The sequence below is a fragment of the Natronomonas aquatica genome, assembly GCF_024449025.1.
Taxonomy (GTDB): domain Archaea; phylum Halobacteriota; class Halobacteria; order Halobacteriales; family Haloarculaceae; genus Natronomonas; species Natronomonas aquatica.
In genome coordinates this window covers 167,164-274,945 of the sequence record NZ_JAHLKM010000002.1, presented here as the reverse complement: position 1 = coordinate 274,945, position 107,782 = coordinate 167,164, and the positions used below count along the sequence as shown (strand labels likewise).

120 protein-coding genes, 3 tRNA genes and 2 pseudogenes (2 of these 125 running past the window's edge) are annotated in these 107,782 nt (G+C 66.0%); 77 read left to right on the top strand and 48 right to left on the bottom strand.

Features of this window, described 5'->3' with window-relative positions; all coding sequences use genetic code 11:
- Positions 1–312 carry the 5' portion of a nuclear transport factor 2 family protein gene (locus KM295_RS03390; RefSeq protein WP_256028459.1) on the bottom strand. 252 nt of this gene lie to the left of the window's left edge, so the window shows 312 of its 564 coding nt (coding positions 1–312); it begins with the start codon at positions 310–312; its stop codon lies off the left edge, out of view.
- A 294-nt stretch (positions 313–606) separates the two neighbouring features.
- Here KM295_RS03390 and KM295_RS03385 point away from each other — a divergent pair, with 294 nt between their 5' ends.
- Entirely contained in the window at positions 607–1,350 is a 744-nt protein-coding gene (locus tag KM295_RS03385) for a haloacid dehalogenase type II (protein ID WP_256028458.1), read from the top strand.
- Between the two features lie 129 nt (positions 1,351–1,479).
- On the opposite strand, the gene KM295_RS03380 is transcribed toward KM295_RS03385, so the two are convergent.
- A complete protein-coding gene (locus tag KM295_RS03380; protein ID WP_256028457.1) occupies positions 1,480–2,436 on the bottom strand; it encodes a TMEM198/TM7SF3 family protein in 957 nt (318 codons plus the stop codon).
- Positions 2,437–2,646: 210 nt separating this feature from the next.
- Positions 2,647–3,864, bottom strand: a complete 1,218-nt coding sequence (locus KM295_RS03375; RefSeq protein WP_256028456.1) for an FtsZ/tubulin family protein — start codon at positions 3,862–3,864, stop codon at positions 2,647–2,649.
- Between the two features lie 177 nt (positions 3,865–4,041).
- Here KM295_RS03375 and gatD point away from each other — a divergent pair, with 177 nt between their 5' ends.
- The gene (gene gatD / locus KM295_RS03370; protein WP_256028455.1) at positions 4,042–5,286 is read left to right on the top strand and encodes a Glu-tRNA(Gln) amidotransferase subunit GatD; all 1,245 of its coding nucleotides are present in this window, start codon (positions 4,042–4,044) and stop codon (positions 5,284–5,286) included.
- 116 nt (positions 5,287–5,402) lie between these two features.
- Positions 5,403–6,608, top strand: a complete 1,206-nt coding sequence (locus KM295_RS03365) for an enolase C-terminal domain-like protein (protein ID WP_256028454.1) — start codon at positions 5,403–5,405, stop codon at positions 6,606–6,608.
- Between the two features lie 41 nt (positions 6,609–6,649).
- Here KM295_RS03365 and KM295_RS03360 read toward each other — a convergent pair whose 3' ends face one another.
- The 7 genes from KM295_RS03360 to tgtA form a co-directional block, all read right to left on the bottom strand.
- Positions 6,650–7,015, bottom strand: a complete 366-nt coding sequence (locus KM295_RS03360) for a DUF8048 family protein (RefSeq protein ID WP_256028453.1) — start codon at positions 7,013–7,015, stop codon at positions 6,650–6,652.
- A complete protein-coding gene (locus KM295_RS03355; RefSeq protein ID WP_256028452.1) occupies positions 7,008–7,274 on the bottom strand; it encodes a MoaD-like domain-containing protein in 267 nt (88 codons plus the stop codon). Before KM295_RS03355 ends, KM295_RS03360 begins: the two co-directional genes overlap by 8 nt.
- Positions 7,275–7,577 carry a ubiquitin-like small modifier protein 1 gene (locus KM295_RS03350; protein WP_256028451.1) on the bottom strand — a complete coding sequence of 101 codons (303 nt, stop codon included), beginning with the start codon at positions 7,575–7,577 and terminating at the stop codon, positions 7,275–7,277.
- Positions 7,574–7,960 carry a DUF7971 family protein gene (locus KM295_RS03345; protein WP_256028450.1) on the bottom strand — a complete coding sequence of 129 codons (387 nt, stop codon included), beginning with the start codon at positions 7,958–7,960 and terminating at the stop codon, positions 7,574–7,576. The genes KM295_RS03350 and KM295_RS03345 overlap by 4 nt, the downstream gene beginning before the upstream one ends.
- A 63-nt stretch (positions 7,961–8,023) precedes the next feature.
- Positions 8,024–9,775 carry an archaeosine synthase subunit alpha gene (arcS, locus tag KM295_RS03340; protein WP_256028449.1) on the bottom strand — a complete coding sequence of 584 codons (1,752 nt, stop codon included), beginning with the start codon at positions 9,773–9,775 and terminating at the stop codon, positions 8,024–8,026.
- Between the two features lie 80 nt (positions 9,776–9,855).
- Positions 9,856–10,875 (bottom strand): DHH family phosphoesterase, encoded by a 1,020-nt coding sequence (locus KM295_RS03335; protein WP_256028448.1) that lies wholly within the window; start codon positions 10,873–10,875, stop codon positions 9,856–9,858.
- 57 nt (positions 10,876–10,932) lie between these two features.
- Complete coding sequence (tgtA, locus tag KM295_RS03330) at positions 10,933–12,408, bottom strand: tRNA guanosine(15) transglycosylase TgtA (protein WP_256028447.1); 1,476 nt, start codon at positions 12,406–12,408, stop codon at positions 10,933–10,935.
- Positions 12,409–12,514: 106 nt separating this feature from the next.
- On the opposite strand from tgtA, the gene KM295_RS03325 reads away from it, so the two are divergent.
- From KM295_RS03325 to KM295_RS03315, 3 genes are all read left to right on the top strand, one after another.
- Positions 12,515–12,826: a hypothetical protein gene (locus KM295_RS03325; protein ID WP_256028446.1), complete on the top strand. Its 312-nt coding sequence runs from the start codon at positions 12,515–12,517 to the stop codon at positions 12,824–12,826.
- Positions 12,827–12,895: 69 nt separating this feature from the next.
- Positions 12,896–13,174 carry a ubiquitin-like small modifier protein 1 gene (locus KM295_RS03320; protein ID WP_256028445.1) on the top strand — a complete coding sequence of 93 codons (279 nt, stop codon included), beginning with the start codon at positions 12,896–12,898 and terminating at the stop codon, positions 13,172–13,174.
- A gap of 76 nt (positions 13,175–13,250) precedes the next feature.
- Complete coding sequence (locus tag KM295_RS03315) at positions 13,251–14,366, top strand: hypothetical protein (protein WP_256028444.1); 1,116 nt, start codon at positions 13,251–13,253, stop codon at positions 14,364–14,366.
- A gap of 20 nt (positions 14,367–14,386) precedes the next feature.
- Here KM295_RS03315 and KM295_RS03310 read toward each other — a convergent pair whose 3' ends face one another.
- Complete coding sequence (locus KM295_RS03310) at positions 14,387–16,327, bottom strand: aldehyde ferredoxin oxidoreductase family protein (protein WP_256028443.1); 1,941 nt, start codon at positions 16,325–16,327, stop codon at positions 14,387–14,389.
- 144 nt (positions 16,328–16,471) lie between these two features.
- On the opposite strand from KM295_RS03310, the gene KM295_RS03305 reads away from it, so the two are divergent.
- The 3 genes from KM295_RS03305 to KM295_RS03295 all read left to right on the top strand — a co-directional run bounded on the left by KM295_RS03305 (position 16,472) and on the right by KM295_RS03295 (position 19,703).
- The gene (locus KM295_RS03305) at positions 16,472–16,867 is read left to right on the top strand and encodes a VanZ family protein (protein ID WP_256028442.1); all 396 of its coding nucleotides are present in this window, start codon (positions 16,472–16,474) and stop codon (positions 16,865–16,867) included.
- Between the two features lie 122 nt (positions 16,868–16,989).
- Positions 16,990–18,096, top strand: coding sequence for an archaeosine biosynthesis radical SAM protein RaSEA (locus tag KM295_RS03300; RefSeq protein WP_256028441.1), 1,107 nt, complete (start codon positions 16,990–16,992; stop codon positions 18,094–18,096).
- A 137-nt stretch (positions 18,097–18,233) separates the two neighbouring features.
- Positions 18,234–19,703 carry an MATE family efflux transporter gene (locus tag KM295_RS03295; RefSeq protein WP_256028440.1) on the top strand — a complete coding sequence of 490 codons (1,470 nt, stop codon included), beginning with the start codon at positions 18,234–18,236 and terminating at the stop codon, positions 19,701–19,703.
- A 20-nt stretch (positions 19,704–19,723) separates the two neighbouring features.
- Here KM295_RS03295 and purQ read toward each other — a convergent pair whose 3' ends face one another.
- Both purQ and purS read right to left on the bottom strand, forming a co-directional pair.
- Complete coding sequence (purQ, locus tag KM295_RS03290; protein ID WP_256028439.1) at positions 19,724–20,398, bottom strand: phosphoribosylformylglycinamidine synthase I; 675 nt, start codon at positions 20,396–20,398, stop codon at positions 19,724–19,726.
- Between the two features lie 115 nt (positions 20,399–20,513).
- Entirely contained in the window at positions 20,514–20,765 is a 252-nt protein-coding gene (gene purS / locus KM295_RS03285) for a phosphoribosylformylglycinamidine synthase subunit PurS (RefSeq protein ID WP_256028438.1), read from the bottom strand.
- Between the two features lie 138 nt (positions 20,766–20,903).
- On the opposite strand from purS, the gene KM295_RS03280 reads away from it, so the two are divergent.
- Entirely contained in the window at positions 20,904–22,199 is a 1,296-nt protein-coding gene (locus tag KM295_RS03280) for an outer membrane protein assembly factor BamB family protein (protein WP_256028437.1), read from the top strand.
- A gap of 6 nt (positions 22,200–22,205) precedes the next feature.
- On the opposite strand, the gene KM295_RS03275 is transcribed toward KM295_RS03280, so the two are convergent.
- The gene (locus KM295_RS03275) at positions 22,206–22,868 is read right to left on the bottom strand and encodes a DUF7093 family protein (protein WP_256028436.1); all 663 of its coding nucleotides are present in this window, start codon (positions 22,866–22,868) and stop codon (positions 22,206–22,208) included.
- A 261-nt stretch (positions 22,869–23,129) separates the two neighbouring features.
- Between KM295_RS03275 and KM295_RS03270 the strand changes: the two genes are divergently transcribed.
- Positions 23,130–24,089: a formyltetrahydrofolate deformylase gene (locus tag KM295_RS03270; protein ID WP_418904736.1), complete on the top strand. Its 960-nt coding sequence runs from the start codon at positions 23,130–23,132 to the stop codon at positions 24,087–24,089.
- A 14-nt stretch (positions 24,090–24,103) separates the two neighbouring features.
- Here KM295_RS03270 and KM295_RS03265 read toward each other — a convergent pair whose 3' ends face one another.
- Complete coding sequence (locus tag KM295_RS03265) at positions 24,104–25,123, bottom strand: phosphoribosylaminoimidazolesuccinocarboxamide synthase (RefSeq protein ID WP_256028434.1); 1,020 nt, start codon at positions 25,121–25,123, stop codon at positions 24,104–24,106.
- A gap of 138 nt (positions 25,124–25,261) precedes the next feature.
- On the opposite strand from KM295_RS03265, the gene KM295_RS03260 reads away from it, so the two are divergent.
- From KM295_RS03260 to KM295_RS03235, 6 genes are all read left to right on the top strand, one after another.
- On the top strand, positions 25,262–25,645 hold the full coding sequence (locus tag KM295_RS03260) for a VOC family protein (protein WP_256028433.1): 384 nt from the start codon (positions 25,262–25,264) through the stop codon (positions 25,643–25,645).
- A 121-nt stretch (positions 25,646–25,766) separates the two neighbouring features.
- The gene (locus tag KM295_RS03255; protein WP_256028432.1) at positions 25,767–26,945 is read left to right on the top strand and encodes an iron-containing alcohol dehydrogenase family protein; all 1,179 of its coding nucleotides are present in this window, start codon (positions 25,767–25,769) and stop codon (positions 26,943–26,945) included.
- Positions 26,946–27,020: 75 nt separating this feature from the next.
- Positions 27,021–28,295: a tRNA (N(6)-L-threonylcarbamoyladenosine(37)-C(2))-methylthiotransferase gene (locus tag KM295_RS03250; protein ID WP_256028431.1), complete on the top strand. Its 1,275-nt coding sequence runs from the start codon at positions 27,021–27,023 to the stop codon at positions 28,293–28,295.
- Positions 28,296–28,370: 75 nt separating this feature from the next.
- Positions 28,371–28,991: a protein sorting system archaetidylserine decarboxylase gene (locus tag KM295_RS03245; RefSeq protein WP_256028430.1), complete on the top strand. Its 621-nt coding sequence runs from the start codon at positions 28,371–28,373 to the stop codon at positions 28,989–28,991.
- A 44-nt stretch (positions 28,992–29,035) separates the two neighbouring features.
- Positions 29,036–29,506: a DUF5796 family protein gene (locus KM295_RS03240; protein ID WP_256028429.1), complete on the top strand. Its 471-nt coding sequence runs from the start codon at positions 29,036–29,038 to the stop codon at positions 29,504–29,506.
- Positions 29,506–29,757 (top strand): DUF7508 domain-containing protein, encoded by a 252-nt coding sequence (locus tag KM295_RS03235; protein WP_256028428.1) that lies wholly within the window; start codon positions 29,506–29,508, stop codon positions 29,755–29,757. The genes KM295_RS03240 and KM295_RS03235 overlap by 1 nt, the downstream gene beginning before the upstream one ends.
- Here the strand turns inward: KM295_RS03235 and KM295_RS03230 are convergent, their stop codons facing one another.
- Complete coding sequence (locus KM295_RS03230) at positions 29,758–29,892, bottom strand: DUF7128 family protein (protein WP_256028427.1); 135 nt, start codon at positions 29,890–29,892, stop codon at positions 29,758–29,760.
- 85 nt (positions 29,893–29,977) lie between these two features.
- Here KM295_RS03230 and KM295_RS03225 point away from each other — a divergent pair, with 85 nt between their 5' ends.
- Positions 29,978–32,080, top strand: coding sequence for an AAA family ATPase (locus KM295_RS03225; RefSeq protein WP_256028426.1), 2,103 nt, complete (start codon positions 29,978–29,980; stop codon positions 32,078–32,080).
- A 19-nt stretch (positions 32,081–32,099) separates the two neighbouring features.
- Here KM295_RS03225 and KM295_RS03220 read toward each other — a convergent pair whose 3' ends face one another.
- On the bottom strand, positions 32,100–33,362 hold the full coding sequence (locus KM295_RS03220; protein WP_256028425.1) for an MFS transporter: 1,263 nt from the start codon (positions 33,360–33,362) through the stop codon (positions 32,100–32,102).
- A gap of 174 nt (positions 33,363–33,536) precedes the next feature.
- On the opposite strand from KM295_RS03220, the gene KM295_RS03215 reads away from it, so the two are divergent.
- Positions 33,537–33,734, top strand: coding sequence for a dodecin (locus tag KM295_RS03215; protein ID WP_256028424.1), 198 nt, complete (start codon positions 33,537–33,539; stop codon positions 33,732–33,734).
- Between the two features lie 108 nt (positions 33,735–33,842).
- Here KM295_RS03215 and aroC read toward each other — a convergent pair whose 3' ends face one another.
- Both aroC and KM295_RS03205 read right to left on the bottom strand, forming a co-directional pair.
- Positions 33,843–35,027, bottom strand: coding sequence for a chorismate synthase (gene aroC / locus KM295_RS03210; protein WP_256028423.1), 1,185 nt, complete (start codon positions 35,025–35,027; stop codon positions 33,843–33,845).
- Positions 35,028–35,070: 43 nt separating this feature from the next.
- Complete coding sequence (locus KM295_RS03205) at positions 35,071–35,538, bottom strand: hypothetical protein (RefSeq protein ID WP_256028422.1); 468 nt, start codon at positions 35,536–35,538, stop codon at positions 35,071–35,073.
- 129 nt (positions 35,539–35,667) lie between these two features.
- Here KM295_RS03205 and KM295_RS03200 point away from each other — a divergent pair, with 129 nt between their 5' ends.
- From KM295_RS03200 to KM295_RS03185, 4 genes are all read left to right on the top strand, one after another.
- On the top strand, positions 35,668–36,702 hold the full coding sequence (locus tag KM295_RS03200) for a guanosine monophosphate reductase (RefSeq protein WP_256028421.1): 1,035 nt from the start codon (positions 35,668–35,670) through the stop codon (positions 36,700–36,702).
- A 215-nt stretch (positions 36,703–36,917) separates the two neighbouring features.
- On the top strand, positions 36,918–38,111 hold the full coding sequence (locus tag KM295_RS03195; RefSeq protein WP_256028420.1) for a Re/Si-specific NAD(P)(+) transhydrogenase subunit alpha: 1,194 nt from the start codon (positions 36,918–36,920) through the stop codon (positions 38,109–38,111).
- Positions 38,104–38,391, top strand: coding sequence for an NAD(P) transhydrogenase subunit alpha part 2 (locus KM295_RS03190; RefSeq protein ID WP_256028419.1), 288 nt, complete (start codon positions 38,104–38,106; stop codon positions 38,389–38,391). Before KM295_RS03195 ends, KM295_RS03190 begins: the two co-directional genes overlap by 8 nt.
- Positions 38,391–39,824 (top strand): NAD(P)(+) transhydrogenase (Re/Si-specific) subunit beta, encoded by a 1,434-nt coding sequence (locus KM295_RS03185; RefSeq protein WP_256028418.1) that lies wholly within the window; start codon positions 38,391–38,393, stop codon positions 39,822–39,824. The genes KM295_RS03190 and KM295_RS03185 overlap by 1 nt, the downstream gene beginning before the upstream one ends.
- A gap of 6 nt (positions 39,825–39,830) precedes the next feature.
- On the opposite strand, the gene KM295_RS03180 is transcribed toward KM295_RS03185, so the two are convergent.
- On the bottom strand, positions 39,831–40,442 hold the full coding sequence (locus tag KM295_RS03180) for a DsbA family protein (RefSeq protein ID WP_256028417.1): 612 nt from the start codon (positions 40,440–40,442) through the stop codon (positions 39,831–39,833).
- Between the two features lie 86 nt (positions 40,443–40,528).
- On the opposite strand from KM295_RS03180, the gene KM295_RS03175 reads away from it, so the two are divergent.
- Positions 40,529–41,242: a class I SAM-dependent methyltransferase gene (locus tag KM295_RS03175; protein ID WP_256028416.1), complete on the top strand. Its 714-nt coding sequence runs from the start codon at positions 40,529–40,531 to the stop codon at positions 41,240–41,242.
- Between the two features lie 6 nt (positions 41,243–41,248).
- Here the strand turns inward: KM295_RS03175 and KM295_RS03170 are convergent, their stop codons facing one another.
- The 3 genes from KM295_RS03170 to KM295_RS03160 form a co-directional block, all read right to left on the bottom strand.
- Positions 41,249–42,091 carry a shikimate kinase gene (locus KM295_RS03170; protein WP_256028415.1) on the bottom strand — a complete coding sequence of 281 codons (843 nt, stop codon included), beginning with the start codon at positions 42,089–42,091 and terminating at the stop codon, positions 41,249–41,251.
- Between the two features lie 111 nt (positions 42,092–42,202).
- A tRNA-Glu gene (locus tag KM295_RS03165) sits at positions 42,203–42,277 on the bottom strand.
- Positions 42,278–42,396: 119 nt separating this feature from the next.
- Complete coding sequence (locus tag KM295_RS03160; RefSeq protein WP_256028414.1) at positions 42,397–42,801, bottom strand: archease; 405 nt, start codon at positions 42,799–42,801, stop codon at positions 42,397–42,399.
- 146 nt (positions 42,802–42,947) lie between these two features.
- Between KM295_RS03160 and KM295_RS03155 the strand changes: the two genes are divergently transcribed.
- The 4 genes from KM295_RS03155 (at position 42,948) to KM295_RS03140 (ending at position 46,175) form a co-directional block, all read left to right on the top strand.
- Positions 42,948–43,436, top strand: a complete 489-nt coding sequence (locus KM295_RS03155; protein ID WP_256028413.1) for a GNAT family N-acetyltransferase — start codon at positions 42,948–42,950, stop codon at positions 43,434–43,436.
- Positions 43,437–43,484: 48 nt separating this feature from the next.
- Positions 43,485–44,663, top strand: a complete 1,179-nt coding sequence (gene priS, locus KM295_RS03150; protein WP_256028412.1) for a DNA primase small subunit PriS — start codon at positions 43,485–43,487, stop codon at positions 44,661–44,663.
- Positions 44,660–45,655: a DNA replication complex subunit Gins51 gene (locus KM295_RS03145; RefSeq protein WP_256028411.1), complete on the top strand. Its 996-nt coding sequence runs from the start codon at positions 44,660–44,662 to the stop codon at positions 45,653–45,655. The genes priS and KM295_RS03145 overlap by 4 nt, the downstream gene beginning before the upstream one ends.
- Before the next feature lie 157 nt (positions 45,656–45,812).
- Positions 45,813–46,175 carry a response regulator gene (locus tag KM295_RS03140; protein ID WP_256028410.1) on the top strand — a complete coding sequence of 121 codons (363 nt, stop codon included), beginning with the start codon at positions 45,813–45,815 and terminating at the stop codon, positions 46,173–46,175.
- Between the two features lie 78 nt (positions 46,176–46,253).
- Here the strand turns inward: KM295_RS03140 and KM295_RS03135 are convergent, their stop codons facing one another.
- Positions 46,254–47,024 (bottom strand): alpha/beta fold hydrolase, encoded by a 771-nt coding sequence (locus tag KM295_RS03135; RefSeq protein ID WP_256028409.1) that lies wholly within the window; start codon positions 47,022–47,024, stop codon positions 46,254–46,256.
- A gap of 224 nt (positions 47,025–47,248) precedes the next feature.
- Here KM295_RS03135 and KM295_RS03130 point away from each other — a divergent pair, with 224 nt between their 5' ends.
- From KM295_RS03130 to KM295_RS03120, 3 genes are all read left to right on the top strand, one after another.
- Positions 47,249–47,485 (top strand): DUF7127 family protein, encoded by a 237-nt coding sequence (locus KM295_RS03130; RefSeq protein ID WP_256028408.1) that lies wholly within the window; start codon positions 47,249–47,251, stop codon positions 47,483–47,485.
- Positions 47,486–47,488: 3 nt separating this feature from the next.
- Positions 47,489–49,762, top strand: coding sequence for a CDC48 family AAA ATPase (locus KM295_RS03125; RefSeq protein WP_256028407.1), 2,274 nt, complete (start codon positions 47,489–47,491; stop codon positions 49,760–49,762).
- A gap of 98 nt (positions 49,763–49,860) precedes the next feature.
- A complete protein-coding gene (locus tag KM295_RS03120; protein ID WP_256028406.1) occupies positions 49,861–50,073 on the top strand; it encodes a DUF8106 domain-containing protein in 213 nt (70 codons plus the stop codon).
- 7 nt (positions 50,074–50,080) lie between these two features.
- On the opposite strand, the gene KM295_RS03115 is transcribed toward KM295_RS03120, so the two are convergent.
- Entirely contained in the window at positions 50,081–50,935 is an 855-nt protein-coding gene (locus tag KM295_RS03115; protein WP_256028405.1) for an eIF2B alpha/beta/delta subunit family protein, read from the bottom strand.
- A gap of 125 nt (positions 50,936–51,060) precedes the next feature.
- On the opposite strand from KM295_RS03115, the gene KM295_RS03110 reads away from it, so the two are divergent.
- The 3 genes from KM295_RS03110 to KM295_RS03100 are packed head-to-tail and all read left to right on the top strand — an operon-like array spanning position 51,061 to position 55,951.
- Positions 51,061–53,901 (top strand): DEAD/DEAH box helicase, encoded by a 2,841-nt coding sequence (locus KM295_RS03110; RefSeq protein WP_256028404.1) that lies wholly within the window; start codon positions 51,061–51,063, stop codon positions 53,899–53,901.
- 37 nt (positions 53,902–53,938) lie between these two features.
- The gene (locus KM295_RS03105; RefSeq protein ID WP_256028403.1) at positions 53,939–54,715 is read left to right on the top strand and encodes a hypothetical protein; all 777 of its coding nucleotides are present in this window, start codon (positions 53,939–53,941) and stop codon (positions 54,713–54,715) included.
- Positions 54,716–54,772: 57 nt separating this feature from the next.
- Positions 54,773–55,951: a pyridoxal-phosphate-dependent aminotransferase family protein gene (locus KM295_RS03100; RefSeq protein WP_256028402.1), complete on the top strand. Its 1,179-nt coding sequence runs from the start codon at positions 54,773–54,775 to the stop codon at positions 55,949–55,951.
- Positions 55,952–55,955: 4 nt separating this feature from the next.
- Here the strand turns inward: KM295_RS03100 and KM295_RS03095 are convergent, their stop codons facing one another.
- On the bottom strand, positions 55,956–56,270 hold the full coding sequence (locus KM295_RS03095) for a DUF7116 family protein (protein ID WP_256028401.1): 315 nt from the start codon (positions 56,268–56,270) through the stop codon (positions 55,956–55,958).
- A 138-nt stretch (positions 56,271–56,408) separates the two neighbouring features.
- Positions 56,409–56,645, bottom strand: a complete 237-nt coding sequence (locus KM295_RS03090; RefSeq protein WP_256028400.1) for a DUF5816 domain-containing protein — start codon at positions 56,643–56,645, stop codon at positions 56,409–56,411.
- Between the two features lie 101 nt (positions 56,646–56,746).
- Between KM295_RS03090 and KM295_RS03085 the strand changes: the two genes are divergently transcribed.
- A complete protein-coding gene (locus tag KM295_RS03085; RefSeq protein WP_256028398.1) occupies positions 56,747–58,108 on the top strand; it encodes a bifunctional metallophosphatase/5'-nucleotidase in 1,362 nt (453 codons plus the stop codon).
- Positions 58,109–58,175: 67 nt separating this feature from the next.
- Positions 58,176–58,577 carry a universal stress protein gene (locus KM295_RS03080; protein WP_256028397.1) on the top strand — a complete coding sequence of 134 codons (402 nt, stop codon included), beginning with the start codon at positions 58,176–58,178 and terminating at the stop codon, positions 58,575–58,577.
- Here KM295_RS03080 and KM295_RS03075 read toward each other — a convergent pair.
- The 3 genes from KM295_RS03075 to tbsP form a co-directional block, all read right to left on the bottom strand.
- Positions 58,561–59,658, bottom strand: a complete 1,098-nt coding sequence (locus KM295_RS03075; protein WP_256028396.1) for a mechanosensitive ion channel family protein — start codon at positions 59,656–59,658, stop codon at positions 58,561–58,563. The two genes, KM295_RS03080 and KM295_RS03075, sit on opposite strands and share 17 nt — an antisense overlap.
- 49 nt (positions 59,659–59,707) lie before the next feature.
- Positions 59,708–61,405, bottom strand: a complete 1,698-nt coding sequence (locus tag KM295_RS03070; protein ID WP_256028395.1) for a YcaO-like family protein — start codon at positions 61,403–61,405, stop codon at positions 59,708–59,710.
- 119 nt (positions 61,406–61,524) lie between these two features.
- Positions 61,525–62,328, bottom strand: a complete 804-nt coding sequence (tbsP, locus tag KM295_RS03065) for a transcriptional regulator TbsP (protein ID WP_256028394.1) — start codon at positions 62,326–62,328, stop codon at positions 61,525–61,527.
- Between the two features lie 167 nt (positions 62,329–62,495).
- Between tbsP and glyA the strand changes: the two genes are divergently transcribed.
- The 5 genes from glyA (at position 62,496) to KM295_RS03040 (ending at position 67,217) form a co-directional block, all read left to right on the top strand.
- Positions 62,496–63,770, top strand: coding sequence for a serine hydroxymethyltransferase (gene glyA / locus KM295_RS03060; protein ID WP_256028393.1), 1,275 nt, complete (start codon positions 62,496–62,498; stop codon positions 63,768–63,770).
- A 57-nt stretch (positions 63,771–63,827) separates the two neighbouring features.
- Positions 63,828–64,244 carry a DoxX family protein gene (locus tag KM295_RS03055; RefSeq protein WP_256028392.1) on the top strand — a complete coding sequence of 139 codons (417 nt, stop codon included), beginning with the start codon at positions 63,828–63,830 and terminating at the stop codon, positions 64,242–64,244.
- A gap of 86 nt (positions 64,245–64,330) precedes the next feature.
- A complete protein-coding gene (locus tag KM295_RS03050; RefSeq protein ID WP_256028391.1) occupies positions 64,331–65,740 on the top strand; it encodes an FAD-dependent oxidoreductase in 1,410 nt (469 codons plus the stop codon).
- A gap of 79 nt (positions 65,741–65,819) precedes the next feature.
- Positions 65,820–66,713, top strand: coding sequence for a bifunctional methylenetetrahydrofolate dehydrogenase/methenyltetrahydrofolate cyclohydrolase (locus KM295_RS03045; RefSeq protein ID WP_256028390.1), 894 nt, complete (start codon positions 65,820–65,822; stop codon positions 66,711–66,713).
- Positions 66,714–67,217: an NUDIX domain-containing protein gene (locus KM295_RS03040; RefSeq protein WP_256028389.1), complete on the top strand. Its 504-nt coding sequence runs from the start codon at positions 66,714–66,716 to the stop codon at positions 67,215–67,217.
- Positions 67,218–67,475: 258 nt separating this feature from the next.
- Here KM295_RS03040 and KM295_RS03035 read toward each other — a convergent pair whose 3' ends face one another.
- The gene (locus tag KM295_RS03035; protein ID WP_256028388.1) at positions 67,476–68,186 is read right to left on the bottom strand and encodes a DUF7117 family protein; all 711 of its coding nucleotides are present in this window, start codon (positions 68,184–68,186) and stop codon (positions 67,476–67,478) included.
- A gap of 90 nt (positions 68,187–68,276) precedes the next feature.
- Here KM295_RS03035 and KM295_RS03030 point away from each other — a divergent pair, with 90 nt between their 5' ends.
- The 6 genes from KM295_RS03030 to KM295_RS03005 all read left to right on the top strand — a co-directional run bounded on the left by KM295_RS03030 (position 68,277) and on the right by KM295_RS03005 (position 72,062).
- Positions 68,277–68,423, top strand: a complete 147-nt coding sequence (locus KM295_RS03030; protein ID WP_256028387.1) for a hypothetical protein — start codon at positions 68,277–68,279, stop codon at positions 68,421–68,423.
- A gap of 470 nt (positions 68,424–68,893) precedes the next feature.
- The gene (locus KM295_RS03025) at positions 68,894–69,172 is read left to right on the top strand and encodes a PadR family transcriptional regulator (RefSeq protein WP_256028386.1); all 279 of its coding nucleotides are present in this window, start codon (positions 68,894–68,896) and stop codon (positions 69,170–69,172) included.
- Between the two features lie 135 nt (positions 69,173–69,307).
- Positions 69,308–70,462: an acyl-CoA dehydrogenase family protein gene (locus KM295_RS03020; RefSeq protein ID WP_256028385.1), complete on the top strand. Its 1,155-nt coding sequence runs from the start codon at positions 69,308–69,310 to the stop codon at positions 70,460–70,462.
- A gap of 55 nt (positions 70,463–70,517) precedes the next feature.
- Positions 70,518–70,805: a DUF357 domain-containing protein gene (locus KM295_RS03015; RefSeq protein WP_256028384.1), complete on the top strand. Its 288-nt coding sequence runs from the start codon at positions 70,518–70,520 to the stop codon at positions 70,803–70,805.
- 68 nt (positions 70,806–70,873) lie between these two features.
- Entirely contained in the window at positions 70,874–71,263 is a 390-nt protein-coding gene (locus KM295_RS03010) for a DUF5820 family protein (RefSeq protein WP_256028383.1), read from the top strand.
- 31 nt (positions 71,264–71,294) lie between these two features.
- Positions 71,295–72,062: an enoyl-CoA hydratase/isomerase family protein gene (locus KM295_RS03005; RefSeq protein WP_256028382.1), complete on the top strand. Its 768-nt coding sequence runs from the start codon at positions 71,295–71,297 to the stop codon at positions 72,060–72,062.
- Between the two features lie 293 nt (positions 72,063–72,355).
- Here the strand turns inward: KM295_RS03005 and KM295_RS03000 are convergent, their stop codons facing one another.
- Positions 72,356–73,969 (bottom strand): long-chain-fatty-acid--CoA ligase, encoded by a 1,614-nt coding sequence (locus KM295_RS03000; protein WP_256028381.1) that lies wholly within the window; start codon positions 73,967–73,969, stop codon positions 72,356–72,358.
- A 130-nt stretch (positions 73,970–74,099) separates the two neighbouring features.
- On the opposite strand from KM295_RS03000, the gene KM295_RS02995 reads away from it, so the two are divergent.
- The 3 genes from KM295_RS02995 to KM295_RS02985 are packed head-to-tail and all read left to right on the top strand — an operon-like array spanning position 74,100 to position 76,210.
- Positions 74,100–75,275 (top strand): thiolase C-terminal domain-containing protein, encoded by a 1,176-nt coding sequence (locus tag KM295_RS02995; RefSeq protein WP_256028380.1) that lies wholly within the window; start codon positions 74,100–74,102, stop codon positions 75,273–75,275.
- A complete protein-coding gene (locus tag KM295_RS02990) occupies positions 75,272–75,706 on the top strand; it encodes a Zn-ribbon domain-containing OB-fold protein (RefSeq protein WP_256028379.1) in 435 nt (144 codons plus the stop codon). The genes KM295_RS02995 and KM295_RS02990 overlap by 4 nt, the downstream gene beginning before the upstream one ends.
- Positions 75,707–75,763: 57 nt before the next feature.
- Positions 75,764–76,210, top strand: coding sequence for a UPF0179 family protein (locus tag KM295_RS02985; RefSeq protein ID WP_256028378.1), 447 nt, complete (start codon positions 75,764–75,766; stop codon positions 76,208–76,210).
- A gap of 1 nt (position 76,211) precedes the next feature.
- Here KM295_RS02985 and KM295_RS02980 read toward each other — a convergent pair whose 3' ends face one another.
- Positions 76,212–77,060: a M14 family metallopeptidase gene (locus KM295_RS02980; RefSeq protein ID WP_256028377.1), complete on the bottom strand. Its 849-nt coding sequence runs from the start codon at positions 77,058–77,060 to the stop codon at positions 76,212–76,214.
- Positions 77,061–77,087: 27 nt separating this feature from the next.
- On the opposite strand from KM295_RS02980, the gene KM295_RS02975 reads away from it, so the two are divergent.
- On the top strand, positions 77,088–77,288 hold the full coding sequence (locus KM295_RS02975) for a hypothetical protein (RefSeq protein ID WP_256028376.1): 201 nt from the start codon (positions 77,088–77,090) through the stop codon (positions 77,286–77,288).
- Positions 77,285–77,917: a hypothetical protein gene (locus KM295_RS02970; protein ID WP_256028375.1), complete on the top strand. Its 633-nt coding sequence runs from the start codon at positions 77,285–77,287 to the stop codon at positions 77,915–77,917. Before KM295_RS02975 ends, KM295_RS02970 begins: the two co-directional genes overlap by 4 nt.
- Positions 77,918–78,053: 136 nt before the next feature.
- Here KM295_RS02970 and KM295_RS02965 read toward each other — a convergent pair whose 3' ends face one another.
- Positions 78,054–78,779, bottom strand: a complete 726-nt coding sequence (locus tag KM295_RS02965; protein WP_256028374.1) for an alanyl-tRNA editing protein — start codon at positions 78,777–78,779, stop codon at positions 78,054–78,056.
- 122 nt (positions 78,780–78,901) lie between these two features.
- Here KM295_RS02965 and KM295_RS02960 point away from each other — a divergent pair, with 122 nt between their 5' ends.
- Positions 78,902–79,108, top strand: a complete 207-nt coding sequence (locus KM295_RS02960; RefSeq protein WP_256028373.1) for a YgaP family membrane protein — start codon at positions 78,902–78,904, stop codon at positions 79,106–79,108.
- Between the two features lie 34 nt (positions 79,109–79,142).
- Complete coding sequence (locus KM295_RS02955) at positions 79,143–79,325, top strand: DUF7836 family putative zinc-binding protein (RefSeq protein WP_256028372.1); 183 nt, start codon at positions 79,143–79,145, stop codon at positions 79,323–79,325.
- Between the two features lie 22 nt (positions 79,326–79,347).
- Here KM295_RS02955 and KM295_RS02950 read toward each other — a convergent pair whose 3' ends face one another.
- Positions 79,348–79,938 (bottom strand): peroxidase-related enzyme, encoded by a 591-nt coding sequence (locus tag KM295_RS02950; protein ID WP_256028371.1) that lies wholly within the window; start codon positions 79,936–79,938, stop codon positions 79,348–79,350.
- A gap of 66 nt (positions 79,939–80,004) precedes the next feature.
- Positions 80,005–81,483: an IMP dehydrogenase gene (gene guaB, locus KM295_RS02945; protein ID WP_256028370.1), complete on the bottom strand. Its 1,479-nt coding sequence runs from the start codon at positions 81,481–81,483 to the stop codon at positions 80,005–80,007.
- Positions 81,484–81,786: 303 nt separating this feature from the next.
- Here guaB and KM295_RS02940 point away from each other — a divergent pair, with 303 nt between their 5' ends.
- The 4 genes from KM295_RS02940 to KM295_RS02925 all read left to right on the top strand — a co-directional run bounded on the left by KM295_RS02940 (position 81,787) and on the right by KM295_RS02925 (position 83,410).
- Positions 81,787–81,999 (top strand): DUF8099 family protein, encoded by a 213-nt coding sequence (locus KM295_RS02940; protein WP_256028369.1) that lies wholly within the window; start codon positions 81,787–81,789, stop codon positions 81,997–81,999.
- 3 nt (positions 82,000–82,002) lie between these two features.
- Complete coding sequence (locus KM295_RS02935; protein WP_256028368.1) at positions 82,003–82,890, top strand: DUF5794 domain-containing protein; 888 nt, start codon at positions 82,003–82,005, stop codon at positions 82,888–82,890.
- A gap of 55 nt (positions 82,891–82,945) precedes the next feature.
- Positions 82,946–83,170 (top strand): DUF5795 family protein, encoded by a 225-nt coding sequence (locus tag KM295_RS02930; protein WP_256028367.1) that lies wholly within the window; start codon positions 82,946–82,948, stop codon positions 83,168–83,170.
- Positions 83,171–83,229: 59 nt separating this feature from the next.
- A tRNA-Trp gene (locus KM295_RS02925) sits at positions 83,230–83,410 on the top strand.
- A gap of 135 nt (positions 83,411–83,545) precedes the next feature.
- Here the strand turns inward: KM295_RS02925 and KM295_RS02920 are convergent.
- Both KM295_RS02920 and KM295_RS02915 read right to left on the bottom strand, forming a co-directional pair.
- Entirely contained in the window at positions 83,546–84,694 is a 1,149-nt protein-coding gene (locus KM295_RS02920; RefSeq protein ID WP_256028366.1) for an enolase C-terminal domain-like protein, read from the bottom strand.
- Between the two features lie 180 nt (positions 84,695–84,874).
- The gene (locus KM295_RS02915) at positions 84,875–85,654 is read right to left on the bottom strand and encodes an SDR family oxidoreductase (protein ID WP_256028365.1); all 780 of its coding nucleotides are present in this window, start codon (positions 85,652–85,654) and stop codon (positions 84,875–84,877) included.
- A 228-nt stretch (positions 85,655–85,882) separates the two neighbouring features.
- Here KM295_RS02915 and KM295_RS02910 point away from each other — a divergent pair, with 228 nt between their 5' ends.
- Positions 85,883–86,503, top strand: a complete 621-nt coding sequence (locus tag KM295_RS02910; RefSeq protein WP_256028364.1) for a hypothetical protein — start codon at positions 85,883–85,885, stop codon at positions 86,501–86,503.
- Positions 86,504–86,578: 75 nt separating this feature from the next.
- Here the strand turns inward: KM295_RS02910 and KM295_RS02905 are convergent, their stop codons facing one another.
- Positions 86,579–87,757, bottom strand: coding sequence for an outer membrane protein assembly factor BamB family protein (locus KM295_RS02905; protein WP_256028363.1), 1,179 nt, complete (start codon positions 87,755–87,757; stop codon positions 86,579–86,581).
- A gap of 110 nt (positions 87,758–87,867) precedes the next feature.
- Here KM295_RS02905 and tpiA point away from each other — a divergent pair, with 110 nt between their 5' ends.
- Positions 87,868–88,503: a triose-phosphate isomerase gene (gene tpiA / locus KM295_RS02900; protein ID WP_256028362.1), complete on the top strand. Its 636-nt coding sequence runs from the start codon at positions 87,868–87,870 to the stop codon at positions 88,501–88,503.
- Here the strand turns inward: tpiA and KM295_RS02895 are convergent.
- The 3 genes and pseudogenes from KM295_RS02895 to KM295_RS16980 all read right to left on the bottom strand — a co-directional run bounded on the left by KM295_RS02895 (position 88,498) and on the right by KM295_RS16980 (position 92,048).
- Positions 88,498–90,312: a helicase HerA domain-containing protein gene (locus KM295_RS02895; protein ID WP_256028361.1), complete on the bottom strand. Its 1,815-nt coding sequence runs from the start codon at positions 90,310–90,312 to the stop codon at positions 88,498–88,500. The two genes, tpiA and KM295_RS02895, sit on opposite strands and share 6 nt — an antisense overlap.
- A gap of 225 nt (positions 90,313–90,537) precedes the next feature.
- Complete coding sequence (locus tag KM295_RS02890; RefSeq protein WP_256028360.1) at positions 90,538–90,837, bottom strand: hypothetical protein; 300 nt, start codon at positions 90,835–90,837, stop codon at positions 90,538–90,540.
- A gap of 55 nt (positions 90,838–90,892) precedes the next feature.
- Positions 90,893–92,048, bottom strand: a pseudogene (locus KM295_RS16980) (DNA polymerase Y family protein).
- Positions 92,049–92,203: 155 nt separating this feature from the next.
- Here KM295_RS16980 and KM295_RS02865 point away from each other — a divergent pair.
- Complete coding sequence (locus KM295_RS02865) at positions 92,204–92,812, top strand: HalX domain-containing protein (RefSeq protein ID WP_256028355.1); 609 nt, start codon at positions 92,204–92,206, stop codon at positions 92,810–92,812.
- On the top strand, positions 92,809–93,399 hold the full coding sequence (locus KM295_RS02860; protein ID WP_256028354.1) for a DUF7504 family protein: 591 nt from the start codon (positions 92,809–92,811) through the stop codon (positions 93,397–93,399). Before KM295_RS02865 ends, KM295_RS02860 begins: the two co-directional genes overlap by 4 nt.
- Positions 93,400–93,435: 36 nt before the next feature.
- Here the strand turns inward: KM295_RS02860 and KM295_RS02855 are convergent, their stop codons facing one another.
- Both KM295_RS02855 and KM295_RS02850 read right to left on the bottom strand, forming a co-directional pair.
- The gene (locus KM295_RS02855) at positions 93,436–94,254 is read right to left on the bottom strand and encodes an HD domain-containing protein (protein WP_256028353.1); all 819 of its coding nucleotides are present in this window, start codon (positions 94,252–94,254) and stop codon (positions 93,436–93,438) included.
- A 59-nt stretch (positions 94,255–94,313) separates the two neighbouring features.
- The gene (locus KM295_RS02850; protein ID WP_256028352.1) at positions 94,314–94,796 is read right to left on the bottom strand and encodes a redoxin domain-containing protein; all 483 of its coding nucleotides are present in this window, start codon (positions 94,794–94,796) and stop codon (positions 94,314–94,316) included.
- A gap of 138 nt (positions 94,797–94,934) precedes the next feature.
- Between KM295_RS02850 and KM295_RS02845 the strand changes: the two genes are divergently transcribed.
- From KM295_RS02845 to KM295_RS02835, 3 genes and pseudogenes are all read left to right on the top strand, one after another.
- Entirely contained in the window at positions 94,935–95,240 is a 306-nt protein-coding gene (locus tag KM295_RS02845; protein ID WP_256028351.1) for a Sec-independent protein translocase subunit TatA/TatB, read from the top strand.
- A gap of 84 nt (positions 95,241–95,324) precedes the next feature.
- Positions 95,325–95,624 (top strand): annotated as a pseudogene (tatA, locus tag KM295_RS16975) (twin-arginine translocase TatA/TatE family subunit); the annotation flags it as partial.
- A 181-nt stretch (positions 95,625–95,805) separates the two neighbouring features.
- Positions 95,806–95,879 (top strand) — tRNA-Arg (locus KM295_RS02835).
- Between the two features lie 118 nt (positions 95,880–95,997).
- On the opposite strand, the gene KM295_RS02830 is transcribed toward KM295_RS02835, so the two are convergent.
- Entirely contained in the window at positions 95,998–96,942 is a 945-nt protein-coding gene (locus KM295_RS02830; protein ID WP_256028349.1) for a zinc-dependent metalloprotease, read from the bottom strand.
- Between the two features lie 93 nt (positions 96,943–97,035).
- On the bottom strand, positions 97,036–97,290 hold the full coding sequence (locus KM295_RS02825) for a hypothetical protein (protein ID WP_256028348.1): 255 nt from the start codon (positions 97,288–97,290) through the stop codon (positions 97,036–97,038).
- A gap of 92 nt (positions 97,291–97,382) precedes the next feature.
- On the opposite strand from KM295_RS02825, the gene KM295_RS02820 reads away from it, so the two are divergent.
- From KM295_RS02820 to KM295_RS02800, 5 genes are all read left to right on the top strand, one after another.
- Entirely contained in the window at positions 97,383–98,447 is a 1,065-nt protein-coding gene (locus KM295_RS02820) for a M20/M25/M40 family metallo-hydrolase (RefSeq protein WP_256028347.1), read from the top strand.
- A gap of 79 nt (positions 98,448–98,526) precedes the next feature.
- Positions 98,527–98,712 carry an LSM domain-containing protein gene (locus tag KM295_RS02815; protein ID WP_256028346.1) on the top strand — a complete coding sequence of 62 codons (186 nt, stop codon included), beginning with the start codon at positions 98,527–98,529 and terminating at the stop codon, positions 98,710–98,712.
- On the top strand, positions 98,709–98,882 hold the full coding sequence (locus tag KM295_RS02810) for a 50S ribosomal protein L37e (RefSeq protein WP_256028345.1): 174 nt from the start codon (positions 98,709–98,711) through the stop codon (positions 98,880–98,882). The genes KM295_RS02815 and KM295_RS02810 overlap by 4 nt, the downstream gene beginning before the upstream one ends.
- A 194-nt stretch (positions 98,883–99,076) precedes the next feature.
- Entirely contained in the window at positions 99,077–100,561 is a 1,485-nt protein-coding gene (gene purF, locus KM295_RS02805) for an amidophosphoribosyltransferase (RefSeq protein WP_256028344.1), read from the top strand.
- Positions 100,562–100,643: 82 nt separating this feature from the next.
- A complete protein-coding gene (locus tag KM295_RS02800; RefSeq protein ID WP_256028343.1) occupies positions 100,644–101,456 on the top strand; it encodes an RIO1 family regulatory kinase/ATPase domain-containing protein in 813 nt (270 codons plus the stop codon).
- Position 101,457: 1 nt separating this feature from the next.
- Here KM295_RS02800 and KM295_RS02795 read toward each other — a convergent pair whose 3' ends face one another.
- On the bottom strand, positions 101,458–101,883 hold the full coding sequence (locus KM295_RS02795; RefSeq protein WP_256028342.1) for a bis(5'-nucleosyl)-tetraphosphatase: 426 nt from the start codon (positions 101,881–101,883) through the stop codon (positions 101,458–101,460).
- A gap of 122 nt (positions 101,884–102,005) precedes the next feature.
- Here KM295_RS02795 and KM295_RS02790 point away from each other — a divergent pair, with 122 nt between their 5' ends.
- Together KM295_RS02790 and KM295_RS02785 are read left to right on the top strand one after the other, a co-directional pair.
- Positions 102,006–102,335: an uS10/mL48 family ribosomal protein gene (locus tag KM295_RS02790; protein ID WP_256028341.1), complete on the top strand. Its 330-nt coding sequence runs from the start codon at positions 102,006–102,008 to the stop codon at positions 102,333–102,335.
- 69 nt (positions 102,336–102,404) lie between these two features.
- The gene (locus KM295_RS02785; RefSeq protein ID WP_256028340.1) at positions 102,405–103,676 is read left to right on the top strand and encodes an amidohydrolase; all 1,272 of its coding nucleotides are present in this window, start codon (positions 102,405–102,407) and stop codon (positions 103,674–103,676) included.
- Positions 103,677–103,718: 42 nt separating this feature from the next.
- On the opposite strand, the gene KM295_RS02780 is transcribed toward KM295_RS02785, so the two are convergent.
- Entirely contained in the window at positions 103,719–104,090 is a 372-nt protein-coding gene (locus tag KM295_RS02780) for a TlpA family protein disulfide reductase (protein WP_256028339.1), read from the bottom strand.
- Positions 104,091–104,232: 142 nt separating this feature from the next.
- Here KM295_RS02780 and KM295_RS02775 point away from each other — a divergent pair, with 142 nt between their 5' ends.
- The 5 genes from KM295_RS02775 to KM295_RS02755 all read left to right on the top strand — a co-directional run.
- Entirely contained in the window at positions 104,233–105,222 is a 990-nt protein-coding gene (locus KM295_RS02775) for a PLP-dependent cysteine synthase family protein (protein ID WP_256028338.1), read from the top strand.
- A 129-nt stretch (positions 105,223–105,351) separates the two neighbouring features.
- Positions 105,352–106,524, top strand: a complete 1,173-nt coding sequence (locus tag KM295_RS02770; protein ID WP_256028337.1) for a chemotaxis protein CheC — start codon at positions 105,352–105,354, stop codon at positions 106,522–106,524.
- Between the two features lie 46 nt (positions 106,525–106,570).
- Positions 106,571–106,792 carry a DUF8149 family protein gene (locus KM295_RS02765; protein WP_256028335.1) on the top strand — a complete coding sequence of 74 codons (222 nt, stop codon included), beginning with the start codon at positions 106,571–106,573 and terminating at the stop codon, positions 106,790–106,792.
- Positions 106,793–106,899: 107 nt separating this feature from the next.
- Positions 106,900–107,160: a winged helix-turn-helix transcriptional regulator gene (locus tag KM295_RS02760; RefSeq protein WP_256028334.1), complete on the top strand. Its 261-nt coding sequence runs from the start codon at positions 106,900–106,902 to the stop codon at positions 107,158–107,160.
- 121 nt (positions 107,161–107,281) lie between these two features.
- Positions 107,282–107,782, top strand: the 5' portion of a protein-coding gene (locus KM295_RS02755) for a CNNM domain-containing protein (RefSeq protein ID WP_256028333.1). Its footprint extends 579 nt past the window's final position; only the first 501 of its 1,080 coding nucleotides appear in the window; it begins with the start codon at positions 107,282–107,284; the stop codon falls past the right edge of the window.

The window sequence follows — 107,782 nt, the reverse complement described above, 5'->3', positions numbered from 1 at the left end:
GTGGAACCAATCGACGAATTCGGTCTCTTTTTTGAAGTAGGCGAGCTGGAAATCACGTAGAGCTTTTTTTCCCTCGATCCGTCCGTGTATGCCGTAATCGACAACACAATCGTCGGTGAAAAGTTCCATAAAATCGTCAACGTGATCTTCTATATCTATGTTATCGAGTTCGTCAAAAGCGTTGAAATCTCCTGTCCCCCCTCCGTGTGGAAGAGGGAAATGATCATACATCATTTCGTATTCCGACATCAGCTCATGGATAGCGAATTTATCGATCACTTCTTGGATAGCTTCGTTATCAACTTCGGTCATATTCCAAGTTTAGAAAGCATCACGTGGGATATAAAATCGATTCTATTACAAAGGAAATGAATTTGTAGAACTAAATGATAAGCAACTGTCGATCAAATATATTACTTCTACTTCCATGTATTATTTAATAAAATAAATGAGTTATCATAGAGAGGGTTGGTTCACGACCCAACCAAAGAATAAAGACCGTCTTCGCGCACTGTCCGGTATGAATCCGCGTGGCAGCCCCTCCCGCCGGAGGGGTCCGAAACGCATCGGCACCGACCGACTCCGGTTTCCGGGGGGCGGCTCCCGATGACGGCTCCGGACGTTGAGGTGAAGGCGCTGGTCTTCGACGTGTTCGGGACGGTCGTGGACTGGCGCAGCGGCGTCATCCGCGAGGGCGAAAAGCTCGGCCGAGCCACGGACGGAAACGTCGAGGTCGATTGGGCGTCGTTCGCCGACGCCTGGCGCGAGGAGTACCAGCCCTCCCTGGGCCGGGTCCGGCAGGGAGAGATCCCCTGGCGGAACCTCGATGCGCTCCACCGTGAGTCGCTCGAGGGGCTGCTCGATCGGTTCGGCGTCGAGGGACTGACCGACGCGGAGATCGAACACCTCAACCGATCCTGGCACCGGCTCGACCCCTGGCCGGACGCGATCCCCGGTCTCAGCCGACTCAAGCCACACTACGTGATCTCACCGCTCTCGAACGGTCACGTCCGCCTTCTCACGAACATGGCCAAGCGGGCCGGGATACCCTGGGATCTGATCCTCTCGGCGGAACTCTCCGGCCATTACAAGCCGGACGAGGAGGCGTACCTGACCGCGGTCGATATCCTGGATCTCGAGCCCGACCGAGTCATGATGGTCGCCGCACACGAAGGGGACCTCGATGCGAGCCGCGAGGCGGGGCTCCGTACCGCCTACGTCCACCGGCCGCTGGAGTACGGCCCGGAAGCGGCCGAAAGCGCCGAAAAGCCGGACGACTCCGCCTACGACATCGTGGCCGACGACTTCGTCGATCTCGCGGAACGTCTCGACGCCCCGTCGATCGTCTGAGTAACCTTCTATTCAACTGATAAAAAATCGTTCCAAGCTGTTTTAAGATCTTTCGACGGCTGAAGCCGTCGATCTTCGCTCCGTACTTGTTATAAAACTCAGCCTTCGGTTGCTCGGAGAATCACTCGCTCAATCACCGGCAAAGCCGAAGAACGCTTGTACGCCCGCCCCGGCGAGGAAGACGATTACGAACTGGAAGCTGAACCCGATCTCCCCGGTCTGTGCGAGAAGCGGGAGATAGACCAGATATGCCGCGCCGAAGAAACTCGTCACTAGTATTATGGCGAGTTTGTACACCACCCAGGTGAGAATCGCGGCGACGATTCCGAAACCGATCGCAACGAGGACGGGCAGTATGAGCCAAACCGATGTCAAAGCGACCTCACCGCTGGCGATCGCTCCGCCGGTCAACAAAAACGCGAGCGGCGATGCGACTGCAAAGAACGCACCGAGCATGATCGCGAAACGGTGTAACAACACGAACAGCCCACCGACGAGGCTAGCGCCGCCGCCCATCATCAGCCAACTCAATAATAGCCCTTGCCCGCCACTCAGGCCGAGTCGAAGCGACAGCGCCCCACCGACCGTGATACCCATCGCGCCGCCGAGAATCGCTCCGGAGAGCCAGATCAGGTATTCGAAGACCACCCACCCGACAAACGTGAGCCCGAGTCCGATAAAAAACAGTAGGATGAACACTGGTGATTGCCCGGCCGCCGCCCCCCACTGAGACATGACTGATCCTCTGAGTAGCGTCACGATGAGATAGAGTATCACCAGCAATATTCCAAGACCAGCCGTGGTTGCGACGACGGAATGTAGTTTTCGCCACAATACCGGCGGTTCTTCCTTGCTCACCCGGGGTGCAGTTTCCAGTGTTGCTTCCTCGAAGAGATTGCAGTGGAACAATAGAGGCAAGTTCTTGAGCGGGTATTTCGGATACCACCCCATCGTCGAGTCGGTGTCTGCCGTCTGTTGTACCCAAAGCGTGGCGTCGGTATCCGAGAAATACGGGATTTCTTCGGCGAGTACGTACTCGTCGTCACTCGACGTAATCTCCGCAATAACCGATTTCCCGGCCTCCACGTCGCCGGTAACGCGAACCCCCTTCGAACCGGTTCCGATCACCCCGCGGCCTTCGTCATCCAGGCGATTAATCTCACCGCTGACGTAATCGCCGGCCTGCCAGTCGTTCGATTTCGCGTGTCGGGTCATCCATTAGGTGATCGAACATATGATAAATTATTAAATCCATCCCCTCCCCGGCGTTGTTGTCCGCGATCGGTGGGGTCAGTATCAGCCCTCTTCGCGGTCCGTGATCCCTTTCAGACTCGGAAAATCGGATACGTCGTCGGAGTACTCGATATCGGAGGAGATAGCTCGTAGCTCATCGATCCGCTCGGATTCCGTAACCCCGGAAGCGACGAGTAGCGTCGAGATCTTCTCGGCGTTCTGACGCCTCGCTACCCCAACCCGCACCGTCTCCGTCTCAAGCTCGGACTCGAGCCACATACGGGCGTCCTGAATACCCTGGCGGGGTAACGAGTCCGGTGGTCCAGCGACGATCAGCAACCCCCGTTCGGCACTCGAAAGTGAACACGGGGGCGTCATCCCTTCCCGTACGGTGGTACGAACCAGATCTCGGATCTGTGTGGCTATCCGATCCGTCGCTTGGGAGACGGACACTCGCCACGGAAGAACGCTACCGAGCACGCCACTACTCCGGGCGATATCTACAACGGGCGGTTCCGCGGCATACCCCAGCGCCGTAATCCCACCCCCGTCGTTCGGTTCGGTTCTCTTGGCCGCATCCGGTTTGTTACCTCCGCCGAGCGTTTCGATCAGGTCGGATACCGCAACATCGGTCCCTCTGCTCGGATCGGTTTGTACGTCTCCTTCGTCCGCTGACAACAAGGTCCCAAACCGGGTGGTGATTTCGTTATTTAGCTTGAGAACTGATGTCTGGGCACTGGGGGGATCCTCCCCGTCGCCCGGTTGGGCGGTGTCGTTGTCGTAGAGAAACGCCGAATCGGTGCTGTCGACGAACGGATGCAAGGTTCTACCGGCGTTCACCCGCATGCGTTCCCCTTCGTCATTTCCGGGCAGGATACCGAGGCCGTAGACCGGACGGACAGACTGATCTCGCAACGCGGAAGCGACCACGGGTGCTCCCCCACCCCCGGTGCCGCCGCCGAGCCCGGCGATGACGAGGAATGCATCGATTTGGCCGATCGAGACTTTGTCGGTCTCCGCAAGGATCTCATCGATGCTGTCCCGAAAGTACGTCCGTCCGGCTTCCGGGTTGTGTAACGTCCCCATCCCTTCGAACACCGACTCACCGAGGAGTAACTGCTCTGTCTCGGGGACTGTCGACAGTCTACGTAGCTCCGTCGAATCGGTGTTTACAGCCAGACCGTGGCGAATGAAATCCGCTTCCTGTCCTTTTTCATACTCCAGAAGCCGATCGAGGACGTTCCCACCGGCCCGTCCGATCCCGATGATTGCGACCTTCATGGTGCCCCGTTTCGTAACTGTTACACGTTAGCTTTTCCCGAAACTGCTCTCTATCAGGACACGAAACCGGGATTTTCACGAAGATATTGGCGCGTAATCCGGACACCCGGGAACGGAAGTGATTTCGCTCGCATCGGAAGGGTGCCTTTCAAGTCCGACGGCGCGATACGTCGGTGTATGAACCCCGGGGATCGCGTCCGCGTCGACCGAACCGACACGACCTACGAGGGCGTCCTCTTGCCCTCCTCGAGCGCCGAGACGCTCGTCGTCAAACTCGACGGCGGCTACAACGTCGGGATCGACAGGGCCGACGCCGAGGTAGAGGTACTCGAAACGGATACCTACGAGATCGGCGACCGCGGCGAAGGCGAGGGTGACTCCGAGATCACCTTCGATGAGGACCTCCCGACGATCGCGCTCATCTCGACGGGCGGCACCATCGCCTCGACGGTCGATTACCGGACCGGCGCCGTCACCGCCCAGTTCGACGCCGAGGACGTCCTCCGGGCCGTCCCCGAACTCGCGGGGCGGGCGAACTACCGGGGCCGCGTCGTCGCCAACATCCTCTCGGAGAACATGACGCCGACCGTCTGGCAGGACCTGGCGGCGGCCGTCCACGAGGAGATCGAACGCGGCGCCGACGGCGTCGTCGTCATGCACGGAACCGACACGATGCAGTACACCGCCGCCTCGCTCTCGTTTACGCTCGATGCCTCCGTCCCCGTCGTCCTCACCGGCAGCCAGCGATCGGCCGACCGGCCCTCCTCCGACAACGTGATGAACGCCGTCTGTGCCGTCGAGGCGGCGAAAGCGGACCACTCCGAAGTCCTCGTCTGTATGCACGGGTCCGAATCCGACGACGTCTGTGCGCTGCACCGCGGGACCCGCGTCCGGAAGAACCACACCTCCCGCCGGGACGCCTTCGAGACCGTCGGCGCGAAGCCGCTCGGCCGCGTCGGGTGGGACTCCGGGGCGGTTTCGTTCCGCCGGGACGTCGCCGAACGGGGTGCGGGATCGAACGGTCTTTCGGCCGCCCTCGAGACGGACGTCGAACTCGTCAAGTTCGTCCCCGGAACCGACGCCTCGTTTCTGGACGTCGCCGACGGCGCATCCGGCCTCGTCATCGAAGGGACCGGCCTCGGCCACGTCAACACCGACTGGATCGACCGGATCGCGGCACTCGTCGACGACGGGACGACGGTCGTCATGACGAGTCAGTGTCTCGAGGGCCGTGTCTGCGATCGGGTCTACGATACGGGCCGTGACCTGCTCGAGGCGGGCGTCGTCGAGGCCGGCGATACCCTCCCGGCGACGGCGTACGTCAAGCTGATGTGGGCGCTCGAACACACCGAGGACCCCGCGGACACGATGCGACGCTCGATCGCCGGCGAACTCCAGGACCGATCCGTCCCCTGGACGTAGGCGGGGCGATCGGGCACCGCTTCGGACCGGGGCGTACGATCGTGGGGGGATCCGCCACGAACCGCCACTCCGGGATCGGGGCAAACGTTTAACCCTGTCTCCGGTCCACCCCGACCATGGAGATAACCGCCGTTCGGTGCGTCAGACGCGAGGGGACGCTCTCCGGTGTCGATAACTTCGTCCAGTCTCGGGTCGCCCGGCCGCTGGACGTCTACGACGAATTCAGAGACCAGTCGGGATTCAGCGTCGGTGATATCGGGATCACGGAGGGCGAAGGCGGCGAGATACAGGTATCGAGCGTCTTCCTCGAGATCGAGACCGACGCCGGTATCACGGGGCTGGCGGGACCGATCGGCGAGACGCTCGCGTTTCTCACGCTCGAACTTGAGGAGCTGCTCGTCGGGAGAGACCCCCTCGAGACCGAGAAACACTGGGATCTGATGTACAGACGGGAAGTCGACGGCCGCAAGGGCGAACGGATGATGGCGATCAGTACGATCGACTGTGCGCTGTGGGACATCAAGGGAAAGCACTACCGGGAGCCGGTTCACAGGCTGCTCGGCGGGCCGACCCGAACGGAGCTACCGGCGTACGCCTCGATGTTCCTGTACGATACCGACCCCACGGCCGTACGCGAACGGGCCGCCGACATCGAAGAGCGTGGCTATTCCGCACAGAAGTGGTTCTTCCAGCACGGACCGGGATCGGGCGAGGAAGGCAAACGGAAAAACATCGCGCTGGCCGAAGCGGCCCGCGAGGGAGCCGGCGACGACCACGACCTGATGTTCGATTGCTGGATGAGTTGGGGGCGATCCTACGCCCTGGAGATGGTCGATCGGCTCGCTCGCTACGATCCGGCCTGGCTCGAAGAGCCCGTCTCGCCGGACATCATCGACTCGTACGCCGACGTCCGCGAGGCGGCCGACTTCCCGATCGCCGGCGGCGAACACGAATACACCCGATGGGGGTTCCAGGAACTCCTGAGCCGAAACGCGATCGACGTCGCACAGCCGGATACCTACTGGGCGGGCGGGGTCAGCGAACTGGACAAGATCTGTACGCTCTGTTCGGTTCACGATATCCCCGTCGTGATCCATGGGTTCTCGGTCCCGACCAACGTGCAGGTCACCGCCGCCCAGTCACCGACGGTCTGTCCGCAGGTCGAATATCTCCCCCGGCTGAACGCGGTGACCCAGTTCTTCTTCGAGGACCCCGTCGAGCCCGAAAACGGGACGGTTCCGGTCCCGGACGATCCGGGGATGGGGATCCGGATCGACGACTCGAAGGTCGAATCCGAGACCGAACTCGAGTTCGGCGGGTAGCCCGCTTTCGACGGTAGATCCCGGCCGGATCGCTCCGGCCGTTACGTCCCCACGACGACGGCCTCGCGGAGTTCGAGAGCGGTTTCGAACTCCTCGCGCCGACCGAGTTCGCCCCCGAGCCGTTTGAGGTGTTCGGCGTGGACGCGCCGCAGCGCCTTCCACTCTCGGGGTTCGAGGTCGAGATCCGCCCCGACCGATTCCCAGTGGCCCGCCTCGACGAAAAACACGGTCGCCGTCCCGTCGGCGTGGATCCGTTCGTACCGACGGCGGTACTCCTCGAGCCGCGACTCGAGGTAGGCCTGCGCCCGATCGACGAGGTCGGGGAGCCGCTCGCCGGGCACCGACGCCTGGGCGGCCGCGAGCACCAGGGCGTTGCCGTCGAGCGGTCCGCCGGACACGTCAGCCACCGGCACGCATGGCCTTCTGGGCGAACCGGTCGATGAGCGGGCGGAGCGATTCCGCCTCGCCGCTGAACTCGACCCGTACCTCGTTGAGTGAGAGGCTGGTGCCGGGGACCGGGTTCACCGTCCGCTCGGTGAGTTCGGCCGTCCAGCCGTCGCCCTCGATCCGGTCGCCGGCCTCGTCGATCCGCTCGCCGCCGAGGTTCTCGAGGTAGTTCGCGGCCAGCCGTTTCGAGATGCCGCGGAACTCCCGTGTCTCCTCCATTTATCCCCCCGCGACCGGCGGGAACACGCTCAGTCGGTCCCCGTCCTCGAGGGCGGTCGCCGTCCCGTCCATGTGGACGACCTCGCGGCCGTTCTTCAGCACCGACAGCTGCGGTTTGATTTCCCCGTCCTCGTCGAGGGTATCGCCGGCGAGTTCGGGAAATTCCGATTCGAGGCCGGCAAGGACGTCGCCGACGGTCACGCCCGGTTCGAACGTCCGAACGATTTCCTTCTGTCCGACCGCGGTTCGGAAGTTCGCGAAGAACCGGAGATCGATTTCGACCCCGACGTCGTTTTCGGTCATACGTCGGAAAGCCGGATACCGTCCTCGACGAGACGGGCGTTCCGCTCGCGGTCCAGCTGGGCCGCCAGCCACTCGTGGCCATAGAGCTGTTCGATCAGGTCCGCATAGAGGTTCCGCCAGGCGATCGCGAAGATCGGCGATTGGCCCCACGCGCGCAGTTCGGGAACGAAGCCGTGGAACCGCTCGATGCGGTCCTCGAAGTGTTCGATGAGATCGAGGACGCGGGTCGCGGCCTCGCTGTCGTCGTCGGCCGCCTCCATGGCACGCTCTAGCCGTGCGTTGTATCCCTCGACGGCGCGCTGCATGTCCTGTCGGGCGCCGTCGCCGTCCTCCGGGAGCGACTCGAGGAGCGGCTTCGGGACACCGAGTTCGATATCGTCCATACGGACAACTGACGCGCCATAAATAAAAAGGTGATCGGCACGGGCGGCAACGGCGCCTTCGGGCTATCGCTCCTCACAGTGTCTGACGTCGACCGCGACGCCGCGTGTCGATTCGACCATCGCCCGGCCGTGGCAGGCCGCCCGCCCGACGCCGACCGCCTTCGGCCCCTCGAAGAGGACCTCATCGCCCGGCCGGATCGAGTCGTCGGCATCGACAACCCCCGGCGCGAGGACGCTTCCGCTCGGCACGAAGCCGTCGATCACGACAGTCTTCGTTTCGGCGCTGCTCGCACGCCACGTGCGACCGCCGGCGAGGGTCAACGAGAGCGTACCGTACTGGGGAACCATCGTCGCCAGGTGCTCGCCGTCGCCGTCTCGGACCCGCAGTTTCGGGTAGTACCCCTCGGTCGTCGCGTCGGGGCCGAACACCGCATCGCCCGCGCCGTCGCCGAACTGGAAGTCCGCGATCGCCCGCACTGTCGCCGCCTCGCGTTCGCTCTTGTAGTAGCTGTCTTCGCCCTCGAGGGCGGCGTCGAGGGCGGCGAGTGACTCGTCGGTCGTCGGGTGATCGACGACGGTGTGCTCGAACTCGACGCCTGCTCGGTCCTCGACCCGCTCGCAGATCTCGCGGTAGTCGTCGGGGACGTGGGCGATGTGTCTGTCGTAGTCGGCCCGCCCGAGGTACCGCTCGAGGACGCTTGCGACGAACTCGATCTCGGTTTCGGTCCACCGGCCGGTCACGACGCTGTCGTAGTGCTGGGCCGGATACGTGGTCTCCAACTCGTTCGGGACGACGCCGATCGGCGAGGTCATCGAGACCATATGCCCCCGGTAGCCGATCGCCCGGCTGAACTGCTCGTGGCTCTGAGATTCGCTGTAGGGTTTTCTGGCCGAACAGGGCAAGAGTACCAGCGGCCCCTCGAGCCGACGCCGGTACCGGCTCGTCACCCGGTCGGCGAAGCACTGAATCTCGGGCCGACGGAGCGAGTCGTCCGTCGCGGCGAGCAGTTCGTTCCGCCGGAAGACGGGCGTTCGCTCCTCGATGTAGCTGTACTGCTGATCGAGCCGCCGGAAGACGGCAGTCAGCCACGCCTCGTGTCGAGCCTGGCCCTCGATGTAATCCCTGAGCCGCCCCCGGCTGATCCGGCCCCGGACGCGGGAGAGCTCCGCCCGGAGGGCGGCGACGTTGTGTTCGGCGCAGTCGGTCTGGTCGAACGAGTCGATCGGCTCCCGGCAGGCCGGACACGGACACGGAAGTTCCTCGAGGTCCTCGAGGAACGCCTCGCCGTCGGTCGTGAGGTAAAACCCCTCCAGCCCCCGCGCTCTGGCGCGTTTCTCGTCAACGAGATCGACGCCCGCATACACGAGCGTCGCGACGTTGGCCGGCGTCGCGACCGCCGGACAGTACAGCGCGGTGTCGTCGGGGACCGCCTCCCGGACCGACAGCACCGCCTCGACGAACGCCTCGGCGTGGCCCGCGTAGCCGCCCGCGTTCGACAGCACGTACGCGTCGGCCCCGTGATCGTCGGCCGTCCCCGGGGAGACGACGGCAGCGCTCGGATACTCGACGGCGGGATACTCGACGGCGAAAGCCTCCTCGACCGGCGGCTCGGTTCCCGGCGGGAGCGCCCGGTGTGGTAGTACCGTCAGTTCCGATTCGTCGCCGTCGGGAACCGACTGTGACTCGTGCCAGCGGCTGCCGGCGTCGGCGAGGGCGTCGTCGACGACCGCCGGCGTCGAAACCGGCTCGGCGAGCCGCAACGTTCCCCGGCGTGCGGCCCCATCGCGGTCGCCGACCTCGAAGTACTCCGTCATACCAACCCCTGCTCGCCGGCGAAGTAACTGTCCGTCGGTTCGTGAGCGGCACCCCCTCCCCCCGAAATCCCGTGTCTGCTTTACTCTTCGGTATCCTCGGAAAGACCGAGTTCCGCCGTGAGCCGGACGGTAATGACCTGTTCGACGATCCCGAGCAACTGCTCGTCGTCGGTCGTGTACTCGGCGAAGATCCCGAGCGGGATCTCTCCGCCGGCCATGTCGTGGTGGCCGCCGGCGCTTCCGACGTCCTCGAACGCCGCTTTGAGCACGTTCCCGACGTGGATCCGTGGATCCGGCGACCGGGCACTGAAATGGATGGAGTCGCCGACGATCCCGAAAACGATGACCGTTTCGACCCCCTCGAGCGTCGCGAGGTAGTCGGCGGCCTGCGGGAGCGCATCGCGTTCGGTCGTCCGCCCGACGTGGGATATGAGCACCGACGAACTCGTCTCGCGGTTTCTGATCGCCGTCGCGATCGCATCGAGCGTTTTGCCGGTGACCGACGGCGTCGAGAGCTTTCGTAACAGCTCTCGATCGGCGTGGTCGTGGAGATAGCCCGCCGCGTCGTACTCCGCCCGCGTCGCCCCACGCAGGAAGTTGAGCGTCTCCCGTCGGATCGCGAACAAAAGCGCCGTCGCGAGCACGCTGTCGAGTTCGACATCGAGTTCGCGGACGTACTCGGCGAGGATCGTCGCCGCCGCCCCCAACTCCTCGCGGTGATCGACGAAGCGGGCGTCGATCCCCTCGGCAGGGTGATGATCGATCACGATATCCAGCCGTATTCCCTCCGGTACCCGGTTGTTCGCGCCGGGGATCGAGTGATCGACGAACGCGAGCAACGATCCCGCCGGCCGATCCTGTACCGTTTCGACCTCGAACGGCTGGAGGTCGATCTCGAGCAAGTTGACGAACGCCCGGTTCTGCTGGTGGGAGATGTCGCCGCTGTAGAGGATCCGCCGCTCGTCGATGCCGGCCGCGGCCGCGATCCGCCCGAGAGCAAACGCGCTCGCCAGACAGTCCGGATCGGGGTTGTTGTGACAGACGATGGTCAGCTCGTCGCCTTCCGTGAGAATCTCATAGAGACTGTCGGCGTCGTCCATTATCGGGTGTACGGTCGGGAACCACTTAGGAATCGCCGTGGTTTCCCGACCGTCGGATCACTGCTCGACGCCGAGTTCCAGCACGTCGACCCGCCCGGGTATCGCATCGAGCGCGGAGTCGGGCCACCGCCAGTGGGCGAGGGCGAACTCGACATCGGGGTTCGCCTCGACGAGCCGGCGCACGCCCGCCGCCGCCGCCTCGTAGGCCGTCCGGTCGAGCCGTTCCGGCCGCTCGGCGGTCAGCGGATAGCTCTCTGACAGCGCCGGCGGGACGGGGCCGAAGGGTGTCCGGAGCCGCCAGGTCTCGTCGAAGCGGCTGTTGTCCTCGCCCGCCGACAGCAGTACGCGGTCGCCGGACACGGACAGCCGCGAGAGCCGATCGTGATACCGTGTGACCTCCGGGCGCCGCGCCGAGTCCGCGGAGAGATGAAAGAAGGTCCCCTTCGAGACGGGATCGTGGCGTTCGAGTCCGGCCGCGTCGTCGAGGAGCGCCCGGTAGCCGTCGACCATCGCCGGGTGACTCCGGGCGCGGCGCTCGACCAACTCGAAGAGGTTGCCCTCCCGGATCGCCTGTTTGACCGTCCGGAGTTCGCGGTAGCTGACGTGGAGGTTGTGTCTGGCGAGCAGTTCCTCGCGACGGTCGTCCTCACACGCCCGGAGCGTCTCCGGTGTGTGTTCGATACAGACGGGACAGGAACACGGGAAGTACTCGAGATCCTCGAGGTGGTCGGTCCCGGCGACGGTCAGGTACCGTCCGTCCCGGGCGTACAGCGCGTAGGCGGCCGAATCGAACAGATCACAGCCGGCGGCGACCGCCAGCGCAAACATCATCGGATGGCCGGCCCCGAAGAGGTGAACCGGCGCGTCCGCGCCGAGGCCACGTTTGGCCGCCCGGACGACCTCGATCATTTCGGCGTACCGGTAGCCGTTCATCAGCGGGACGACGGCGCCGACCGGAAAGACGTCGAGGTCCGTCCCGTAGGCATCCCTTGCTGCGTTCTCCCGAAGGTCGGGGTAGGTCGATCCCTGGATCGGGGCGTTGACGAGCATCTCGCCCGTATCGACCGCCTCGGCGGCCTCCAGGCGGGACCGGGTCGTTTCGAGTTCGGCTTCGGCCCGCTCGCGGGCGGCGTCGGGCGGCGTCGGGACGTCGATCGGCGTCCCGATGTCCGAGCCGATATCGCGCTGAAACCGCAGGATTTCGGCGTTAGTCACCGAGATTTCGCCGTACTCGGAGAGCTGAAACGAACCCGAGTCGGTCATGATCGCGCCCGAGAAATCGAACAGTTCGGCGAGCCCCTCCTCGAGGGCTCGTTCGCGGAACTGCTCGCTCCCGTAGAGGATATAGCCGTTCGTGATGAGTATCTCCGCGTCGAACTCGGCCTCCAGCGTCGCTGGCTCGATCGTCCGGAGGTGGGGATTTATCACGGGCAAAAGCGCCGGCGTCTCGACGGTCACGCCGGCCCGTGGGACGGTCAACTCGCCGATACGACCCGCGCCGTCGCCGTCCCGGAGCTCGAAGATCTCACGCATCGGGACGAACCGACGGCGTCCGGAGGGATAAGCCGATTGGATAGCGCGCGAGGGGGAACATGTTCGGCGGGGAGTTTATTCCAGTACGCCCCCGTTTATTATATAGATGATTGACACGAAGGGGCTCTTCGAGCAACTGTCGACGGGCCGCGGTGCGGATTTCGATTTCGGCGACGAACCCACGGAGGCGGAACTCAGAGAGGCCGTCCGAAAGCTCAAAGCGGAGGGGCTCTGTGGCCGACGGATCGTCGAACAGCGGCTCGGGCCCTACTTCATCGCGAACGACACCTACGGCGAGCGCGAACTCGAGATACTCGAGACGGTCGTCGCCGAGGAGTACGCGGGGACGGACCTCTGTGTGGAGGGTCGAAGCAAGGAGTGCAGCCGGCTCCGCGGCGGCTGTAAAGGGTCACAGTAACGCGTCGGCGCCGTTCTTTGGCCCGCCTCCTGCGAATCGTATAAGTCGGCTACCCGCCTATCGTTCTGTATGGAATGGCGACTGTTCGCCAACCTCGCCGAAACCGCCGGCACCAAGCGTGTCGCGGTCGAGGCGGGGCCTGGCGACACGTTCGGCGACGCCCTCGAACAGCTTCTGGAGGCACACCCCGACCTCGAACCCGAAGTGCTCGACGAGGACGGCGAGCTGCGGGATCACATCCGCGTGTTACGAAACGACGAGAACCCCTTCGTCGCCGACGACGGCTTCGAGACCGAACTGGAAGCGGGCGATGAACTGGCGATGTTCCCGCCGGTCAGCGGCGGATAGGAAACCGACGCATAAGCGTCAAACGGCCGTTTGACGTACCACAAGGGACACATCCGCTCGATACCTCCTGTCGGATATGAGCCCGCAGAGACGTACGTTTCTCCGGCTTGCCGGGCTGGGCGCCGTCACGACGCTTGCCGGCTGTTCCGATCCGACGGAACCGGGAGAAGACGGGTCGGCGGACGCGATCGCCGGCGTGGATAACCGGCCCTTCGTGACTCACAGTGGGAGCCCCGTCCGGGACGGGGCGGATACTGTCGGTCGGGCTGTCCTCGTCGACAGCGAAGCGCGAGAACGTGCCGTGTTCGATCAGTACGACGCCGGGGAACGACGCGACGAGTTCGAGGACTTCCTGGCCGATCTCGACTACGAGCGCGAGCGGCTGTTAATCGCGGAGTCGGTGGGACCGGACGCCTGCCACGATCGCCTCGACGTCTCGAACGTCCGTCCCGTAGCGGGCGAACTCCGGGCGGAGGCGACAGTCGTCGACACGGGCGAGGACGGGACGGCGTGTGCGGAAGTCCTCACCTATCCCTCGGCTGTCGTGCGAATCAGTTTCGAGGCCGGGACAGCGCCGGCTGATTCGGCCGCCGTCGAGATGACCGACGGATGGGACGAGACGGCGACGATATCCGCGACAGTCGACGACCCGCTCGATCCTAACCTGGGCTCGCTCGAGGGGTCGATCCGCCCGGAAGCCGAAGCCGATCCGCTCGAACCGCTCGAGTGTGGGCGCTCGAACGTCCACCGTCACCCGCAGGCCTTCGACAGCGAGAATTTGCGGTGGGGCAACTTCTGGCACGAGGGCCGGGTGGCCCTCGGGCTCCGGATCGATGACACCGCCTACGAGTACGGCGATACCACTCGGATCGAACTGACGAACGTCACAGACGAGTCCGTCTATACGGGCAACAGCGCGAAATACAACGTTCAGGCGTACACCGGGGACGGCTGGCAGGACCTCCGGGTCGCCGGCGAGGATCAGCACTTCGGATACGAAGACGACGCGGTCGAACACCCGCCCGGCAAGGGCTTCGAGTGGTCGCTCGGGTTGACCGAAGCGGGGATCACCGCGGACACGTTCCATGACCACGCCGAGGTCTGTCCGGATCTCGCCGCCGGCCGCTATCGGTTCGCCTTCTTCGGGATCACCGACGGCGCCGTCGCTGTGGCGTTCGATCTCCGGTTATAAAGTAGTGGACGGGCCGACGCTCAGTCGTCGGCGGGTGCGGCCGAATCGCCAGCGGAGACGCCCGTTCCCGGCCCGACATCGATGTCGAGTTCGTCGAGCTTCTCGTCGGGCACCACGCCGTCGACCCAGCCGCGGACGTCGTAGTACTCCTCTTTCATCTTATCGAGTTCGGCGAGTTCGCCCTCTATGCCGCCCTGTCCGGGGATCGCGTCCTCGGAACCCTCGACGAACCGTTCGGGGAGGTCGTCGTCCGACCCGTCGAAGCCGGCGAGGTTGTTGTAGTAGCGTTCGAGGGTCCAGATCCGCTCGCCGGTAGTCATCAGGTCGTCTTCGGTCACGTCCAGACCCGTCATGCCGTTGTACTGCAGGACGTACTCCTCGACGCCCTCGGCGAAGGCGTTGAACTTGCAGATATCGAAGCTATCCGAGATCGCGTGCATGTCCTGGAAGGTGGCGGCGAGTTCGCCCTTGCCCTCCCACTCGACGGGATCGACCTTCTCGGGGATACCGAGGATCTCCGCCGCCGGGGTGTACCCCCGAAGGTGACACGCCCCACGGTTGGAAGTGGCGTACGCGATCGCCATTCCCTTCATACACCGGGGATCGTAGGCCGGGATCGTCTGGCCCTTGACCGCCAGGGAGTTGTCGTGGGCGTCGCGTCGGTCGGCGATGCGGTCGGCGCCCTCCGCGAGCAGATCAGCGAGGTCGTCCTCGCGGCGCCCGATGCGCTCGATCATGTCGACCATCGTCTCGGCGTCGCCCCACTCGATCCCGTCGCCGAGGTCGTCCAGTTTGCCGTCCTCGGTCATCTCCATGGCCATCGCGAGCATGTTGCCCGTATCGATGGTGTCCATACCCATGTCGTTACAGCGGTCGATCATCACCGCGATCTTGTCGCGGTCGTCGTTCATCGAGTTCGGACCCAGCGCCCAGGCGGACTCGTACTCGTAGGACTCCATCCGGACGTTCATATCCTCGCCCTTGTGGGTCACGTCGACCTCGACTTCCTTCTTGCAGGCGACCGGACAGGAGTGACAGGTCGGTTCGTCGACGAGGATGTTCTCGCGGACGTTCTCCCCGGAGACGTTCTCGGCGTCGATGTTCGGCTCGTCTGGGGACTCGGTTGCCTCGCTCTCCGTCGAGGTGTATCGGCCGTTTCGGGTCGGCAGACCGTCCATTTCCTCGGAGACGTTCATCAGGACGTTCGTCCCGTACATCGATAGCCCGCCTTCGTTGGGGGCGGTGACGTCCGACTCCTGGATGACCTCCATGGCCTGTTTGTGGCCCTTCTTGAACGTCTCGGGGTCGGCCGGTTTCGGCATGTCGGTCGAGGCCCTGACGACGACCGCTTTGAGGTTCTTCGAGCCCATCACACAGCCGGTGCCGCCCCGGCCGGAGGCCCGGTCGTCCTCGTTTACGATGCAGGCGTATTTGACGCCGTTTTCGCCGGCCGGCCCGATCCCCATAAAGGAGAGGTTCTTGCCGTAGGCGCCGTCGAGTTCGTCCTCGATGGTCTCGCAGGCGCTCTGGACACCTTCACCCCAGAGGTGGGAGGCGTCCCGGAGTTCGATTTCGCCGTCCTCGACGAGGGCGTAGACGGGCGAGTCGGCCTGTCCCTCGAACAGCAAGCCGTCGAAGCCGGCCCATTTGAGGCGTGCGCCCGACCAGCCGCCGTGGTGGGAATCGGTTACCGTCCCCGTCAGCGGCGATTTCGTACACACTGCGATACGACCGCTCATGGTGACCTGGGTACCCGTGAGCGGCCCGTTCATGAACGCAAGGAGGTTCTCGGGGCCTTCGGGGTCGACGTCGGGACCCTGATCGAAGACGTATTTGACGCCGAGGCCGCGCGCGCCGATGTACTTTTTTGCGTCTTCGTCGTCGATCGATTCGTGCTGTACGTCCCCGCTCGAGAGGTCGACTCGAGCGACGCGGTCGTGGAAACCACCTAGATCTGTCATGGTAATATTCAACACTAGCTAGTTGGTTTCCATCGTCGTAATAGTTCCCACCATGATGTAACAAAAAATGGTTACATACGGGATTCGACAGGGAATCCGGGCGGCGACCGGGGTGCTGAAGTGCGGGCTCCCGTAGGTACCACCGTGTCGTTTACACTCCCGACCGTCCCGCGTCCCCTTCGGTACGCCGGCATCGTCTGTCTGGCGCTCGCCGTCCTCCTCGCGTCGATCGTCGATCCGGGCGGGGGACTCCCGAGGACGCTCCTCGGGATCGGGTTCACCACCTATCTTCACGTACTCGCGTACGCCGGACTCGCCGCCGTGTCTGGATACGCGCTGGCGTCGGCGGAGCGCCGGACGCTGCTCGCCGTCGCCGCCCTCGTGACACTGTATGGGGCGGCGATCGAACTGTTGCAGGGCACGATCCCGTACCGGACGATGGCAGCTTCCGACGCGGCCACGAACGCCGTCGGTGCCGCCCTGGGAGCCACGCTGTGGTGGCTCGTCTCGCCGTGGTTCGGCATCGCGCGCGGCGGATAACCGGAGGGGCTCAACCGACAGGGAATCGGGGCGAACGCGGATCAACCGACAGGGAATCGGCGGGACACACTGCCACCACCCGATCCGACACGGATTTAGGGACTCGTCGGCTAACTCGTTTAATGAGTCAGCCGACACCCGAAAGCTACGAGTCGGGACGGGGGATGGACGCCCACAACGAGGTGATGCGCGAGATCCGGGCGCGCAACGACGAGAGTTACGAGCCGACCGAGCCGACCCGGGTGTGGCTCGACGAGGACAACACCCCCGACGGCGTCCGACAGTCGCTGACGATCATCCTCAACACCGGCGGCTGTCGGTGGGCCCGTGCCGGCGGCTGTACGATGTGTGGGTACGTCGCCGAATCGGTCGAGGGCGGCAGCGTCGGCCACGAGAACCTCATGACGCAGATCGAGCACTGTCTGGGACACGAGGCCGAAAACGCCGAGAAACCGGCCGAAATCGTCAAGATCTACACGTCCGGCTCTTTCCTCGACGAGCGGGAAATCCCCGCCGAGACGCGGGCGGCGATCGCCGAAACGTTCGCCGACAGAGAGCGGATCGTCGTCGAATCGTTGCCGGATTTCGTCGACCGGGGGAAACTCGCGGACTTCCTCGATCGCGGCCTCGAGACCGACGTCGCGATCGGTCTCGAGACAGCGACCGACCGCGTCAGACACGACGCCGTCAACAAGTACTTCGACTTCGCGGACTTCGAGAACGCCTGCGCCGAGGCCCGGACGGCGGGCGCCGAGACGGGGGAAACGGGCGAACCGGTCGCGGGCGTGAAGGCCTATCTGTTGATGAAGCCACCCTTCCTCGCCGAACCCGACGCCGTCGCCGACATGAAGCAGTCGATCCGGGGGTGTGCCGCCGTCGAGGGGTGTCATACGGTTTCGATGAACCCCTGTAACGTCCAGCGACACACGATGGTCGAGGAACTGTACCACGACGGCGGCTTCCGGCCGCCCTGGCTGTGGTCGATCTGTGACGTGCTCGAGTCGACGGCCGACGTCGACGCGCTCGTGGTCTCCGATCCGGTCGGGCACGGCTCCGATCGCGGCCCGCACAACTGCGGGGAGTGTGACGACCTCGTCCAGCGGGCGATCAAGGACTTCGACCTCCGACAGGACCCGTCGGTCTTCGAGGAAGTCTCGTGTGCGTGTGAGTCGACCTGGGAGTACGTCATGCGCGAGGAGACGGCGTACAACCAGCCGCTGGTCCGATGACGGTCGCTGGTAATAGGATCGTTCACATAAGTGACTGACCACCCATTCGACGTGAGCCCTCCCCGCCTCGCGACAGATACCTCCGACAGCCACCGGCGCTGTACGGCGCGGGTACTCGCCGGACACGGGACCGCTGAATGAGCCGGACGACGGCGCCGGACCGCGCAGTCAATGTTACCGACGGCGCTTTGATACGGCCGTTGATCGTCCTGTCGATCCCGATCGTCCTCACGAACCTGTTGCAGGTCGGCTACAATCTGGCCGATACGTTCTGGGTCGGCCGGCTCGGCCAGCCGGCCGTCGCGGCGCTGTCGTTCTCGTGGGCGATCGTCTTTTTGATCATCAGCCTCTCGCTCGGCTTTTCCGTCGCCGGGACGGTCCTCGTGGCACAGAACAAGGGCGCGGGACGACTCGAGCGTGTCAGCCACGTCGCCGGCCAGACCGTCTCTGTCGTCGTCGGCGTCTCGGTGTTGTTCTCGATTGTGGGGTTCGCACTCGCCCCGACGCTCCTGGAGTTGGTCGGTGCTACCCCCGGCTCGAAAGCGTACCGGCTGGCCCTCGAGTACACACGGACGATGTTCGTCGGTATCCCGTTCGTGTTCGGCTTCTTCGTCTTCCAGTCGCTGCTTCAGGGCTGGGGCGACACGAGAACGCCGCTCTATCTCATGACGTTCGGCGTCGCGCTGAACGTGCTTCTCGATCCGTTTTTCATCCTCGGGTTTCAGGACAACGTGGTCTTCGCGTGGACCGGCCTGGCAGGCGTCGAGACGACGCTGTACGGGCTCACGGGGTTCGAGGGGTTCGGCGTTCAGGGAGCGGCGTTCGCGACGATCCTCTCGCGGGGGATCGGCGCTGTCATCGGGATCTGGCTGCTCCTGTCGGGTTCGGTCGGGATCGAGCTCTCGTTGTCCGATTTCAGGCCGCGGTTCGGGACCGTGCGTGATCTCTTCCGGATCGGCGCGCCGGCGAGCATCGAGATCTCGACGAGCGCCTTGAGCGTGACGATCCTGACCGCTCTCGTCGCCATCGCCGGCTCGGACGCCGTCGCAGCCTACGGGATCGGATCGCGGATCACCTCGATCGTCGTCCTGCCGGCACTGGGAGTCGCACGCGGGGTCGAGACCGTCGTCGGCCAGAACCTCGGTGCCGGATACGTCGACCGCGCCAGGCGGGGTGTGATCGCCGCCGTCGGGCTCATCGCCGGCGCGCTCTCGCTTTTCAGCGTCGGGATCTACCTCTTGGCCGATCCGATCATCGGGGTATTCATCGACGGGACGGGGGCGGCGATCGTCACGGATATCGGCGGCGGGTATCTCCGAATCGTCGGCTCGTCGTACGTCTTTTTGGGCGTCTTCTACGTCTTTCAGGGTGGATACCGCGGTAGCGGCAACACCCGGATGGCGATGGTCTTCGCCTTCGTCGGCTTCATCGTGTTCCGGTCCGTCTTCGCCTACGCTCTCGCGGTCCCGGGCGGACTGGAGGCGACCGGTATCTGGTACGGCGAAGCGATCGCGAACCTGCTGATGGCGCTTCTCGTCGGCGGCTACTTCTTGCGGGGAACCTGGACTGGGCGTGTGATCGACGACAGCGGTTCCACCCCCACCTGAATCGACCGCGGCGGTTTCGACTACTCGAAGGCCCGCAACACACCCTGACCGTCCGTCGGTCCGATGTCGGGCAACGACGCCCGCTCGGGGTGGGGCATCAACACAGCGACGTGGTCGTCCGCACCGAGGACGCCGGCGACGTTGTCCTTCGAGCCGTTGGGGTTGGCCGCCCGGGTGACGTCCCCCTCGGCGTCACAGTACCGGAAGAGCACCCGATCGTCCGTCCGGAGTTCCTCGAGTCGGTCGTCGGTGATCTCGAATCGCCCCTCGCCGTGTGCGATCGGCACCTCGATGATCTCGCCTTCCTCGAAGGCCGCCGTCCAGGGCGTGTCGGGGTTCTCAACCCGGAGGTGGACCGGCTCACACTGGAAGCGGGCGCTCTCGTTGGTCGTGAACGCGCCGGGGGTGAGCCCGCCCTCCGAGCCGATCTGGGCGCCGTTGCAGACGCCGAGAACGGGCGTGCCAGCCTCGGCGGCCGCCCACACCTCGTCGAGGATCGGCGTCCGGGCAGCCATCGCGCCGGCCCGGAGGTAATCGCCGTACGAGAAGCCGCCGGGAATGACGATCCCGGTCTCGTCACCGGTGAGGCCGTCCCTGTGCCAGACGATCTCGGCGTCGATCCCGAGATGTTCGAGCGCACGGACGGCATCGCGGTCGCAGTTGGATCCACCGAAGCGAACGACCGCAACGGTCACAGCGAGCCCCCCGTGGGTGAGCCGGGCGTTGCGGTCGTTGTGACTGCGACGGTCACAGCGAGCCCCCCGTGGGTGAGCCGGGCGTCGCCAGATATGCAGTCGATATCGGAGTCATCTACGCCTCCGTGACCTCGACGTCGTAGTCGTGGATCGTCGGGTTCGCGAGCAGCCGATCGGCCATCTCGGTCGCCTGTGCTTCGGCGGCCCCTGCGTCGTCGGCCTCCAGATCGACCTCGAAGCGGTCGGCCGACCGCAGATCCTCCAGTTCGAACCCGAGCCGTTCGAGCGCCTGCTTCGTGGTCTCGGCCTCGGGGTCGAGCACGCCACCCTTGAGCCGAACGGTGACGGTCGCGGTGTAGGCGGTCATATCTATCCCGGCGTGTTCGTGCGTGAAAACGGTTGTGGGTTCCCTACAGTATACACGTTCGTGTATACGGCGGTTCGAACCGGGATCGCCGGGGGATATCTCCAAAGAACTATGAGCGGGTCGCGATATCCACTCGGTGTGTTCCCGCGTTCGTCCTCCTCCACGAACAGACGCACACTTCTCGCCGGATGTACGGCGCTGGCGGTCGGGCTCGCCGGCTGTAGCGGCCTCGGAGAGAGCTACTCGATCCCTGCCGATCTTGGCGTCCGGAGCGACTGGCCTCACCAGTTTCACGACCCAGGCAACACCAACGCGGCCCCCGATGGCCCCGACTCGCTGACCGAACGGTGGAGCCGACGGGTCGAGGCCCGCCTCGATCGACCCCTCGTCCTCGAGGGGACAGTCCTCACCGTCGCGACGGATCGTGGTGACACCGTCCACAGTCGCGTGCTGGCCTACGACGCCGACACCGGCGACCGGGAGTGGCGCTACGAACTCGACGGCCTGCGTCGAGCCCGGATCGTCGCCGCGGTCGGCGATCGCGTCTACGTCGTCGGCGACCGGACAGACGCCGCCGGCGAACAGCGACTCTGTGCCGTCGGGACGGACGGCTCGATCGCCTGGCGTTTCGACGCCGAGCGGATCACCGCCGTCGCCGTCACGGAGGCGACGGTCTTTGCGTCCGTCCGTCACGGGTCGGTCGTCGCGATCGACGGCAGCGGCGAAACCGTCGGCCGACTCCATCCGGTCGGGTGGCCGGGCGGGCGCTGGCTCTCCGATCGGACGCCAACCGGCCGACCGGCCGTCAGCGGCGGCCGGGTGTTCGTCCCCTTCGCACGGTACGACGCGGACCGGGAGAACAGTTACTTCCAGACGGAGGTCGTCGCCTTCGACACCAACGGGGTCGCCTGGAGGTCGGCCGTCGGCGACGTCCGCTACGTGGAAGGGGTGGCGGCCCTCGGGGAGTCTGTGTACGTGCTGGCTGTCGATCAGCGTGGAGGTCCGTCCGAGCCCCGTGTCGTGAGCCTCACCGTTCTGGACGCCGCGTCTGGCGAGCGTCGCTGGACACGCTCGGTCGAGGGAGGGCTGAGTTCGCCCCTCGCCGTCCGGGAGGAGGGAGTCACTGTCGTCGGGAGCGACGTCCGCACGTTCGACCCGGACGGACAGCTTCGCTGGCGCGAGGCAGTCTTCTCCGGGGCGCCGGTCGTCGCCGGCGATCGGGCCTACGGTCGCCGGACCGAAAGCGGGGCCGTAGACACGGTCGTCGCCGCCGACCTCGAGACCGGCGAGCCCACCGCCGCCCACACCTTCGAGCACCAGCTCAACCGGGCACCGGTCTTCGCCGACGGGCGGGCGATCGCCCGGACGCTCGAGTACGACCGCACCGGGGAGGGCGCCGAACACGCCGCCGACCGACTACACATGCTCCGGTGATCGGGCTCACGACCCGTCGGTGAGATACGTTATACGACAGTTCGGACAGAGATCGCCGGCGAGCAGCGACGACATCGGATCCCACGCCGTGGCGCAGTTCTCACAGCGCAGTTTCGGGCGATCGTGTGTGGTCTCGAATCCCGTGCCGTCCGAGTTCCCGTCCGCCGTCCCCGGGGGTTGGCCGTCGTCCGCGGCCGGGGACTGTCCGGTTCGCGTATCTCCTCCCGCGAAATCCGGCCACTCCGTCGGGCTGCGCTCCTCGGTGCTCCCGTCGGTGAGGATCACCGCGTCGTCGGTGACCGGCGGCTCGTCCCCGCCTTCCCCCCCGCTTCCGACCTCGACGCCGTCGGTGGTGGCCGACGCGGACGCGACCGTCCCGCCCCCATCCCGCGTCCGTTTCCCGGCCGCGTCCCCGACGTCGCGGGTCGGCGGTTCGGCCTCGTCGGTCCCGGCCGCCGGATCCGCGCTGGACCGTTCGGGATCGGACGGGTTCCGTGCCGCGTCGTGTTGCATCACCACGGTGTTCTCGGCGAGGACTCGTTCGGTCCCACAGTGTCGACACGTCTCGACGTTCCGCCTCGTCAAAACGACCTCCTCGCCGTGTCGTTCCCGCTCCTCCCGGTGTGTCGGGTCGCCGAAGTCGTGCCCGAACAGACAGCTGAGCCCCATTATCCCGAGTGTGGGCGGACTGATACAAAAATCCCGATGCCGGTTCGACCGCTCGCCGCGCCCGGCCGTCATACGCACGTCTGACGGCTATCTGTCCGGATTAATAGCGAACGGGATAGTTACAATAATCTGATATTAGGCGATGATCGAAGCCACCCCGGACCCTGCCCGCCGGATCCCGGGACGGAACGTCGCCCTTTTGAGAGCGCCACCCCCAGAGGGACGTATGGATTCCCCGTCGATCCCCCGGAGGTGGCGACCGTGAGCAGAGAGTACACCGAGATCACCGTCGTCGGCGAGGACGATACGGGTCTCATCGCCCGCGTCACGACGCTGCTCTTCGAGCGCGACATCAACATCGAGGACCTCGATCAGGCGGTCCGCGACCGGGTCTTCCGGATGACGATGACCGTCGATACCGCCGAGATGACGTGTTCGCAGGCGGAGCTGCGCGAGGCGCTCTCGGGGCTCGGCGAGGAACTCGGCGTCGACATCCAGGTCCGGTTCCCCGCCGACCGCGAAACCCGGACGATCGCCGTCCTCGTCACCAAAGAGTCACACTGTCTCGAGGCGCTCTTCGAGGCGTGGGCCGACGGCGAGTTGGGGGCCGACATCAGCGTCATCATCGGCAACCACGACGACCTCGAACCGCTCGCCGAACACTACGGGGTCGACTTTCACGACATCGGCGACGAGAAGGGCAACCCCGACGAGGAGCGGCTGCTGGATCTCCTGGCGGAGTACGACACCGATCTCATCGTCCTGGCACGTTATATGCGGATCCTCAGCCCGAACGTCGTCTTCCGGTACGAGGACCGGATCATCAACGTCCACCCCTCACTGTTGCCCGCCTTCCCCGGCGCCGAGGCCTACCGGCAGGCCAGAGACGAGGGCGTCCGCATCGCCGGGGTGACCGCCCACTACGTGACGACGGATCTGGATCAGGGGCCGATCATCACCCAGCGGGCGTTCGACGTGCCCCCGGGCACGACCGTCGAAGAGATCGAACGTCGCGGCCAGCCGCTCGAGGCCGAAGCGATCCTGGAGGCCGTCCGGCTCCACCTCGATAAGGCGGTCTCCGTCTATCACGGGCGGACGGAGCTTCGGGACGACGCCGACGCCGACGAGTACCGGTTCGGATTGCCGGACTCGGTCTCGGGGCTGTTGCCCGACCGGCCGATCGACGGCCTCGGCGAGGCGGTCGCCGAGCCTGACGACTAATCCGGATAGGGAAGCTACAGTTCTTCGACCGCCTCGACGGCCGCCGAAAGCGGCGGTGCGTCGAAGAGTTCCCGATCGAGGTAGGCGTTCGTGCCCGCGGTGTACATGTCCCGAACCGCGTCGATGACGTGGTCCTCGAGCGGCTCGGGATCGGTCGCACAGAGTTCCCGCCAGTCGGCGACATCCTCCGCTTTCGCCTCCGTTTTCGCCGCCGAAACCGCCTCGGCCCACTCGGGCTGGGTCCGCTTGTGGTACTGTCTTAGGACCTCCTTCGAGAGCTGTCGGCCCTCGTAGGAAAACCGGTTCTCGTCGAAGGTACCGACGACGTCCGCGACCCGGATCTCGCCCTCGTAGTAGAGACACTCGATCTTCCCGTCTTCGTGTTTCAGGCCGGCCTCGGCCGCCTTCTCGGTGACGAGCTCGTTGACGTCGCGGGCGATCTCTTCGAGGGTGTCGACGTCGGCGTCGCCGGCGATGTAGTCGGCGTTCTCCCGGGAGAGATACCGGTCCGATTCCTCGTATTTGGTCGAAAACTCCACGACCGGTTCGGGGAGATCGATGGCCTCGTCGGGCCACCCGTCGTACCCGAGACCGAACGCATCAGGATCGGCCCGCGACCGGAGCGACGATCCGACGGGGACGGTGTTCCGGAAGACGATCTCCAGTGGGATCAGGTAGTTCTCGCCGGCTGCGGCGTGGTAGGCGGTGTAATCGTACTCACGGCCCTCGTGGGGGAGCTCCGGAACCCGCGTCAGATCGATCGACATCTCGCGGGGCGGCGACGCGACCGAGCCGAGATCGACGACCTCGCCGCCGCCGATGACGCCGCGATAGTGGGTCGGGATTCCGGCGGCCTCGAGCGCCTCGAAGTTGGCCGCCCCCATCGCACACAGCGATGCGCCCTTGTTCGGGATGGCGTCGGGCATCTTCCCCCAGTCGAACACCGAGTAATCGTCGGTGAAGACGAACGCACCCGTTCCGAGGTCGTCGGCGGTCGCCGGTTCCTCGACCCGGAACTGCTTGACGCTGGTCATTATCGACGTTGAATCCGTGTGGCCGGAAAGGCGTTTCTATCGTGGCTACCGTGCCGTCGACCCGGCTCAGCCCTCCGAAAGCGGCCGGACCGACGCGTTCGCCCGGGAGGTTTTGTAGCGACACGCCGAACGGAAGCCATGGAGTTCACCGGCATCGACCACTTCGTCCTTACCGTCGAAGACGTCGAGACGACGTGTGCGTTCTACGAAGAACTGGGCGCCGAGATCGTGACGTTCGGCGACGGCCGGACGGCGATCCGGTTCGGCGACCAGAAGATCAACCTCCACCCGGTCGACAACGACATCGATCTCGTCGCCGGCGAGCCGACGGTCGGCGGCGGCGACTTCTGTCTGATGACAGAGACACCGATCGAGGCCGTCGAAGAGCGCCTCCGCGATCGTGGTGTCGAGATCCTCGAGGGGCCGACCGGTCAGACCGGCGCCGTCGGCCCGATCACGTCGGTGTATCTCCGGGATCCCGACGACAACCTCGTCGAGATCGCGACGTACGACGGTACCTGAGGCCAGGGTCTCGAGAGTCGACTTATGGGGTCGCCTCCCGATCCGGCTCCCGGACGGCCGGTCGGAACGGCGGCCGCGACCGCCCCGCGAATATATAGGTACCGCCCCTCACACGCGAGGTATGTCCCGAAATCCGGACGCGTTCTCGTTTTCGTACCGCGGGTGTGATATCCTGTACGGCCGCGGCCGTATCGGAGACCTCGGCGAAATACTCGAAGCGCACGGCCTCGAGCGTGCCCTCGTCGTCTGTGGCTCGAACGTCGGCGCCAACGAGGCGCTGATGGATCCGATAACCGAGGGGCTCGGCGACCGTCTCGCGGGCGTCTTCGACGAGACGACCCCCGCGAAACGCCTCGGGACGGCCTGCGACGTGGTCGATCGAATCCGGGGACTCGAGGCGGACGTCCTCGTCGGCGTCGGCGGGGGCAGCAGCCTCGATATCGCCCGTCAGGCGAGCGTCCTCGCGGCCGACGGACGGACGCGGGCCGACCTCGAGGCGGCCGCCCGCGAGGGAACCATCTCGGGGCTCGAGGCCGCCGAACCGCCGATCCCGACGGTCGTCGTCCCGACGACCTTCGCCGGCGCCGACGTCTCCGCCGGCGGCTCGCTCGTCGTGCTTTCGGCCGAGGAATCCCCGAACGGCCAGCCGATCACGGTCAGCGGCGAGTCGATGCCGATCGCGGACGTCGCCGACCCCGAGGCCTTCGCGACGTCGCCACGGAGCGCGCTGGCGGGATCGGCCATGAACGGCTTCGACAAGGGGATCGAGAACCTCTATGCCCGCGACGGCCATCCGTTCAGCGACGCGGCGTCGATCCACGGACTGGAGTTCCTCCGGACGTCGCTGCCGCGACTGTCGGAAGCCGACCCGGCGGCCCTCGATCGGGCGGTCGCGGGCATCCTGCTCGTCCAGTACGAGCGGCGGGCGTCGATCATCCACGCGTTCGGCCACGCCTTCGCGCGCCGCTACCCCGTCCAGCAGGGGGACGTCCACGCGGTGATGGCGCCGCACGTCCTCCGGTACGTCCTCCGGGAGGTGCCGGCGGTTCGCTGGAAGCTCGCGGCGGCGTTCGGGGTCGGCACCGACGGGGATCCGACCGACGCGGTCGTCGCCGAACTCACACGGGTCAGGGACGCCCTCGACGTCCCCCGCAACGCCGGCGACCTCGAGGGGGCCGACCGGGCAGATATCCCCGCTCTCGCGGAGTTCACGATGAACGATTGGATGATGCCGCAGGCGCCCGCTGCGCTGGAGCCGACCGCCGGGGAACTCGAGGCAGTCCTCGAGGAAGCCTGGTAGGCGACGACCGAACCGGTTTCGGGGGAGGTCAAAACGCCGCCCTTTTGATCGACGGCGCCATAGCGAGGGTAGTCGATGGCCACCTACCACATCGAGACGTACGGCTGTACGTCCAACCGGGGCGAGAGCCGGCAGATCGAGCGGAAGCTCCGCGACGCGGGCCACTACCGGGTCGACGGGGCCGACGAGGCCGACGTGGCTATTCTCAACACGTGTACGGTAGTCGAGAAGACCGAACGGAACATGCTGCGGCGCGCCGAGGAACTGGCGGCTGAGACCGCCGATCTCATCGTCACGGGGTGTATGGCGCTGGCCCAGGGCGAGCAGTTCGAGGACCTCGATGCGCAAGTCCTCCACTGGGAGGACGTCCCGGCGGCGGTCACGAACGGGGAGTGCCCGACGACGACGCCCGACGCCGAACCGGTGCTCGACGGCGTCGTCGGGATTCTCCCGATCGCCCGGGGCTGTATGAGCAACTGCTCGTACTGCATCACGAAGTTCGCCACCGGGCGTGTCGATTCGCCGCCGATCGAGGAAAACGTCGAGAAGGCGCGTGCGCTGGTTCACGCCGGCGCGAAGGAACTCCGGATCACCGGCCAGGACACCGGCGTCTACGGGTGGGATACGGGCGAGCGCAAACTCCCCGAACTCCTCGATCGGATCTGCGACATCGACGGCGAGTTTCGCGTCCGGCTCGGGATGGCCAACCCCGGCGGCGCCCACGGCATCCACGAGGAGCTGGCCGAGGTCTTCGCGGCGAACGAAAAGCTGTACAACTTCATCCACCTGCCGGTCCAGTCCGGATCGGACGACGTCCTCGAGGCGATGCGCCGCCAGCACCGCGTCGGGAAGTTCGAGGCGGTCGTCGACGCCTTCGAGGACAGGCTGGATCACTGGACGCTCTCGACGGACTTCATCGTCGGCTTCCCGACCGAGACCGAGGCCGACCACGAGCGATCGATGGACCTGCTCGAACGCGTCCGCCCCGAGAAGATCAACGTCACCCGGTTTTCGAAGCGGCCGGGCACCGACGCGGCCGAGATGAAGGGTCTCGGGGGAACGATCAAAAAGGAGCGCTCGAAGGCGATGTCGGAACTGAAACGCGAGATCTGTACCGACGTCCACGCCTCGATGGTCGGCGAGACACACGAGATCCTCGTCGTCGAGGACGGGACCGGCGACTCGGTGAAGTGCCGCGACGGGGCCTACCGGCAGGTAATCGTCACCGACGCGACCGAACGGGGGATCGAGACCGGCGACACCCTCGAGGTCGAGATCACGGCCCACGAGGCGATGTACTGTTTCGGCGAGCCGATCGAGGTCCGAAACGAGCGCCCGGCCGCCGTCTGAAGTCGGCGGACGGACAGTCACCGGCTACCGGGTCCCGACCACAACGACCTTGCCGATCGGCGCCGAGAACCGACCGTGTCACTCCCGCTGTCAGAGGTCGTCCCGCTTCCTGCCGTCGCCCCCGGCACCTGGCGGTACGCCCGTATCCCGCTGATCTGTTCGCTCCCGCTTGTACTTGTAAGCCCCTTCCTCGCGGTCGGCGGTCTGTCCGTGGCCGCCGGGATCGTGTGGTTCCACCGCGACCCGAAGCGCTCGCCGCCGCCCGCGGGCGTCGTCGCGCCCGCCGACGGACGGGTTTCGATCGTCCGGGCCGAGGGCGACCGTGTCCGTGTGGCCGTCTTCATGAACGTCACTGACGTCCACGTGAACCGGGCGCCGATGGCGGGGACGGTGGGGGACGTCGAGCACACGCCCGGCAAACACCTGCCGGCGTTCACCAAGGAATCCGAACGCAACGAGCGGGTCCGGATCGACTGCGGCGAGTGTGAGGTGACGCTCATCGCGGGGGCGGTCGCCCGGCGGATCCACCCCTACGTCGAGAGCGGCGAGGACCTCGAACGGGGCGAGCGGATCGGACACATTTCCTTCGGGTCTCGTGCGGACGTGTTGCTCCCGGCCCGGTTCGACGTCGAGGACGTCCGGGTCGAGGTCGGCCAGCGCGTCCGGGCGGGCGAGACCGTCGTCGCCTCGTCGTAGCCGAAACCCGCCCCCTTTTGAGCACCGCGCTCGAATCCCCGCCGATGGCCGACCGCAGCGACATCGCGCCCGAGACGCTTCAGGTACGGCTCGACCCCGAGGGCATCGAGGTGGAGTACGTCGACGACCGCTCGGTGTTCTACCACGGCGTCCCGGAGAAACGCGAGGGGAGCGTCGTCTGTCCGCCGGGCAGGGACGTCCACGTCCTCGTCACGGCTCCGGACGAGACGGAGGGCGTGATGGTCTACGTCAACGACCGGCGCACCCACGACGACGTCCTCGAGTCGACCGGCGTCGGACGGGTGATCCTGGAACGCGGCGAAGCGGCGTCGCTTTTCGCCGGCGTCGAGGCGGAAAACCACGGCTACCGGGTCGAGGTGACCGCCGACCCCGAGACGGCTCGGGGGCGGGTGTTCGTCTTCGCCGAGGACGAGACCGGCGAGGCGGCCTACGAACTCGTCGGAGGGAGCGAGGCAGCCGACAGTGACCAGGAACCCTCGGAGGGACTGGAGTGATGCCGTTACCGAAGGGCTGGGAGCCCCTCGAGCGATCGACGATCGGGGCGGTTCCGGACCGGTACGGCGTCTACGAACTCGGGGACGGATCGGGCACCGTCATCGCTGTCGGTCACGGGCCCCTGCGGGACGAACTGAAGGAGGCGCTCGCCTACGGCGACGGGAAACGGGTCCGCTGGGTGACGACACAGAACCGAGACGAGGCCGAACGGCTGGCCGAGGAACACCGAGACCGACTGGCCGGGCGGTAGTTACTGGATGTAGCTCGGTTCTTCGGCGTCACAGTTCGCCTCGTGTTGTTCGGCGTCGTTTCGGTCGTCGAACAGCAAGCCACACATTTCGCACTCGTACCACGTCGTCCCGTCCCGCTCTGTGGTCGCGACCATAATCGGGAGTGCGGCATGGTGCCGTATAACCGTTGCCCCGGCCCACGGCGGAACGGTAAAGCCGCCGGCGGCCGGACAGTAATCTATGGTCCGGCAGGCCACGCTGACAGTAAAGGGCGCCGAAAAGCGCGACGCCGGACGCGGCGTCGCCCGGATCCCCGCCTCCGCCCGGCGCGAACTCGGCGTGTTGAGCGGCGAGACCGTCGTCATCGAGGGCAAACGGCCCACGGTTGCGAAGGTCTGGCCCGCCGGCAGCGAGGAGGGGATCGTCAGGATCGGCGCCGAGACGCGGGCCAACGCCGGGGTAAACATCGGCGAGACGGTCACCGTCGCCCCGATCTCGGCCGACGAGGCCGACCGGGTCGTCGTCGAGGTCCCGGTCGACGCCGACGAGGAACTCCTCGAGTCGGTCGCGTCGGCGCTCCGGGACCGGCCGCTTCAGACCGGGGAGACGATCCGGCTGGCGCGTCCCGGCGTCCGGGCCACCGTCGTCGAAACGGCGCCCGAGGAGATCGTCCGCGTGACGGGGACCACGACGGTTCGGGTCCGCGAGCGGAAGCCGGAGACGGAGGGCGAGGGGACAGATTCCTCGACGGCGCCCACAGCGGAAACGCCCACGGAGCCGGGGCCGGGGGCGACCTACGAGGACATCGGCGGGCTCGACGAGGAACTGGAACAGGTCCGGGAGATGATCGAACTCCCCCTCTCGGAGCCGGGACTGTTCCGGAAGCTCGGGATCGATCCGCCCTCGGGGGTCCTTTTATACGGCCCGCCCGGCACCGGCAAGACGCTCATCGCGAAGGCAGTCGCCAACGAGGTCGACGCCCACTTCGAGGTGATCGACGGCCCCGAGATCGTCTCGAAGTACAAAGGCGAAAGCGAAGAGCGGCTCAGAGAGACCTTCGAACGGGCACTCGAGAACGGACCCTCGGTCGTCTTCATCGACGAGATCGACTCGATCGCCGCGACGCGCGACGAGGACGCCGACATGGAGAACCGGGTCGTCGCCCAGCTTTTGACGCTCATGGACGGGCTGGAGTCCCGCGGGCAGGTTATCGTCGTCGGCGCAACGAACCGGATAGACGCCCTGGATCCGGCGTTGCGCCGTGGCGGGCGCTTCGACCGCGAAATCGAGATCGGCGCACCCGACGAGACGGGCCGTCGCGAGATTCTGGAGGTCCACACCCGCGGGATGCCGCTGGCGGAGGACGTCGATCTCGACTACCTCGCCGCCAGAACACACGGCTTCGTCGGCGCCGATATCCACTCGCTGGCGACGGAGGCGGCGATGGAGGCGCTCCGGAGCCGGGACGCCCGCGGGGAGTTGTCAGTCCGGGCGGTGGATTTCGAGGCGGCGTTGACCGCCGTCGATCCCTCATCGATGCGCGAATACGTCGCCGAGACGCCACAGGTCTCCTTCGAGGACGTCGGCGGACTCGAGGAGGCAAAGGGGGTGCTTACCGAGGCCGTCGAGTGGCCGCTTTCTTACGGCGCGCTCTTCGAAGCGACAAAAACGGACCCTCCGAGCGGGATCTTGCTGTACGGCCCGCCCGGCACCGGCAAGACGCTGCTCGCGCGAGCGCTGGCCGGCGAAAGCGACGTAAACTTCGTCTCCGTCGCCGGTCCCGAGTTGATCGACAAGTACGTCGGCGAATCCGAGAAAGCCGTCCGGGAGGTGTTCGACCGCGCCCGACAGGCCGCCCCGTCGATCGTCTTCTTCGACGAGATCGATGCCATCGTCGGCACCCGCGGCGAGGCGAGCGAGGCGACCGAACGGGTCGTCTCCCAACTGCTCGCCGAACTCGATGGGCTCTCCGAGGATCCGAACCTGGTCGTGCTGGCGGCGACGAACCGCCGTGAGGCGATCGATCCCGCGCTGCTCCGGCCGGGACGGCTAGAGGCCCACGTCGAGGTCCCGCTGCCGGATCGGGCGGCCAGACGCGAGATACTCGCGGTCCACACCGAGGACAAACCGATCGCGGCGGCCGTCGATCTCGACGCGATCGCGGCCGAGACCGGGGGGCTCTCGGGCGCGCAACTGGAGGCCGTCGTCCGTGACGCCTCGATGCGTGCGATCCGGGCGCTGGCCGACGAACTCGGCCCCGAGGCGGCGACCGAGCGCGCCGACGAGGTGACCATCGACGAGGCGCACTTCGAGGCGGCGCTGGAAGCCATCGAACGCGAGTGACGGAACGCGTAGAGCGCGTTCACCCGACCGGGGAGCGGACGGGCGGCGAGAGATCGAGGACGACCAGACAGACGCCGCCGACCGTCGGGGCGACGACGCCTGTCGAGACGCCGACGACCTGAATCGCAGTAGCGGACCCGACGTGTGGCGTCGCGAGGGCGATGCCCGCACCCATCGCGATCGGCGACAGCGTCGCGGCGAGACGCCCCACCGATTCGGTGAGCCCGACCAGCCCGCCCCGGAGCGCCGGGGGCGCCAGATCGGTGACGATGCTCCGGTAGATCGAAAGGAGGACGCCGAAGCCGATCCCCATCAGGACGACACCGGCGTAGGCCACCGAAACGTCGGGAGCGAGAAAGACGACGGCCGTCCCGGCCGCCAGGGCGGCGTTCATCGCGAGCAACGGATACAGGCGGCTCTCGAAGCGGGCGGTGATGCGGCCGGCCTGGCTGGCCGAGGTCGCGTAGCTGATGCTGCCGAGCGCCGTCAACAGGCCGGCCTGGGCCGGCGTGCCGCCGAGTACTTCGACCATCAGGATAGAGTTGTACGTCAGGAACCCGATGTAGACCGCCTCGGGCGTCCCGCGGGCGGCCAACATCGCCGCGACCCGACGCTGGGTGACGAGCGCCCACACGTTCTGTAGCTGTTCGCGAACGTCGTGGCCCTCGGAGTCCTCGGATACGGCCCCTTCCGGATCGACGGGTTCCTCGAACCGGAGGTAGACGGCGAGGGCGATCGGGAACGCGATCAGGTGCAACAGGAAGGGGTACTGCCAGGCCATCACGACGAGGACACCGGCCGCGAGCGGAAAGACCGTCTGGACGATCCCCGACCCGGTAAAACGGAGCCCCTGTGCGGTCGCCTCCTTCGTCCCCTCATAGAGGTCGCCGATGCTCGTGATGATGATCGGTGTCAGGCAAGCGAACCCGACGCCCTGCAGCAACCGCAGCGCCAGCGCGGCTCCGAAATCCGTCGTCAGCGCGATCGCCGTGCCCGCGCCGCCGAAACACACCAATCCGAAGAGCAACACCGGCCGCCGGCCGTACCGGTCGGCTACCATCCCCGTGATCGGGATCATGACGATCGCCGGGGCGGTGAAGGCCGAAATCATGAGCCCGATGTTGGCCGCCGAGACGCCGAACGGGTCGATCAGCGACTCCAGCACCGGCGAGAGAAGCGCCGACCCGAGCGGTGCCATGACGTTCATCAACACCAGAAGCTGGAACTGCCGTTCCCCGAAGAGCTCCGCGTCCTCGCCGACGAGCCATCTGAAGCTGAACACGCTTGTTGGGGGGTTCCGCATCCGGCTGTGTATTAACGCTGTACATTCGGCGGGGACGAGGGCCGAAACGGGAGGCCACGGGACAGCCACCCAAACGTATATCCAGTCGCGGAGCGACTGCTTGCCCGTCGGCGTACGGGTTCCGTACGCCGGAAACGAACACGGAGACCAAACATGGTATTCAAGAAAATCACACTCATCGGAACCAGCGACGAGAGCTTCGACGCCGCCGCCGACGACGCGCTCGACCGTGCGGAGGGCACCCTGGACAACATCTACTGGGCCGAAGTCGAGGAGTTTGGCGTCGAGATCGCCTCGGCCGACGGTCGGGAGTATCAGGCCGAGGTCGAAGTTGCGTTCGAACTGGAGTAACCGATCCCGGACGGTCGATGACGGAGGAATCGGACACCGTCATCGGGTTCAGAGCTGTTTCGCGTAGTCCCGGCGACCGCCGAACCGTCCGGTTCGATCGACACCCAATTATTCGTTCCGGGGACTCGATGGGTGGTACGGCGTGTCGTACTCCCCCGGATCGTCGTCGATCCGATCGGGATTGATCCGGCCGCCCAGAAGCATAAAGTCAAGCACAGTCAGATGCAGCATCGCCTCGACGACGGGGACGCCCCGCGGCGGCAGGACGGGATCGTGGCGGCCGATGACCTGCTCCTCCCGTTCCTCCTCGGTTTCCCAGTCGGCGGTCGTCTGTGGTTTGGGGATCGAGGTCGGCGCGTGCCAGGTCGCCTCGCCCCAGATCGGTTCGCCGGTCGTAATGCCGCCCTGCAGCCCCCCGTGATCGTTGCCGACCGGGACCGGATCGCCCGGTTCGCTGACGGTTTCCGGGTGATCGCCCTCGTCGAACGTCCAGTCCTCGTTTCGCTCGGAGCCGGTGACCGTCCGGGCCTCTTTCCCCAGTCCGTACTCGACGTGGGTGGTCGCGGGGATCGAGAACATCGCCTGTCCGAGTCGCGAGGGGAACGAATCGAACCGGGGCGCGCCGAGTCCGCGAGGAACGCCGCGGACTTCGAAGGCGATCGAGCCGCCGATCGAGTCGCCTGCCTCCTGGTAGTCGTCGATCAGATCGCGCATCCGCTCGGCCGTCTCCGGGTGGCCACACCGGACCTCGTTGTCCTCGCTGTGCTCGACCATCTCCTCGAAGGAGACGTCGGGCGCCTCGATCTCGCCGATCTGGTTGACGTGGGCTTTGATCCGGACGTCGTGTTCGGACTGCTCGAGCACCTGTTTCGCGACCGCCCCGGCGGCGACCCAGTTGACCGTCTCGCGGGCCGACGACCGGCCCCCGCCGCCCCAGTTTCGCGTGCCGAACTTCGCCGAATAGGTGAAATCGCCGTGGCTCGGACGCGGGGCGGTGACGAAGGGTTCGTACTTGCCCGAGCGGGCGTCCTTGTTCTGGATGACCATCCCGATCGGTGTCCCGGTCGTGTACCCGTCGATCGTCCCGGAGTTGATCGACACTTCGTCCGGTTCGCCGCGGCTCGTGGTGATCTTCGATTGGCCGGGCTTGCGGCGGTCGAGTTCGAGCTGGATCGCCTCCTCGTCGAGTTCGACGCCGGCCGGACAGCCGGAGACGGTGACGCCCATCGCCTCGCCGTGGCTCTCACCGTAGGTCGTCACCTGAAAGAGCCGGCCGAAACGGTTTCCGTTCATTACCGGTCCCTTGGGACGGCGGGGGTTTAGCCTTTTCAATCGGTCAAGACATCGCTGATCCGTCCGGTTGCATCGTTCCGGCCCGGAAAGTCATGATGATTCCGCTCGCGAGCATCAGGACGGCGATCGCGACCATCCCGGCCTCGGCGCCCATGCCGGCCATCGTCGATCCCATACCGCTCCCACCGGCCGTTCCGCCCATCCCGCCCGTGCTGTCCATCCCGCCCGTTCCGCCCGTTCCCACGCCGGCGGCCAGCCGGAACTGATTGAGAAGCATCAGAACCGAGTACACGAGCATGAGCGGACCGCTCGCAGTACCGAGCCGATCGGCGGCCGGCGTCAGCAGTACGATCCCGTGTATCAGTACGACGGCCCCCAGTCCGAGCATGAACCACGCGCCGAGCGACATCGCCACACCGGTGACGGAGAGATACCCCGAGTACAGACCCGAAACGACGGCGATCGTCGCGCCGTACAGTCGCATCGTCGAGATCCCGTCGGAACTGTCCATGTACCTGGGGCACCGCCCACTCGGATAAAACCGTTGTGCGGTCGGGCATCACGGCCTCACACCGGAGGGGAACGTCTCACGACCGACGGCCTTATGTATAGAGGTTCGCTACGATGGGAAGGTTTGTGTATGCCTCACGAAACGGGACTATCGTACGACGACGTGTTACTCGTCCCGCAGCGCTCGCCGGTCGACAGCCGCGAGGACGTGGACCTGACGACTGAACTGGACGACGGGCTCTCGCTTTCGGTGCCGGTCGTGACGGCGGCGATGGACACCGTCACCGAGGCCGAGATGGCTCGCGTGATCGGCGAATCGGGCGGACTGGGCGTCGTCCACCGGTTCCTTCCGATCGACGAGCAGGCCCGGATGGTCCGTGAGGTCACCGCCGCCGGCGTCCCGGCTACCGGCGCGGTCGGGATCGCCGAGGCCTACGAGAAGCGGGCGGGGGCGCTCGTCGACGCTGGGGCGGTCCTGCTGGTTCTCGATGTCGCCCACGGTCACATGGAGCGGACCATCGAGGCCACCGAGACGCTCTCGGAACGGTTCCCGGAGACCCCGCTGTGTGCCGGCAACGTCGCCACCGAGGCGGGGGTTGCCGATCTCGCGGCGGCGGGTGCCGACTGCGTCAAGGTCGGGGTCGGCCCCGGATCACATTGCACGACACGGGAGGTGACCGGCTTCGGCGTCCCGCAGTTCACCGCCGTCGAGCAGTGTGCAACGGCCGCCCGGGAACACGGCGTGACCACGATCGCGGATGGGGGCATCCGGACCTCGGGCGACGCGGTGAAGGCGCTTTTGGCGGGAGCGGACGCGGTGATGATGGGGGGGTTCTTTGCCGGTACCGAAGAGTCCCCCGGAGAAATCGTCGAGATCGACGGGGAGCCATACAAACGCTCTCGGGGGATGTCCACGGCTGCCGCCGCGGAGGACCGAGAAGACAAAGAGGGTGACGTCGAAGCCGAGGAGGGCGTCGAGGCGGTAACCGAATACACGGGGGGCGCTGGGCCGCGACTGGCGGAATTCGCCGCCGGGATCAGATCGGGCCTGTCGTATGCCGGCGCACACGACCTCGAGGCTGCCAGACAAAACGCGGAATTCATCGAGACCACCGGGACGTCGAAACACCGTAACGGCCCCCACGGGTTTGCCCGATCACGGTAGGGGGTCAGTAATGAACCACCGGCCGGGTAACGCCGTCGGTTCGGCCAGGAACGACAAAATTTTGCATCTTCCCTGATCTTTATTTTTCTCTCGATGGAGCCTGTTGGTACGGATCCCGACGATAATTGATAATATATGTCCCACGACGAGCGACTATTCAAACAGGATCGTGTGGTACCGGACGAACGGGCGAGACGCGACCGGACGGAGGCCGTATGAAAGTCGGTGTTCCGGCCGAGACCGATCCCGAGGAGACCCGCGTCGGGGTCGTACCGCCCGTAGCGGCTGACCTCGTAGACGAGGGGTTCGAAGTCTGTATCGAATCGGGAGCAGGCGAACGTTCCGACTGGAGGGATACGGCCTACCGGGACGCCGGGTGTGAGATACTCGAGGACCGCAACGCAGTGTTCGAGGAATCGGACGTCATCGCCAGGGTGAACGGACTCGGTGCCGCAGAAGACGACGACAGTCATCTGTACCGGGACGGACAGATCGTCGTCGGATTGCTCGGCCCATACGATCTCGAAGGGGAACTGGAGGCGCTCGCAGAGCGCGGTCTCACCGCGTTCGCTCTCGAGTTGATGCCCCGGATCAGCCGGGCACAGAGCATGGACGCGTTGTCATCGATGTCAAGTATCGGCGGGTACAAGGCCGCCATCGTCGCGGCCGAGCGGCTCCCGAAAATGTTCCCGCTCCAGATGACCGCGGCGGGGACGGTCCAGCCCGCCGACGTGTTCGTTATCGGTGCGGGCGTCGCCGGACTGCAGGCCATCGCGACAGCCGAGCGACTCGGCGCGTCGGTCCGCGCTTACGACATCCGCCTCGAGGTGCGCGAGGAGGTCCAGAGTCTCGGCGCTGACTTCGTCGAACTCGACCTCGAGACGGAGGGATCCGGCGACGAGGAGGGCTACGCCCGCGAAATGGACGAGGAGTTCTACCGGCAACAGCGTAAGGCGCTAACCCGGGTCGTCGGTGAATCGGACGTCGTCATCACGACGGCCGCCATCCCGGGTAAGCCGGCCCCCGAACTGGTGACCGAAGAGATGGTCGACGGAATGGATCGGGGCTCTGTCATCGTCGATCTCTCGGCGGCGACCGGCGGGAACTGTGAACTCACCGTTCCCGACGAAACCATCCATCACGGGGGAGTCGAGATTTTCGGTCCGACCAACCTCCCGGCGTCCGTTCCACACCACGCGAGCCAACTGTACGCCAACAACATCCGGAATTTCCTTCAGAACGCCTTCGAGGGCGACGGGCAGACGCTCGATTTCGACGACGAAATCGTCGATTCGACGCTTCTCACCCACGACGGGACAGTCCGGTGGACTCATCCCGCACGGGAGGGCGAACCGGACGGCGAAACGGCCGAGGAAGCCGGAGACGGGGAGGCCGATGCCGATGACTGAGTTTATAACAAACCTGACGTTTTTCGTTCTGGCCGCGTTTCTCGGGTACTCGGTCATCACCAAGATTCCGGCGACGCTCCATACGCCGCTTATGTCGGGCGCGAACGCTATCACGGGAATTACGCTCGTGGGTGCAGTCGTGGTCGCCGGGTCCGGTTCGACCACCTTTGCGACCGTTCTCGGCTTCCTCGCGGTCGTCATGGCGACGGTCAACGTCGTCGGCGGGTACATGGTGAGTCACTTCATGCTACAGGACTTCCACGGCGGAGGTGACGGCTGATGGTCGAGTTGCTCTCGGAGTCGGTCCTCCGGTTGGTCTATCTGGTCTCGGCGGTGTTTTTCATCCAGGGGCTCCGGGATATGACCCATCCCCGGACGGCCGTTCGGGGGAACCTGCTGTCCTCGCTCGGGATGTTGACCGCCGTTGGCGTTACGGTGCTTTGGTTCGACGTCATCTCGCCGGCCGTGTTGATCGGCGGTCTCGTCGTCGGCAGTCTGATCGGCGCCGGCCTCGCGGTGAAAGTCGAGATGACCCAGATGCCCCAGCTGGTCGGCGTCTTCAACGGCTTCGGAGGCGGCGCCTCGGCGCTCGTCGCCGGGGCCGAACTCGTCGAGTACCGGATCGAGATCGGCGGGGCGTTCCCCCTCGAGATGGGGATCGCGGCCGCCGCCTCCGGCATCATCGGCGCGGTAACCCTGTTCGGGAGCATGGTCGCCGCCGGAAAGCTCCACGGCGTCGTCACCGGCTCGGCGATCCGATACACCGGCGAGCAAGCCGTCAAGGCCGTGCTCTTGGCCACCGCAGTCCTCTCTGGGGTGTATCTCGTCGTCCAGCCGGACGTGTTGTCCACGGCGCTGCAGGGCACGTGGGTGCCGTCCTACTGGCTGCTCGTACTCGCCGCCTCCGTTCTCGGCGTGATGCTCGTCATCCCGATCGGCGGCGCCGACATGCCCGTCGTGATCGCGCTTTTGAACGCTTACTCCGGGCTTGCGGCCGCCGGCACCGGGTTCGTGTTGAACAACAGCGCCCTGATCATCGCCGGGACCCTCGTCGGCGCGGCGGGAATGATCCTGACGGTCATCATGTGTGAGTCGATGAACCGATCGCTTGCGAACGTACTCTTCGGCGGGTTCGGCGAGGAAGCGTCCTCGGAGGAGATGGAGGACATCTACGAGGGCAACATCACCGAAACCTCGCCCGAAGAGCTCGAGATGCTGCTCGACACCGCCGATCGCGTCGTCATCGTTCCCGGATACGGGATGGCGGTCGCACAGGCCCAACACGCGGTCGCCGAACTCGGCCAGTTGCTCGACGGGGATGGCGTCGATGTCGAGTTCGGGATCCATCCGGTGGCAGGCCGGATGCCGGGCCACATGAACGTGCTGTTGGCCGAGGCGGACGTTCCCTACGACAAGATGAAAGAACTCGAAGAGATCAATCCGACGTTCTCCCAGACCGACGTCGTCATCGTCACCGGCGCAAACGACGTCGTGAACCCGCGAGCCAACGAGGACGACTCCAGCCCGATCTCGGGGATGCCGGTGTTGAACGTCAACGAGGCGGGGACGGTGATCGTCAACAAGCGGAGCCTCAGTCCCGGGTTCTCCGGCATTCCGAACCCGCTTTTCGCCGAGGACAACACCTACATGCTGTTCGGCGACGGCAAAGAGATGATGCAAAACGTCGTCAACGAATACAAGGAGTCGAACTGAGCGCGATCAGAGTCGCGATTCGATCGCGCTCCCGATCGAGTCGAGTTCGACCTGTTCCTCGCCGACGAACACCGACGGCGTTCCGCTGACGCCCCAGCGTTCGCCCAGCGATCGGTCCGCATCGAGCGTCTCGCGGTAGCTGTCGTTTTCGGCGGCGGATCTGGCCGCCGACCCGACGCCGGCGATCTCCCCGGCGACCGATCCGATAACGTCGAGCGAGTAACTCCCCTGGTGGTCGTAGATCGCCGGGACGTACTCCCAGAAGGCGTCGTTTCCGGCCTCCTCGAAGACGGCGCGGGCGGCGCTGCCGACGGCGTAGGACCACGTCTCGTCGACCGGGATCGGGAAGTCGGCATGGAGATACCGCACGTCGCCGGAGTCGACGTACTGGCGTTCGATCGCCGGCTTCATCTGGTCGTTGAACTGTCGGCAGTGCGGACAGGAAAAATCCTCGAACACCGTGACCGTGACCGGGGCGGATTCGGGACCGAGTGCCGGCCGGTCGCCGTCGTCGATGGCGTCGGGATCGGTCGAGTTCCCGCCCGAACACCCGGCGAGGGCGACAGCGACCGCGCCCCCGGCCGCGAGGAAGCCACGTCGGGTCGTCGTATCGTCCATGTCGGTACGGTAGAACCGGGAGGGTTTAATCCTTCAGAACGAGTCGTCGACTGACAGGCCAGTATGTCGCGGGAGGAACACACCCGATGAAGGACGCCGTCAGACGGAACTTCGACGAGAGCCCGACCGCCTACGAGGAGTACGAGGCGATGACCGGCCGGTTCGCGACGCTTTCGGATCGGCTCTACGACCTCGTTTCTGCCCGCACGACCGGACCGATCGGAACGGTGCTCGATGCGGGCGCGGGAACGGGGATCAGCAGCCGCCGGTTCGCCGACTGCGGGACCCCGGTCGCGCTCGATCTCAGCCGGGCGATGCTGGAGGCGAACCCGGTCGAACACCGGGTACAGGGGGATTTCGACAGTCTCCCCTTCGGGGCCGACAACTTCGATGCGGTCGTATTCACCGCCTCGCTGTTTCTGACTCCCGAGCCGGAACGCGCCGTCCGGGAGGCCCGGCGCGTGCTTCGCCCGGGGGGACCCGTCGGCGCGGTCGCCCCGCTCGGCTGGATACGGGCCGACGGCGAGGACGTCTTCCGGCCGCTGTCGCGTGAATCGCGGTCGCCGGCGAGCGCCGAAGCAGTCGGGGACGCCCTCGCCGCCGTCTTCGAGACTGAAACGGGCGTCTGGTCGTTCGAGACGACCGCGGAGGCGCTCCGGACGTTCCATACCGTCCCGGCGATGGCCGCCCGGCTGTATCCCCGGCTGAGTACCGACGCACGGATCGAACGAACGAGAGAGCTCCTCGAGGATGTCGAGGGGCCGCTCGAACAGCGCTGGCGATGGTTCCTCGGCGTCTGACTGCCGCTATCGGACCGTCGCGCCCGTCCGCTGTGTTGTCGTCAGCCACGTATGGCCTGCCCGTTCGCTCCAGACGGATTCGAGCGGTTCCAGCGCCTCGCGGTCGCCGACGGCGGTGTAGCTCGGCCCGGTGCCCGAGAGCGACGCCGTCGCGGCCGGCATCGCCTCGATGAGGGGTTCGGTCGGAAACTCGAGCGCGGCACAGAAGGCGAACCCGTTGACGGCCATCGCTGACTCGTAGGCGCCGTCGGCGGCGAGCTCGTAGACGATATCCGCCATCGGCGCGATCCGCTCACATCGGGAGACGTCGGCGTCGGCCGAGTAGGCCCGCTCGTCGGGCGTGTAGACGAGGACGTCCCAGTCGGGTTCGTCGCGGGCGAGCAGTTCGTCATCGGTGTTGTCGGTGACGGTGACGCCGCCGAGCATCGACGCCGAGGCGTCGTCGAAGGCGCCGGTGACGGTGACGCCGGCATCGCGTGCGGCCGCGACGCCGATCCGGCAGGCCGCCTTCCGGTCGAGATCGACCCCGAGCGCCTCGAGCGTCGCCAGCACGGTCGCGTTGGCGGCGGCGCTGGAGCTCTTCAGCCCCGAGGCCATCGGAACTTCGCTTTCGGTGTGTACGTGGGCGCCCTCGCCGTCGCCGAACCGTTCGAGACAGCGCTCGACGCAGCGCTCGATCAGGCGGGTATCGGCGTCCTCGGCGCCCTCGATCTCGCCGGAGACCGTTCCGGTGTCGTCCAGCTCGACGGTCGCCTCGGTGTCGGCATCGATCGCGAAAGCCGAGCCGTAGCCGTTCGCGAGGGCGTTCAGTACGGTGCCTGCCGCCGGTGCGGCCGCGCGAGCGATCATCGCTCCCATCTGACGGGGGCGGCCACAAAGCCGTGACGGTCGTGATCGGTTCGACCACTCTACGGAACGGTTCGATCGGTTGGGACCTCTCCGAAACGATTCAGGAAGGAATGCTCGCTAGGGGATTTGAACCCCTGTCATCGGCTCGAAAGGCCGATATGATTGGCCGGGCTACACCAAGCGAGCGACGTCTCATCGTCGGGTACGGGGCGGTATAAAACTGTCTGTATCGGCCGGGACAGTCGGACTGCCGGCCACCGGTTTCAGTGGGTTGAGACTGCATACCGAACGGCACCCGGTACCGATCAGACGTCGAAGACGACGTAGGCTCGCCACCCGGCGGGCGTCTCCTCGAGGGCCATCTCCGAGTACGTTACCGCCTTGATTTCGCGGGCGTCGATCGCGCCGAACGGGACCCCGCGGGCGGATGCCTCGAGCCGCCGGCCGTCGGCGTCGATCGAGACACGGTGATCGACCGGGAGTACGGCGCGCACGTCGCGCTGATAGACGAGGTCGTCGAGGTAATCGAAGAGCAACGCCTCGGTCGATTCGGCCTCGACGGCAAGGGAGAACCGTTCGCCGTCCTCGGGGATCGACTCACAGTGGGCGGCCGAAAACCCGGCGGCGGCGTTCTCGAACGTCTCCGGGAGGGTTTCGCCGGTCGCCTCGACGGCAACGTCGGCCGTGTGTTCGCGGAGTTCGAAGCTCACCGGGTCGACCCCCCGACGGTTCGCGACGGTCGGTCCTGGCTGGAAGCCATCGGTTCCCCGAAGACCCCCGGCCGTCGAAAACCTTGCGCCCGCCCGGTCGGGATCGGGCGGTGGAGTTATATTTGACCGAGTCGTAACACGTGGCAGTGAGTGTCACCGTCGATATCCGTTCGATCGGAACGGGTGACGACGCGTTCGTCGTGGAGGCCTGGGAGCTGAAAGAGCGGATCAGACGCGAGGAGGGGGTCCTCAAACAGCGGCGGGGTTTTTTCACCGACGCCTACCGCAAGGCGAAGGTCTATGCGCTCGTCGAACCGAGTTACGATGACGAATCGCTCGTCGGCTTCGCGGCGGCCCGCAAGGACGGTTACATCCTCTTTTTGGCGGTCGATCCTGGCTACCGTGGCGAGGGGTTCGGCCGAAGGCTCGTTGCCGCCGTCGCCGAGGAACACAGTTCGGTCACCTGCCACGCGAGGGCGACAAACGAGAGCGCCCTCGCCTTCTATGAGCATCTCGGCTTCGAGATCGAGCGCCGGATCGATGGGTACTACGAGGACCGGGGGGACGCCTACTACCTCAGACTGGGGGACGGCGGGCTGGCGTCGAAGCTCTCCCGGTTCGTTCCGGGCGCCTGACACGGCGGAGACGACAACGCTTTTTCGCTTCTCGCACGAACCCGGTCCATGGACGACCGCACTCGCGAGTATCTGAAGGGCCGGTTCGGCGACCACTACCGGCGGGCCGAGCTATCGCCGCCGCCGGCGGCGAACGAACGCGAGTGGGGGTACATCACCTGGGACAGCGAAACGACGATGGTGCGCCACCGGTCGTATCTGGATCTGGCGGGCGGCGGGGATCTCGGGGACTTCCTCGCCGGCGAACGCCCGCGGCACGTCTACTTCTCGGCGGGGCGGTACGACGATCCCGGTGCCTCGAGCATGGGCGCGAAGGGCTGGCGGGGCTCGGATCTCGTCTTCGATCTCGACGCGGACCACCTGCCGGGCGTCGACCCCGATGAGACGACGTACGGTGACATGCTCGAGACGTGCAAGGGGGCGCTCGAAAAGCTCCTCGACATCCTGGAGTCGGATTTCGGCTTCGATGACCTCGAGGTCGTCTTCTCCGGCGGGCGGGGCTATCACGTCCACGTCCGTCGGGGCGACGTCCTCGAACTCGATCGGACGGCGCGCCGGGAGATCGTCGAGTACGTCCTCGGGGACGGGATCGAGTTCGAGGACGTCATCGAGACACAGGCCGTCGCGGGCAGCGCCGGCCGCAAGTCGCCCGCCCAAAAGCGGAGCCTCCCGGATGGCGGGTGGGCCGGCCGGACGCGCGCGCGACTCGAGGCGTTCTTAGAGGAGTTGCTCTCGATGGACGAGACGGACGCGCTCGCGCGGTTGCGGGAGTTCGAGGGGATCGGCGAAGGGAAAGCCGAAGCGGCGCTGAACGCCGCACGCGACAACCGCGAGGAGCTGGCACGCGGCAACGTCGACGTCCACCCGGCGGTCTTCAGCGTCGCCCGGCTGCTCTTCGAGGACGTGATCGAATCCCAGCGGGCGCCGATCGACGAGCCGGTGACGACCGACATCAACCGACTCATCCGCCTGCCCGGGAGCTTACACGGCGGTACCGGCCTCGAAGTCCAGCGAATCGGTCGCGATGCGGTCGCGGCGTTCGATCCACTCGCCGATCCCGTCCCCGAGACGTTCCGCGGCAACGAGATCGCGGTGTACGCACCGGAACCGACGAGCGTCGAACTCCGGGGGGAAAACTTTACGCTCCCGGAGGGTGTCTCTTCCGTTCCGGAGCACGCGGGCGTGTTCGCGATGGCCCGCGGCCACGCAAGGAAAGCAGGAGAATGAACCTCGACGAACTCCAGTCCGTACAGGCGCGCGAACGCCAATCCAGCGACCTCCAGCACCTGCGCTCGTCGTTCTACCGGGAGGTCGGGGAGTTCATCGAGGAACTCAACGAAAAGCGCGCCCGCATCGTCGAGGAGGCCGAGGACCCCTTCTCGGACCCGGAGGTTCGGCGGCTCACCGACGACATCGAGACCGCCGAGGGAACCGTCGAGGCGATCTACGAACGCCGGGTCGGCAAGGTCGTCAAGAAAGCCTCCATCGCCGCGGCGGGGATGCCGATCGACGACGACGGGCTGACGAGCGAGGAGGAGGCGCTCTTCGAGGATCTCGTCGGCCGGATCGAGTCGAACCGCGAGACGGTGCTTTCGGTCCTCGACGGGGACTCGCCCTCGGTCTCGTGTTCGATCGACGAGGAACCGGCCTCGGGAAAAGAAAGCGAGGCACCCCCCGACACCGGGGGACTGACCGCGGATTCCGAGCCGGATCTTGACACTGGCTCGGATCCGACGCCGGCGCCGGAGGACGGCCTCAGTGCCGCCGACCTGATGGGTGAGAGCGGCGGTACGGCGGAGACGTCGGCGGCCGGGGCCGAAGCCACGGAGACAGCGCCCGAGGACGCGCCGCCGGTATCCGAACCGACCGCCCGGCCGGGCGAGAAGGACAGAAACGCCGGAGAGAAGGCCGAGGATCCACCGGCGGTAGTCGTCGACGACGGGGCTCGATCCGGGGCGGACCGAGCCTCCAGCCCGGACACGCCCGAGGACGGCGCCGAGCAGGGGACCGTGGCCCCCGATACCGGCACCAGTCCCGAACGAACCGGGGCGGAGACGCCCGGCCTTCCCCGAACGACCGTTCGGATCACTGCCGACGTCGGCGAGATCGTCGGCGCCGACGACCGGGATTACGACCTCGGTACCGAGGACGTCGTCACGCTTCCGGAGCCGAACGCGGACGTACTCGTAGAGAAGGACGCCGCCGAGCGGGTGGAGTGAACACGACCCATTCGACGAAAGCGTTTCGAATCGACCGCCAGCACGGACCCAACGGCGGACAGTGCGCAGGCAGGGGGAAACCCCTCAACATTTATGTTACAACCGTCCTTCGGCCATCGATACCCACCAGGTCCCCTGACCGCTGGCCCGTCAAAAGATGGCCGAGATCCTCGTCGTCGAAGACGCGCCGTTGCAGCGGACGATCATCCGACGGTTCCTCCAGCCAACCCACACGGTCGTGGCGTTCGCCGACGGGGAGAGTGAAGCCGTCAGGCTGGCGTCGGAACACGACCCGGACGTGGTGATTATGGATCTCGACCTCCTCGAAGGGGACGGGATCGCGGCCACCGGGCGGATCAGGTCCCAGCCTCCCGAACCGAAGGTTATCGTGAGTACCGCCATCGTAAGCGACGACGTCGAAGAGAGAGCCAAGGAGATACCGGTCGAAGCGTATCTGGTGAAACCGTACTCCGAGCGCGAACTGCTGGACACGATCGGCCGTGCCCTACAGTCGGAGTGAGCGGCCCCCTGGGATCCCATCGCCAAAGTATCTCCTATCGGCGCAGAAAGGGCATGACAGGGGACGCCAACCGAGTGATCATCCCGTGTCCGAGAGGAACGCCCGGACCGCACTGTCGAAGGCGTCGGGACGTTCCAGCATCGGCATGTGGGCGGCGTCGGCGATCTCCCGGTAAATCCCGTTCGGGAGCTCTTCGGCCAGCGACTCGTGGAGCTTCGGGGGCGTCAGCGGGTCGTTCTCCCCACAGAGCGCGAGCGTCGGGACCTCGATACTGGCGAATCGGTTTCGGACGTCGAAGACATCACACGTCTCGAAGTCCAGCAGGGTCACGTCGTGGCCGGCGGCCCGCATCGCCTCCATCGATCGCTCCAGCAGTTCGTCGGTCGGGTCGGAAAACAGCACGCCGGGGGCGTGAAGCGTCTCCATCGCGGCCTCGAAATCCTCTCGCAGGGTCCCCAGGAAGTCCGGATCGACGGCGAGTTTCGCGCCGCTGTCGGCGAGGACGATCCCCCCGATATCGAGGTCCCGCTCGAGCGCGATCCAAAGCGCCACCGCCCCGCCCATCGAGTTCCCACAGAGCACCGTCGCGTCGGTCGCCTCGCAGACGGCGACGACGTCGTCGGCGTAGGCGTCGAGTGTTTCCTCGCCGGCCGCCGTCGAAACGTCGTCGCTGTCGCCGTGTCCCGACAGGTCGGGGGCGACCGCCGGCGGCGTCTCACTGTTGCCGTACTGGTTCACCCAGACGCGGTGGTTCCCGCCCGCGCCGTGAATATAACAGACTGTCGGGCCGCTCCCGGCGGTCGCGTGTCGGTACGCGATCGTCCGTCCGTCGTGTGTGACCGTTTCCATGCCGTTTCTCTGCGCCGGGGTGGATATAAACCGCGTGGCATCCGGGCGGTCACACCCCCGGATCCAAAAAGGCCGCACTCACCGTTCCGTAGCCGTCCTGCATGGCCCGTCATTTCCGCCGAGAGAACTTCGAACCGCAATTCGACCGTTCGCCGAATACCACCACCCGTTAGCGGCATTTTAGCGATATATTTATATAGTGCTACAACTAACTATGAGTTAGTATGAGCGAACACTCCCAGTCGATCCGGGCCGACGTCGACGGCCCCGTTCGTCACTACGAGTACGACGACGAGGCCGTCCTCGTCGCGGATTTCGGCCCTGTCGAGGGTAGCGTCGACGTCGTCGACGGTACGGCGATCGTCGTCGTCGATGGCGACCAACACGAGTTCTCCGTCCCGAGCGGCGTCGACCGTGCCGTTATGAACAACGGGATCGTTAGTGTCGAAATGGAGCGATAAGCAATGCGACTTACTGTCAAACCTCTCAAGCAGAAGGACGCCGGCCGCGGACTCGCGGCCGTCGACCGGAGCGCGATGGATGAACTGGGCGTCGAAAACGGTGATTACATCGTCATCGACGGCGGCGAGTCCCGCGCCGTCGCCCGGGTGTGGCCCGGCTACCCCGAAGACGGGGGCCGCGGCGTCATCCGTATCGACGGCCGGCTCAGACAGGAAGCCGACGTCGGCATCGACGACAAGGTCTCGATAGAGCCTGCCGACGTCAACCCCGCGAAACAGGTGACCGTAGCGCTCCCGCAGAACCTCCGTATCCGGGGGAACATCGGCCCCCACATACGCGACAAGCTCAGCGGGCAGGCCGTGACGACCGGCCAGAACGTCCCCTTCTCGCTGGGCCTCGGCCCGCTCTCGACGGGGAGCGGCCAGCGCATTCCGCTGCGGATCGCCGACACCGATCCGGACGGCACCGTCGTCGTCACCGACTCGACGGACATTCAGGTCAGCGAAAAGCCCGCCGAACAGATCGCCCAGTCGGGCAGCGAGGCCAGCGCAGCAGCCGGCGGCGGCACCCCTTCGGTGACCTACGAGGACATCGGCGGGCTCGACGAGGAGCTCGAACAGGTCCGGGAGATGATCGAACTCCCGATGCGGCACCCCGAGCTGTTCCAACAGCTCGGCATCGAGCCGCCGAAGGGCGTGTTGCTCCACGGCCCGCCCGGCACCGGCAAGACGCTCATGGCGAAAGCCGTCGCCAGCGAGATCGACGCCCACTTCACGAACATCTCCGGGCCCGAGATCATGTCGAAGTACTACGGCGAAAGCGAAGAGCAGCTCCGTGAGGTCTTCGAGGAGGCCGAGGGGAACGCCCCGGCGATCGTCTTCATCGACGAGATCGACTCGATCGCACCCAAGCGCGGCGAGACGAGCGGCGACGTCGAACGCCGCGTGGTCGCCCAGCTGCTCAGCCTGATGGACGGGCTCGACGAGCGCGGCGACGTCATCGTCATCGGCGCGACGAACCGGGTCGACGCCCTAGACCCGGCGCTTCGCCGGGGCGGCCGCTTCGATCGGGAGATCGAGATCGGCGTCCCGGACAAGGAGGGCCGCAAGGAGATCCTCCAGGTCCACACCCGCGGGATGCCGCTGGCCGAGGGGATCGACATCGACAGGTACGCCGAGAACACCCACGGTTTCGTCGGCGCCGACCTCGAGAGCCTGACGAAGGAAGCCGCGATGAACGCCCTGCGGCGGATCCGGCCCGAACTCGACCTCGAACAGGACGAGATCGACGCCGAGATGCTCGAATCGATGTCGGTCTCGGAGGCGGACTTCAAGGACGCCCTGAAGGGGATCGAACCCTCGGCGCTTCGGGAGGTCTTCGTCGAGGTCCCGGACGTCACCTGGGAGTCGGTCGGCGGCCTAGAGGACACCAAAGAGCGCCTCCGGGAGACGATCCAGTGGCCCCTCGATTACCCCGGGGTCTTCGAGGCGATGGACGTAGACGCCGCAAAGGGCGTGTTGCTCTACGGCCCGCCCGGCACCGGCAAGACGCTCATGGCGAAAGCCGTCGCCAACGAGGCCAAATCGAACTTCATCTCGATCAAGGGCCCCGAACTGCTGAACAAGTACGTCGGCGAATCCGAGAAGGGAGTTCGGGAGGTCTTCGAGAAGGCCAGATCGAACGCCCCGACCGTGATCTTCTTCGACGAGATCGACTCCATCGCCGGCGAGCGCGGCGCCCGCATGGGCGACAGCGGCGTCGGCGAGCGCGTCGTCTCCCAGCTTCTGACCGAGCTGGACGGCCTCGAAGAGCTCGAGGACGTCGTCGTGGTCGCGACGACCAACCGGCCGGACCTCATCGATACGGCGCTTTTGCGCCCCGGCCGCCTGGACAGACACGTCCACGTGCCCGTCCCCGACCGGGACGCCCGGCGGGCCATCTTCGGCGTCCACACCCGCGATAAGCCGCTGGCCGACGACGTCGATCTCGACGAGCTGGCCGACGAGACCGACGGCTACGTCGGCGCCGACATCGAGGCGGTCTGTCGGGAGGCCTCGATGGCGGCGACCCGGGAGTTCATCAACAGCGTCTCCGCCGAGGAGGCCGCAAAGAGCGTCGGTAACGTCCGAGTCACCAGCGGACACTTCGAGGAGGCCCTCGAGGAGGTCGGTCCGAGCGTCGACGAGGATACCCGCGAACGGTACGAGGAACTCGAAGACGAGCTCGGACCCTCCCAGGAGCCGGACGAGCCCGAGATCAGCCGGACGTTCCAGTGATTGAAACGAACTTCCAGGTACGACCCTAATTTTTCATTATATTTCGAAACGTCACACCACCACCAGACATATATCCATCCAGATCCGCAATTCTAGTGATGAGTGTAACGCAACCGAACACCGAACAAGAGTCCGCCCGGAAGGCGTTTCTGTTCTGTCCGGGCTGTAGCCACGCGGCGCCTGCGGGGGACGGGTGGTCCGTCGACGATCACGACGACAGAACGGACATAGGCTGTCCGAACTGTGGGACGGTCGTCGTCAGCCAGCCGTACTTCGATGCCGGGCACCGATCGACGCCGATCACCGCCTGACCGCGGTTCATTCGAGCTTTTCGATGCCGTCTTCGGTGACGACGTTCTCGAGTAGACGCGTCGGCGTCGCGTCGTAGGCGGGATTCGAGACGGAGAACCCCTCGGCCGGTTCGCGCATCACCTCGGCCGACGGGCGGGACTCGTTTTCGAAGACGAACCCGCCATCGACGCGCTTTTCGCTCGCGCCGACGACCGACACCGGGACCGCGAGTTCGGCGGCCGTCACCGCGATGGGGAAGGTTCCGATCCGATTGTAGAGTGTCTCGTCGACGATCGCGGACATCCCCAGGAGGACCCGATCGCAGTCGTCGAGATGGAGGCCGGCCGCGCTGTCGACGACGAGCGTCGCGTCGACGCGGTCGATCTCCCCGAGCCGACGGGCCGTCTTCCGGCCGAGAAAGCGCGGACGGGCCTCGGTGACGTAGACGTCGATGTGGTTCCCCCCGCTCGCGGCGAGTTCGATCGCCTCGACGACAGTCGAGGAGTAATCGTGGGTCAACACCGTCGCGCCGTCGGGGAGGAGTTCGACGGCGTTCTCCGCGGCCCCGTGTTTGGCGGCGTTGACGCTCTCGACGACGTCGTCGATCGCCGCCTCGGTTTCGGCTTTCGCGGCCTCTATCGTCCCGAAATCCCCGTCGGTGACCCTGGCGACGATCTCGCGCTGGGTGTTGTACAGCGAGGCGTGTGAGGGCTGGGCGCGCCGGAGAGCGTTGCTGTTCCGTTCGAGCGATCGGGCGTACTCCTCGACGGTTGCGAAGTCCCGGTCGAGGAGTTCCCGCAGCGCCTCGGCCGCCTTGACGGCGACGACGGACGACGAGTGGGTCCGCATCTCACGGATCTCCGCGGCGGTTTCGTCGATCATACCCGAGACGTCGTCGGGGGCGGGCATATGTTTTCGGACGGGGACGGAACGCCCACCACGAACACCGACACCGTGACGGACCGCGAACGCGGCGTTTAATCGGCTCGCGCACGTACGCGACACCGATGAGCGAAACCCACCCGGAGGCCGGGATGGACGCCTTCGCGGCCCTCCACGGGGACGTCCGGTCGGCGCTGTCCGAGCGTGGGTTCACGACGCCGACAGCGCCCCAGCGGGAGGCGATCCCGCCGCTCGTCCGGGGCGAACACGGACTCGTCGTTGCACCGACGGGGTCGGGAAAGACCGAGACGGCGATGCTGCCCGTTCTCTCCGCGATCGTCGGCCGCGACACCCGCCACGGGATCGAAGCGCTCTATATCACCCCCCTGCGGGCGCTGAACCGGGATATGCGCGAACGGCTCGAGTGGTGGGGCGAGACGCTCGGGATCGAGATCGCGGTCAGACACGGCGATACGACCGACTACGAGCGACAGAAACAGGCAGAGGACCCGCCCGACGTCCTCGTGACGACGCCGGAGACGCTGCAGGCGATGTTCACGGGCAAGAAGCTCCGGCGGGCGATCGAAGACGTCGAACACGTCGTCGTCGACGAGGTCCACGAACTCGCCGCCTCGAAACGGGGCGCCCAGCTCACGATCGGGCTCGAACACCTCCGGGAACACGCCGGGGCGTTCCAGCGGATCGGCCTGTCGGCGACCGTCGGCGACCCCGAAGAGGTCGGTCGGTTCCTGACCGGCGACCGCGGCTGTAACGTGATCGAGATCGACGCAGGCTCGAACGTCGATGTCCGGATCCGGACGCCGGAGATCGGGTCGGCCGACGAGACGGCCGCCGGGGAACTCATGACTGACGCCGAGATCGCCAGCCACATCCGGGCCATCGACGAGATCGTCGGGGCACACGACTCGACGCTCGTCTTCGTCAACACCCGACAGACGGCCGAGGGGCTCGGTTCGCGGCTGAAAGCCTACGGAACGGACGTCGGGATCCACCACGGATCGCTGTCGAAATCCGCCCGTATCGAGGTCGAAGACCGGTTCAAGACCGGCGAGATCGACGCGCTGTTGTGTACCTCCTCGATGGAACTGGGGATCGACGTCGGCCGGATCGACCACGTGATCCAGTACGCAAGCCCCAGGGAGGTCAGACGGCTCCTCCAGCGCGTCGGGCGGGCCGGCCACCGGCGCGGGGAGACCTCCTCGGGGACGGTCGTCGCGACCAACCCGGACGATACCTTCGAGGCGCTGGCTATCGTCGAGCGGGCCGAGCGCGGCGACGTCGAGGCGGCCGGGATCCACCACGCCAGCCTCGACACCGTCGCCAACCAGATCCCCGGCCTGCTCATGGGCTTCGGCGAGCTGTCGGCAGCCCGCGCCTACGGGATCGTCACACGGGCGTACCCGTTCCGGGACCTCCCCGAGGCGGATTTCAAGGCCGTCGTCCGGGAGCTTTCGGGCAACCGTGTGCTGTATCTCGACGAGGAGAACGATCGCCTCGAGAAATCGGGCGGCACCTGGCAGTACTTCTATGCGAACCTCTCGATGATCCCCGACGAGGCCACCTACACCGTCGAAGACATGGCCTCCGGCGACACCGTTGGCACGCTCGCCGAGCGGTTCGTCGTCACCTTCGCCGCCCCCGGCGAGACGTTCGTCCAGGGCGGGGAGATGTGGCGGATCACGGAGATCGACGACGAGGAGGAGACGGTGCTGGTCTCGCCGATCGAGGACCCGACCGGCGAGGTGCCCTCCTGGGTCGGCCAGGAGATCCCCGTTCCCCGCGAGGTCGCCCAGCACGTCGGCCGGACGCGGGCGCAGGCACGCGGTCGGTTCGACGACGGCGCGAGCCGGGAGCTTCTCGCCCGGGCGTTCGAAGACCGGTTTCCGACCGACGAACACACCGCGGGCGAAGCCTTGGAGCCGGTCGAACGACACGAGGGGCCGGTGCCGTCCGACGACCGGATCGTGATCGAGGGGTTCGGCCGCGAGATCGTCCTCAACGCCGCCTTCGGCCACACGATAAACGAGACGCTCGGGCGGTTGCTCTCGGCACTGATCGGCCAGCGGACCGGCTCCTCGGTCGCGATGGAGGTCGATCCCTACCGGATCGAACTCGAGGTCCCCTCGGGAGTAACGATCGGCGACGTTGTCGAGATCGTCGAGACGACCGACCCCGACCACGTCGCCGACCTCATCGAGTTGAGCCTGAAGAACGCCGACACGCTGAAGTTCACGCTGGCGCAGGTCGCCGCGAAGTTCGGCGCGCTCAAACGCTGGAAGGGGAACGGATCGAGTCAGAATCGGTTCGGCAAGGACCGACTGTTGGACGCCCTAGAGGATACCCCGATCTACGACGAGGCCGTCCGGGTCGTTCTCCACGAACAACTCGACGCCGAGGGTGCGAGCGACGTCCTCCGGCGACTCCGGGCTGGCGATCTCGAACTCGAGACGGTCAGCGGACGGACCGCCCTCGGGACGGCCGGGCGCTCGTCGGGCCGTGAACTCCTCTCGCCGGAAAACGCCGACGCTTCGGTCGTCGAGACGGTTCGAGAGCGGATCATGGGCGATCGGGTGTTGCTCGCGTGTCTGCACTGCAAGGAGTGGGACCGGAGACAGACCGTCGAGCGCGTCCCCGAACAGCCGGAGTGTCCGGCGTGTGGCTCGACCCGGATCGCGGCGCTGAACCCCTGGGCCGAGGAGGTCCTCGAGGCAGTCCGGGCCGACGAGAAGAGCCAAGAGCAAAAAGAGCAGACAGAGCGGGCGTACAAGGCGGCGAGTCTCGTCCAGAGCCACGGCAAGAAGGCCGTCATCGCGCTGGCGGCCCGGGGCGTCGGCCCGCGGAACGCCGCCTACATCATCAACAACCACCGCGAGGACGAGGCGGATTTCTACCGCGATATCATCGAACGCGAACGGCAGTACGCCCGGACGAAGTCGTTCTGGTAGCCATCGCTTAAGACGCTGGAGGCCCAGCCTCACGTCGATGGGTGAGCTGCCAGCAACACTGTCCGGATTCATCGACGAGGCCGATACCTCCGAGAAGTCGTTGCTTCTGTTGAACCGGACGGAACCGGAGCCGTTCGTCGACCTGCTCTCGGAAGCCTTCGAGGAACAGGCGGTGACGGTGACGGAAAAACAGATCCCCGAAGGGGTGGACAACCTCGTCTGTCTCGTCGAGGACGGGAACGTCGTGGCGACGACGCCGCTTTCGGAACTCGCGGAGGCGTATCTGCTGGTCAACGTCGATCGGTACCGGACCGGAACGCGACAGTCGGATCTGGGCACGTTTCCCGAGGTGTTGACCGGGCTCGACGACATCGAGTTCGTCGTCGAGGGGCTTCCGCGTTCCAACCGCGAGAAGCTGCTTTTGGTCGTGATCTCGCGGTTCATCGAACACCGGGCACTGACGGCGGATAACGGTGAATTCCACAGCACCTTCCAGCGGCTCTCGCGGCTCGACGACGAGTACGGTACCCGGACGATGTACAAACGGCTCGGCGACAGCGGCGTCGAGACCCACATCTACGGCGTTCGCGACGATCCCGAGGCCGTCGAGGAGCTCGGGGTGACCGTCCACGGCGGCACGAGCGAGGAGTACCGCCGCTCGTGGGTCGTCGTCTTCACGCCCGAGGACCGAAGCGACGACGGGCACGTGGCGCTCGTCGCGGTCGAGATCGATCGGAACGTCTGGCGGAGCCTCTGGACCTACGACGTCGACCGGACCGAACGGATCCGTTCGTACGTGCGAAAGCGGTTCTGATCGCGGGGGCGATCGGATTCCGGTACCGCTTTTGCGAGCCGGATCAACAGGCCGCCTATGGACTCAGTCGACGAGTTACAGCCGCCGGATCGACTCCTGATGGGCCCCGGCCCGAGCGAGACGCACCCCCGCGTCCTGCGCGCGTTCGGCACGCCGCCGATCGGACACCTCGATCCGGCGTTCGTCGAAGTGATGGACGAGACCCAGGACCTGCTCAGGGAGACGCTCCGGACGGACAACGAGTGGACGATCCCCGTCAGCGGAACCGGATCGGCGGCGATGGAGGCCGCCGTCGGCAACCTCCTCGAGCCGGGCGAGACGATGCTCGTCCCCGGGAACGGCTACTTCGGCGGCCGGATGGCCGAGATGGCCCGTCGGGCCGGCGGCGAGGCAGTCACGATCGAGACGCCGTGGGGCGAGCCGCTGGACCCCGAGGACGTCCGGGCGGCATGTGCCGAACACGACCCGGACGTCGTGGGTGTCGTCCACGCCGAGACCTCCACGGGCGTCCGACAGCCGTCGATGCCGGCGATCACCGAGGCCGCCCACGACCACGACGCGTTCGTCCTCGCCGACTGTGTGACCTCGCTGGGCGGCATCGAGTTCCGGATGGACGAGTGGGGTGTCGACGCCGCCTACTCGGCAGGCCAGAAGTGCCTCTCGTGTCCGCCGGGCGCCAGCCCGCTGTCGATCAGCGACGGGGCGATGGAGAAGGTCCTCGACCGCGAGGATCCGGTCCGGTCGTGGTACCTCGATCTCTCGTTGCTCGAGGGGTACTGGGGCGAGGAGCGCTCGTATCACCACACCGCGCCGGTCAACAACATCTACGCGCTCCGGGAGGCGCTGCGGTTGATCCACGAGGAGGGCCTCGTGGCGCGCTGGGAGCGCCACCGGCGGTTCTCCGGGGCGCTCCGGGAGGGGCTGTGGGCGCTCGGGCTCGAACCGGTCGTCGCGCCGTCGGCGCGGCTGCCGAGCCTGACGACGGCACGGCTCCCCGGCGGGCTGGCACCCGGGGCGGTCGTCGAAACCATGCGCGAGGAACACGACGTCGAGATCGCGACCGGCCTGGGCGCGTTCGCCGACGAGGCCGTCCGGATCGGCTGTATGGGCCACGGCGCCCGTCGGGGGCCGGTACTCGAGACGCTCGGCGCGCTCGGCGAGACGCTTTCCGCACACGGGATCGACATCGATCCCGGTGCCGGCGTCGCTGCCGCCGTGAACGCGCTCGACGAATAGGCCGCTACGGCGCCGGGAGCACGTCGGCGCTGGGATGGAGGACCGAGGAATCGTCCTCCTCGATCGTGATGACCGCCCAGTCGTAGTCGGGTTCGAGATCGAGCAGTCGGTCGCGGACCTCCGGGGCCCGGTCGGTGCGGGCGACGAAACAGCGGAGCCGGCCGTGTGTACTCGCTTCCGACGGATCGGCGGCCGTCACGTAGACGGTTCGCCACTTCCGTTCGGCCCGGAGTTCGTCACCTTCCTCCGTGACCTCGTAGCCGAGATCCTGGAAGACGGTACGCGCTTCCTCGATGAGGGACGTGCTAACAGCTCCCATTCGAGAGGGAATTGGGCGCGACACGAAATAAAGATTCGCACGTACCCGATCGGTGACCTGTATCCGCAGCGGTACGCCCGGATCGAAACGAGGGGACGGGTATCCGGAAAACGTATCGGACGCGCTATCTATCGGCACTCACTCGTGGGCGGCGTCCCACTCCTCGGCTTTATGGAAGTTCGCACACCGGTTGCACTGGATCCGTCCCATCGAATCGACGGCGGTATCGAACGACTCACAGTTCGTACAGAAGAATCCCCACCGACGCGACGTCTCGGCGTCGGCGTAGACGATCCGGAACGGTCCCTTGTTGCCCCGCTCGGTCGAATCGGAGAGATACAGCACGTCGCCGTCCGGTCCGGTTCGTTCGTCCATGGGGGGGAATCGGCCGTCCGGCGGCAAAACGGTCACGGTCCGGCCCCCGGCGACCGCCGCGATACGACACGGTTTTCTCCGGTCCCGCCGGATGTCGGGCCGTGCGGCTGATCCACTACTCGGACATCGAGAACGTCCACGACGATCCCGAGTCCGTCGGCCGTCTCGCCGGGACGATCAACGCGATCGATGGGGATCACACGCTCCTCTGTGGTACCGGCGACGACCTCGCTCCGGGCGTGTTGCCGCTCGTTACCCGGGGCGAGATCGCACTGGAGTTCTTCGAGGCGATCGGGCCGGACGTCGAAACGTTCGGCAACCACGATTTCGACTTTGGACCGGACCGGGCGGCCGAACTGGTCCGTCGGTCGCCACAGCGGTGGCTCTCGGCTAACGTGATCCGCGAGGGAGAGCCGTTCGCCGGCGTCGATCGATGGGCGATCGAACGCGTCGGCGACGTTTCGGTGGGTTTCTTCGGGATCACCGACCCGACGACGCCCTCGCTCGGGGACTTCGAGGGGGAACTGACCTTCGCGGACCCGATCGAAGCCGCCCGCCGCGCCGTCGGGGCGCTCCGGGATCGCGGTGTCGATTACGTCGTCGCGCTGTCGCATCTCGGCCGTGCCGACGGCCGGCTGGCGGCCGCCTGTGACGTCGACATCGTCCTCGGCGGTCACGTCCACACCGAACGAATCGAGCGCATCGACGGGACGGTCCTCACCCGCCCCGGAAGCGGCGGCGAGACGGTGCTGGAAATCGATCCCGACGCCGGTGACGTGACCAGACACGTCGTCAGCGACGGCCCGCTCGATACCGAACTGGCGGACCGCTACCGCGAGCTGCTCGCGACGGCCGGCCTCGATACCGTCGTCGGACACGTCGAAGACCCGATCGGTCGGACCGACAGGGAGGCCTACCGCGGCGAGAGCCGCGTGGGCAACTTCGTCGCCGACGCCTACCGCTGGGCGGCCGAACGGGCCGTCGGGACCGACCCGCCGGTCGTCGGCTTACAGAACAGCGGCGGGATCAGGACCGGACCGCCCCTTTCGGGGGCAGTCACGACCGGCGATCTGATCGGCCTCGTTCCGTTCGACGAGCCCCTGGTCGTGATCGAACTCTCCGGGGCCGAGCTACGGTCCGTCCTCCGGGAAGGTGCCGACACGCCCGGGTTCGGCGAATCCGACTGGTGGCACGCCCACGTGTCGGGCGCCCGGCTCAGGTACAACCACGACGACGACCGCCTCGCGGAGGCGACCGTCGCCGGCGAGCCGGTCGGGGACGACCGACGGTACCGGCTGGCCGTCTCGGCGTTCCTGTTGTACGCCGACACCGAGTTCCCGACGCTCGCGGAAGCCAGCGTCGTCGATCGACTGGACACCCAATACGAGGTCCTGATCGAGTACGCGCGAGCGGTCGGGATCGACCCCGAACGCGAGGGACGGATCGTCCGGGAGGGACTGTGACCGGACGGCTTGACGGAATAGCCGCCGGATCGCAAGCTTCAGGCCCGGGGCGCATCTTCCTCCTATAATGACGCTCGTCGTCGTTCCCGTCCGGTACCCGCTCTCACAGCACTCGCGGGCAACGTTAAAACGGGCGATCGACGTGGCCGAAGAGCGCGACGCCGAACTCACAGTGTTGCACGTCAACCTCTTTCAGAACGACAGGGACGTCTCCCGGACGGAACTCAAAAACGCTGTCGAAAAAGAGTTCGGTCGGCTTCCCCGCGCCCGGTACGTCATCCGGTCGGGCTTTATGATCGAGGAGACGATTCTCGACGAGGTGGCCGCCGAGGGGGCAGACTACGTCGTCATCGGACGCAAACAGGCCGGACGATGGCGACGGATGGTCAGACAGCTGATCGACGACCCCGACATCGAGGGGTACCTCCGGCGGAAGCTGGAGTGTGAAGTGATCACCGCGAGCCCGTAGCGTCGTCTTCGGTGTCCGGTCGGGGCCTCGGTTCCGTCTCTGGTTCCGTTTCCGTTCCCGCTTCCGCTTGCGGTTCGGCCTCGTCTCGTGCCGTCGCCCCGCCGGGTCTCGATTCGGTTGCGGCCTCGGACTCCCGCATCGAGACCTGCAGTTCGCCGCTGGTGTCGTCAAACACCATATGCGAGTGCGGGTACGGGATCTCGACGCCGTGTTCCTCGAACCGGTTCCAGACGTCGGCCATCACCCTCGATCGGACCGCCGTCTGCTTGTAGGGTTCCTCCGCCCAGTATCGGAGCCGGAGGCTGACTTCGCTGTCGCCGAACTGCCGGATGTAGCAGGTCGGGGAGGCGGGATAGCGGGCGCTCCCGATCCGGATGTCCGGGCCGCCCCGGATGACGCCCTCGACCGAGCGTGCGGCCGCCTCCATCTGTTCGCGGGCGACGTCGATGTCGCTTTCGTAGGTGACGCCGACGTTCAGCGTCATCCGGATCCGGGTATCCTCCGCCGAGTAGTTGACCACGTCCCGCTCGCGCATCGTCCCGTTCGGTAACACGATGAACGTGTTATCGAGGGTGAACATCTTGGTGTAGACGAGCGTGATCTCCTCGACGAACCCCCGGGTTCCGGTGTCCTCGAACCCGATCATGTCGCCGATCTCGTAGGGCTGTTCGGAGAGAACGAAGACGCCGCTTATGATGTTCCCGATGATCGGCGCGAGGACGATCCCGACAACCGCCGAGAAGACACCGACCGAGAGCGCGATGTTGCCGAATCCGATCCCGAAGAAGCTCAGGGCGGTCAACACCGCGCCGAGGACGATCGCCCCCTGCATCCCACGGAGGACCGTCTGGGCTACCGACGGTCGTTTGAAACGGCGGGCGATCCGTCGACCCAACACCTGGCGGGCGAGCCGCGAGAGGTAGTACGCGAAGACGACGAGCGCGGCGGCGGCGACGAGCCGATACAGGGAGACGGGAACGAGATCCGGCAGCCACCCCGGGGGCGAGAGGCCGGGACCACCGCCGAGCGTCGAATCCGGCGCGGATGGCTCCGTCTGGAGCGAAACCAGAGGGCCGTTCATACTACTCCGTGGACCGGAGTCGGCAAAAAGTGTTCCCAATAACGTCCGGCTACGGGAACGGGTGATACGATCGGTTGAGCCGCGGCTCGAAGCCGAGCGATCCGGGGACCGTTTGCGCCCGATCGCCGAAGTACGACTCGCCGGTGAAAAGCGGCTGGGCCTCGGGAACGAGGACACGGACGGCCTCGAACCCCGTCGTCTCGACGTCGCGGGGCGTCACCCGCGCGGCGTAGGCGTCCAGTCCGGCCGCGGTGACGCGATCGAGGAGAGCGGTCAGCTCCGCCCCCTCTCTGGGAGGGTCGGCCGGGCCGACGGTGGCGGCCGGAACCGTGGTCTCCGTTTCGACGAACGCACGGGTCGATTCGGGGAACGCGGCGTGCGTGCCGATCGCCCCACCCGCCTCGTCGGCCCGCTCTTTGCCCATCCGGCGCAATTCGAGGAAGTTCTGGATCGCTTCCTCCAGGGCGCCGCGGGCGGCCGCGTTCGGATCCAGCCGCGCGGCCGATCCCGCGGCAAAGCGGGGCCACCCGCCGTCGCGGTGGACACAGGCGGCGACGACGGGAACGTCGACGTCCTGGGTGAGCAACAGGACCGTCGTCGAGAGGCCCTCGCTTGCCGCCCGGTTCGTGAGGGTTTCGAAGTCCTCGTCGTCGACGGCCAACTCGATCGGTTCGTACGTCGAGTACCACGAGAGCATCGCGGCGTCGCGCTCTAGGACCTCATAGAGCCCCGACCGGATCGCCTCCGCGTCGCCGTTGCCGAGCCCGAGCCCGGTCGTGATCGCCGGGCGTATCGTCCGCTCCGGCGGCGGAAACACGACGAGTTCGGCCGGGACCTGGACGGTCTCGCCGGTCTCGAGGTGTTCGGCGTCGTGCCAGTAGGAGACCTGTCCGTCCTCGTCGTCCGGACCGACGAACCGCGCCGGATCGATCGGCGCCGCCGGATCCGTCGAGAGCCCCCCGGTCCGGTAGACCGCGGCGCTGTACCGCTCCAGGGCCTCCCCGAGGGCCTTCATGAAGGCCGGATCCCAATCGAGCCCGACGCCGGCGGCGTGGTCCGGCACGTCCGCCTCAGAGAACGGTGCGTCGGCGAGCGTCGCCAGGTAGTACGGCACCGGAAATGACTCCAGTTCCCCGACTGATCCGATCGGGCCGACGCGCTCGTCGAAGGCGACCTCGGCGAGCGAGATCGACTCCTCGAGCGGCCGAGGCTCTTCGTTCCGGCGGAGTTCGCGATCGACACCGGACGGTTCCCCACACGCACAGAACGGGACCGGAAGGAGCCGTCGGCGCGTGTAGGGGAGTTCGATCACGCCGCCGAGGATCGCCGACTCCCCGCCGGCGAGGAGATCCGCGAGTTCACGGCCGGCGACAGCGCCGGCGAACCGTGCCGTCGGCGTGGCGTAGTCTCCCCCGTCGGTGTCGGGATCGCTCGCCTCGATCCGCTCACAGAGACAGTCATAGCAGGCCGTCCCCGGCGCGTACCCCGAGACCGCCGCGTCGACGCCGTCGACCGGCCGGCCACCGACCCCACCGAGTTCGACGCTCACGAGCGGTGTTCCGCTCTCGCGTGCGCGTTCGGCCGCATGCCCGAAAGCCGCCGAACCGACCGTCGCGGCGAGGACGGCGACGTCCGATCGGCCGACAGCGTCGGTATCGACCCTCGCCGGCGTCGCGTCGGTATCTTCGAGCGCGGCGCGGATCGCCTCGACGGCGGCGCTACCGCCGGCCAGACCGACCGTCGTCACGGTCGGTCACCGGTGCTGGTGGCGTGCGTTCGAGTATCGGTGGGTCTCATGGGCGGTATCTCACCGCCGGGGGCGATAAAAGCCGCGGGAAGGCGGACAAAAACGGGCGCCGATCCGCCTCAGCCCTCGAGCATCGACCCGGCGACGGCGACGAGTTCCTCGGCGTCGACGTTTCTGAGCCGGTCGGCGGCGAGCTTGAGCCGAAGGCGGGGACGGCCGACGTCGATCGGTACCTTCTCCGTGTCGATCATGCCGGCGTCCTCCATCCGGGATTTGGTCCGCGAGAAGGTGGCCTTCGAGGCGATCCCGACGTCCTCGCCCCACTTGGAGATATCGTACAGCAGGTCGTCGTTCTTCGCGGCGACCAGAAGCGAGACGGTGACTTCGTCGAGCGCGACGTCGTCGGCAGTCTCGAGCGCCGACAGCACGGCGTCGAAGTCCTCGGCGGTGTCCTCTCCGAGTTCCGCCCCGAGTGTCTCCCGGACCCGAGCGAGCGGGGGTGTCCGCAGGGTGTAGGGGTCGGCCTCCTGCCAGGCGGTCCCGAACCGTTCCCCCGCGTTCTCGACGAACGCCGCGTCGTCGGTCCCCAGCCCGGCGGCGTGCCCGTCGGCGCGGACGATCGCGAAGACCGACGCGCCGGTGAGAAGGAGGGTGTTCGTCCCGTCGTCGCCGGAGCGTACCTCGAGCCGTCCGGCTTCGATGTGGTCGGCTGCCCGACCCGCGACGAGGAAGTTTCCCATGGCGGATCGCAGCGTGTCGGTGTCGGCCAGCAGGCGGACCGACGGCGCGGTGTCGTCCAGCACCTCGACGAGCGCTTCGATCGTCGGAGGATCCGGGGCGACGACGAGAGGGAGATCGTCCCCGGCGTCGAGGGCTTCGCCAAGGACGTCCGCGGCGGATCGCCCCATTATATTTGATTCCATCAGCGTAGATACAACTAACTCGTCGAATGTATTTAATATTGATGGGGATCAACCGTGAGAAACCCGATAGCGGGGCTTTTGTCCGGCCTGACGCGTATATCGGGGACGGCGGTAATCCCTCCGGAAACGGGTAGCTTCTTGTCGCGTCGCCCCCCATATTGGAGTATATGGGATACGAGCAGGTCCGAGATACCGATCCGGCGGTGGCAGACGCTCTCGTCGGCGAACGACAGCGCCAGGAGGACACCCTCGCGATGATCGCCTCGGAGAACCACGCCTCCGAAGCCGTCCTCGAAGCACAGAGTTCGGAGTTGACGAACAAGTACGCCGAGGGCTACGCGGGGGAACGCTACTACGCGGGCTGTGGCTACGCCGACGAGATCGAGGAACTCGCGATCGAGCGGGCGAGGGGACTGTGGGGCGCAGATCACGTCAACGTCCAGCCGCATTCGGGCACGCAGGCCAACATGGGCGTGTATCTCGCCATGCTCGACCCCGGCGATCGGATCCTCTCGTTGGAGTTAGAACACGGCGGCCATCTGAGCCACGGCCACCCGGCGAACTTCACCGGCAAGACTTACGAGGTCGAACAGTACGAGGTCGACCCCGAAACCGGCTACATCGACTACGAGGGACTGCGGGAACACGCCGAATCCTTCGATCCCGACATCGTCGTCTCGGGGTACTCGGCGTACCCCCGGGAGGTCGACTTCGAACGGATCCAGACAGCCGCCGACGCGGCGGACGCCTACCACCTGGCCGATATCGCACACATCACCGGCCTCGTCGCCGCCGGGGTCCACGAGTCGCCGGTCGGGGTCGCCGATTTCGTCACCGGGTCGACCCACAAGACGATCCGGGCCGGGCGCGGGGGCATCATCATGTGCGATGAGGAGTACGCCGACGCGATCGACGCCGCCGTCTTCCCCGGCGTCCAGGGGGGGCCACTCATGCACAACGTCGCCGGCAAGGCGGTCGGATTCGGCGAAGCACTCACGCCCGGTTTCGAGGAGTACGCCCGGCAGGTCGTCGACAACGCCGAGGCGCTCGGCGAACGGCTGAAAGAACACGGCTTCTCGCTCGTCTCGGGGGGGACCGACACGCATCTCGTCTTGGTCGATCTCCGGGAGTCACACCCCGATACGAGCGGTACCGTCGCCGAGGAAGCACTGGAGGAGGTCGGGATCGTCCTCAACAAGAACACGGTCCCCGGCGAGACGCGGTCGCCGTTCAACCCCTCGGGGATCCGGGCGGGGACGCCCGCCCTGACGACACGTGGCTTCGACGAGGACGCCTGCAGGCAGGTCGCCGACACCATCTATCGGGTCGTCGACAACCCGGACGACGAGAGCGTCAAGGCCGAAGCGGCGGCCGAAGTCTCGGATCTCTGTGCGGAGTTCCCGCTGTACGACCGAGAGGACGCCCTCGTCGACTTCGAGTAACCCACTCGTTTCGATCCGCTCTATCCTGACCGGGTCGACACCATCGAGAAATAAAGAATGTATCGACTCCTCCATCGTTTCAAACGGCCGCTCAGATATGCGATGGCCGTCCTGTACGTGATCGCAGGCGTCATGCACTTTCTCGTCCCCGAGGTGTACGTCCAGATCATCCCGCCTGTCCTCCCCGGACCACTCGTGCTCGTTTATTTCTCGGGCATCGCCGAGATCGCACTCGGGCTCGGACTCCTCCATCCACGAACCCGTCGGCTGGCTGCATGGGGACTCATCGGGCTCTTGATCGCGATCTTTCCGGCGAACGTCTATATGGCCACGAGCGGCGTCGTCATCGAGGGCACACCCGGAAGTGGCGATCCCTCGGAAATCGTACGCTGGGGCCGACTGCCGCTGCAGGCCGTCCTCGTCGCGTGGGCGTGGTGGTATACACGCCCGCCGCCGAGTGAGACCGCCGAGTGATCGGTACACGCACTTCCGGCGTCGGCTCCTGACTTCCGGCACACACGCGACCGTTTTTTATATACCCCAGAACCCAACGGTCGGTCATGAGTACCTTCGTGGTCGTCGGCGGCGACGCGGCCGGAATGTCGGCAGCGAGCAAAGCGAAACGCGACGATCCGGACCTCGACGTCGTCGTCTTCGAGAAGGGCGAGTGGGTCTCCTACGGCGCGTGTGGACTGCCCTACTACATCAAAGGCGAGATCCAGACGCTCGAGGAGCTAGTCTCGGTCACGCCGGAACAGTTCCGCCAGAAGCGGGATATCGATCTCCGGACGGGCCACGAGGTGGTCGATATCGATCCCGACGATCGGGTCGTCACCGCACGGAGCGAAGGCGGCGAGACCCGACAGTCCTACGATCATCTCCTGATCGCGACCGGCGCGGCGGCGGTCGTACCCCCCATCGACGGCGTCGATATCGAGGGCGTCTACACGCTCGGTTCGATGACCGACGGGAAGGAACTGCGGGAGTTCGTCGCCCGCTCCCGCGAGGAGAGCCCGGTCGAACAGCCCGATCGGGGGCCTGCCTGTCATTTCCTCGAGTCCTGCGAGGGGGCGGTCGGGATCGTCGGGGGCGGATACATCGGCGTCGAGATGGCCGAGGCGCTGGCGGCCAACGACTTCGAGGTCCACCTGTTCCAGCGCGGCGATCGCGTTCTCAAGACGTTCAGCGACGCAACGAGCGAAAGCGTCGCCGAACACCTCCGCGAACAGGACGTCGCGCTGTATCTCGGCTCCGAGGTCGAGGGGTTCGAAGGCGATGGAACCGTCGAGGCGGTCCGGACGGCCGAAAAACGAATCGAGGTCGGGATGGCACTGCTGGGGACCGGCGTCCGTCCCCGGACGGCACTCGCCGAGGACGCCGGGATCGAACTCGGGCCGACGGGCGCCATCGAGACCGACGCGTACCGGAGAACGAACCGTCCGGACGTCTACGCGGCCGGCGACTGCGCCGAGGCCGAGCACGTCGTCACCGGCAAACCGGTGTACGTCCCGCTCGCGCTGACGGCGAACCGGCACGGGCGGGCGATCGGGCAGACAATCGCCGGAAACCCGACCGAGGGCGGGGGAGTCGCCGGCACCGCGGCGGTCAAGGCCTTCGAAATCGAGGCCGCCCGAACCGGCCTCCTCGATCACGACATCGCCAGAGACGCCGGCTTCGATCCCGTCACCGAGACGATCGAGGCGAAATCGAGAGCCGGCTACTACCCGGAGGGCGGAACGGTCGGCGTCACGCTCACCGCCGATCGGCGATCGAACCGCGTCCTCGGCGGCAGTCTCGTCAGCGGGTACGGGGAGGGAGCCGTCCACCGCAGTCACGCCCTCGTCGGCGCGGTCACGGAACGGATCACGGTCGGTGAGCTTTCGAACTACGATCTCGCCTACGCGCCGCCGTTCAACACCACGTGGGACCCGATACTGACGGCGGCGAAGGTACTCGGCGGGAAACTGTAACCGGAAACCGGCCTCGGGTGTCGACCCAGAGGGTCCGAACCCGAACCATTGATACGTCCAGCGCGCCGCCGTTCCGGTAATGACGACACGCATCGACGGCAACGCCGTCGCCGCCGACATCCGGGAGTCGCTCACCGAGCGCATCGACACCCTAGAGTCGGAGGGCGTCACGCCGGGGCTTGCGACCGTACTGATGAGCGACGACCCCGCAAGCGAGACGTACGTCTCGATGAAACAGCGCGACTGTGCGGAGGTCGGGATCGAGAGCACCCACGTCGAGATCGACACCGACGCCCCGGCCGAGAAACTCCATGGGGCGATCGACGAGCTCAACGCCGACCCGGAAATCCACGGCATCCTCGTACAGATGCCGCTCGTCGATCAGGTCGATACGCGCCGGGTCCTCCGGAGCGTCGATCCGCTGAAGGACGTCGACGGCTTTCACCCGGAGAACGTCGGCCGCCTCGTTGCCGGCCACGACCGGTACCGGCCCTGTACGCCCCACGGCATCCAGAAGCTCCTCGAGGCGTACGATGTCGAAACCGAGGGTGCCGACGTGGTCGTCGTCGGCCGCTCGAACATCGTCGGCAAACCGCTGGCGAACCTCCTGCTCCAGAAGGCCGAGGACGGTAACGCGACGGTGACCGTCTGTCACTCCCGGACGGAGGATCTCGCCGAAAAGACCCGAAACGCCGATATCCTCGTCGCCGCGGCCGGGCGAGCGGAATTCATCGACGGCGGGATGGTCGGCGAGGGTGCGACGGTCATCGACGTCGGCGTCAACCGCGTCGACGCGGACACCGAGAAGGGGTACGAACTCGTCGGTGACGTCGACTACGAGAGCGCCGCCGGGAAGGCCGAGGCGATCACGCCGGTTCCCGGCGGCGTCGGCCCCATGACGCGTGCGATGTTGCTGTACAACACGGTGAAGGCGGCGAGTATCCAGAGCGACGTCGACGTCCCGCTGCCCTGAATGTCGTTTTCGCCCGAAGAGCTGGCCGCGCGGTACGACGCCCCGCTCCGGAAGCGCGGTCGGACCGAGATTCCGGCCGAACGGTTCGAAAAAGGAATCGAACGCGGCGACGACGGGGCGTGGGGCGTCGGCGCGCTCGTCGTCCACGGAGGTCGGGCGCTCTTCGTCCGGGAGAACGGTACGTGGCTGCTCCCCGGCGGACGGCTCGAGGCCAACGAATCACCGGCGGCCGGCGCCAGACGGGAGGTCCGCGAGGAAACCGGGCTCGAGGTCTCGATCGAGGGACTCGGCGCGATCGCCGAACAGACGTTCGTCCGGGCGGGAACCGGAGAGTCCTACGAGTTCTACTTCGCGACGTTTCTTGGCGAGCCTCGTGGCCCGGATCCCGTCGCCGACGCGGAGCCGAACGACGGGGCGATAGACGCGGTCGCCTGGCGGCACGATGTCCCCGAAAACACCTTCGACCGCGAACTCGTGACACGGCTCCTCGAGGCGTACGTTTAAATACCAACGCGGGACCAGCGCCCCCGTGTCCTGATCCGCTGTCCGCGTTCCGCCAAGGCGGTCGTGCGACGGACGGAACGCGGTGAGGAACGTCGCCTGTTCGCTATGAAAACGATCGGTAGCCACTACATACCCGATCGCACGCCCGCAGTGTCGATGTGTACGCACCTGCGAGCGTTACAATAGCCTCGCTTGCCCCGTCGTGCCAGTGCCGACAGCGTCGGTCGGATCCGTCCTGTCTCGCCCCAACGGGAGCGATCAGCCGAGCGTGTCGATCAGCTCTTCCGCCCGGACGAGTGCGCCCCCCTCGTTCCCGGAGACGTAGCGACCGACAGCCCGCGCCGCCGTGACGAGCCGTTCGGATTCCGACGGGTCGACGTCCCCCTGGAGCGCGCGGATCCGCTTGACGTGGCTGGCCAGCCGCTCGAGGGGACCGTCGACGGACGGGTCCGGATGCTCCCGGAGGTACCTCCGGAGATCCGACCGGTACTCGCCCACCGCGTTCGCGTACGCGAGGCCGCGCATCCCACACATCGAGTCCGGGACCTCCTCCGGGGACGGTCTATCGCCCTCGTCGGCCCGGAGCAGGGCGGTAAAGTACAGCTCCTCGTCGTCGTCGGTCTCCATCCGACGGGCGAGTTCGCCCGCGACGGATCGTAGTTCCATCGCCGCCAGATACGTCCCGTCGAACTCGGAGAACTCTCCCGCGTCGATGAACCCGTAGCCACGCGTGAACGCTCGGGCACGGTCGTTGGCCCGCTCGGCGAGCCGACGAAGCGGTTCCGAGCCGACGCTTCTCCGGACCGGCGTCAGATCCAGCGTCGCCGCCGTCGCGGTGTGGAGAGACCGCTCGTCCTCGGTACCGACGCTTTCGATCCCTCCACACGCCGGACACGACACCGACCCCGTCTCGTAGTACGACCACCGTTTCCCACACGCTTTACACTCCCGCCGACCGCGGATCTTCATACTGGGGTCTGGGAGTTACGGCCCCAAAACGTTCCCGACCGGACTCCCGGAGGAGGAAGCTTCATTGCCCGCCCTGCCCAACCATCGGGTATGCGTGACGAAGAGGAGATCCGCGAACAGTACGAGTTTCTACGGGAAGAGTTGGACGACGAGGAAATGAACCACGAAGGCATTCGACAGATGTTCACGTACTACAAGCGCGCGCTCGGGTGGGTTCTCGAGGAGGAGTACATTTGATGCCGTGACAGGCCTTAAAAACGCGCTGCAGTCCGGTACATTTATACACCGGTGACCACTTATGTCAGGTGACGCTTCGCTTGGAGGGCCGAAGCGTCAGCGGGGACCAATTCAGGGCGGCAAGCGTCCGGCCGGTCCTTTTCATCCGGCCGGATCGCTTTCCTCTCTCGCTGAACCGATCACCGACAGTCGTTCGTGTCCCGGTGATCGGCGGGTAGAAATGTGGAGGCTGATCGGAGAGGACGCGTCAAACGGAGGACGGACCCAAAGAGTCCGATTTGTTAACTGAAACGTGTACCGCTCAAAGAGGTACGCTCGGCAACAACTGGCGCCGGTATGACACAGTCCCGACGAACAGTAAACGGATATATTCAACCGAACATGGCCTTGAGCCGTAGTATCACGAATACACACGTCGGTTCCGGTATATTTAAATTGACACGATAATAATTTGCGAACAGACCTGACCGATGCACGACTTAACAGGATTCCAGCGCGATTTACTGTACGTCATCACCGGCCGCGACGACCCCCACGGGCTGGCGATAAAGGAGGAACTGGAGGACTACTACGAGAAGGAGATCCACCACGGTCGGCTGTACCCGAACCTCGATACGCTCGTCGAAAAGGGTCTCGTCGAGAAAGGCCAGCGGGACCGACGGACGAACTTCTATACACTGACCCGACGCGGCCGACGCGAGATCGACGCCCGGCGGGAGTGGGAGGACCAGTACGTCGACGTAGAGTGAGGCGGACGGCGTCGGGTTGCGCTCGCTTCGCCCGCTGACGACGCCGGGCTGTTACCATTGTAATGCGTATAAATATTTCCAGAAAACAACGTTAGGTATGAGTGGCGTTTTATGGCCCCGGTCCGATATCGGGGTATGGATTTCGAACTGACCGACGAGCAAAAACAGCTGAGGAAGGCGGTTCGAGACTTCGCCGATGCGGAGATACGGCCCCTCGCGAGCGAGTACGACCGGGCCGAGAAGTACCCCTGGGAAGTCGTCGAGAAGGCCGCCGAGAACGGGTTGCTCGCCCCCCAGATCCCGATGGAATACGGCGGGGCCGGCTACGACGTCCTGGAGACGGCGATATTCACAGAGGAGCTGTTCGCCGCCGATCCCGGGATCGGGCTCTGTGTCTCCTCGACGGGGTTCGGAACGGAGGCCCTCATCGAGTTCGGAACAGACGAGCAGAAAACACGGTTCCTCGAGCCGGTCGCGGTCGGCGAGTCGATATCCGGGGCGGCGATCTCCGAACCGGACTCCGGATCGGACGTCTCCAGCGTGAGCACGCGCGCCGAGAAGGACGGCGACGAGTGGGTAATAAACGGCAACAAGATGTGGATCACGAACGGGTCGGTCGGGGATTTCTTCGTCATCCTCTGTGAGACGGACCCCGAGGCCGAGGGCCGATACGACGGGTTTTCACAGATTATCGTCGAATCGGACCGGGACGGCTTCGAAGCCGACAAGATCACCGGCAAAATGGGGATCCGTGCCTCCGATACCGCTGAGTTGATACTCGACGACGTCCGCGTGCCCGAGGAGAACCTCGTCGGGACGCGAGGGATGGGCTTTCTGCAGGTCATGCAGTTCTTCGACGAGACGCGGACTGGCGTGGCGGCCCAGGCCGTCGGGATCGCCCGGGGGGCCGCCGAACGGGCCCTGGAGTACGCCGAGGAGCGCGAACAGTTCGGCCGGCCGATCGGCGATTTCCAGGCGATCCAGCACAAACTCGCCGAGATGCATACCAACGTCGAGGCGGCCCGAACCCTCACGCACAAATCGGCGTGGTCCGTCGACAACGCCGAGGGTCAGTTGACGAAACTGGCCTCGATGGCCAAGGAGTTCGCCTCCCGGACCGCCGTCGAGAACGCCGACGACTGCGTCCAGATCCACGGCGGGGCGGGCTACGTCGACGATTTCGACGCCGAGCGGTTCTACCGGGATGCGAAGATCACCCAGATCTACGAGGGGACCACCGAGATCCAAAAGAACATAATCACCCGCGAACTCCGAGACGAGAACAGCTAGACCGGGGAAGCGATCGGGCGAACCGCTTTCGTAGGGCGGACCCGATAGCCGGCGTATGACCGCGGATCTCGACGAGAAAACCGATCGCTACGAGACGCTTCTGTCGTCGGCGCTTTCCGCCGCCGAAATCGCCCCACAGGAGGGAACGCCGCTGTACGAGGCGGCTTTCGAGTGCCGGGAGATGGCCGAGTCGTATCTCGAGGACGGTCGCCACTTCAGATCGCAGGACGATCCCGTCAACGCCCTGGCGTCTTTCTCGTACGGTCACGGATGGATGGACGCCGGCGCGCGGATCGGACTCTTCGAGGTTCCCGAGGAAGGCGACCTGTTTACCAACCCCTGACCCGAACCGTGGACGACCGACGGTGGACCGATCGGGGCACTCATACGGATCGGCACCGAACGACCGGTATGATCGAGGAGTCGGCGCTCGGGGAGGGATGGACCGTCTGGAACGCCGACGAGAGCCGAGCGATCCTCGCCTACCGGCCGGACGTCTTCGACGGGTCCACGTTTCCGGCCCCCTGTCTGCCGACGATCTACGTCACTCGGGGACGTCGGCGTCGCCGACCCGAAGGAAACCGAAACCTCCCGGCCGACGCGCCGTGGCTGGTCCGGCTCCGTCTGGAGCCGGAGATCGACCGCGATCCGGAGGCATACGATACCCGGACGGCGGCGATCGAGGCCGCGACCGGGCTGACCGAGCGGTTCGCCGCCGGCGGGATCGACTACCGGTCGCTGTATCAGGTTCCACGGGGGGAGTACCTCGAAAAGCTCGACGAGTTGACCGGAAGACCGTAGCTTTATCGATCGCCCTCGCGAAGCCCCCGGCATGTCTTGGGACACCGTCGGACTCGAGTGGAGCGCCGACATCGCGACCGTGACCGTCGATCGACCGGACGCGCTCAACGCGTTGAACGTCGAGACCCTGGAGGCGCTGGGGGAGGCGGTCGCCGAGGCGGAGGCGGAAGGCGCCCGCGTGCTCGTTCTCAGAGGCGCCGGCGAGGACGCTTTCATCGCCGGCGCGGACATCAAGTACATGAAGGACCTCTCGACGCAGGAGGCCCAGGCGTGGGGCGAACTCGGCCACGGCGTCACCGACGCTCTAGAGCGATTCCCCGCGCCGACAGTGGCGGTCGTCGACGGTTACGCCTTCGGCGGCGGCTGTGAGATGGCGATGGCCTGTGATCTCCGGATCGGCAGCGAATCGGCGCTGATCGGCAACACCGAGATCGATCTCGGTATCATCCCCGGCTGGGGTGGCACCCAGCGGCTCCCGCGGCTCGTCGGCGAGGAGACCGCGAAACGGATGATATACCTCGGCCAGCGGCTGGACGCCGAGACCGCACTGGAGGAGGGACTGCTCGGCGAGGTCGTCCCCGACGAAGAGATCGACGACCGGGCAGCGGAGCTGGCCGCCGACCTCGCCGCGAAGCCGGCCTTCGCGCTCCGGGCGGCGAAACAGGCCATCGCACAGGGATACAGCGACACCGCCGGGCTCGATTACGAAAAGCGGACCTTCGCTGGCCTCTTCGGGACGCCGGACCAACGCGAGGGGATGGCGGCGTTCGTCGAGAACCGCGAGGCGGACTTCGAGTAGCGTCCCGGGACCCACGGGGAACGGACGATCCTCGTACGCCCCTGTTGCTGTTACTTCGGATCCTCGCTCGTGTGTAGGTACTCGACTGCGAGCATATACTGGAGGGCCCGACAGATCGCGTAGTCCTTTTTTGTGGATCGTCCGCCTCCAGCGCCGTCTCGAGGAGCGTTCGAGCACGCCCCGGGAGTTGGATCGTTCCGGGAAACGCGACCAGGGATCCGTTCCGACAGACAGGAGGGCGTACAGCAGAACATCCGGGCGCGTTGGTACTTCTTGGCCGTCCGTTCGTCGGGCTATCCCTGTCCGACCATCGAGTCCTCGTCCTCCCACTCGCGCTCGCGGAGTTCGTACTTCTGGATCTTTCCCGTGGCGGTCGTGGGCAGTTCCGCGACGAACTCGACGCGTCGAACGGTCTTGTAGCTCGCGAGGTTATCTCGGGTGAACTGGGTGAGTTCCTCGGCCGAAACGTCCGTGTCGTCGGGGTCGCCGCTCTCGGGGACGACGAACGCTTTCGGCGTTTCGCCCCACTCCTCGCTGGGTGAGGGGATGACCGCCACCTCGGAGACGTTCGGGTGCTCGAAGAGCGTGTCCTCGAGTTCGATCGAGGAGATGTTCTCCCCGCCGGAAACGATGATGTCCTTCTTGCGGTCCTGGATCTGTATCATCCCGTTCCCGTCGACCGTCGCGAGATCCCCCATGTGGTAATACCCCTCGACCCGTTCGTTGAACGCCTCCTCGGTCGCCTCGGGCTTGCCGAGGTACCGGTCCATGACCTGGTTGCCGCGGACGACGATCTCGCCGATCGTCTCGCCGTCCTCCGGGACGTCGTTGCCGTTCCCGTCGACGACGCGGATCTCCGTCCCGAGATACCCCATCCCCTGGGTCTTTTTCACTGCGAACCGATCGGGGTCGTCGTCCTCGAAGTACCGGCGGGCGTCCGAGGTCGTGATGAGCGGCCCGGTCTCGGTCGCACCGTAGACGTGTTTGAGATACCAGCCGAACTCGTCTTCGACGGTCCGGATGGTCGCCTCCGGCGGCGCGCTGCCGGCGGTCGCCACCCGGACGTCGGCGGCGCCGGTCGTCGAGACGCCGTGGGAACCGTAGTGATCGAGCAGCATGTTGAGCACGGTCGGAGCGGCACAGAGATACGAGACGTCCTCCCCGTTGATCGCGGCGAAGATCGACTCGGCGTCGATACCCCGGGTACAGACGTGTTTCGCCCCCATGCCGGTGATCGCGTAGATGTGGCCCCAGCCGTTGACGTGGAACATCGGGAGCGTCCACAGATAGACGTCGTCGTCGCGGATCTCCTGGTGGACGGCCGTCAGGTAGGCGTGGATCGTTTCGGTCCGGTGGGTCCGCATCACGCCCTTGGGGTCGCCGGTCGTCCCGGAGGTGTAGTTGATCGTGATGACGTCGTCTTCGTCCATCTCCGGTCGGTCGTACGCCGGACCGGCCGACTCGACGATCGAATCGAAGTCCTCCCACTCGCCGTCGACCTCGCCGGGATCGTTCGTGACGAACACCTCCGTCGGAACCGAATCCCGGATCGACTCGATCTTTCCGGCGAGTTCGTAGTCGGCGAAGACGGCGGTCACGTCGGCGTCGTTGAGGATGTACTCGAAGTCCTCCGGCACCAGCCGGTAGTTCAGCGGCGTGTGGATCGCGCCGATCTGCATGATCCCATAGGCCGCCTCGAGATGGTAGTGCGTGTTCGGATCGAGGACGGCGACCGTATCGCCCTTTCGGATCCCCCGATCCTGGAGCGCCGCCGAGAACCGGTCGGCACGGTCGCCGAACTCCTCGTAGGTGAACCGTTCGCCGGTCGTCGCGACGATCGCCTCCATATCGCCGTAGTCCCGGCGGGCGCGGTCGAGAAACTCCGTCGTCAGCAGTGGCTTGCGCATGTGTCGACTCCATAGCCCGCTGTAATAATGATTAAGGATTTCCGCGCCGGGGCGGGCAAGAGATCTCGATCGGGGAAACAGGGGCGGGGGCGGAAGAACTATTCGCTCCCGCCGGCTACCCCGTGACGATATGCCACAGCCAGTGATCGCGGCGGTCGGATCCTCACCCGTCGGGCGGACCGACTTCCCCGGGAGGGACCTGTTCTCTCTGGCCCTCGAGGAGGCCTTCGAGGGGCTGCCCGACCCGGCGGAACTCGCCGACGCGGTATACGTCGGCAACCAATCCGAGCAGTACGAACACCAGATCATGCACGGGACCTTGCTCGCCGAGTGGGCCGGGCTCAGAAACGTCCCCGCCGAACGCGTCGAGGGGTGTGCGGCCGCGGGCGCACTCGCGCTCAGACACGCGGCGAAGGACGTCCGAAACGGCGAACACGAGGGCGTGTTGGCCTGTGGCGTCGAGAAGATGACAGCCGGCGGCACGGGCGGGGCGACGGATGCGCTCTCGGCGGCGTTCGATCGTGCGATAGAGCAACGGTCCGGGGTAACGGCCCCGAGCCAGTACGCCCTGCTCGCACAGCGGTACCTCCATGAGACCGACGCGACCGAGGAGGATCTGGCCGAGATCGCCGTCAAGAACCACCGCAACGCCGCGAAGAACCCCAGAGCGCAGTTTTCCGATGAGATCGATACCGATACCGTGCTCGAATCGCCGCCGGTCGCGCCGCCGCTGAAACTGTACGACTGTGCGCCGGTGGGCGACGGTGCCGCGGTGGCTCTCGTCACGACCGCCGCGGTCGCCGACGAACTCGGCGTTCCGTGGGTCACCGTCGCCGGGACCGGCACGGCCGCGAACAACATCGCGGTCGCCGAGCGGAACATGACCGAGATCGAGGGCGCGGCCGTCGCCGCCGAAAGCGCCTACGAGGAGGCCGGCCTCGAACCCGAGGACGTCGACGTCGCCGAGGTCCACGATGCCTTTACCGTCTCGGAGGCACTGCTGTCCGAGGCCGCCGGTTTCGCGCCGACCGGGTACGGTTACCAGAGCTACCTGCCGCCCGAATCGCGCGAGGCGGGGTGGACCGACGTGTCCCTCAGCCCGAGCGGCGGGCTGAAGGCCCGCGGACACCCGATCGGCGCGACGGGGATACTGCAGGCCATCGAGGCCTACGAACAGCTGACGGGGGTGGCCGGCGACCGGGCAGTCCCGGGCGCGGAGACGGCGCTTCTGTTGAACGAAGGCGGCGTCGCCGACGCGGTCACGGTCGCACACGTTCTCACTGCGGGAACGGAGGTGGCGCGATGAGCGGCGAGGACCGACTCGACGTCGACAGCCCGCTAACGCTGCCGGGCTTTTTTTCCGCGCTGGCCGACGGCGACCTCCTAGCCGGCGTCTGTGCCGACTGCGGTGAAGTGTTGCTTCCGCCGCGGCCGGCCTGTTACGGCTGTGGGAGCCGGAACGTCGACGTCGAACCCCAGCCGAAGACGGGCGAGATATACAGTTATACCGCGGTCCACACGCCACCGCCGGCCTTAGAGGACGACGCCCCCTACACGATCGCGGTCGTCGAACTCGACTCCGGGGGGCGGCTGACGGGACGGGTCGACGCCAACTACGACGCCGTCGGGATCGGCGACCCCGTCGAACTCGGGACCCGGGCGTTGACAGACGAGGAACGATCGCTCGCCCTCGAGCACGAACTCGAGTGGCCGTTGCACGTATTCGAGCCGGTGTAGACTGGAAACGGCCGATCGCGACGACGGCCTTAACATACCACCGGTCGAAAACACGGTATGTCGAAGGTCACGCTCATCGGCGAGACGCTCGCGGAGGTGGGGACCGAGTTCGTCTACGGCGGTGAGTCAGCCGCCTGTGATGGGTGTCCGTACCGCGAGCAGTGTCTGAATCTGACCGTCGGACGCCGGTACCGTGTGACCTCGGTCCGGGACTCGGGAACGCTCGAGTGTGCCGTCCACGCCGGCGGCGTGACGGCCGTCGAGGTAGAGCCGGCGCCGATGCTCGCCAACGTGGCTTCCAACACCGCATACGCCGGCAGCAAGGCCTCACTCGAGGGACCGTGTCCGTACACGGAGTGTCCGAGCCACGAGTTCTGCGAGCCCGAGGGTGCAGAGTTCGACGAGGAGTACCAGATCGCGGAGGTCGTCGGGGACCCGCCACACGACCACTGTATGCTCGATCGGGAGCTGACGCTCGTCGAGTTCGCGCCGGAGCAGGAGTGACCTACCTGCGTCCGCGGTTGGGACGGATCGAGCCGTCGGCCCCCGAGCGCGACGGCGCCTCGCCGTCGAGTCGGCCGACGAGACTGCCGGCGTAGCCGAAGACGTTCCGGTACCCGTACGCCGAGAGCAAAATCGGATAGAAGGGGTACTCGGCGAAGAGAGGGTCGCCGTCCGCCGCGGCGAACCGTTCGCCTTCCGGTACACGCTGGAAGTTCTCGACGAAGACCTCGTACCGTTCGGCCTTCGGTTTCGGGATCTGCTGGTCGAGCCGGAACACCGAGAGCGGGCGCTGGTGCGGCGGTTCCGTCTCGCCGGAGAGGACGCCGACCGCGACGAGAAACTCCCGGGCGAGCCCTTCGGCGTTTTCGGCGGCGGCCGCCGAACCCTGACGGCCACACTCGAGTTCGATCACGCCCGGATACGAGATGAGCCGCCCGCCGCTGTATCCCGCCGTCTCGACGAGCGCTCCGATCGACAGGTACGGACAGATCGACCTGCCGTAGCCGTCGAGTTCCTCCACCAGCGCGAACGGCTCCGGATGTGACTGTGTCGAGTGCAACGAGAGGGTCTCACAGCCCCGGATCTCCGCGAGCAGTTCGTGGGCCAGCCGTCCCTCGTGAGTCCCGGCGTCCGGCGACCCCGGGAAGGCCCGGTTGAGGTCCTCCTCAACGTATCTGACCTCCCTATCGATGGCTCGTTCGTTCGCCACGATGAGTTTGACCGGGCGTTCGACGTCGAGGTCGGCCGCCAGAAGCGCTTCGACCGCGACCGCTCCACAGGGTTCGTCCCCGTGGATAGCGCCGACGATTGCGACCTCCGGCGTTCCGTCACCCAGCGTCTCGACGCGCATCTACCGATTCGTAGCGTCTCCGGCGGTATGAACCCGGCGTTTTTCGGTCTCAGACGGGACCGCGACGGCAAGACGGCCGGCCAGCGCCCCGGCGGGATAGACGGATATTCGTGTCTGGAGGTCGAGCGTTCGTGTATGTCTCCGATCGACCGATCGCCGCGGGGGACTGAAGCCGGGACCGAGGCCGGAACCGGGACCGGAACCGAAACTGAGAGGACAGGACGATGAAGCCGGGGCGTATCGACGCCATCGTGGATATCACTTACGGGGTGATGATCTTCATCGCCATCGCCGTTATCTTCCTCGTCGGAACCACTGTCGGGATCGCGTTCGGCCTGGGCGTGTTGGCCTCGTATGCCATCCACGTCGTCTGGAAGATGTCGCGGTACGATCCCGACTGGATGACGAGGGAAGTCGCAGAGCAGGTCGAGGAGGCGGTCGAGGAGACCGTAAGCAGGGAGGTCGAACGGACTGTCGACGAGACGGTCGGCGACACCGTGAGCAAACAGGTCGAACGGACTGTCGACGAGACGGTCGGCGACACCGTGAGCAAACAGGTCGAGGCACAGGTCGAAAAGACGGTCGAAGACACCGTAAGCAAAGAGGTCGACGGTGTGGCTACCGAGATGGGCGAGACGGTCAGCGAGGAAGTCACCGGAACGGTCGAGGAGACGGTCGGTCAGAAGGTCGAAGAAACCGTCGAGGAAACCGTCCAGGAAACCGTCGAGGAGGCGGTCGGGGAGAAAGTCGAAGAAACCGTCGAGCGTACCGTCGACGAGAAGGTCGAAGAGACGGTCAAAGAGACCGTCAGCGGCGAAGAGACCGCCAGTGGCGAAGAGACTGTCGACGGGAAGTGAGGAAGGGTCGGACGCCGAGGAAGCCGGAGACGAGGACGAAACCACGAACACGGAGGGACGAACGGACACCCGCCGGTCGTAGGCCCCCGAAATCGATCGGCTGCGGGCGCGGTGGATCCCCGAAACTCTCGACGGCTCACCCTTCGTGGAGTTCGAACTCGATCCGTTCGGTTTCCTCGCCCTTCGAGACAACGTCCGTGATCTCGAGCCGACCGATCTCGCCGAGCGAGTCGACGTGTGTCCCGCCACACGGACACATATCGAAGCCCTCGATCTCGACTACACGGAGCGGATCCACCGACTCGGGGATCAAATCGAGCAGCGCCCGGCCCTCGTCGACCTCGCGTTCGACGCGTTCACGGTCCCGGTTTGCCTTTCGTACCGGGAGATCCCGTTCGATCGCCTCGTTGCTCCGCCGCTCGATCGACGCGACGTCCGCGTCGTCGAAGTCGGCAGGCTCGAAGTCGATGCGCGAACGATCCGGGTAGATCTGATTGCCTGCCGTCGTCGCGCCGTACTCGTTGAGGACGACCCGGGAGACGACGTGTTGGGCGGTGTGCATCCGCGTGAGCTTCCGCCGGCGTTCGGCGTCGATCTCGCCTTCGACCGTCGTTCCGGGCTCCGGGAGCGTCCCGGAGACGTCCCCGATCTCGTGGCGAACGTCGCCGTGGGATTTCCGCACTCCGGAGACTCCCGTCTCGCCGCCGTCCCAGGCGATCCGGCCGCGGTCGGCGGGCTGGCCGCCGCCCTCCGGATAAAAGTAGGTCCCGTCGAGGACGATATACGCCGGTGTCGCCTCCGTGACGGTCGCTTCGAAGGCCGTGACGTCGTCCGCGTCGGGGAGATACAGGAGTTCGCTCATACGATCACTATACGGGTAGCAGTACATGACTTTTTCCGGGCGTCCGCCGATCGGAACCGTCGCCTCGGGTTCGGGAGGACAGATTTTTATACATCCCGATTGTATTGTACTATAGACCCAATATGACAAAAGAATGTGACAGGTTCGTTCGGCGGTTCGCCGGGGCCGTGATACTGGCCGGCTTCCTCCTCGGGTGGTTCGTCAACGAGTGGTTCTTCCTGATCGACGCCTTCGCGGGGGCGAACCTGATACAGAGTACGTTTACCGGGATCTGTCCCCCGCAGATCGCCTGTGAGAAGTGGACGGACAGGGCGGCGGGCGCATCCTGAACAATATAAAAATCAGCAGGCCGTATCGGCTATTATGAACGCAGCCTGGATCCCGCTGGAATGTACGAACTGTGAGGAGACGTGGGAGGCGACGCCCGACTCGCTCCCGGGGCCGGACGCCGAGTTCGACTGTCCGTACTGTGGGACCCGGTCGTCGGTGAAGTCGTTCGTGAAGACCCGGGAAGGACTCGAGATACTCGAAGCGTTCGAGGGGTAGCCGCCAGACCGCTCCCGTCCCGCTATTCGCCGTCCCCCGAGGTGTCTGTCCGGCCGAGGGTATAGAATTCGTCGTTGGGTCGCATATCGGCGAACGTCGCCATCCGGTTCGAGAGGTTGAAGACGGCGACGACGCTCGCGATGTCCCAGATTTCCTCGGTGGAAAAACCCACCGACCGGAGGCGCTCGATCGCCTCCCCGTCGACCTCGCCGGGCGATTCGGTGAGTTCGACGGCGACGTCCAGCATCGTGCGGTGCTGTTCGGGCAGATCCGCGGTGCGGTGGTTCGTCGCCAGCTGGTCGGCGAGCTTGGGCGCGTCGGCGTAGATCCGCAACAGGGCGCCGTGGGCGACGACACAGTACAGACAGTCGTTGACACCCGAAACCGTCACGACCAGCATCTCGATCTCTTCGCGTTCCAGCGCCGTGTCCTCGATGAGTGCGTCGTGGTACGAAAAGAAGGCCCGGAAGTGACTCGGCTTGTAGGCGAACGCCGACATGACGTTCGGGGTAAAGCCGGCCCGCTCGCGCTCCTCGTCGATGCGCTCGCGAATATCGTCCGGAAGCTCCTCTCTGTCGGGGACGGGAAACCGCCCCATCGCGTCGTCGTTCATGGACCGCTTTCGGGGGACACGGTTAAAATTCGTTCCCCTGCCCGGAGATCCGTTACCCGGCAGTGATCAGCCGTCCGGGCTGTAGTTCGGCGCCTCGTCGGTGATGACCACGTCGTGGGCGTGGCTTTCGGTCTGGCCGGCCGAGGAAACCCGAACGAACTCGCTTCGCTCTTTGAATTCCGGGACCGTCCCGGCGCCAACGTAGCCCATCCCGGACTGCATGCCGCCGACGAGTTGGTGCAGTTCCGAGGAGAGCGGCCCCTTGTACGGCGTGGCGGCCTCGACCCCCTCCGGGACGAACTCCTCGTCTTCTTCGTCCTCTTTCAGGTAACGGTCGCCGCCGCCGTCGTTCATCGCGCCGACCGAGCCCATGCCGCGGTACTGCTTGTAGCGTTTGCCGTTCATCGTGATGATCCGTCCCGGGGCCTCGTCGGTCCCGGCGAAGTACGACCCGAGCATGACGGCGTCCGCGCCGGCGGCGATCGCTTTGATCGCGTCCCCGGAGTAGCGGATTCCGCCGTCGGCGATGACGGGCACGTCGTGTTCGACGGCGACGTCGGCGACCTCGGCGACGGCAGTGATCTGGGGCATCCCCGACCCCGAGACGATCCGCGTCGTACAGATCGATCCCGGGCCGATGCCGACTTTGATCCCGTCGGCGAAGTCGACGACGGCTTCGGCGGCCTCGCGAGTGCCGACGTTGCCGACGACGACGTCGGCGTCGATCTCCGCTTTGATCTCGCGGGCGGAGTCGATGACGTTGAGGTTGTGGGCGTGGGCACAGTCGATGAAGACGACGTCGACGCCGGCCTCGTCGGCTGCCTGCGCGCGGTCGGTCTCGAAAGGCCCGACGGCGACGGCGGCAACCAGGGCACCGTCCTCGTCCCTGGCGGCGTTGTCGTACTCTCTGCGTGCGAGCACGCCGGCCATCGTCACGAGGCCGGTCAGCCGGTCGTCGTCATCGACGATCGGAACGCGCTCGATTTTGTGTTCGTACATCAGCTCCAGCGCCTCGCGGGGCGTGACGTCCTCGCTTGCGGTGATGACCTCGTCGGTCATCGCTTCCCGGACCGCGTCGTACTCGCCGACCTCCAGGTACGGCCGGATGTCGGTTCCCGAGATGATCCCGAGGACGGTGTCGTCCTCGTCGACGACGGGGGCCCCGGAAACGCCCTTCCGTTCCATCATCCGGTCGACCTCCCGGACGGTCTGATCCGGCGAGGCAGTCACGACATCCCGGATGATGAGCTCGTCGGCCCGTTTTATTTCCTCGATCTGTTCTGCCATCTCCTCGACGGTCATATTGCGGTGGAGAACGCCGAGTCCACCCTCGCGGGCCATCTCGATGGCCAACTCGGCCTCGGTGACCGTATCCATCGCCGCCGACAGCACCGGCAAGTTCAGCGTGACGTTCGTCGACACGCGAGTCGTCATGTCGGCGTCGTCGGGTTCGACCCGGCTTTCCTTCGGCCGGAGCAACACGTCGTCGAACGTCAGCGCCTCGGGTACACGAAGTTTCTCTGAGAAGGGGTCGTCGCTCGCCATGTAACCGGTGGGGTGCCCCGACGCAAAAACGTTGCGAGAGCCGCCCTCCGTGGGGCAGCACCCCACGATCCGGGCTAACACGGAAATTCTCCGCCGGCCCCGACGGGCGAGTGGGTGGCCGTCGGTCGCCGGCCGTCTCGTTGGACAGACCTGTACACTGGCAAACAAAACAGACAAACACTGTATATACTCATCTACTACATCCGGTTTGTCTACCCTGATGCGGTTTCGTTAGCTATTCGTCATTCGTATGCGGGGACGCCTCACACAACATTTATATCGAGCGGCACAGTAACTGCTGATATGGACTCCGCTAGTCCCATCGCACAGCGCATCGCCGGCGAGTACGCTCTCGACACCGGCATTACATTTACATTCGCGATGCGGACCAAAGCGGAGAATACCCTCAAACGGTTCGGATTCGGATCCGAGTTCGGGTTCGACGTCGGCGCCGACCGTCCCGGAGGGTATCGCCATCGTTACCGCCGCTCCTACGGTGAGGGACGTCCAGCCTGAGGCATGAGCACGTCCCGACATCCGGTCGCGCTCCGCCTCGAGCGACGCGTCGGTGAAGGCACCCGCCTGCTCGCGACGGTGATGGCCCTGCCGCTTTTGGACGGCATCTTCGCGGCGCTGGTCCTCGCGGGGGCCGTCTCCTCGCTGCTCGGTATGATCGAGGTTGGGCTGCTCATCTTCGGCGGGAGCGCCACGCTCGCCGTCGTCCTCGCCGAGATGGACGGGAGCCGCCGCGAACGCGCCCGGAACGTCCTGCTCGTCGGGGCGTTCGTGGTCCCGCTGGCGGCGCTGCAGGCCGCGATCGCCCCCACCATTCAGTCGCTGCTCGCGATGGCGATCTTCGAACGCTTCGCCGCACTCGTCATCCTCGCAGTCGCCGCAAAGACCGCAAGCGCCACCGTCGGGGAGTACCTCCCACAGCCGAGCGTCATCATCGGGCTCGGGCTGGTCGCGAGTTTCCGTCCGAACGGCTTCGAGTTCGCCTTCATCTCGGAGCCGGTGTACGTGGCCTACGGGACCGGCGCCGCCCTGATCGGCGTCGGGTTCGCCCTCGCCGTGGCGCTGTTGGGCCCGTGGCTCCGGGGTAACGTCGACATCGACCGGTTCCGCTTCGGCAGCGCGGTCGCACTCGGCGTGTTGCCGCTGACGATCCTCGAGATCGGCCCGATCACGGGCGAGGAGCCACTGGCGCTGGTCGTGCTCGGGATCACCGGGCTGTTGGCGTTCAACCCCGAGGGTGCCATCGACGTTCCCGAACCGGCGCCGCCAGCAGCGGCCGACGGCGGCCCGGACGGCGAGGTCGACTTCGAGGACGACGTGGAGACCAAAGACGAGGACACCGAGGGCGGTTCGCCGGGAGTCTCCGACGGCGACCGGGCACCGTGGCTTTGAACGATACGGTAGCCGCAACGGTCAGGCTTACGAGTCTCGCCGTCCGTTATCGGGTATGGCCGACAACCGCGTCGTCGAAGGACGCATGGTAACTCCCGGAAAGCTCGCCGAACTCATCGAGGGCGAGGGTATCATGGACGCCGAACCGATCGAGGACACCGACCGCGAGTGCCCCGAGTGTGGCGGCAGCGTGCTCTCGGTCGGCTACATGCCGAGCGTCACCGAGTTCGTCACCGGGTACAAATGTCAAGACTGCGATTGGAGCGAAACCGACCGCTGATCCGACGGTATCGATCGAACCGAAACCCCTTTACCGAGACCGGAGATAGTACGCGGTGCGGGGACGTGGCCAAGCCAGGCATGGCGGCTGACTCCAGAGGCCACGCGCCCGGTGACGAGACTCCAGACTGATATACCGAGCGGCCGGCTGATCACCGTGTCCGCGTTGACGACCCTCTGGAGAACCGAGGCGCACACCGGAGATATCAGTAGATCGGGGGTTCAAATCCCTCCGTCCCCATACTGGTAATAAATCTTTTGCGGACCCTACGTAAGCATAGACGCTTCTCGGACGATGGGAGTCAACGCCTGTTCCGAACGTCCGGCGGCGATAACAGCGCGTCACCAGATTCAAAAACGCCGCTCCGCCGTCGGGCTACTCGAAGAGTGTGTGGCCGGTGCGGCGGCGCTCGACGAACGACCAGTCGATGTCGACACCCAACCCCGGCCCGTCGGGAACGGGCATCCGGCCGTCCTCGTCGATCGATTCCGGTTCCCCTTCGAACCCCTGATTCAGGATCCACGTCCCCTCGGGGTGCAACAGGCCGTGTTCGAAGAAATTGGAGTTACGGAGCGCGCTCATGAGATGGATGTGGGAGGGGCCGCCGAGCAGGAGTTCCACGTCACAGCCGAACGCCTCGGCGGCCTCGGCTGTTTTGAGCGCGCCCGTGATCCCCCCATCCAGGTGTGCGCTGGCGCGGACGAGGTCGGTGGACCCGTTCGCGAGGCTATCGACGGTGCCGTAGGGGCCGGTACGGACGTGTTCGAGCCCGAGCATCGGCGTATCGAGTTCGGCGACGAGTTTCTTCGTCGCCTGCTCGCTCACCCCGCCGTCGTGCATCGGGTCCTCGTACCAGAAGAAATCGAGGTCATCGACCACCCGTCCGACCCGGAGCGCGTCGGCGTGGGTGCGATAGAGACTCGAACTGTCGATCATGAGCGCCATCTCGTCGCCGACGCGGTCGTCGAGTGCCTCACAGATGGCCACGTCCACGTCCGGGCGAACCTCGGGGTGGGCGTGGAACTTGAAGCCGTCGTAGCCGCGGTCGAGACAGTCCTCGGCGTAGTCGGCGAAGGCCTCGGGGCCGTCCAGCCCGCCAGCATCGTCCACGAACGTCGTCGAAGCGTAGGTCGGCAGCGAGTCGCGATAGCCCCCGAGCAGGGTGGAGACGCTCTCGTCGTAGTACCGTCCCGCGAGATCCCAGAGCGCGACGTCGATAGCGCCGAGGCCGAAGTGGTCGGTATGGCGCAACGCACGCCAGCAGTCCTGCCAGATCCCCCGCCGTTCCAGCGGGTCCCGCCCCAGGAGATGTTCCTCGGCGACCATTTTCACCTGTGCGATACTCGGCGGCGTGAACGCAAAGCCCCGGTAGTAGCCTTCGGTCCCATCGGCGGTGCGGATCGTCAGGACGAACCCGGGCGGTTCGGCCGTCGAGTCGGGGTCGTACACCCAGTTGCCGCCGACGGTCCCGGTCCGTTCTACCCTGTAGTCGAACTCGTGAATCTCGACTTCCGAGATACGCATTCGAAGCCGTACGGTGGAGTATGAAAAAAGAGTTGGGGGTGGGGTGTATCGGTACCGCGGATCCGTGTTTCGTGCCGGGGCCGACAGCGACGCACAACTCCGCGGCTGAGCCCGGATCATGTCGGCCAAAGCGATCCGACAGCCGCCGGACACGGCGACGACCGAACCGCCGGGTCGCCCTCAGAGCGTCGAGGCGCCCGAGCCCCCGTCGATCGCCACCGCCTGACCGTTGACGAAGCCCGACCGCGGGGAGGAGAGATACGCCACCAGGTCCCCGAGTTCCATCGGATCGCCGACGCGGTCGACCGGGATGTCCTCGGTCCATTCCTCGAGTCCGGCCTCGTAGCTCTCGGCGTCGCCGTGTTCGATTATGTCCTCGATCCGTGGCGTCTCGTGGGCGCCCGGAAGGACAGCGTTGGTCCGCACCTCCGGCGCCAGATCCTTCGAGAGGGTCTTCTCGAAGCCGATGACGCCCAGCCGGACCGAACTCGAGAGGACGTTCGACGCGGAGGCCTCCTTGACCGTCTGAGACGTGATGTTGACGATCGTCCCGCCCCCGTCCGCACGGAGGTGCGGCGCGGCCGCCCGGACGGCCCGGACGACGCTCATTACGAGCAGGTCGTAGGCGTAGTACCACTCCTCGTCGTCGGCCTCCAGGGGCCGAAACGGCGTCGGCCCGCCCGCGCTCGTGACGAGGTGATCCAGCCGGCCGAACTCGTCGACGGCCCGACCGATCAGCCCCTCGATGTCGTCCTTTTGTGTGATGTCGGCCGTTTGACCGACGACGTCGGCGCTTGCGACGGACTCGATCTCCGCGACCGCCGCCGCCAGGCGTTCCTCGTCGCGGCCGTTGACGAGTACGTCCACCCCTTCGCGGGCGAGCGCCTTCGCCGAGGCCTTCCCCAGACCGCTACTGGATGCCGTTACCAGCGCCGCGTTGCCGTCGATCTGTAAGTCCATGGGACCTATCCTCTCGCAAGAGGTATAAAACGGTACGTCGCGCTGTCGGACGGGAACCGACAGACGACCGCCGGGTAGCCACGGCGGTCTGAGTTCGGATACGTTCGTTCGGTTTCGGCGAACGGCACGGATTCGGATGTGGAGATCGGACCACTGTGTACCGGTTTCGGATCGATATTCGAGGATCACACCAAAATAGCAAGTATCGGTGGGGAGCCGTTGCGATGTATGGGACGGTTTCTGAAGCGACGGCGGGTGATCGGGGCGGCAGCCTCCGGCCTCGGCGCCGGTATCGCCGGATGTCTGGGCGGGAACGAAAGCGAGGGCGGCGAGGATAGCCATGAACACGATCATAATCACGATCACAACGATGACGGCGGCTCCGACACGGCGGCCGACGACGACGTGGATCCTGCCCTCAGACTCGACGGGACGGCGCTCTCGGAGGCGTTTCCGATCGAACTCGTCGAACCGGACGTCGATCCCTTCGAGGGCTTCGCCGCCGGCGAGCAACGCGTGGCGAACGTACACTGGCACGGCGAGGACCTCTCTCATTGGCACCACCAGCCTCTGAGGATCCCCCTCGGTGGAACGCGCCGGGTACGCACCCGGTTCGTGGACCGAAACGAACGGGAACTCCCCGTCGGCCCGGCCGAGTCGTATCATCAGTCGGTCCGCACGACGGCTGGGACGGCCGACGAGCTGACCTCGATCACGGTCGAGGGGGCGCACGTAACGTTCACCGGCGACGCCGCCGGAACCGGAGGGGTGGCGTTTCGGCTGCACGACAGCGAGGATGACACGGTAGCCTGGACGTCCCCCGATCTCGAGATAGCGGTCGGGGAGTGATCCGGAAGCAGGGGAAGGAGATCGCGGCTGACCGTTCGTCACCGATCGGCGGCGCTCCGGCGGACCGACGGGATCTCATCCGGCCGTTGACCCGGATCGGATCGCGTGGACGATCCCGTCCGTCGTCCCGAAGTAGAGCCACTCGTCGGCGACCGCGGGCCCCTCCTGGATCTCCGATTCGACTTCGAACCGCCAGACGCTGTCCCCGCCGTCCGGCAGGATCGCAAAGAGGTTGCCGGACGTCGATCCCACGAAGACGTGGGTGTCGGTCACCGCGGCGCTTCCGGTGATCGACCCGCCGGTTCGGAACCGCCACAGCCCGTCCGGATCGTCGCCGTCGAGGGCGAAAGTATAGAGATACCCGTCGTTCGAACCGACGAAGAGCCGCCCGCCGGCCACCGTCGGGCTCGGCTGGATCGGGCTACCGATCTCGAAGGTCCAGCGTCGGCTCCCCTCCCCGGCGTCGAGCGCGTAGACGTTGCCGTCGCGGGACCCGACGTACACCGTTCCGTCCGTGACGGTCGGGCTGCCGGCGACGCTTCCACGGGTCCCGAACGACCAGCGTTCGACGCCGTCGGCCGCGTCGATCGCGTAGACGCGCTGATCGCCGGAGCCGGCGTACACCGTCCCGTCGACGGCTGCCGGGGCGCCGAGAACCGAGGCGCCGGTTCCGAAACGCCACTGACGATCGCCGCTCTCGCTGTCGACGGCGATGACGGCACTGCTAACCGAGCCGAGGTAGACCGTCCCCTCGTCGACAGTCGGGCTCGCGTCGATCCGGCCGTCGGTATCGAAGCGCCACTGCTCGGTTCCGTCGTCGGCACTCAGCGCGTACAGACGGCCGTCGCCGGACCCGACGTAGACCGTCCCGTCGACGACTGCGGGGGTGGTGGCCACCGGGCCCTCCGTCTCGAACGACCAGAGTTCGGCGCCGACGTACGGATCCAAAGCGTACACGGTTCCGTCGATAGACCCGACGTAGAGGGTGTTACCCTCGATCGCGGGACTGGCGGTGACGGCGTCGCCTGTCTCGAAGGTCCATTCCCGACCGATCTCGGTGTAGGGTCCGTCGATCGTCGGCGCGTAGCCGGTGTTCGCCGCGTCGTGGGCGAACATCGGCCACGATCCCGACAGCGGTTCACGCTCTTCGTCCGGGGTCGGCGTCCGACCGGATTCGCCGTCGTCGGTCCCACAGCCGGCGAGGGCGACACCGAGACCCGCGAGTACGGTCCGACGTCTCACGACCGGCTCCATACCGGGTACATCGATCGGTCCGGGTAAGAACCTCCCGAAGCAGGGTTTGGATCGACACCGCTTCGCATCGTGATGGACAGCTATTTTTCGGTGGGCGCCGGCCGATCGGTATGTTCGTTCTACTCAACCTCAAGGCGTACGCGTGTGACCCGGTCGAGATCGCGGCGGCGGCGGCCGATGTCGCCGACGAGACGGGCGTCCGGGTCGCGGTGGCACCCCAGACGGCGGCGATCGGGCGGGTCGCCGAAACCGGCGTCGAAACGTGGGCCCAGCACGTCTCCGGGGTCGGATCCGGCTCACACACCGGATCGACGCTCGCGGAGGCGGTCGCGGACGCGGGCGCGACGGGGACGCTGCTCAACCACTCCGAGCGGCGCCGCCGGCTGGCCGACATCGATGCCGGGATCCGCGCGGCGGAGCGGGCCGGCCTGGAGACGGTCGTCTGTGCGAACAATCCGCGACAGATCGCCGCGGCGGCACGGCTGGAGCCGGACGCCGTAGCCGTCGAACCGCCCGAACTGATCGGGACCGGAACGCCCGTCTCGAAGGCCGACCCGGAAATCGTCACCGATTCAGTCGCGGCAGCCGGAGACGAGGTCCCGGTCCTCTGTGGGGCAGGGATCTCGACCGGCGAGGACCTCCTCGCGGCGGCAGAGCTCGGCGCCGAAGGCGTGTTGCTCGCCTCGGGGGTCGCCAAGGCTGACGACCCGCGGGCCGCCCTCGAAGCGCTCGTCGAACCGCTATAGCGTCGGCCACGGTTCGGCGGCGTCCGATCCGACCTCCGAACGCGCGGCCGAACCCGTCGTTTCGGCACCGCCGTCGCCGGATTCGTCATCGAGCGCCGTCTCGACGGCCGATACGAGGTCGGCGACGGCGTCGTCGTCGGGCGAGATTTCGGGGTGAAGAGGGTCGGACAGTTCCTCGCGGACGAGTTCCGCCAGCGCGTAATCGTACTGCCCGCAACCGACGTGGGCGATCAGCCCGCGCTGGCGGAGGGCTCTGTTCGTCGCGTACGCGGGTCCGCGATCACCGGATCCGCCGGCCGCGGCGTGGATCTCCTGTGGCGTCGCCGGACCGTACCTCCGGTACTGCCGGAGCATCCCGACGGCGCGTTCGTCGAGACGGTCGATCTCCCGGCGGAGCCGCGAGGCGATCCGATCGGCGTCGGTATCCGACCCGCCGGTGTCGGCCGCTTCGCTCATCGGTTCCCCGCTGATCGTCGGCGCTCCGGGGTCCGACGCCGTGCTATCCGAGGACCCGGTCCGATCGGAAGGATCGGAACTATCGGCTCGCTCCGGAGCTTCGGCGGCCGTCTCCCCATCCGCGGGATCCCGTTCGGTTGTCGGATCGTCGTCGGCCTCCCACTCCGCTTTTGCGTCCGGGATCGGCGGGGGCGTCGGCTCCGATTCGCCGTTCCGGACCGCCTCGAGTTCGGACTCAAGTTCGGGGTCGCGCCGGACCGGGCCGGCGGCCGTCTCGTCGAGTTCGCTCTGGCGTCCGGGGGCGGCCGACAGCGGTCGGCCGGTCGCTTGCTCCATCATCGCCCGCGAGAACCGATCCGCCATCTGTTTGAGGTCCCTGGCCTCCGAGAGCTGTCGTTCGAGGTCCCGGATCCGCTCGTCCCGCCGCTGTAGTTCCCGTTCGAGTTCCTCGATCCGGTTCTCCCGTCGGTTCCGTTCGTCGGTGATCTCCTGGAGTTCGTCGACGAGTTCGCCGCTGACGCTTTTCAGTTCCGGCCGTTCGAAGTCCTCCAGGCCGGGCGTCGCGCCGGCGTCGAAGGTCCGTTTGCGTTCGAACTGGATGCGGCGGATCGACTCGTCGTAGTCGGTCATCAGAAAGCCCTCGCCGTCGCCCATATCCTCGATGGCGTCGGCGTAGTCGTTGCCGAGGATCCGGCCGACGACCTTCGTGTCGTTGTTCCACGTCAGCCGGTGCCAGACGAGCCAGTCACACTGGGTTATGAAGTCCTTCTTTACGTCCGCCGGGCGCTGGCTGATACCGACGATCCCGAGGCCGTGTTTCCGGCCGCGCTTCGAGACCTTGATCAACATTCGACCGCACTCGTCGATGCCACCGCCCTCGGGGATGTACTCGTGGACCTCCTCGACGAGCATCAAGAACGGCTGTTTCAGCTTCTTCTCCTTGGCGAAAAGCTGTTTCGTCACCTCGGTCAGAAGTTCACGGGCCTTCGATTCGTCGAGGAACGACGACACGTCGAGGATGATCGGAACGTTCCCTTCTAAGGCGAGTTCGGCGATCTTTTCGGCGTGTTCGACCCCGACACGGAGGTCACACTCCTCGTCGGCGCCGACGTGGAGGATCTCGTACTCCTCTTTGAGGCCGTAATACTCCCCGTCGATGTCGACGATCAGAATGCCGTAACTGTCGTCGAGCAGTTTCTCACAGACGACGCTCGCGGAGTTCGATTTCCCGCTACCGCTCTTGCCGGTGACGAACCCCCGCCCCGTGAGCACGTCGACGACCGGAAGTTCGATCGCGGCGCCCGCGTTCTCGCCCGCGCTCACCTCGCCGACCGTGATCGTTTCCTCGCCCATCACCGGAGGACAGACGCCCGGCCCACATAGTTCTCCGTCAGACGGGCGTCGGACGTCCTGTCTTAGAGCGGCCGTCCGTTCCGGAGATTTATATATGAGACCACGACCAGACACCCCATGACCTGAATCGGGCCGGTCGTCGGTCGTGGCGGTTGTGCGGAGCGCCGACACCGGTCTCGGGGGCATGCTCCGCCTGTTCGAGCTACTGTAGCGACTGGTTTGTACCTACCGCCAACCGTTACTACCGTCCGGTCGGACGAGCCAGCGGCGTTCGCCCCGCCGTTCGAGCACCGACGGTTCCCGGAGCTTCGCGATGTAGCCCGTCGGCTGGGAGACGAGTTCGTGATCGGCCTCGACGCGGACGGAGTCTCCGATAAGCTGAGCGGACGGCGGCTTCTGTGCGGCTCCACAATCGTAGACGGTGACGAACTCCCTCCCGTCATCCGTCCCGTGGACGACGACGTGGGCGTGTCCGGGGAGCAACCACGTTCGGTCACCACCGGGACCAGGAGCGAGACGGTTCATACGTCCGCTCGGTGGCGAACAGAGAAAAGCCTGTACTCGCGCCCCTTCGGGAGGCTCACTCGAACCGCGCGAGTTTGGTCTGTCGTTTCCCCTGCGTCTCGTCGGACGGCCCCGTGCAGAAAGGCTCCGGTGTCTGTCCGTCCTCGTCGTGGTTCCACTCCCCGATCGTCGCCTGCCCGCGCCCGTCGAACTCGGCGAGGAGCTCGGCGGCGACCGTCCCGACCAACTCCGGATCCTCGACCGGACCGGGAAGCGACCGGGATCGGGTGGGGACCTCGAACGGCGGCCGGACTATCTTGACGCCGATAGTCTTGTACAGGGCGTTCTTCTCGGATGCCCGGCCGGTTACCCCCGATGCGAGCGTCTCTATCGTCTCGCGTTTTCGCTCACGATCGGCCGTCGGGTCCACGAAGGCCGACTCGGCCGAGAGGCTCTTCGGTTGTCCCTTCGGTTCGACCGTTCGATCGTCTTCGCCACGCGCTTGGGTCTAAAGCACCCGCCTACGCTCGCCGAGGGCGTCGACGAGGACCGAAACGTCCGCGGCGGCGATCTCGCTGGCGGTTTCGAACCCAATCCTTTGGAGTTTTCTCGCCGTCACCGGACCGACGCCGTGCAGCGATTCGATCGCCATCGGTGCGAGAAACGACGGGACCTCGGCGGGTCCGAGGACGACCAGCCCGTCCGGTTTCTCGGCGTCCGAGGCGAGCTTTGCGGTCGTCATGCCGGGGGCGCAACGGAGGCGCGAACGCCGGTCGCGGCCTCGATATCGCGTTTTGGCGACCGTCCGAACGCCGCGGCGTCGTCCCAGGTGACGCCGTCGAGATCGAGGTACGCTTCGTCTATCGAAACGGTTCGAACGGTCTCCGCGACGCTGTCGAGGACCGACCGTACGTCATCGCTGACTGACTCATAGGACTCCAGGTCGGCCGGACGGTAGAACCCGGTACCCGTCGGATCGTCGGCCTCGCTCCGCCACGGGAGGCGCTTTAGGTCGAGATCGTTATTGCGGACTCGACGCCGCACTCGCGAGCCTCGTAACTCGCCGTGGCCACCGCGCCGTGTGTCTCTCCCGGCTCGTATCTCATCCCCACGGCGAGCAGTTCGCCTTCCAGATCGGGCTCGCGGAGCCGTTCACAGGCTGCATAGAAACAGTCCATATCGACGTGACAGACGATTTGTTCGGGCGGCTCGATACCCGGAAGCCTGGGCATAGAAGCGTCTCTCACGCCGACGGTTGGAGGTTTCCGAGAGTACGGGTAAACTGAATCGCCGTCGTTGTGGAGGCCGTCTGCCCTCAATCCAGCCACTCGGGACGAGAGTTTCCCGGAATACATATCAGAGAGACCCACAAAACGGTGAGCATAGAATGGCCGATGGAGATGATCAACCGACAGTTCTCGTCGTCGAAGACGAGCGCGCCCTCATCGAGCTGTACGTTCGGTGGCTGGAGGACGACTACCGGGTGTTGACGGCCGACGGCGGCGAGGAAGCACTCGAGCAGCTCGACGAGGGTATCGACGTCGTATTGCTCGACCGGCTCATGCCCGGAATGAGCGGTGACGAGGTGCTAGAGGAGATCCGACGGCGGATCCCGGACTGTAAGGTCGCGATGGTGACGGCCGTCGAACCCGACTTCGACGTGATCACGATGGGTTTCGACGATTACCTGACGAAACCCGTCGAGCGCGAAGAGCTCCTCGAGACGATACAGCGGTTGCTATCCAGATCGCAGTTCGACGACATCGAACAGGAACTGTACGCGCTTTCCTCGAAGCAGGCCGCACTGCGGTCCTCGAAGCCGAAAGAGGAACTCGAAGAAAACGAGGAGTTCCGTGAACTCCAGCACCGTATCGATGAGCTCAGGGGTGAACTCGACACGACGCTCCCCGGAATGGACGACGACGATTTCGTCGCGATGGTACGCGATATCGAGGGAGGCGAAGACAGCGACGATCTACCGGGTGATTTCGAGTGAGTTACCGGGTCGATTCCTTCGGCGACGTGACGTCGTTCGACGACGGTGTGAGTCTGTTGATGAGCGGTACTTCGACCGAGACCAATCAGCGGTTGCTCGATGCAGTCACGCCGAAGGCTGACGAACGGTCGGTGGTCATCACTACGAACACCGGCGCCGCAACCGTCCTCAAGGAACTCGAACGGCGCGGAGCTGACCGCGAACAGATCGGTATTATCGACTGTACCAACGCCGACAGCGAGATTGAAGACGTTCCGGTCCGAACCCTGAGTTCTCCGGGAGACCTGACCGGGATCAGCCTCGAGTTCGCAAAACTGTTCGATCGGGACATGGACGACGAATCGGTCCGCGCTCGGGTCGGGTTCGCGTCGGTTTCGACCGCGCTAATGTATACCGAACTGCGAACGATGTTCCGGTTTCTGCACGTCTTTACTGCCCGCATCCGGTCGGGTGGCATGTTCGGTACCTTCGCTTTGGATCCGACGATGCACGAAGAGAAAGCCCACAACACGATCCGTGCGGTGTTCGACTGCGAAGCTGACGTCGACGAAGACGGGATCAGCGTTTCGGGGACCGGGTTCGAATAACTTGGATTTCCGGCGAAAACAGGATTCGACCGGGAGTTACATCTCTATCCGCTCGACCAACCCTTCGGTGTCGGCGTGAGTGTTGATCGCGACGATCCTGACATGGTCCTCTAATCCCGAGTCGTTCAGTTTGTGTTTTAAGAGTTCGTCAACCTGGTATACGCCGACCGCGTCGGTCATCTCGATTTCGACCATCGCGGCCGTCCGATCGCCGGGACGAAGCGATACCTGCCGGATCGCCTGGCTCGACAGCGTGTTGATCCCCCGACGGCCCTTCTCGTAAGGGATCCGCGACCGGCCGCGTTCCATATCGAGCGCGTCGGCGACGCGGACGACGCCAGCCTCCCCCGTCAGGGGTGTCTCGCTGCTGTGATGACAGAGGATCGCGTGCAGAACCTCACCCTTGAGTCGGACGGCATCGGCGGGTCCGTATCGGTCGAGTTCGCCGAGGAGTCGGTCGAGAACATCGGCCGCGAGCGGGATCGAATAGTGGGAGTGGTCGTGTCGGTGGACCACGTGACCGATGTCGTGAAGCGTCGCGGCCAGCGCGATGATCACCGCCTCGTCAGCCTCCTCGAGCCCTTGGTCCGAGGCCCCGTTGAACTCAACGCCACCCGCTTTCAGGAGATCGTACAGCCGGAGCCCGGCCGCGCGAACGATTTCGACGTGTTTGGCGCCGTGATCGTTGTACCCCATCCGCGTGACCGGATTGACGTTCTGGGCTTCGAGATAGGCGTGGATGACCTCGTCGGTCCGAACCGACTCTAGAACCTCGTTGACGGGTCCGTCCGGGAACGCGTGGTCGGCGTCGGGGTCGTATCGCAGGTCAGTCTCGGGGTCAGTGCGGTCACTCATACCCGTATCGTGGGCGTGACCGGGAAAAAAGTATCCGACAGGGATCGACCGAGCTTGGCTCAGGCCGCGTCGGCTGCCGCCGTTTCGACCTCGTCGTAATCGGGTTCGACGCCGGGATCGTCCGAGACCCACGCATAGGTGACCGTTCCGTCCTCGTCGACGACGAAAACGGCGCGTTTGGCGACGCCGGAGATCCCGAGGTCATCGAAGTCCATGACGACGTCGTAGGCGTCGATGACCTCCTTGTTCGTATCGCTGACGAGCGGGAAATTGAGGTCGTTCTGTTCGGCGAACTCGCCGAGCGAGAACGGGGAGTCGATACTGACCCCGTACAGCGACGCCCCGGCGTCGTCGATCACGTCGAGCCGATCGCGGAACGTCCGCATCTCGCCGGTACAGACGCTCGTGAACGCGCCCGGGAAGGTGGCCAAAACGACGGGGCCGTCCTCGAGCGCCGACGACAGCGTGAATTCGGTGATGTCGCCGTCCGGTGTCCGCATCGGTGCCGTGAACTCGGGGGCCGTGTCGCCTTCTGATACCATACCGGGTGATCGCCTGCCCCCCACCTGTCCTTTTCGGTTCGGTATCGTGACCCGGATCCGCCCGCGACAGCTCGAGGTCGATATCGCCCGGTTCGACAGGGACGAAAAGCATACAAGTACCCGCACGAACGACGACGTATGACAACGTTACTGTTCATCGGTGGGCTCGGGCCACCCGAACTGCTGTTGATCGCCGGGGTTTTGATCCTGCTTTTCGGCGCGAGCAAGCTCCCGAAGCTCGCCCGATCGATGGGATCGGCGACGGGAGAGTTCAAAAAGGGCCGCCAGCAGGTCGAGGAGGAACTCGAGGAGATCCAGAAGGGGGTCGACCCGACCGCGGACATCGAACCCGACACCACGACCCAAAGTACGGGTACGGAACCACAGACCGACGACGAGGCCGACCGCGAGCCGGATCCGGACGCCGAACAGACCGGCGCTTAGAGCGGGCCGCCGGTACCGACCGCGTCGTTCGTTTCGACGGCGAGGAAAAAGCCTATAATCGACAGTTGGTTAGGTCCGGTAGCGATGGTATTACCCCCACTGCAGTTCGGTATCCCCGGCGGACCGGAGCTGCTCGTCATCCTGTTGATCGCCGTTTTGCTTTTCGGCGCGAACAAGATCCCGAAGCTCGCTCGCTCGACCGGCGAGGCGATGGGCGAGTTCCAGAAGGGCCGCGAGGAGGTCGAACAGGAGCTCCAGGAGATGCGCGATGGCGAGCCGGCCGACGAAGAGATGGGCAGCGAGCCGACGGTCGAGACCGACGATGCGGCGACCGAACCGGCGACGGAAGCGGAAGCGGAGACGGAAACGAAAACGGAAACGGACGTATCCGACGCCGAAACGGAACCCGAAGACGGCGGAGACCTCGAGATCGACGACGCCGAGACGGAGGCCGAGGAGACGTCGAATACCTGAGGCTGGGAATCCCCATAGCCGAGCTGCGCGGTCAGTGTGGCGCTTTTCGGACCGATCGGTGGCCCGTCCGCCACGGGTAGTTGTGGTTCGTGGGCGTGTGGCCTAGCGGATCAAGGCGAGAGGTTCCTAACCTCTAGAGCGCGGGTTCGAATCCCGTCACGCCCGTATCGCCATCCGGTACAGCGAAGATCGCGTCCGATCGCGGTACGTGCATCGTCGGCGATACGTTCGGAGGGAGACCGCGCGCGGCGCGGATATCTCGAAACCCCGATAGCCGACAGTATCAGGCGACCCGGGCGAGCCACTTTTCGGGATCGTCGAGTTCCTCGTCGCTCGGGAGGTTCTCGGGAGCCTCCCAGACGGCGGCGGCGCCGGAGACCCCGCGTGCGTCCGCGACAGCATCGAAGAACGCCTTCCCACGTTCGTACTGTCGGCGCTTCATACCGAAACCGAGCAGCCGCCGGACGAGCCGCGAGACGGGTCCGACGTTCCGCCGTCTGTCGTCGAGTTTCGTACGCAAATCAGCGTATTCGCGGTCGAAAGCCCGGTCCATGACCAGTTCCGCGTACCCCTCGACGGCCGTCATCGTCGCGTTGAGTTCCGCGAGCGCGCTCCGGTCGAAGCGGCCGGCGGCCAGTTCGGCGACCGTCTCTTCCATGTGGCTCTCGAGGTGCGTCGAGAGCCACGGCGCCGTCCCGAACTCGGCGGCGTGGGCGACCTCGTGGAAGGCGATCCAGCGCCGGAACCGGGGCAACCCGACGTCGAGCGCCTCGGCGATCGAGACGATGTTCGGATGCACGAAGTACAGGCCGTGATCGCCGTCGCCCAACAGCAGCGGATCGTACTGACCGAGGACGTTGTTGGCAAGAAAGCCGAGCGTGACCGCCATCGAACCGGTGTTCGCGGTGCGGGCGATCGACGGGACTAACATTCCCTGTCCTTCGAGAGGCGCCAGCAGTCGCCGGAACGTATCGACGTTCGCGTCGATCCAGTGGTGGCGGTGCTGGATCTGGACGGTCTCCGGCAACTCGAAATCGACGCCGGCCGCCGCCCGGATCCCGTCGCGTGCGTCGGCGACGTCGTCGGCGTAGGCGTCCCGATCGGCCGCCGAGAGCGTCAGATCGCCGGGGTCGGTCGCGGCGCAGGCGGCGCTACCGACGGCGGTCCAGTCGACGGGGGCGTCACCCTCCGAGTCGGCGACGGCGAGTGCGGCACGAAAGAGATTCACAACCGAGCTAGCCGATCGTCGGTCATAGCTCTTCCGGGAATCGTGTCCGGACGGCGTCGGTCGATCGGACCGTCGGCACGAAGCCGGGAGCGATTACGCTTCGGGAGCGGATCCGGATCCGTCCCCGTCCCCGTTCCCGTTTCGGTTCTCGCCGCCGAAGACCTTCTTTCGGACGAGATACGCGACGGCGATCGAGAAGGCCAATCCGACGAGCAACGCGAGAACCGTCCCCTTTGGCGAGCGGGGGTTCTGGTCCGGGACACCGTCCGCGTCGCCGGAGCTGTACGGGGCGTTCGCCGTCAGGTCCGCGTCCTCGAAGTGGACCTCCAGAAACGTGAGTTCGACCATACTGAGGTTTCGCCGGGAGCGAACTTATACGCACCGGGGAAAAAGCGCGATTGGTCGGGACGTTCATATGGCCGGCCGCCCGCGAAAGGCATATGGACACCGAACGTCGGGCCTTTCTCGACGATCTGCTCTCGCAGTCGACCCCTTCCGGGTTCGAGACAGCCGGCCAGCGACGCTGGCTCGAGTACGTCGAAGCCCACGCCGACGAGACCCACGTCGACGCCTACGGCAACGCCGTCGCAGTGTCGGCAGGAGACGACGACGCGCCGAGCATCGCCGTCGCCGGCCACGGCGACGAGATCGGGCTGATGATCCGGGATGTCACCGACGACGGCTTCCTGAAACTGACACGCATCGGCGGCTCGGACCGGACGGTCACCCGCGGCCAGCACGTCACGGTTCATACCGACGAGGGGCCGGTCGACGGCGTCATCGGGCAGGTGGCGATCCACCTCCGCGATTCCGCCGCCGACGAATACGACGAGATCGCAGAACAGCACGTCGACATCGGTGCCGAGGACGGCGAGGCGGCCGAAAAGCGCGTCGACGTTGGCGATCCGATCACGCTGAGGACCCGCGTGAGCGAGCTGGCGGGCGACCGGGTCGCTGCCCGGGGAATGGACAACCGCGTCGGGGTCTGGACGGCAGCCGAGACGTTCCGGCGTGCGGTCGAGGCCGACCCGGAGGCGACGGTATACGCCGTCTCGACGGTTCAAGAGGAGGTCGGATTCAAGGGCGCACAGATGGTCGGCTTCGATCTCGATCCGGACGCGGTCGTCGCCGTCGACGTCACTCACGCGACCGACGGGCCCGAATCGCCCGGCGATAAGGGAAGCGACGTCGATCTCGGCGGCGGGCCGGTCGTCGCCCGCGGCAGCGTCAACCATCCGGCGCTCGTCGAGGCCGTCCGCTCCGTCGGCGAGGACACCGGGACCGACCTCCAGCTCGCGGCGGCGGGCAGCCGGACCGGCACCGACGCTGACGCCTTCTATACCTCCGCCGGCGGGATCCCGTCGCTCAACCTCGGCATCCCGAACCGGTACATGCACACGCCCGTCGAGGTGGTCGACCTCCAGGACCTCGAGGCGGCCGCCGAACTCCTGTCGGCTTTCGCCGCCCGCCTCGAGGAGTTCGCCCCCTTTGGGGTCGATCTATAGCGCGTTTCGGACCGATCACGCGGCGCGGACTGCGGACAGATGCCGGTGCGTTTATGCCGTCCCCGCGTGCCGTCCCTGTATGACTAGCCGTCCGCTCGATGTACTCGAGGAAACGCTCGGTGCGGAAGTCCAGGTCACGCTCAAGGACGGGAAGACGTACGAGGGTACCCTCTCGGGGTACGACCAGCATATGAACCTCGTGTTGGGCGAGGACGACAACGTAACGATTATCCGCGGCGATAACGTCGTCTCGATACAACCATGACCGGTTCCGGGACTCCGAGCCAAGGGAAGAAGAACAAAACGACGCACGTCAAGTGTCGACGCTGCGGCGAGAAATCGTATCACAGCCGAAAGAAGGTCTGTGCGTCCTGTGGGTTCGGCAAGACCGCAAAGCGGCGCGACTACGCCTGGCAGTCCAAGCAGGGCGAGTAACGTTTCCCGTTTGTTTCGTCGTTTCGATAGCGACGCCGTCGGACCGAGTGTGTCTCCGGAAACGACAGTGTCGCGCCGATCGATGCCTCCGGAACACCGTTGGTATCCACGATCATGTATACTGCCGTGTGAAAACGACGCACCAGCACACACGATGGAGTGGGTTTTTGTCCGTGGACGTTCCATAGGTAGGTATGCCAGACGGGCGGCATCCGGACGGGCCGACTGAAAAATGCGGCGTGGTCGGTGTCTCGCTGGACGAACGGGACGCCGCACGGCCGCTGTACTACGCGCTTTATGCGCTGCAACACCGTGGACAGGAATCCGCCGGGATCGTCACCCACGACGGCTTCCAGCAGCACAGCCACGTCGAGATGGGGCTGGTCGGCGACGCCTTCGAAGCCGAGGACCTGGAGACGCTGAAAGGGGCGACTGGCGTCGGACACGTCCGCTATCCGACGGCAGGCAGCGTCAACTCCTCCTGTGCACAGCCTTTTTCAGTGTCGTTCAAGTCGGGTTCGCTGGGGTTGAGCCACAACGGCAACCTCGTCAACACCGCCGAACTCCGCGAGGAACTGGCGGCAAGCGGCCACGCCTTCACGAGCGACGGCGACACCGAGGTCATCGCACACGAACTCGCGCGCAACCTGCTGGAGGCCGACCTGATCCGGGCGGTCAAGCGGACGATGAACCGCATCCACGGCTCCTACTCGTTGACGATCGCCCACGACGATACCGTACTCGGGGTCCGGGACCCACAGGGCAACCGGCCGCTCTGTATCGGGGAGCTCGACGACGGGTACATCCTCGCCTCCGAGTCGGCGGCGATCGACGTCCTCGACGGCGAACTCGTCCGGGACGTCCGCCCCGGCGAACTCGTCGTCCTCGAGGGCGACGGCGCCGGGTTCGACTCGTATCAGCTCGTCGAACGCGACAACACCGCCCACTGTTTCTTCGAACACGTCTATTTCGCCCGTCCGGATTCCCGCATCGACGGACAGCTAGTCTACGACGTCCGCCGGGAACTGGGCCGACAGCTGTGGGTCGAGTCCGGCGTCGAGAGCGATGTCGTCCTCCCGGTTCCGGACTCGGGGCGTGCCTTCGCCTCCGGCTACGCCGAGGCGGCCCAGGCCGAGGGAGCCGAGGTCTCCTTCGCGGAGGGGCTGATGAAGAACCGCTACGTCGGTCGGACCTTCATCATGCCGACACAGGACGCCCGCGAGCGGGCCGTCCGGCTCAAGCTCAATCCGATCCGGGACGTCGTCGAGGGCAAAACCGTCACCGTCATCGACGACTCGATCGTCCGCGGGACCACGTCGACACAGCTGGTCGAACTGCTCCGGGACGTCGGCGCCGAGGAAGTCCACATGCGGATCGGCGCGCCGCCGATCGTCGCCCCCTGCTATATGGGGATCGACATGGCATCCCGGGAGGAACTCATCGCCGCCGGCTGCGAGACCGACGCGATCCGTGAGGACATCGACGCCGACTCGCTCGCGTATCTGTCGATCGACGCCGTCGCGGAGGCGCTGGATTCGACCCGCGCGGACCTGTGTCTCGGCTGTGTTACCGGCGAGTACCCCTACGACATCCAGGGCGAATCCACCGACAGGGACGTCATCAGGCCGGACATCGGCGATGCGGCGGGCGATACCGGGGTCGCCGGCTCGGACGACTAAATCCGCCGGTTCGGGCGGTTCCGCTCCGATCACCCCCGCGAGGGGGATAACTTATATCGGGAGAGCCACTAGGCCGGGCTGTATGGCCATCCGAGGGTTGCTTCGGGCGAGCGTCCCCGAGTCGCAACTGTCCTCGGTCGCCGGCGAAGTGACGCGCCGCTTCGGGGGCTCGTCGGCGGCATTCGAGCGTCTGGAGGCGGACAATTGGCTTTCGGTACCCTGTGTGGTCGAGGACCGGTGGTTCGTGAAGGTGATCGCCGATCAACACCTGCTGATGCACGCGCTTTTGACGGCCGGTCGGAACATCGGCGCCGTCTCCTCGGGGACCGAAGGGTTCTTTGAGCGGTTCTCGACACCGCTGGAGATGGCCGAACACGAACTGGCAGCCACCGAGCGGATGTGCGAGCTGGGCATCGACGCTCCCGAGCCGATCGAGGCCTTCGAACACGAGGGGTTCGGCGTGCTCGTTCTCGAGTACCTCCCGGACTTCCGGACGCTCGGCGAGCTTCCGGACGATCGGACCGAATCGTTCGCGCCGGTCCTCTTCGAGCACCTCGCGTCGATGCACGAGGCCAGCCTCGCCCACGGGGATCTGCGTGCCGAAAACGTCCTCGTCGCCCCGAACGACGAGGGCGTCGAGACGCTGTATTTCATCGACGCAACGAGCGTGCGGGCGGAGGCGATCGACGACGCGAAAGCCTACGACATCGCGTGTGCGCTCGCGTCGCTCGCGCCCGCTATCGGTTCGGGGGTCGCAGTCGCGGCTGCCGCGGCGGTGTACCGTGCCGACGATCTGCTGGCCGCCCGCGAGTTCCTCGATTTCGTCGGTCTCAGACCCGACCACGACTTCGATACGACGCTCGTCAAAGGCGAAATCGAGAAGATAGCCGCCTGATCTACTCCTCGATTTCCTCGTCGATGAACTCGTGGGCCTCCTCGAAGATCTCCCGCGGCCCGTCCTGGGTGATCGTGTTGACCGCCTGTTCGTAGTCGCGCCACTGCAGATCGCGGTGCTCCGAGGAGAGCTCCGCCGACGCCTCGTAGGATTTGGCGATGAACAGGTGGACCGTCTTGTGGATGGTGTCCCCGTTCGCCTCGAACACGTAGTCGTAGTCTTCACGGAAGCCGTTCAACAGCCGGAAGTCCTCGATCCCGGCCTCCTCTTTTACTTCCCGGATAGCGGTCTGCTGGAGCTCCTCGTCGCCCTCGACCCCGCCCTTGGGGAACTCCCAGTCGCCGGGGCGGGACTTGAGCAGCAGGTACTCGCGCCGGCCACGCGTATCGCGAAAGAGGATGGCTCCCGCGCTCGTGGCCTCTATCATTAGCCCATGGTAAACAGCCGTCTAATAAATGGGTGTCGGACCACCCGTCGGCGAATCCCCACCGTCCGGACCGGGGGAGACCGATGGATGCGTTTTTCACCCTCGAGCGTCCACGGGTGTACATGCCGTTCGTCACTACGCTGACACTCCAGAGCGGGGACCGGGACGTCCTCGAACGCGTCGTGGGGGGGATCAAACACCGGGCGGAACGGAAAGGCGTCGAACTCCGGGGCCCCCACGCCGAATCGCCGATCGACGTCTCGGTCCCGCAGGCCAAGCGGCTCGACGCCGACGACCGGTCGTTCAAACACTGGCAGTACACGGTCTACGAACGGCGGATGGAGGTCGTCGGCCACGACGACTTCGCACGGGCGGTCACCGAACAGGAGTTCCCCGACGGGATCCGCCTGGACGTCGAGGTAGAGCGGGTCTCGACCCCCGGCAGCAACTGACGGCTGGTTTTCCCCGGATTCGCCGGTCTGACAGCGTGGACTTATATCGATCGGGACGGATCGAGTTATATGAGCGTCGACCGCGACCGGTTGATCGAACTGCGCAGGGAGTTTCACCGCCACCCGGAACCGGCCTGGCGGGAGTTCTGGACGACGGCCCGCATCGTCGAGGAACTCGAGACGATCGGCGTCGACGAACTCCACGTCGGCCGCGAGGCGCTGGCCGGGGAACGACTCGCCGTCCCCGACGACGACGAACTCGAACCGTGGATGCAGCGGGCCCGCGAAGCCGGCGCCGACCCCGACGTCCTCGGGGCGCTTTCGGGCGGCTGGACCGGCGCCGTGGCCGTCCTCGAGCGCGGCGAGGGTCCGACCGTCGGGCTCCGGGTCGACATCGACGGGCTCCCGCGAGAGGAGGCGACCGACGACGAACACCACCCCGCCCGGGAGGGGTTCCGATCGGAGACGGGGGCGATGCACGCCTGTGGCCACGACGCCCACATCACGATCGGGCTCGGCGTCATCGAAGCGATCAAGAGGAGTGACTTCTCGGGGACGCTGAAGATCTTTTTCCAGCCCGCCGAGGAGACCATCGGCGGCGGCAGACCGATGGCCGAATCGGGACACCTCGACGACGTCGGGTATCTCTTTGCGCTCCATATCGGCCTCGATTACCCGACGGGCGAGATCGTCTGTGGGATCGACGACTTCCTCGCAGTGACACAGTTCTACACGACGTTCGAGGGCGAACCCGGACACGCCGGCGCCAGGCCCGAGGCGGGACGCAACGCCGTCCAGGCGATGGTGACGGCGGTCTCGAACCTCTATGGGATCGAGCGCCACAGCGAGGGGCCCTCCCGGATCAACGCCGGTCGGGTCGGCGGCGGCACCGCGACCAACATCATCCCCGAGGAGGCGTTCATCCACGGCGAAGCGCGGGGCGCCACGACGGCGATCCGCGATCACGTCTTCGAGCGCGCCGGGGCCGTCTTCGAGGGGGCGGCGATCTCACACGACTGTGAGTTCGACGTGACCGTCGAGGGCGAGGCCCCGTCGGCCGAAAGCGACGCTGAACTGGTCGAGATCATCCGGGAGGCCGCCCGATCGCACCCCGACGTCGAGCGGGCGACCCGGCGCGGCGAGATCGGCGGCAGCGAGGACGCCACGTTCCTCATGCAGCGCGTCCAGAACAACGGCGGGCTGGCGACGTATCTCGCGGTCGGAACCGACCATCCCGGCGGTCACCACACCGCGACGTTCGACGTCGACGAGGAATCGCTCGGCCTCGCTGTCGACGTGGTGAGCGACGCCGTCGAACGCGTCGCGGTGAGTCAGCCCTGAGCGAGCCCGACGGGCACGCGTCCGGAACGCGGTCGGGAGCTCTCAGACCAGCTGTTCGGCCAGGTGGACGACGATCGGGGCGTCGGCGTCCTCGACGAAGCGGGCCAGTTCCGTCCCGGTCTCCGCGTCCTCGACGATCACCGTCGGGATCAGCTCGATGCCGTACTCCTCGACGCCGGTGCCGACCTTCGAGCCGTCGTCGGCCTTCTCGACGGGGTAGTGCTCGACGCGCTCGACGCCCGCCGCCTCCATGGCCGCGCCGAAATCCGGTAGCTGCGATCGACAGTCGGGACACCAGTCGCCGCCCCACACCTCCACGACGACCTCGTCGGACCGCGATTCGAAGACCCCGACCGCCTCCTCGTATGCGTCGGCGTCCCAGACGGGATTGGGTCGCATCGTTTCCAGTTCCATACCGGGGGTACGCGTCGCGTTATTTTAAGCGCCGCGTTCGGAGACCTCACGACCCACCCCGCCCGGTCCACTGGCACGACCCGGTCGTTCCACCGATCCCGCTCCATCGACGTTTTATACCAGTATCCCGAACCCGGAGCCGATGAAGCGGGGTATCCTCGGAACGATCGGCTCGCCGCTGGTACAGGTCCAGTCGCCGCCCGGATCGGTCATCGCCGCGAAGATCGAATCGAAGAACCCCGGCGGCTCCGCGAAGGACCGCCCGGCGCTGGCGATGGTCGAGGCGGCGGAGGCGGCCGGCGAGCTCACCCCCGACGATCGGATCGTCGAGCCGACATCCGGAAACACGGGGATCGGCCTTGCGGTCGCCGCCGCCGCGAAGGGCTACGACCTCACGGTCGTCATGCCGGCCTCGAAATCGCCCGAAAGGCGGCAACTAATGGCCGCCTACGGGGCCGACCTGGAACTGGTCGAGGGGACGATCTCCGACGCGAAAGAGCGGGCGGACGAACTCGAAGCCGAGGCGGGGATGGTACAGCTCAGACAGTTCGAGAACCCGGCCAACCCCGAATCGCACTACCGGACGACCGGCGAGGAGATCCTCCGACAGGTCGAGGGCCACCGGGTCGATGCCCTGGTCGCCGGGATCGGGACCGGCGGGACGGTCTCGGGGATCGGCCGCCGGCTGCGGGAGGAGCATCCCGACGTGTCGATCGTGGGCGTCGAACCGGAGGCGAACGCCGTCCTCTCGGGGGGCGATCCCGGCGACGACGACTTCCAGGGGATGGGTCCGGGGTTCGTCTCGCCGAACCTCGATCGGGACCTGCTGGACGACGTCGAAACCGTCGGGATCGAGGCCGCCGAGGCCGAGTGTCGGCGGCTCGCCCGCGAGGAGGGGATCCTCGTCGGCCAGTCCTCCGGCGGGTCGCTTCTGGCGGCAAAGCGCGTCGCCGAGCGGCTGGCCGAGGAGCACGACGTCGATCCCGACCGGTGTCCCGGTCCGACCAACGACGTCGGAATCCTGGCGGACGAACCCCGATCGCCCGACCCGATCCCGGAGGCGTGTCCGCTCGTCGTGACTGTCTTTTGGGATTCCGGCGAACGCTACATGTCGACCGGAATGTTCGAATAGCGCTTTCGAGCGCTGTGTCGGCCCCGAAGGTTACTATACGGCGCCACGAAGCGAGCGTATGACCGCCCGTATCGCCCGTGTCCCGACCCCGGATCGACCGACCGCAGACAGACTCGCCCACAGCTAGCGATGAAGATCGCGATCAACCAACTGGAGGCGTACAACCACCTCGCCTCCCGCGGCGCGAACCAGGCCGCGCGGGCGCTGTCCCAGATCGCTGGCGTCCGGATGCGTCACGACGTGACCGGCGTCAGTCTGGTCACCGACGACACGCTGGGGGAGATCTTCACCGGCCGGCAGTACGTCGGCGTCCAGGTCGGGCTGAGCGGCGGCCTCTCCGGAGAGACGGTGTTGATTTTCGATCCGGAGTCGGCCGGACGCCTCCGGAAGCGACTCGAGGCAAGGGGAGCGGACGGCTCGCTCGTCGGCGGCGCGTTCGCGGAACTCGGCAACATCATGATCGGCGGCTTCGTCGACGGGTGGGCGAACCATCTGAACACCTCGGTCGACATCACGCCGCCGACGTACATCGAGGCGAGCGGCACCCGGATCCTGCCCCGACTGACGCGCCGGGACGCCGAGGAGTACGGCGCGTTCCTCTTCGAGAGCCGTCTGGAAGCCGTCGACGGGGACCTCTCGGTCCCGATCTATCTGATCCCCGAGTACAGCGAGTTCGTCAAGCTCCTCGAGGGACAGCCGGACGGGCTCGCCGTCCCGGCCCAGAAGCTCACCGTCTTCAACGGCTTCGCCAGCCGGAGCGCGAGCCGGGCCTCCGAGCAGATCGCCCAGCTGACCGGGCTCCGGACCGACGTGAGCGTGAGCCAGCTGCGGTTTCTCTCGTTTTCGGATATGTCCGCCGAGGTCGGAACCGATACCTACGTCAGCGTCGTCTTCGAGCTGACCGGGCTGCCGAGCGGCTACTTCGTCGCCATGTTCAGCGAAGGCTCCGCCGATCGGATCGCCGCCGCGATGACGCCCGGGGGCGTCGATTCCGGCGGGGACGGCATGACGGAAGCGGCGATAAAGGAACTCGGGAACATCATCACGAGCGGGTTCATCGACAGCTGGGCGAACACCCTCCAGAGCAGCATCGAACACACCCCTCCGGAGTTCGTCCGCGATTCGGGTGCGAACGTCATACGGACGGTTCAAAACCGCCTCTCGAAGGACCAGGAGTACGCTTTCACCATCGATACGACGATCGAGATCGCCGACCGGGAGGCGGAGGTACAGCTGTACGTGTTGCCGGATACCCGCGAACTCACGCGGGCGCTTTCGGCGCTCCCGGCGGAGGCGGCCTGACGGGGAACCGGGGCGGTTTTATTCGTCCGGGGCACAGTGAGGAACCATGAGCGACGAATCGGAATCGAAGTCGGACCTCCCGGAGATCCCGATCGTCTGTCCCGAGTGTGACACCCGGACGTACGTGCCGTTCCCGGAGGTCGAGAAGACGGTCGCCCGCCACAACGAGGGGGTACACGACGGTGAGGCGGTCGCCGCGGTCGATCCCGACGTGTTCGATCAGCTCGCCGACTACGTCGCGGCGGATCTCGGGCTGCTCGAGGAGTGAGGGGCCGGGCACCTCGCCGATTAGACCTATATAAACTCACCGCGAAATTGCGTGGGTCTGGTCGAAGCGACGGACGATTAATGACCCACCGTGTGTTCGAGACAGTAATGTCAGAGATCGAGTCGGCGGTCGCGTCGCTTCCGCCGAGCGCAAAGCTCGTCTACAAGACGCTCCAGTACGAGGGACCGATGACACAGGCACAGCTGGCCGAGACCTCCCTGCTCCCCCAGCGAACCGTCCGCCACGCCCTCAAAAAGCTCGACGACGCCGACGCCGTCGAAGAATCCGTCTATCTCATGGACGCCCGGAAATCGAACTACCGGATCGCCGACGCCGACGAACCGGGAACCGGGACCGCCACGGCCTGACCGTCAGGAGCGTTTCTCCGAGGAGACCCCGTCCGATCGCGGTCGATCACCACCCGATCGTCGATCCGGGCCGGCAACCGAAGCTTGAAAGCCCCGGCCATCCGGAACTCAAGCGTCGGCGATGAACGGACTCGAGATCGGGCTTCGTGTGTTCGCCGGAGTGTGCTTGATCCTGGCCAACGGCTTTTTCGTCGCGATCGAGTTCGCGCTGACCCGCGTCCGTCAGTACCCGGAATCGGAGTTCGACGTTCCGGGCCTGCGCCGGGCCTGGGAGATGACCGAGGATCTCGAGATCTATCTCACGAGCTGTCAGGTCGGGATCTCCGCGACCAGCATCGCCGTCGGGATCGTCGCGGAACCGGCGCTTGCGGCGCTTCTCGATCCGCTCTTCGAAAACACGCTCTTGGCCTCGATCGGGGCCGGCGGCCTCGTCGGGTTTCTGATCATCAACCTGCTCCATTTGACACACGGCGAACAGACGCCCACGTATCTCGGCGTCGAGCGAACGCGGTTCGTCGCCCGATACGGCGCGACGCCGCTGTACTGGTTCGCCAAGCTCATCTATCCGGCCATCATGATCGGGGATGGCGTCGCAAAGTGGACGCTCCGGCGTTTCGGCGTC

What these genes read in the sequence shown, in the direction of transcription:
- KM295_RS03385 (WP_256028458.1), top strand. Translation starts at nt 607, where the DNA reads ATGACGGCTCCGGACGTTGAGGTGAAGGCGCTGGTCTTCGACGTGTTC.
- KM295_RS03375 (WP_256028456.1), bottom strand. Translation starts at nt 3,864, where the DNA reads ATGAAGGTCGCAATCATCGGGATCGGACGGGCCGGTGGGAACGTCCTC.
- gatD (WP_256028455.1), top strand. Translation starts at nt 4,042, where the DNA reads ATGAACCCCGGGGATCGCGTCCGCGTCGACCGAACCGACACGACCTAC.
- KM295_RS03365 (WP_256028454.1), top strand. Translation starts at nt 5,403, where the DNA reads ATGGAGATAACCGCCGTTCGGTGCGTCAGACGCGAGGGGACGCTCTCC.
- KM295_RS03355 (WP_256028452.1), bottom strand. Translation starts at nt 7,274, where the DNA reads ATGGAGGAGACACGGGAGTTCCGCGGCATCTCGAAACGGCTGGCCGCG.
- KM295_RS03350 (WP_256028451.1), bottom strand. Translation starts at nt 7,577, where the DNA reads ATGACCGAAAACGACGTCGGGGTCGAAATCGATCTCCGGTTCTTCGCG.
- KM295_RS03345 (WP_256028450.1), bottom strand. Translation starts at nt 7,960, where the DNA reads ATGGACGATATCGAACTCGGTGTCCCGAAGCCGCTCCTCGAGTCGCTC.
- arcS (WP_256028449.1), bottom strand. Translation starts at nt 9,775, where the DNA reads ATGACGGAGTACTTCGAGGTCGGCGACCGCGATGGGGCCGCACGCCGG.
- KM295_RS03335 (WP_256028448.1), bottom strand. Translation starts at nt 10,875, where the DNA reads ATGGACGACGCCGACAGTCTCTATGAGATTCTCACGGAAGGCGACGAG.
- tgtA (WP_256028447.1), bottom strand. Translation starts at nt 12,408, where the DNA reads ATGCGTGAGATCTTCGAGCTCCGGGACGGCGACGGCGCGGGTCGTATC.
- KM295_RS03325 (WP_256028446.1), top strand. Translation starts at nt 12,515, where the DNA reads ATGATTGACACGAAGGGGCTCTTCGAGCAACTGTCGACGGGCCGCGGT.
- KM295_RS03320 (WP_256028445.1), top strand. Translation starts at nt 12,896, where the DNA reads ATGGAATGGCGACTGTTCGCCAACCTCGCCGAAACCGCCGGCACCAAG.
- KM295_RS03315 (WP_256028444.1), top strand. Translation starts at nt 13,251, where the DNA reads ATGAGCCCGCAGAGACGTACGTTTCTCCGGCTTGCCGGGCTGGGCGCC.
- KM295_RS03310 (WP_256028443.1), bottom strand. Translation starts at nt 16,327, where the DNA reads ATGACAGATCTAGGTGGTTTCCACGACCGCGTCGCTCGAGTCGACCTC.
- KM295_RS03300 (WP_256028441.1), top strand. Translation starts at nt 16,990, where the DNA reads ATGAGTCAGCCGACACCCGAAAGCTACGAGTCGGGACGGGGGATGGAC.
- KM295_RS03295 (WP_256028440.1), top strand. Translation starts at nt 18,234, where the DNA reads ATGAGCCGGACGACGGCGCCGGACCGCGCAGTCAATGTTACCGACGGC.
- purS (WP_256028438.1), bottom strand. Translation starts at nt 20,765, where the DNA reads ATGACCGCCTACACCGCGACCGTCACCGTTCGGCTCAAGGGTGGCGTG.
- KM295_RS03275 (WP_256028436.1), bottom strand. Translation starts at nt 22,868, where the DNA reads ATGGGGCTCAGCTGTCTGTTCGGGCACGACTTCGGCGACCCGACACAC.
- KM295_RS03265 (WP_256028434.1), bottom strand. Translation starts at nt 25,123, where the DNA reads ATGACCAGCGTCAAGCAGTTCCGGGTCGAGGAACCGGCGACCGCCGAC.
- KM295_RS03260 (WP_256028433.1), top strand. Translation starts at nt 25,262, where the DNA reads ATGGAGTTCACCGGCATCGACCACTTCGTCCTTACCGTCGAAGACGTC.
- KM295_RS03255 (WP_256028432.1), top strand. Translation starts at nt 25,767, where the DNA reads ATGTCCCGAAATCCGGACGCGTTCTCGTTTTCGTACCGCGGGTGTGAT.
- KM295_RS03250 (WP_256028431.1), top strand. Translation starts at nt 27,021, where the DNA reads ATGGCCACCTACCACATCGAGACGTACGGCTGTACGTCCAACCGGGGC.
- KM295_RS03240 (WP_256028429.1), top strand. Translation starts at nt 29,036, where the DNA reads ATGGCCGACCGCAGCGACATCGCGCCCGAGACGCTTCAGGTACGGCTC.
- KM295_RS03235 (WP_256028428.1), top strand. Translation starts at nt 29,506, where the DNA reads ATGCCGTTACCGAAGGGCTGGGAGCCCCTCGAGCGATCGACGATCGGG.
- KM295_RS03230 (WP_256028427.1), bottom strand. Translation starts at nt 29,892, where the DNA reads ATGGTCGCGACCACAGAGCGGGACGGGACGACGTGGTACGAGTGCGAA.
- KM295_RS03225 (WP_256028426.1), top strand. Translation starts at nt 29,978, where the DNA reads ATGGTCCGGCAGGCCACGCTGACAGTAAAGGGCGCCGAAAAGCGCGAC.
- KM295_RS03215 (WP_256028424.1), top strand. Translation starts at nt 33,537, where the DNA reads ATGGTATTCAAGAAAATCACACTCATCGGAACCAGCGACGAGAGCTTC.
- aroC (WP_256028423.1), bottom strand. Translation starts at nt 35,027, where the DNA reads ATGAACGGAAACCGTTTCGGCCGGCTCTTTCAGGTGACGACCTACGGT.
- KM295_RS03205 (WP_256028422.1), bottom strand. Translation starts at nt 35,538, where the DNA reads ATGGACAGTTCCGACGGGATCTCGACGATGCGACTGTACGGCGCGACG.
- KM295_RS03200 (WP_256028421.1), top strand. Translation starts at nt 35,668, where the DNA reads ATGCCTCACGAAACGGGACTATCGTACGACGACGTGTTACTCGTCCCG.
- KM295_RS03195 (WP_256028420.1), top strand. Translation starts at nt 36,918, where the DNA reads ATGAAAGTCGGTGTTCCGGCCGAGACCGATCCCGAGGAGACCCGCGTC.
- KM295_RS03190 (WP_256028419.1), top strand. Translation starts at nt 38,104, where the DNA reads ATGACTGAGTTTATAACAAACCTGACGTTTTTCGTTCTGGCCGCGTTT.
- KM295_RS03185 (WP_256028418.1), top strand. Translation starts at nt 38,391, where the DNA reads ATGGTCGAGTTGCTCTCGGAGTCGGTCCTCCGGTTGGTCTATCTGGTC.
- KM295_RS03180 (WP_256028417.1), bottom strand. Translation starts at nt 40,442, where the DNA reads ATGGACGATACGACGACCCGACGTGGCTTCCTCGCGGCCGGGGGCGCG.
- KM295_RS03175 (WP_256028416.1), top strand. Translation starts at nt 40,529, where the DNA reads ATGAAGGACGCCGTCAGACGGAACTTCGACGAGAGCCCGACCGCCTAC.
- KM295_RS03170 (WP_256028415.1), bottom strand. Translation starts at nt 42,091, where the DNA reads ATGATCGCTCGCGCGGCCGCACCGGCGGCAGGCACCGTACTGAACGCC.
- priS (WP_256028412.1), top strand. Translation starts at nt 43,485, where the DNA reads ATGGACGACCGCACTCGCGAGTATCTGAAGGGCCGGTTCGGCGACCAC.
- KM295_RS03145 (WP_256028411.1), top strand. Translation starts at nt 44,660, where the DNA reads ATGAACCTCGACGAACTCCAGTCCGTACAGGCGCGCGAACGCCAATCC.
- KM295_RS03140 (WP_256028410.1), top strand. Translation starts at nt 45,813, where the DNA reads ATGGCCGAGATCCTCGTCGTCGAAGACGCGCCGTTGCAGCGGACGATC.
- KM295_RS03135 (WP_256028409.1), bottom strand. Translation starts at nt 47,024, where the DNA reads ATGGAAACGGTCACACACGACGGACGGACGATCGCGTACCGACACGCG.
- KM295_RS03130 (WP_256028408.1), top strand. Translation starts at nt 47,249, where the DNA reads ATGAGCGAACACTCCCAGTCGATCCGGGCCGACGTCGACGGCCCCGTT.
- KM295_RS03125 (WP_256028407.1), top strand. Translation starts at nt 47,489, where the DNA reads ATGCGACTTACTGTCAAACCTCTCAAGCAGAAGGACGCCGGCCGCGGA.
- KM295_RS03120 (WP_256028406.1), top strand. Translation starts at nt 49,861, where the DNA reads ATGAGTGTAACGCAACCGAACACCGAACAAGAGTCCGCCCGGAAGGCG.
- KM295_RS03115 (WP_256028405.1), bottom strand. Translation starts at nt 50,935, where the DNA reads ATGATCGACGAAACCGCCGCGGAGATCCGTGAGATGCGGACCCACTCG.
- KM295_RS03110 (WP_256028404.1), top strand. Translation starts at nt 51,061, where the DNA reads ATGAGCGAAACCCACCCGGAGGCCGGGATGGACGCCTTCGCGGCCCTC.
- KM295_RS03105 (WP_256028403.1), top strand. Translation starts at nt 53,939, where the DNA reads ATGGGTGAGCTGCCAGCAACACTGTCCGGATTCATCGACGAGGCCGAT.
- KM295_RS03100 (WP_256028402.1), top strand. Translation starts at nt 54,773, where the DNA reads ATGGACTCAGTCGACGAGTTACAGCCGCCGGATCGACTCCTGATGGGC.
- KM295_RS03095 (WP_256028401.1), bottom strand. Translation starts at nt 56,270, where the DNA reads ATGGGAGCTGTTAGCACGTCCCTCATCGAGGAAGCGCGTACCGTCTTC.
- KM295_RS03090 (WP_256028400.1), bottom strand. Translation starts at nt 56,645, where the DNA reads ATGGACGAACGAACCGGACCGGACGGCGACGTGCTGTATCTCTCCGAT.
- KM295_RS03080 (WP_256028397.1), top strand. Translation starts at nt 58,176, where the DNA reads ATGACGCTCGTCGTCGTTCCCGTCCGGTACCCGCTCTCACAGCACTCG.
- KM295_RS03075 (WP_256028396.1), bottom strand. Translation starts at nt 59,658, where the DNA reads ATGAACGGCCCTCTGGTTTCGCTCCAGACGGAGCCATCCGCGCCGGAT.
- tbsP (WP_256028394.1), bottom strand. Translation starts at nt 62,328, where the DNA reads ATGGAATCAAATATAATGGGGCGATCCGCCGCGGACGTCCTTGGCGAA.
- glyA (WP_256028393.1), top strand. Translation starts at nt 62,496, where the DNA reads ATGGGATACGAGCAGGTCCGAGATACCGATCCGGCGGTGGCAGACGCT.
- KM295_RS03055 (WP_256028392.1), top strand. Translation starts at nt 63,828, where the DNA reads ATGTATCGACTCCTCCATCGTTTCAAACGGCCGCTCAGATATGCGATG.
- KM295_RS03050 (WP_256028391.1), top strand. Translation starts at nt 64,331, where the DNA reads ATGAGTACCTTCGTGGTCGTCGGCGGCGACGCGGCCGGAATGTCGGCA.
- KM295_RS03045 (WP_256028390.1), top strand. Translation starts at nt 65,820, where the DNA reads ATGACGACACGCATCGACGGCAACGCCGTCGCCGCCGACATCCGGGAG.
- KM295_RS03040 (WP_256028389.1), top strand. Translation starts at nt 66,714, where the DNA reads ATGTCGTTTTCGCCCGAAGAGCTGGCCGCGCGGTACGACGCCCCGCTC.
- KM295_RS03035 (WP_256028388.1), bottom strand. Translation starts at nt 68,186, where the DNA reads ATGAAGATCCGCGGTCGGCGGGAGTGTAAAGCGTGTGGGAAACGGTGG.
- KM295_RS03030 (WP_256028387.1), top strand. Translation starts at nt 68,277, where the DNA reads ATGCGTGACGAAGAGGAGATCCGCGAACAGTACGAGTTTCTACGGGAA.
- KM295_RS03025 (WP_256028386.1), top strand. Translation starts at nt 68,894, where the DNA reads ATGCACGACTTAACAGGATTCCAGCGCGATTTACTGTACGTCATCACC.
- KM295_RS03020 (WP_256028385.1), top strand. Translation starts at nt 69,308, where the DNA reads ATGGATTTCGAACTGACCGACGAGCAAAAACAGCTGAGGAAGGCGGTT.
- KM295_RS03015 (WP_256028384.1), top strand. Translation starts at nt 70,518, where the DNA reads ATGACCGCGGATCTCGACGAGAAAACCGATCGCTACGAGACGCTTCTG.
- KM295_RS03010 (WP_256028383.1), top strand. Translation starts at nt 70,874, where the DNA reads ATGATCGAGGAGTCGGCGCTCGGGGAGGGATGGACCGTCTGGAACGCC.
- KM295_RS03005 (WP_256028382.1), top strand. Translation starts at nt 71,295, where the DNA reads ATGTCTTGGGACACCGTCGGACTCGAGTGGAGCGCCGACATCGCGACC.
- KM295_RS03000 (WP_256028381.1), bottom strand. Translation starts at nt 73,969, where the DNA reads ATGCGCAAGCCACTGCTGACGACGGAGTTTCTCGACCGCGCCCGCCGG.
- KM295_RS02995 (WP_256028380.1), top strand. Translation starts at nt 74,100, where the DNA reads ATGCCACAGCCAGTGATCGCGGCGGTCGGATCCTCACCCGTCGGGCGG.
- KM295_RS02990 (WP_256028379.1), top strand. Translation starts at nt 75,272, where the DNA reads ATGAGCGGCGAGGACCGACTCGACGTCGACAGCCCGCTAACGCTGCCG.
- KM295_RS02985 (WP_256028378.1), top strand. Translation starts at nt 75,764, where the DNA reads ATGTCGAAGGTCACGCTCATCGGCGAGACGCTCGCGGAGGTGGGGACC.
- KM295_RS02980 (WP_256028377.1), bottom strand. Translation starts at nt 77,060, where the DNA reads ATGCGCGTCGAGACGCTGGGTGACGGAACGCCGGAGGTCGCAATCGTC.
- KM295_RS02975 (WP_256028376.1), top strand. Translation starts at nt 77,088, where the DNA reads ATGAACCCGGCGTTTTTCGGTCTCAGACGGGACCGCGACGGCAAGACG.
- KM295_RS02970 (WP_256028375.1), top strand. Translation starts at nt 77,285, where the DNA reads ATGAAGCCGGGGCGTATCGACGCCATCGTGGATATCACTTACGGGGTG.
- KM295_RS02965 (WP_256028374.1), bottom strand. Translation starts at nt 78,779, where the DNA reads ATGAGCGAACTCCTGTATCTCCCCGACGCGGACGACGTCACGGCCTTC.
- KM295_RS02960 (WP_256028373.1), top strand. Translation starts at nt 78,902, where the DNA reads ATGACAAAAGAATGTGACAGGTTCGTTCGGCGGTTCGCCGGGGCCGTG.
- KM295_RS02955 (WP_256028372.1), top strand. Translation starts at nt 79,143, where the DNA reads ATGAACGCAGCCTGGATCCCGCTGGAATGTACGAACTGTGAGGAGACG.
- KM295_RS02950 (WP_256028371.1), bottom strand. Translation starts at nt 79,938, where the DNA reads ATGAACGACGACGCGATGGGGCGGTTTCCCGTCCCCGACAGAGAGGAG.
- guaB (WP_256028370.1), bottom strand. Translation starts at nt 81,483, where the DNA reads ATGGCGAGCGACGACCCCTTCTCAGAGAAACTTCGTGTACCCGAGGCG.
- KM295_RS02940 (WP_256028369.1), top strand. Translation starts at nt 81,787, where the DNA reads ATGGACTCCGCTAGTCCCATCGCACAGCGCATCGCCGGCGAGTACGCT.
- KM295_RS02935 (WP_256028368.1), top strand. Translation starts at nt 82,003, where the DNA reads ATGAGCACGTCCCGACATCCGGTCGCGCTCCGCCTCGAGCGACGCGTC.
- KM295_RS02930 (WP_256028367.1), top strand. Translation starts at nt 82,946, where the DNA reads ATGGCCGACAACCGCGTCGTCGAAGGACGCATGGTAACTCCCGGAAAG.
- KM295_RS02920 (WP_256028366.1), bottom strand. Translation starts at nt 84,694, where the DNA reads ATGCGTATCTCGGAAGTCGAGATTCACGAGTTCGACTACAGGGTAGAA.
- KM295_RS02915 (WP_256028365.1), bottom strand. Translation starts at nt 85,654, where the DNA reads ATGGACTTACAGATCGACGGCAACGCGGCGCTGGTAACGGCATCCAGT.
- KM295_RS02910 (WP_256028364.1), top strand. Translation starts at nt 85,883, where the DNA reads ATGGGACGGTTTCTGAAGCGACGGCGGGTGATCGGGGCGGCAGCCTCC.
- KM295_RS02905 (WP_256028363.1), bottom strand. Translation starts at nt 87,757, where the DNA reads ATGGAGCCGGTCGTGAGACGTCGGACCGTACTCGCGGGTCTCGGTGTC.
- tpiA (WP_256028362.1), top strand. Translation starts at nt 87,868, where the DNA reads ATGTTCGTTCTACTCAACCTCAAGGCGTACGCGTGTGACCCGGTCGAG.
- KM295_RS02895 (WP_256028361.1), bottom strand. Translation starts at nt 90,312, where the DNA reads ATGGGCGAGGAAACGATCACGGTCGGCGAGGTGAGCGCGGGCGAGAAC.
- KM295_RS02890 (WP_256028360.1), bottom strand. Translation starts at nt 90,837, where the DNA reads ATGAACCGTCTCGCTCCTGGTCCCGGTGGTGACCGAACGTGGTTGCTC.
- KM295_RS02865 (WP_256028355.1), top strand. Translation starts at nt 92,204, where the DNA reads ATGGCCGATGGAGATGATCAACCGACAGTTCTCGTCGTCGAAGACGAG.
- KM295_RS02855 (WP_256028353.1), bottom strand. Translation starts at nt 94,254, where the DNA reads ATGAGTGACCGCACTGACCCCGAGACTGACCTGCGATACGACCCCGAC.
- KM295_RS02850 (WP_256028352.1), bottom strand. Translation starts at nt 94,796, where the DNA reads ATGGTATCAGAAGGCGACACGGCCCCCGAGTTCACGGCACCGATGCGG.
- KM295_RS02845 (WP_256028351.1), top strand. Translation starts at nt 94,935, where the DNA reads ATGACAACGTTACTGTTCATCGGTGGGCTCGGGCCACCCGAACTGCTG.
- KM295_RS02825 (WP_256028348.1), bottom strand. Translation starts at nt 97,290, where the DNA reads ATGGTCGAACTCACGTTTCTGGAGGTCCACTTCGAGGACGCGGACCTG.
- KM295_RS02820 (WP_256028347.1), top strand. Translation starts at nt 97,383, where the DNA reads ATGGACACCGAACGTCGGGCCTTTCTCGACGATCTGCTCTCGCAGTCG.
- KM295_RS02815 (WP_256028346.1), top strand. Translation starts at nt 98,527, where the DNA reads ATGACTAGCCGTCCGCTCGATGTACTCGAGGAAACGCTCGGTGCGGAA.
- KM295_RS02810 (WP_256028345.1), top strand. Translation starts at nt 98,709, where the DNA reads ATGACCGGTTCCGGGACTCCGAGCCAAGGGAAGAAGAACAAAACGACG.
- purF (WP_256028344.1), top strand. Translation starts at nt 99,077, where the DNA reads ATGCCAGACGGGCGGCATCCGGACGGGCCGACTGAAAAATGCGGCGTG.
- KM295_RS02800 (WP_256028343.1), top strand. Translation starts at nt 100,644, where the DNA reads ATGGCCATCCGAGGGTTGCTTCGGGCGAGCGTCCCCGAGTCGCAACTG.
- KM295_RS02795 (WP_256028342.1), bottom strand. Translation starts at nt 101,883, where the DNA reads ATGATAGAGGCCACGAGCGCGGGAGCCATCCTCTTTCGCGATACGCGT.
- KM295_RS02790 (WP_256028341.1), top strand. Translation starts at nt 102,006, where the DNA reads ATGCCGTTCGTCACTACGCTGACACTCCAGAGCGGGGACCGGGACGTC.
- KM295_RS02785 (WP_256028340.1), top strand. Translation starts at nt 102,405, where the DNA reads ATGAGCGTCGACCGCGACCGGTTGATCGAACTGCGCAGGGAGTTTCAC.
- KM295_RS02780 (WP_256028339.1), bottom strand. Translation starts at nt 104,090, where the DNA reads ATGGAACTGGAAACGATGCGACCCAATCCCGTCTGGGACGCCGACGCA.
- KM295_RS02775 (WP_256028338.1), top strand. Translation starts at nt 104,233, where the DNA reads ATGAAGCGGGGTATCCTCGGAACGATCGGCTCGCCGCTGGTACAGGTC.
- KM295_RS02770 (WP_256028337.1), top strand. Translation starts at nt 105,352, where the DNA reads ATGAAGATCGCGATCAACCAACTGGAGGCGTACAACCACCTCGCCTCC.
- KM295_RS02765 (WP_256028335.1), top strand. Translation starts at nt 106,571, where the DNA reads ATGAGCGACGAATCGGAATCGAAGTCGGACCTCCCGGAGATCCCGATC.
- KM295_RS02760 (WP_256028334.1), top strand. Translation starts at nt 106,900, where the DNA reads ATGTCAGAGATCGAGTCGGCGGTCGCGTCGCTTCCGCCGAGCGCAAAG.